Genomic DNA, 115,343 nt, shown 5'->3' with positions numbered 1-115,343 from the left:
TGATCGAATCGACCTGCATCTGCGTTATATTCACCACCTACATCAATAACAAGATCTGCTTTACCGATAACCTCTAAATTGCGTGTGCGTATGAGGTTAAAGTTAGGAAAAATGTGTTTAAGAGCAGCGATACTAAACACGTCATCTGCATGAAAATTACCGTTGTGAGTTGCTATAGTTATATCATTCATTTTTTATATCATTTTAGAAAGGAATAAGAAGATGTTGCTAGTTAACTTCACTATTTTGACTGGCCGATTTGGGACAACGTCAAGGTGTAGAAATTATAAGGCAGATTCTATACGAAGACAGCTCACAAAAATAGTGGGCTTTTAATAACACTAGTTTTCAATAGCGGTGCAAAAATCAATAAAGAACAATAATATCCTTGTTAATAATGTTGATTGAATCTGCGTTTAGCTAAGGGGAATGATAGGGGGTATTTTCTAAATTGGGCTTAAAACGCATCATCTTCGCTGTAAACATTAACATCAAGATCACCGTCCATGCTTTCTGAAACTAAAAAAATTATTGGTTTACAGCAAACTTGGCAATCTTCAATATACTGCTGGTCTACGTCGGCTGAATCAATGAGTACTTTAATTGTTTCGCCACAATAAGGACATCCTATGCGCTTTTTAGTCAATTGATTCAATTGTTACGGTTTCCTATAATTGTCAGTAATATAATCGTTCATTATCGAGAGTTATTTTAAATGATAGGTGGGAAAGGTGTAATGATAAAGCCATATTCAAGCATAACTCAACGCTATGCCTGAATACTGGTAATTAACCAAAATGATTAAAAACGATTTTGTTACCATCTAAATCACGAAAGTAAGCACCATAAAATACGTCAGGTATACGCTGCCCTGGTTCTCCATCACAAGTCGCACCTAAGGCAATGGCTTTATGATACATTTCATCGCACTGCTCTTTTGAGCCCGGCGCAATAGCAAGCATATTGCCGTTACCACAGTTTTGAGGCGCTTCATTATAAGGTACACAAATAGCGAGCATGGGCTCTTTCATACTTTTACCAATAAATATAATGCGTTCCATTTTTATTAACGTTTTAGCGCCTATAGGTGCCAAGAGTTCATTATAAAAGGCTTCTGATTTTTCTAAATCGGTTACACCGATGGTGGCATAGCTAAGCATATCTATTCCTTTTTAATTATGATTAAGGTGATTCATTTTAAGTAGAATGTTAACTACAACAGGTTAACCAAATCATGTCAATAACGCTTGTTTATTCAGATATTATGGGATGGATTTATAACTCGTACAATATGATGAATATTAACTATTTTAATAACGTGGCTAACTATTTATTGGTATTTAGCAATAATTTTCTCAATGCTTTTATTATCAATCATTTGTTGTAATGCTTTATTTAATCTTGGTAAAAGTTCAAGTTTTGTTGGGTGTACACGCATCATAACTTCTACCGAGCTCACCACGTCTCCCACGACAATATCACTTAAAGTTGGAAGATGTCTTTTCATATATTGTATTGAGGATTTACTGATAAAAATTTGGTCAACACGTTCAGCCAACAATTGCTTAATGAGCAAACTTTCTGATTTATTTAATACCTTGTTGATGTCATTATTGGTAAAGGATGCCTCAAACCTAGGATAAGTGAAGCCTCTAACTATGCCTACTTTGTGTCCAAATAAATCTCTTGGTCCTTTTACTTCAAATTCATCACCAGAGCGAAAAACAATCACTTCTTCAACACGTTCATAGGCAATGGAATACAAACCTATTTCTTTTGAATTACTGCGCCAAATAGGGTTGATTCCGGGTTCAATATCAACACGGCCAAGGTCAAATTCAAGCATAGCTCTAGCGGCTGGCATTTTAACCATTATAAAAGTATCGCCGGTAATTTCTCCTATTTGGTGAAACATGTCGGCAAATATGCCTGATATTGTAGCCTTGCCTTGTTGATCTATTGTAGAGATATTGTGTGGAGGATTGGCAGGATCGTAAGAAATTACCTTATAGGTATCAGCGATGAGTGGCCATGATGTGATAAGAAGGATATTAATAAAGCATAACTTTATTTTACAACGTAGAGTCATTTTACTTTCTTTTCAATCGGTGATCTTACAATAAACATAGCAGAATATAGGTGGTTAAGGGAATAAATCTCATGGTGAAATTATAAATATTTAATGGGTTTTAATCCTGCTAAGTTTGTGGTGCTATGGCAGACAGCTTAATCGTTATAAGGTGAACTGATTGAACTGTATCGCCAAAGTGATACTGCGAAATAATAGTAATCTTCGCTAAAGCTTAGCTAATATAGCCATATTTTCAAGTTGTCGTTTTTTAAGTGATTGAAATAATGATAAAATATATAAGGAATAAACTTTGCAAGATAGCATTTTTATTTAATGAATAATGAGACAACCTAACCATGAATATAAACCTTTGGGTATTTTTAAGTATCGCTGTGATTTTTTTAGTGAGTTTTTTAATTATTTTGGTATTAAGTACCAATAAAAAGAAAATAAAAGAATTAGAAGTAGAAGCGTTGAAATTAGAAAAAGCTAATTTAGAAACAGAAGTCGCGGCAGCGGTTAATAAAACACTGGGTGACCAATTAAGTCGAATAGAGGTATTGGAAGCTATCGTTACCGATAAAAACTACAACCTAAACGAAAAAATAACTCGATTATAAATAGTAATCCTATTAATTTTTTCTAATACATTAATAGTATGAAATATTGATGTATTAGCGGTTAAGACAGACTACCAGCAGATAAAAATAGGCGATCAGCTAATCGCCATAGAAGGATGCAAAATTTCTGGCTGTCGGCACACTAAACTAAAGCATTAATGAATAAGTCCAAAGGGCAGTGATTACACTTTATACTCCTTAATACCGATGGTTCAGAATATTCGACGAGTTTGTTGCTAGAATAAGGTGTTTGGTTAATCTTTTAGGCCTATTTTTTTTAATAAGACCATCATTGGGCACCATTTAGTAAATGATGACTGTATTAAGTTGACCGCAATAAAAGCAGTAAACCATAACCAGTTTATTGATAATGTTACGGTTAAAATAAGTGAAATAAGTATCATTGTGCCTGCTATTAGTCTTAATGCATCGTTCTTAGTCATGGTAACTCCGTGATATTGGTATGGTTAAATTAGTATTACATCATATTATATTAGGTTTTATTAAATTAGCAAATACTAATGTATGTTGTTGGCGCAAGTTATGGTGGTTATGCGGCGGCCATGGCGGCGTTAAAAACACCTGACTTATTTTGGTACGCAGTCAGTTTTGCCGGAGTGAGCGACCTTCGAAATATTTTTTTTAAGAGTCGTTACTACACTAATAAGAAATTTGTAGAACACCAAATGGGTAAAGATGTTGACACTTAATCGCCCGTTCACCGTTTTATCAGGCAAAGCGAATTAATATACCTATGTTATTATTCCATGGTGCCAGCGATACCTTGGTTAATGTTCGTCAAAGCCAAAGATTTTACCAGAAGCTATTAGACTTAAATAAGCCAGTTGAATATATTGAATTGGCAGACGGCGACCACTATTTGTCTATTCAGCGTAATCGACACAAAGCTTTTACAGCCATTGCCGAATTTTTTAAACAACATTTAGTCAGCCTAAAGTGATGATGTATTCTTAATATAAAATAGGCAAAAGAGCTTAATTATGAAAATTTTATTTTTGGCTAATAAAGATTTAGCGAGTAATTTTGCACTGAATAAACTGCTACCAGAGGTCTGTAAACACCATGAGGTTCATCTATGGTTATCAGCAAAAGTAGGCAAAAGCAGTGTGATACCAACGCCATTAAAGACGCTAAAGTTTTTCGAGCAAGACTTGTTTAACCAACTGCTAAGTCCGCTAATTCCTAAGACTAAAAGTAATAACGATAGCTATAAAACTTTTGATGGCTTTAGCGTCTTTTTAAATTCAGCGATTCGAGACGTCAAGCAAATTAATTCGCCTGAGATGATTAATGATTTGAAAGAGTTGGCGCCCGAACTTATTGTTTCAATACGCTTTGGTGGCATCCTAAAAGAAAAGGTTATTAATATTCCTACCAAAGGCATTATTAATCTGCATTCTGGCATATTACCTAAGTATAAAGGCGTGATGGCGACGTTTTGGGCAATGAAAAATAACGACGATAAAATAGGTACGACACTGCACACCATTGACGATGGTTCGATAGATACAGGAAAAATAATCAAGACTTCTACCACACTAGTTAATAGAGAGAAATCTTATTTATGGCATGTGCTTGAGCTTTATAAGCAAGGTGCAACCGATATATTAGCGGCTATTGAAACACTTGAAAATGACGAGTTACTTTGTTCTCAGCCACAAGAAAAGAGTGCTAGCTATTTTACCTTTCCAAATAAAAGTGAATGTCTAGACTTTGAACAAAGTGGTTTTAAAATCACCGATGAGCAAGAGTACATTGAATTTATGCAACAATATTACTTGTAAGTATAAATTTTAGTTTGACTAATATGTTGTTGTAAATAAAAAGGGGGGAGCATTAATAATGCTCCCCCCTTTAGTCTTTACCATTAATATAATCGCTAATTTATGACGTTCTAAGGATTATAAACAACATCCAAGCTTACACCACTAGCAGCTGAATAGCCGTAAATACCGATATGCCAAGTGTCTGCTACAGGGCTGGTAAATGAACAGACTTCATTATTGCCACCTTTGTATGGGCGACAATCATAAGTTGATGATGTTGGCTGTGCGCCACGTCGAATATATAAATCAGCATCACCAGTACCACCACTCATCGTGAAGTCTAATGTTGCCATGCCGGCTGGTACGTTAATGGTGTAATAAGTCCATGCTTGACGAGCGACACTAATATCCGTTAAAGATGCACTGCCGCCGGTTGCTCCGCCACCTGTTGTAGGTTCAGTAAAGCTACCTGTTAAGTTAACACCAGAGAAAGCTGAGTAGGCAACAACTTTCACATAATAAGTGCCCGCTTGTGCCGTACTAATAGGACAACTTTCACTATTACCACCAGCATAAGGACGACAGTCATAGCTAGTACTTGTAGGTGCTGAACCAAATTTAACATATAAATCAGCATCACCTGTTCCACCAGCCATATTAAATGTTAGGTCTGTTGCACCCGCTGGAACTTCCATTGTAAAGCTAAGTTCAGTACTTGAAGCTAAACCAGTTTTGGTTGTGCCATTACTTAATACATCATCACCAGTTGGTGGCGGTGGTGGTGTTACGCTACCACCACAAGTTGCAGCTAATGCATCAGACGCTGCTTTTGCTTGTACTAAGCCAAAACCTGTCTTGTCATCGCGGCCAGCAACATCAAGATCAATAGCCGTTGATTTTAATGCACTTCGAACTTCGTCAGCGCTACAATCAATGTTATTACTCCAAACAATCGCTGCAACACCTGTAACATGAGGCGTAGCCATTGAAGTACCGTTGTAATAAGCATAGTTTTGCGAGCCGTTAACCGTTAACGTTGCCGCACTGCCTAACTGCGTCAATAATTGCTGACCCAACGCACGACTAACCGAAACACTGGGCACTGAAACAGCGTTAGTAGAATCAACTAAGAATGGATTTTGTAAACCAGGACGAGTACTGTCACTATAAACAATAACACCAGAGGCACCTGCATCAGCACAAGCTTTAGCTGGGTTTATTTCGGGGTAATTACTGCCTTTTTGGTTGTCATTACGTTCTGCTAAACAAATATTACCAGCAACATTACTACAGCTGTAGTTACTTCCTGAAAGTGTACAACTTGCTAAAACACCGTTTGCACTGCTATCTACATTGCTTACGATGAAGCTACCACCACTTTCAATGTAATGAGTTTGTGGCACAATATCATTAGCATAAGTTGTTGAACCTAAGTTAATAAAACCTAAGCGACCATCGCCAGCAACGGTTGATAAAACAGCTTCACCAGGCGCAGAAATTTCAACTTGTGGTGTGTATTGAGAAAACTCAGCATGTTGATTGTTGCTATCAAGTGCGCCAACAGCCATAACAGCGTCATAAGAAGCAGGGTAAGATAATGTGGTATTGCCATCATTACCTGAAGCGGCAACTAATAATACGCCAGAATCAGCAGCGGCTTGTAATGCGTTTTTCTCAGTAACACTTGAACCTGCACCACCTAAACTCATGTTAATAACTTTTGCGCCATTATTTACACAAGTATCAACTGCATCACTTAACTCGCCAACATAACCCCAACCCGCTTCATTAAATACTTTAACAATATGCAGATTTACATTGGTGTTTGGCATAATACCAACAACACCTTCACTGTTATTAACACCAGCAATAGTACCGGCTACGTGAGTACCGTGAGACCCCCCGTTTTGATACCAATTTCCAGTACCTGAGTTATTGGTACCTGAAGCATTGTTAGCATTTAAATCAGGATTTGCCTGTTCATAACCAGAATCAATAATACACACGGTCATATTTGCGCCGTCGTTATCAGTTAATTGGTCTGATTGTGTTTGTGCGATACCCCAAGGTTGATTTTGCGCCATTAAAAAGCGTTTGTAATCAGGCTCAATGAACTCAATTGATGAGTCCTTTTTCATGCGGTTGATCATGGTTTTCACATCTTTAATGTTCTTTTCTTTACCAAAAGAAATAATGTGATGACCATTTTTCAAAATCTTTTCGTGTTTTAACGATAAGCCTGCTTTTTTCGCTAATCCTGGAGGGATTGCTTTTCCGTTTTTCTTGTTTTTATATTTAACAATTAAACGATCAGTAAAATCCTGCTTTTCGAGCATTTGTTGTGCACGCCAATCAGCAAAACTTAATGTTGTTGATTGGGCAGATTCCATTCCGCTTTTATTTACTTTATTAATTTTAGCTTGGCTCGCATAACTTGCCGCGCTAGTTACGGTTAGAATAGATAAGGCTACTGCACTGAGTGCAAGGCGTTTGTTATTTCTCATCTGATATAAACTCCATCGTTTATTTTTACGTTTAATTTGAACGTTTGCCTAGGCTACCTTCAACGTATTTTATTATGTATTGCTTTAGTGGGTGAAAACCCATTGCAAAAATAATGGCTTGTTTGCGATATTTTAACTAGCAAACCACAGACTGTTTTTCATAGTAAAGCGACAAGGTGGTTTTTGTTTTTGTAGTTATCTACATGAAACAATAGATTTTATTTTTATTTTGTCGTTTTTTTTCGAAAAGCTGTCGCTATTTTGCTAGGGAATATTTTCTGACTTGATATTATCGAATTATGCAAGATGCACGATACTGATTTAACCAAGATAAATAAGTCATCATCAAGATAGTAAGGACTGCTCAATAAAATAAAACATAACGTTGATCATAAAAATAATATAAACAACGTCCCTATATATAAGAGAGAGTAGAACATATGAAAGCTTCTAAATTTACGACATCAATTATTGCTTTAGCCGTTACCGCAGCATTTTCAGCACAAGCTGCCGATGATCGATACATTATTAAAGTAGACGAAAGTAAAAAAGGCCTTGTTAAAGCTCTCGCTAAAAAATTAGGCGGCGAATTAAAAGTTGACGGCAAAGGTTTTATCGCTGCTTCATTCGCTGGTAAAGACTTAAGCCAAGTTAAAGGTTTATTAAATAACCCACATATTCAAATGATCGAAGAAGATCAACGCCGTGTACCACTTTCTGTATATAGTGATACTGCAGGCAACCCTGCTACAACTCAACTTACTCCTTATGCGGTTGTTCAATCTCAAGCTGACCAAGTTAACTTTAACGCTGGCGCAGGTATGAAGGTATGTGTTATCGATTCAGGTTTAGATCGCTCTAACCAAGATTTTATTTGGAACAATATCACTGGTACTAATGATTCAGGCACAGGTAACTGGGATGAAAACGGTGGCCCACACGGTACTCACGTAGCCGGTACCATTGGTGCTGCAGATAACGGTTTTGGTGTTGTTGGTATGGCACCTGGCGTTGATATGCATATTGTTAAAGTATTTAACGAAGCAGGTTGGGGATACTCTTCTGATTTAGCTTATGCAGCAAATATTTGTTCTGGCGCTGGCGCGAACATTATCAGCATGAGTTTGGGTGGTGGTGGTGCAAACAGCACTGAAGAGAACGCATTTAAAGCATTTACAGATGCTGGCGGTTTAGTTGTAGCGGCAGCAGGTAACGATGGTAACAATGTTCGTTCATTCCCAGCGGGTTACTCTTCAGTAATGATGATTGGTGCAAACGACAATAACAACGCTATTGCAGACTTCTCACAATTTCCAAGCTGTACAGCTACTTCAGGTAAAGGCAAAAATGCAACGACTGTCACAGACGAAACTATTTGTGTTGAAGTAACAGCTGGTGGTGTCGATACATTATCTACTTACCCGGCGGGTATGGCAACTAGCGCTTCAATGAGTGCTGATGGCGTTGCTTTTGCTTCCTCTGCAATGGAAAACTCAGGGTCAGTTTCAGGTAATACTTACAACATGGGTACTGCAGAGTCTACTGATTCAGGCGCAAACGGTATGGTTTGTGTTATAGAGCGTGGCGTTATTTCTTTCCATGATAAAGTGAATAACTGTGAACTTTCAGGCGGTATCGGTGCGGTTCTATATAATAACGAACCTGGTATGCTATATGGTACTTTGGGAGACACTAACGCAACTAGCATTCCTGCAGTAGGGGCTTCTCAAGAAGATGGAGCAGCGTTATTAGCAGCAAATACAGTTGATATTAACATTGGAGCTAGCGATTACGGTTTCATGAGCGGTACTTCAATGGCAACACCAGCAGTATCTGGTATTGCTGCGCTAGTTTGGTCTAATCATAACGGTTGTACGGGTACAGAAATTCGTGATGCACTAAAATCAACAGCGGAAGATAACGGCGCTACAGGTCACGATGACTACTTTGGTCACGGTATCGTTAAAGCAAAAGCGGCTAGCGATTACTTAACCGCTAATGGTTGTGGTGGTGGCGTTGTTACTCCTCCTCCAGTAGAAGGTGGCGATATTACTGCTGACGCATCAGGATACAAGGCTAAAGGTAAAAACAAAGTTGACGTAACTTGGTCAGGTGCAGCCACTGCAAGTGTCGATATTATCCGTAATGGTTCTTTAAGAACAACAACGGCAAACGATGGTGCTTACACCGACAGCTTTAGAACTTCTGGTTCGTTTACATATAAAGTCTGTGACCAAGGAACTAGTAATTGTTCTACGGAAACGACAGTTAATTTCTAGATTTATACGTTATTAGTACAAGGAAGTAGTCTTATTAACTAGTTGATATCCAGTTCATTATTTGAGCTGGATATTTTTATTTTAGTAATATGTAATAATTTGTAGTTATATGTATATACTCATAAGTTATTACAGGTTGGGTCCGGTTTAGTTTATGTTCACAATCAATGTGTATTTTGTAACTAATTATTAAAAATTGTTTAAATGTACAATTGTTTAAATTTAAATTACAAACATTAAGTTAAATTACCCTGACGTTTTTAAAAGATGTAACGGGAAAAGGGGATAAAAATTTTGAATATTTCTGTAAAAAACATTATAAAACCACTCTCACTTTTAGGTCTTATCAGCGTAACTGTTTGGCTGATCCATACAACACTTAATAAAAATGTAGATGCACAAAAGCAATCGTACATTATTTCTTCAAATAACTATCAATTATTGCAAACAGAATTAGCAACGCTAAACGTTCAACCAACGCATAAATTAGCTATTATCAATGCTGTTGCCGTTTCTCTTAATATTGAACAGTTGGCTCAGTTACATGCACAGTTAGATATTCAAGTTACGCAAAATCATCATGTAGAAATGTCTGGTGGTAATGCTTGGGGCAAGCGCAAATGGCAGCCAAAGTCTGTCGTTAATGACTTAATTGAGGCCTCTGCTGCTCATTCGGCCTACAATTTTGGCGATGGTGTAACTATTGGTTTTTTAGATACAGGCCTTGATCAATTAGAAGGAACATCTTCAGGTTTATCTACTGATTTATATGGTCGGGATAAGTTCTGGGGAACTTATGATGCGGTTAATAACAATATCAGTAATTATAGTAATGAAGAAAGTGGCCACGGTACGCATGTCGCCAGTATTGCTGGCAATGCAGATTACGACGCTTACGGTAAAGTGTATGGTGTTGCGCCGAATGCTGCATTAGTTGGGATTAAAGCCTTTGATGCCGAAGGCAAGGCGACCTATGCAGACGTTATTCGTGGCATAGATTGGGCGCTACAAGTTAAAGATCAAATCAATTTAAAAGTATTGAACATGTCGTTCAGTGGGCCAGCTCGTTCATACTATTGGGAAGACCCACTTAACCAAGCAGTAATGAAAGCATGGCAAGCTGGTATTGTTGTCGTTGCTTCTGCTGGTAACAGTGGTCCTGGCCCTATGACAATCGGCGTTCCAGGTAATGTACCTTATATAATTACCGTTGGTGCGATGACTGATAACTATACGCCTTCTTATTTAAGTGATGACATAGTCGCTAGTTTTAGTTCGGCCGGCCCGACAGTCGAAGGATTTGTTAAACCAGAAATTGTCGCACCAGGCGGTCATTTATCAGGATTAATGGCTTTTGATACTCAAATCGTTCAGGAACATCCAGAATTTCACGACGGCGGACGATATTTTGAAATGTCAGGTACATCGCAAGCTGCTGGCGTTGTTTCTGGTGTAGTGGCATTGATGTTGACCCAAGATCCAACGTTAACTCCTGACGAAGTTAAGTGTAGACTAATGGACAGTGCTCATACCGCATTCGATAATAACGGTGAACTTGCTTATAGCGTATTTCAACAAGGTTCAGGCGTGGTTAATGTGGCGGATGCATTAGCTAGTAACGCTTCAGCATGTGCGAATCAAGCATTAGATATTGCACAAGACATTGCTGGTAATGAACATTTTTCAGGACCTGCCAACATCGACTCAGACGGTAATTTTTATATCGAGGGATTGGGAGAGGATTATGTTTGGAAACTCAATGAAGGTACAGTAGACGGTAGTGCTGTATTGTGGAAGGTAAATTATGGTTCAGATAATCAATTTTGGAAAAATACAGCATCAACTGATGCAGTACTTTGGAAAGTTGATTTCGAAACAGATGCTGTGCTTTGGAAAGTCAACCTTGAGTCAGATGCAGTGCTTTGGAAAGTAAACTGGGATGGGACTGACCATACCACAATTGATGTAAATCTGTGGGTCGAACAACAATAGCTCTCTAACAGCAGCCACTGTAATCATTCAGTGGCTTGTTCTTTTGTTCTATTATTAACTTAATAGTGCAATGCCTAACTCCCCTAAAGTGAATAACTTTATGAAAAACTACTTAATCTTCTTTTTCATTTTCTTCGTTAGCCCCTCTATTTTTGCCAAAGAAGTCAAATTATTTAAAAATTTTGGTGTCGACAATCCTATGTCCTACCAATTTGTCAGAACTATTGCGCAAGATAATAATGGTTTTATGTGGTTTGGGTCACATGAAGGATTGCATCGGTTTGATGGTTATCAATTTTTAAGTTTTCATCATGATGATGATAGGGCTAATTCATTGAGCTCAGACGCTATAAGTCGAATTTTTATCGATTCAAAACAACAGTTTTGGGTTGGAACCACCGGCGGTGGACTAAATTTATATCGCGAACAGTCTGAAGATTTTTTTCATATTACGACTGAAACCAAAGATATTGCATTAAGCAATGACGTCATTAATACCTTATTTGAAGATTCTGAAGGAAAGCTATGGATAGGCACTGAAAGTGGCATTAATATTTTGTCGAAATCCCAAGGGAAATGGGAAGTAAAGCACATACTCCAAGAGCTTGGTAATCCGAATAGCTTAACTCACAATACAGTACACGAAATCATTGAAACCAAAGATAATAAAGTTTGGGTAGCTACCAATGGCGGTGGTATATCCGTATTTGATTTAGACGGTGACTTTATTCAAACTGTAAAGATAGGTGATAAAGAATCAAGTATTTATATTAGTAAGTTTGTTAATTCCTTGCATCAAGATTCGTTAGGGAATGTTTGGATTGGAACCGCTGAGAATGGCTTAATAAAATATAATACGAAAAATGGGCAATATACTCATTATGTCTATGATGAAAATGACGCTTCGACTATCGCTAGTAATACAATTAAAACGATTTATCAGGATTCCCATAATCAGTTATGGATAGCAACCGATAAAGGTCTGTTGATTTACAACGAATTAGCAAATAATTTCAAACGGTATACCCATGAAGGAAATAATCAGCGTAGCTTAAGCAGTAATTTTATATTATCTGTGTTTGAAGACAAAAATAATATGATTTGGATAGGTACTTTAACAGGGGTCAATAGCTGGGATCCACGTATGGCGACATTCAGTCAACATAGTGCGCAGACTAACGATAATATAATTAATAGCAACGTAACTAGTTTTGCGCAGTTTAAAAACGGGATGGTCCTTTTTAGTACATACAGCGGGGGAATTTACCAATTTTCAGTCAAAGATATTGAAATTTATAGGCTAGATTTAAATCAATACTTTTCTGAACTGAGGATTATGACCTTATTAGCAGACCCTGACAGTGATACTCTTTGGGTTGGCACGCGTGGTTCTGGTTTATTCAAAATTGATTTAAAGTCAAAAAATATTATTAAATATCAACATGAAGTAAACAATCCTCGCTCCATCTCCGCTAATAGTATTACCGATATTATTAAAGATCAGCAGGGTAACATATGGGTATCTACATTTCAGCAAGGGCTGAATAAGTTAAATGCTGATGGTGGTTTTACCCGGTTTACGCAAAATGACAGTGCATCTAAGCAAAGTATTAGTAGTAACCATATTTTGCATCTTTTAGAAGATCATGATGGATATTTATGGATTGCTACCTATGGTGGTGGTTTAAATCGTTTCGATCCTAAATCTGAAACCTTCATTCATATTATGCACGACAAAAATGTATCAAAAAGTCTTTCAAACGATATTACTTTGTTTATGTTATTAGACAAGTATAAAAACCTTTGGGTCGGAACTCAGGGAACAGGCCTCGACATTTTGAGTTACGAAGACATGAAAAATGAGAACTTCTCATTTAAACATTTAGGCTCAAAAGATGGGATGAAAAGCCTTACTGTTTTTGGAATAGTTGAGGATATCCATGAAGATATCTGGTTAAGTACAAGTGAGGGTATTTCTCGATACTCACCAGATAATTCTGAGTTTAAGCACTTTGACCTGACTCATGGCCTAATAGACCTTGAATATAATCACAGTGCTATTTTTTCAGGGGCAAACAATACATTGTATTTTGGTTCAGGCAAAGGAATGAGTACTATTAACCCAGAAAAAATTAATACTAGCTTGTCCGTTCCAGAAGTACGATTAACGAGCATATTAAAGCTGAATGAACCTATGTCTCTCGGCAGTAATTTATCTAACTTAAGTCAATTGGAGTTTGATTACAGTGATCAGCTGATTTCCTTTGAATATGTTGGTTTAAACTATGCCAATCCGGAGTCAACTCTTTATAAGTATCGCTTGTTAGGCTTTGATGAGGAGTGGATAGCTGCAGGTAAATCACGACGAGCCACTTATACAAATTTACCTGCAGGTAGTTATACACTGCAAATTATTGCTGGAAATAACGACAATGTTTGGAGTGAACCGGGTTATTCATTAGCTATTACGGTTAAACCAGCACCTTGGAATACTTGGTGGGCTTATTTATTGTATGCCATGGCAGTAGCTTTAACGTTATTAGTCTATTCACGCTTTTTGAATCGAAAACTATTGGTTGAACAACTACAAAAATCTTACCTTAAAGAGCAGGTCAAAGAGAAAACGCAAAAGTTACAATCGCAAAATAGCGAACTTGAACATGCCAATATTCTACTTGAAAAGTCGGCAACGGTAGATAAAGTAACTGGGGTACGAAGTCGCCGCTATCTTGATATTTATATTGAGCAAACTAGCCAGCTGATGAATCAAATTCATCAGAATATTCTACCCGTACAGCGGAGCACTTTACCCCGTCTTTACGTCTTAATGGTTCAGGTTAATGAGTTGACCAATATCAGTAATAGCCAGTTGATTAACATTACTGATTTATTACTGTTTAGCAGAAATACCGATGACCTAGTTGTTCGTTGGTCCGATGATACCTTTGCTGTTATTGGTTATGAAAAAGACAACAATGCTGGTGAGTTAGCAGCGCGGTTAGCAAGTAAATTTGAAAAACAATTCGACGATAAAATTTCGATGAATATTGCTTATTCTTTTTATCCGTTTAATAGAGAGCAACCTATGGAAATATCGTGGGATCAAGTCAGTGTGATGATTGAACTTGGCTTAACATTAACAAGCGAAGAGCCAGCGATTGCTTGGCTTGGCTTATGTGAACCTAAGATACAACCCTTTAGCTACTTAGCGGTGATTCAAGGCGCTGATCTAGCGACACTTAAGCATAACATCCAAGTTAAGCAAGGTTAGCCTGAGTAGCTTTGTGGTTAGCTTTTAATGAATTGTTGTTGATATTGTTTTGGGGTGCAGTTAAACGACTCTTTAAAGCATCGACCAAAATATGTTTGTGAAGAAAAACCAACATCTAAGGCTATTCTGCCAATTTTAGAACCATTTTGTAGCAATATCTGTGCTTTTGCTAGACGGAACTCTTTAATGAAGTTATTAGGTGTTGTGCCCAGTGTTACTTTCATTTTTCGCTGCAGTTGGCGTTCACTCATCGCCATATTACTGGCTAGATCTTGAATACCTAAATCAGTTTCCAAGTACATCTTAGCAACAATGGTTTCTAGCTTTTCTATAAACTTTTCATCAACGGATAAGATAGCACTTTCGCTTGGAGTTAACTGCGACACTTTTTTTACGCTACTTTCTTTTTGTTGTTCTTTTTGATGGTCACGAAATTTATGTAAATAGTTCTGCTGGAGTAATTTACGATTTTCAATCAAATTTTCAATACGTATTAATAATTCCTGTTGATTGAAAGGTTTACTTAAATACTCATCTGCTTGTAAATTTAGGCCGTGAAGTCGACTATCTAAGTCTGAACGGGCGGTAAGCAAAATAACGGGAATATGAGAAGTAAGTTCATTTTCTTTTAATTGTTTAAGTACTTCGAAGCCATCAATGCCCGTTAGCATTATATCGCATACGATAAGGTCTGGTATATATTCCTCGGCGATGAGCAGTCCTTGTTCGCCGCTCATTGCTAATAAACAATGATGTTGCTGTTCAACCACACGTTTTATGTGATTTTGCATATCGAGATTATCTTCAATAACTAACACGACATTATGTAAATGATTTTTTGCTTTAGTTTTATTATTATTTTGTTCTAACAGCAATGATGATACTTCGCTTTGAGATACACTCATTGGCACTTGAGTTTCTATTTCGACAGCGGTAGCTAAAGGGATTGATAGAGAAAACTTACTGCCTTTATTGTATTCACTGACTAAATTGATACGCCAGTTATGCGCTTTTACCAATTCATTAACTAAAGATAAACCAATACCTACACCAAAAACAGCATGATTTTTTTCATCATCAGCTCTTTGAAAGCGTTCAAAGATTTTACTTTGTGATGCTTGATTAATACCTATGCCGGTATCTGTAATCTCTAAAATAACATTATCTTGATCAACATAAGCACTGACCTTGATGCTACCGCCAGCAGGTGTATATTTAATCGCATTAGCAAGTAAGTTGAAGATGATTTTCTCAAAACCTTGAGCGTCGCATTCTAGCCAAAGATCATCAGATATTTCAGCATCAAAACTTAAATCATTTTGTTTAGCTAAGCGTGAAAATGAATCAATTGGCATAGCCATTAACTGACTTAATCGATAAGTAGACAATGAAAGCTTAGGGTTGTCAGTAAGGCGAGAGAGTTCTAATAGTTGTTCAACCATACGAACTAAACGCAAACCATTACGCTTAGCGGTAGTAAGTTCCAACCCTTCTTCTTTACTGTGAGCTTTGAGTAGATATTGGTCTAAAATGCCATTAATAATTGTCAATGGCGTCCTAAACTCATGGGAAATGTTCGCAATAAACTTATCTTTTAAATCTAACATCTGCTTTTCAGCTAACTTTCGTGAAGTTAAATTAATAAAGGTAATAACAATAAGGGGTTGTTCTTCGCGATCTGCCCACTGCAATTCAACCTGAACTGGGAATTCAGTACCATCGGCACGTCGAGCAGCACACTCTACTGAAATACCGATATCTTTACGTTGTAAGGCGTATACATTACTTTTGAAGCCAAAAAAGTAATGCATAGTGTCTTCTGCAGAAAAAAGTGCGCTGACATTCGTGCCTTTCAATTCATGTTCTAAACTTTGGAACAATTGAACTGCGGCAGGGTTTGACGATAATATTTCGCCGCCCGTTGATGTCGTCAAAATAGCATTATTAGATGCTCGGACAATGGCTTTGTCTTCACTATTAAGAATTGAGCTGAGTAATTTATGGTTGGTCTGTATTAACTCTTTTTGTTCTTGTTGCTGAGTGAAAGCGTTTTCCTTGAATTCGAGCGTGTTTTTTCTTTTATTGTAAGCAATAAGAATGACTAAAATAAAAGCAATAACGCCCCAAATACCAATAACAAAAGACTGCCAGAAAGAATTTGTAATGTAGTGTGCCCCAACTTCTAAACCAACGATATGAATGCTAAAAATAATACTCACCAGCAATAAAATGTAAAATTCGGGAAAGGTATCTTTTGAAATAGGTTTGGTCGGTCTTTGAATGTTTAATGATGCACTTGCGGCAAAAATAAGACCACAGTATGGGATTAACGCTATTAAGCTGTTCGTATAATTGTCTTTATAAAGGGCTTGCTCTTGAAGAAGAAAATAACTATTAGTGTTATCAACTAACAAAGCTAATGAGGCAATGGCTAATGGCCAATAAATAGCGCGCCAAAATTTTTCATGACAAAAAATAACACAGCTGATTAGTCTAATAAAAATGAGGCCAGAAATGGTGATGTGAAATAATAATGACGGTAATAACCTGTGATCTAACGCTTTTGAAAACTCTTCTGGCAGCAGTACGAAATAACAAAAACAGGTGACTGTAAAAAATAGTGCTGGCACTCGACCCGCAATGTATTTATTGAGTGGCGTTTCGCTTAGATGCGGGTTGGTTTCTATGGCCAGTAAGATAAAAAAGTAACTGAACAAAGAGAAAAAATCTTGCAGGATCGGGGGTGTGTTTATGTAGTTACCTGCGAAGATAACACCCGAAATAAGATCAATGATAATAGCGAGAGAGAAAAACTGCCAGAACAATTTTAATGAACGTGATCTGGTCTGTAAATAGCTATGAACAACAAAGAATACTGCGGTAGCCTGTAATAATATAGTAGGAAGTGATAGCAAAAGAGCAGAGGAAATATCAAGAGTGCTGGTGATCGTTGCATAGGGTAATAAGGTTAAAATTATTGTAATAAATAAAAGTGTTTTTTTATTAAAATATAGCAATGATGTGATCCAATATTAAAGTGACGTTTAGTATGTTGCCTAATCATGAGGCTAATTATTTTCTCCTTTAATAAATATAGTATACATTAATTTAACACTATATAAATGAATGAAAAGCTTTCACTGGCTATTTATATCGTTGAGTAAAAAGGCTAATTTTTCAATATTAGCATTCGACAATTGCCGATAATCAAAATAGGGACACACAATTAAATTTTTAGCTTTATCAATAGCAAATTGCTCATCTAGCCAAGTGAAATTAGCGTTTAGTTGATTTGTCGCTAACAAATTTTTGGCGTAGGTTTTTCCACAAATAATATGCAGAGTTTGCTTAGTGGTTGATAACTGAGGCGGAGAAAATAATAAAGCCGTTTGAGAGCCTTGCTGCAGCAAAAATCGCTCTCGATATTTTTGCCAAGTTGGCGCAAGTGTTGAGTAAGCGAATTTTTCTTTATCGAGTGCGTAAAGCAGCTTCGCATAAACATTGAAAACTTTCCGCCAACCATTGCCACAAGCTTGATTAACCATCTCTATTTCGCCCAAGGTTAGCGGCGATAGACAAGATAATTGGTGATATTCAAGCATACTCGGTTTATTGCCAATATAAACGGCGACGCTAAAGTTTGAGCAACCTAAGCCAATATTACTCACGTGATATTACAGTACTGCTGTCTATTCATCAGGTAAGGCATTATCTAAGGTTTTTAAAGAACGTAAAAATAAACCTAGCCCACCGATGGCTAATATAAGTATTACGATTAAATCAAAAGAACTCATGGTCTTAAAGGTAAACCTTATTGAAGATATTACCCCAAAGATTAATCCTGATATCGAGCCAATAGCTAACACCCAACCTAAAATATTTTTACTGTTATAAAAAATAAGCCCAACACCAAATATGAAAGGGATCATTATCATGCCACTAGTTACATTATAGTTGCCACCCATAGCTGAAAAAGCATACAGGCGAACGCCCATGCCAAAAGTAGATGTTACTGTGATCGAATTTAGTAGCATATAAAAACCACTACACATCATAATGATGCCAATAAAAAAGTGACTTAAGCCACCCGAAGTTCCACCTGCTCCTTTCATGGGTATTCCTTATTATCTTTGTTATTTTTCAGCTGAGTAGGGCTCTTCAGCAAGAAGATAAGCTCTTAAATCGGCTTTGTTTGGTTGCTGATATAGCCACTCTCTAAGGGCTTTAACTTTCGCATAATTTTCTTCACCAAATTTATCTTGGTATATTTCTGCAAAGTTTTCTTTCGTGCTATTAATACGAATGTTGCGTTGCCAATGTGCGGTTAGTACCGTATTTAAGGAACCCGCTAAATTTTCTTTTTTGAGTAATTCCCATTCACCTTTATCTAACCAAACACCACCGACATTGACACTGTAGTCAATACGGTGATTTGTCGAGGCAGATAGTCGAAATTTACGCATAATAGTGCCTGTTACTGGGCATAACATGGCTTGTTTCGTTTCAACAACTTCACATTGAATATTGTTATCAAAAGAAAACTGTGGGTTACGCTCTTTCCAAGCGACATAATCTTCAATTAAGATCCAATGCCCACCACAATTCGAACAAGTATGTGCTCTAAAAAGCCCTTCGATAAAACTAGGGGTTAACTCACCCTGCTTACAACTAGTACATTTCATTATTATGTCCCTGTTAAATGTTATCTTTGTAAAATTTACGTAAACCATCATATAATCATTGATTGATATAAGTCACGAGTAAAATGAATAAAATCAGGATACTGTAGGCTTTTATTTTTATGATTTTATGTAAACAATATGCTAATTTGTTTTATTTGAATTTTATAAAAACTGTATTTATTGACATATTATGTCACAGGTGTATGGTACATATAAAGAATAAACACCACAATGATTAGCCGGTGTTCGCTATGTGCTTTAAGGATAAACAATGGAACAGCTACTAGAAGTCGCTTCAAAATTTCCCACCGTAATATATTCGACACTGCTAGGTGTCGTGGTTGTTTATTGGCTTATTGGCATGTTAGGCCTGGTCGATTTAGGATTAGCTGGAGATGCAGATCTTGACGTCGAAGTAGACACCGAACTTGATACTTCTGTTGGCGGGCTGACCGGTTTTATGCTGACTTTTGGTTTAACGGGGGTGCCGTTCACCTTAGTTTTTAGCATTATTATCCTTATTTGCTGGCTAATCAGCTTTTACCTGCAATTATATATTTTAGCTTGGCTACCCGATGGTTGGTTATATTATCTGTTCGGCGTTGTTAGTGGTTTTATTGTCTTTCTAATTTCCCTGCCATTAACTGCAATTGTTATTCGCCCCTTAAAAGGAATGTTTAAAAGTGTTGAAACCTCTATGAGTATTCAGCTGGTCGGTAAAAGTGCGACGATTGCAACGCAAACGGTTAGTGAAACCTTTGGTCAAGTACGAATATATAATAAGGGCGCAGAAATTTTACTAGATGTACGCTGTGACCCAGAACACCGCTTAAAAAAGGGTGACAATGTGCTACTGATAGAATATTTAAAAGAAAAGCATATCTATATTGTCGCGCCGTATGACGAATAAATCATAATCACATTATAAGAGACTTGGTCACGCAGTTGTGACCATTGCATTTACATAAAAGGAAAAAAAACATGGTAATGGAACCACTTTATCTAGCGATTGGCATTGGCGTACTTTTAGTCTTTTCACTATTAATTATGATGGCTAAATTTTATCATAAAGTAGAGCAGGGCCAGGCATTAATCATTAATAAGCTCGGCGCTGAACCAGAAATAAGTACTAATGGCGGTATGGTTATTCCTATTATCCATAAAAAAGAAATTATGGATATTTCTACTAAGCGAATGATGTTAGAACGAAAAGGGCGATCTGGGCTTATTTGCCAAGATAACATTCGTGCTGATATTACTATTACCTTTTATATCCGGGTTAATGAAACCAAAGAAGACATTCTCCGTGTGGCAAAACAAGTTGGTTGTGAGCGCTCTTCTTTCCCTGAAACCCTACAAGAACTTTTTGAAGCGAAGTTTTCTGAAGCCCTTAAAACTGTCGGAAAACAATTAAACTTTACTGATCTTTTTACTCAACGAGATATTTTTCGTGACAAGATTAAAGAAGTTATTGGCCAAGATTTATCAGGTTACGTACTTGAAGATGTCGCGATTGATTTTCTTGAACAAACATCGATTAACGATTTAGATCCTAATAATATTATGGATGCTGAAGGTATTAGGCGCATTACCGAGTTAACCGCTCAACAAAGTGTTGAAACCAATGACTTGAAACGCCAAGAAGAAATACGAATTAAACGACAAGATATTGATGCTAAAGAAAAAGGTTTAGAACTTGATCGCCAATTAGCCGATGCCCAAGCTAAACAGACGCGAGAAATTTCTACTGTAGAAGCTCGAGAAGAAGCGGAAACAGCTAAAATTGTGCAAGAAGAGTTTTGTAAGTCTGAACAGGCAAGAATAGCGACTGAACAGACAGTCGCTGTAGCTGAAGAAAATAAACAGCGTGAAGCTGATATCGCGCAACAAAATCGTTTTAGAGCCGTGGCTATCGAAGAAGAAAAAGTGAAACGTGCTCGTCAAGTCGAAGAAATAGATCGTGAAAAAGAAGTTGAAACACTACGAATCGATAAAGAAAAAGCCCTAGAAATAGAGCGTAAAAATATTGCTGAAGTACAGCGTGAACGCATCATGGTTGAAAAAGGCGTCGCTGAAGAAGAAGAGCTTATTAAAGATTTACGTGTGGTTTCAGAAGCGAACCGCCAAAAAGATGAATTGGTTATCAAAGCCAAAGGTGAGGCTGAGCAAGCATTGGTTAAAGATATTGAATCAGCTAAAGCGCAAGAACAAGCGGCTGAGCATATCGCAAGAAAAATGCAAACCATTGCCGATGCTGAATTGAAAGCGGCGAGTAAACAGGCAGAGTCGAAGAAAATATTGGCTGAGGGTAATCAAGCAGAAGCTGCATCGCAAGGGCTTGCTGAGGCTCAAATTACCTTAGCGCAAGCTGATGCACACGAAAGACAAGGCGAGGCTGAAGCTAAAACACTCGAACTTAAATTGACCGCTGAAGCTAAAGGTATACAAGAAAAAGCCTTAGCAGAAGCGACGGGTTTACGTGAAAAACAAGATGTACTTAACGCTATGTCTGAACAAGCCAGAGAGTTTGAAACCTTTGGTTTACGTTTAAATCAAGAGCGTGAATTAACCTTAGCGAAACTAGAAAATAGTGTTGCGTTAGCTGAGAAGCAAGCGGGTGTATTAGCAACGGCATTAAGTGAAGCCAATATTAATATTATGGGCGGCGATGGCGAGTTCTTACGTCAGTTTATGAACTCTATCACGGTTGGTAAGTCTATCGATGGCTTAGTTAATGAAAGTGAAACAGTAAAAACCTTGTTTAAAGATCACTTAAATGGCGACCGCAATATTATGGACGATTTAGGTGGTGTGCTCGCTGGTGCTGCTCAAACGAGTGAAACCATGAAAAATTTTAATATGTCTAAGTTATTATCAACATTAAATAATGCCGACGACACTCAAAAAGGCGCATTGGCTAGTTTGTTAAACTTAGCGAACAAAAACTCGTCAGACGAAAAATAGTCATCAAGTATTAATTAAGCAATGCACAGTGTTCCATTCAAGGATAACTGTGCATTAGCTCATGGAGTCTCATATGTCAGATAAGGATAGCGTCACTAATCAGGCTGTTGCGGAAGGGGGTTCATATGAACTTATTCAGCGCAGATTGTCAGCCTTAGGCAGTGATCTTAATACACAAATTAAGCAGCTAAATGACAAGCGCATTGTTACGTTTGGCTCCACCGAGATGAAAGTTGATGCTCGTGTGCGGGTTAGAACTGAGCATAATTGTGTTGCTAGAGATATTGCCGCCATCGGAGATACCTTACTTTTTGGCTATAACGTCTTTCTCGGTTTAAAGCGCAATATTACCGTCTCAGATGTTTTTAGTTTGCACCAAATAAAAGGTGATAAAGATGACATTGAGATTATTGATCTTCCGGTACAAGATAGTTTTCTTGACGATGCTGAGTTTGTCCGTGATTTTGATGAGTTATACACCTATTACAAAAAAACATTTCTAGCCCATGTTTATCGACAAGGCAGTAAAGTATTTGCCATCTTTCGAATTGGTGAACGCCTTGACGATATTAGAGTCTTTCGTTGGGGTATCGACGCTGATCACCAAGTTAGCTATATCGATAATCGTGGTGAAAGAGATATAAAGCAGCCAGAAAACTTTGACTTTGAATGGCATAAAGTATCTCGAGAGCAACAAGAGCAAGGTAAACACCCACATTATAATTTATATGACATCTTGTTTGTCGAAGCTATTGGTGGCTCAATTACTTTAAAAGTTGAGAATAATACCACCGCAGGTCAAGGTATATATTCTGAGCCAGTCGAAGATGAACATCAGTCTATAGATGACGCTGAAATCCATTACGCCAGAGTGGGTGAGCTTATTTTATTGAAAATAAAGCCGTATCGTGAAACTGACACTCGCCATTTAATTTTTAATGCTAAAACTCAGCAAGTGATCAGGCAAGATGCTATTGCTCATGCTTGTATTCAGTTACCAGAAGACCACGGTATTATTTTTCCTGGTGGATACTATTTGCAAAATGGTGAACACAAAAGCTTTGAAGATAATGCCGAAGATTTACAATTGCACCGAGTGGTAAAGTCGCCAAATGGTGAAGACTTTCTCTATATATTTTATGAGCCAAATGAAGGGCAGTACGCTTTGTTTGGTTATAATTTAATTACGAGAACATTGCAAAACCCTATTTATGGTCATGGGCAAAGTTTATACAATAACGGCAGAGCCGTGGTTTTTAACGCCGAGTCCGAGCCATCACGTGTTCATGCCATGCAAATATGGCAAACGCCTTTTTGTAGTGAAGAGTTTGCTAGTAACCAACCGGTTGATAATAGCTTCTTTGGCAAAATAGGTAATCCTGAACTGGTCCGCGGTATTTCTGATTTATACAGTGTCGCTAAATTGATCTCGGTGCAAACACCAAGTGCGCAGCATTTTAATGACTTAGTAAAAGAGTCTAAGCAAATTTTTGATAAATATCATTGGCTCAATGATAAAGAGCTCGGTTTGCTGCATGATCTTATCAAGCAAATCGCGATCACTTCTGAATTGGTTATAGATGAATTTGAAAAAGTCACCAGCATTAAAGAAAACTCTGATCGGGCCTTGATTCAAGCAAAAGAAAAGCTAGCCGAGCTAGTAACACAAGTTCAAATCTCGGGTTTTGAGCATGCCTCACAATTCGTTGACTGCTTATCGGCGTTAGCCCAATTTAAAGGTGAATTGATTTCTCATAAAGACTTACGTTATATCGATGTTGACGCAATTAATGCCATGGAATCTCACTTAGATACGTTAACGAAAGAACTTAGCCAAGCAACCGCTGATTTTCTCCAACAAGACGATGCTTTAACGCCTTATCAAAAGACCATAGTTACATTAGAAAAGGCGATAGAAAAAAGTGAGTCGGTTAGCTCATTAAAGCCGATTCGTACGGAGATTGAAGAGCTTGTGCAAGGATTAGAATTACTTAACCGCACAATGTTGTCACTAAAAATTGAAGATAGCCGACAAAGAACACGTATTCTGGAAGATATTTCAGCAGTTTTTAGTCAAATAAACCGCGTTAAAGCTAATGCTGATTTGGCGGCTAAAAGTGTCGGTAGTGAAGAGGCACGAGCAGAATTTGGTGCTCGATTTAAACTGTTAAGCCAAAGTGTTACCAGTGCTTTAAATGCGAGTGATTCCCCGCAAGCATGTGATGAGCAACTTTCTCAAATTCTAATTCAGTTAGAAGACTTAGAAAGTCAGTTTAGTGATTATGATGAATTTTATAATGAAATCATCACTAAAAGAGATGAGATATACGATAATTTTGAACAACATAAGCAGCAGCTAATGGATGCACAGCAGCGTCGTTGTTTGAATTTGATGACGGCAGCCGAGCGCATTATTGAAGGTGTGATCAGACGGAGTCAATCGTTTAGTGAGCAAGACAAATTAAACAGCTATTTTGCTGGCGATCCTATGGTTGCCAAGCTTAGGCAACTAATTTCACAGCTTAGAGAGCTTGATGACAATGTTAGAGCTGATGACATTGACGCTCAATTAAAAAATGCTAAAGAGCAGGGCATAAGAGCACTGAGAGATAAAACGGATATTTACTCTGCTGACGGTAGTTTAGTTAAAATAGGGGACCACCAATTTTCGGTGAATCGTCAAAAATTAGAACTGACCTTATTACCTCGTGATGGTGACATGGTCTTGCATATCAGTGGTAGTGAATACTTTGAAACGCTACCCGCTGAATTATTTGTTGGTACTGAATACCTTTGGCAGCAAGCGCTGGTCTCTGAATCTGACAAGGTCTACCGAGGAGAGTATTTAGCGGCAACACTATTATTTGAGGCTGAATTTGCTGGCCAAGCGCAACTTGAGTGTTTAAAAGCGGCGGTAAAAAACAATGAATTAGGTGAGGTGGTTAGAAAAGCGGCTGAGCCACGTTATCAAGAAGGTTATGATAAGGGCGTGCATGATGCCGATGCGGCATTAATTCTAAAGCAATTACTTGCTTTAAGAGAATCTATTGGCTTGTTAGCTTATCCGGTCTTGGAAAGAAGACTCGCGCTACTTTTTTTCACCACAGAATTAGCTGATAACAGTAGAAAAGATTTATTACAGCGCAGTCATAATCTCTATATCATGGAAGAAACTTTTGGTGATAGTCAATTACGTCATCAGCTTATTAAAGAATTGGCTACGCTATTAGATAGCTATATTGAAAGTCAACCTTGGCTGAAATGCGACACGTTATTGTCAGCAACCTACCTATTAAAAGAGTTAGCTTTAGCCGAACAGAAATTTGTTATTAAAGAAAGTAGCGTTGAGTTAGCTAATCAACTGGAGAGTCAGTTAAAGCATAAGAGCTTAGAAAAACAACTCAGTGGCGCATTATTGGGTTGTTCGACACTAGAGCAAAAATATCAACTTTACTGGGCGTGGTTGCAGGCTTTTTCTTCGCACCAGAGTATGAATATCCATCAAGATATTATTGATGAAGCCGCAATTTTTATGCTGATGCAAGAGCAATGTGAATTCTATACTTCATTGGCTGACACCGAAAGTGTTGTTGACGGTTTATTGGGGCAGCATGGGCAAATATCGGACAGAAAAATTGCGATAAATTATCAAGAATTTATCACTCGACTTCGCCAATTTAAAAATGAACATGAACCGGCATTCAAAGGTTTTCATATTCAAAAACAAAAGGTATTAGCGGCACAACGTAAACGCTTACGATTAGAAGAGTTTAAACCAAGAGCGCTGTCTTCGTTTGTGCGTAATAAATTAATTAATGATGTTTATTTCCCGATTATTGGTATTAATTTAGCTAAACAAATTGGCGCAGCTGGTAATAATAAACGTTCTGATTTAATGGGATTATTACTGCTTATTTCTCCCCCAGGTTATGGTAAAACAACGCTTATTGAATACGTTGCCAGTAAGCTAGGTATGACCTTTGTTAAAATAAACTGTCCGTCGATAGGACACGATCAGTTGTCACTAGATCCCGCTCAGGCAAACAACTCAACAGCTAAAAATGAAGTTGAAAAGATTAACTTAGCCTTCGAAATGGGTAACAATGTTATGTTGTACCTTGATGATATTCAGCATACTAATCCTGAGTTTTTACAAAAGTTTATTTCCTTATGTGATGGCTCAAGAAAAGTGGATGGTGTTTGGAATGGTGACAGTAAAACCTATGATATGCGTGGCAAAAAATTTGCAGTTGTCATGGCTGGTAACCCTTATACCGAATCAGGAGAAGCATTTAGCATTCCTGATATGTTGGCTAACCGAGCCGATATTTATAACTTAGGTGATACCTTAAGTGGTCGAGAAGAAGAGTTCTCTTTAAGCTTTATTGAAAATAGCTTAACCAGTAATCGCTATATCGCACCACTAGCGACCCGAGATATGGACGACCTCTATAACTTGGTTAAAATTGCCGATGGTCAACAAGTTGCCACAACTGAGCTAAAGCATAATTACTCACAAGCAGAGGTTAATGAAATAGTTGCGGTTATTAAACGTATTCGTAAAATTCAAGCGACGGTATTAAAAGCAAATCAACAGTACATTGCCTCTGCCGCCCAAGACGATAAGTACCGCACTGAGCCTTCGTTCAAGTTACAAGGAAGCTATCGCAATATGAATAAGATGGCGGAAAAAGTAGTACCTGTTATGACCGAGGAGGAAGTTGAGCAGCTTATCGCCGATCATTATCGCGGTGAAGCGCAAACACTCACCATAGGCGCTGAAGAAAATTTACTTAAATTAGCCGAGCTGCGCAACAATCAAACCAGTGAAGAAAAAGTGCGTTGGCAACAAATTAAGGCAGATTTTGTTCGTCATCAAAACTTGGGTGATAGTGATAACCCGATTGCGGCTGTTGCGAGCCAAATATCGTTATTGCAAAAAGGGCTCAATCAAATAGGAGAAGCTTTGTTAGAGCCTAAATCTGCAGCGTTAGATAGTTTGAATGAAACGCTTGCCAGTCTTAAACTGCAAGTGAATATTGAAAAACCAGATGATTCAGCGTTAGCCGAAACTTTGGCGTTATTTAGTGAAAATATGGCGTCTTTTTTAACGCCGCTGGTTAACGCGTTACAAAGTAATAAAAATGTCGATTTGGCGATGATTGATACTTTAAAAACATTGCACCTGACTACTGAAAAATCAGTAAAAAGTTCTGAGACCCATATTCAAAAAATTAGTCGAGAACTCGCTTCAGGAAAACAAAGTAGCGATGAGCTTTCTGCGGACGAGACCTAGTTAACATCGGCTATGCTAAACGAGAAAATAGTTGCCAGTAGTAAAGATAAACCAAGAAGATGCCTTGTTACCTTTAGACAAACGACAACATATTGGTTTGTTGTTAGCGATGCATCCTTGGGAGTTACCTGAGTGTAAAGCACTGCGCAGAAATTAATATTTATTGCCAAACCGAGAACACATAACGTTATACTCCCTATAAACACATGACTGAATGCTAATGGTAGATGTTTAAAGTTATTAGCCCTTTTAAAATGATACTCAAACCGCGCTTTAAAAAATATTATCTCGCTTGTTTTCAAAAGTGAATAAAGCGTCAATAATTAACGTTCAACATAAAAAATGATGGAGCGCAGCTATGAATGAAAAAATTGCAGCACTTAAGTCAGACCTAGCGCTACTTAAAGAACAATTTAGTAAAAAAATTACTGATGCAGAAACTCGTTTAAAAAATATGATTGAACAAGAAAGCTTAGATACTTCGGTTGAACGTGGCTATAAAATTCAAGCTTCTTTTGAAGAGCCAGCAGATTCTTTAGCTAATGGTGAATGTGTAATTTTACTGCATGGGCTTGCACGTTCGGCTAACTCCATGAAAGCTATTGAAAAACGATTGTTAGCAGAAGGATATTTTGTGATAAATATCAACTACCCTTCTAGAGATTATTCGATAGAAGAGTTGGCTGAAAAAGTGATTTCTAAAGCGCTATTAATTTGTGAAAATCGCCAAGTTAACTTTGTTACCCATTCAATGGGCGGTATATTAGTTCGCCAATATTTAAGTATGCATAAAATACCTAATTTACATAAAGTCGTGATGCTAGGTCCACCAAACAAAGGCAGTGAAGTTGTTGATAAACTAAAAAATACACCTGGTTTTAGTTTCATCAATGGTGATGCGGGTATGCAATTAGGTACCGGCGAATTCAGTGTCCCTAGTAACCTTGGCAATGCTAATTTTGATTTGGGTGTTATTGCCGGTAATCAAAGTATTAATTGGATATTATCAACACTTATTCCTGATAAAGATGATGGTAAAGTTTCGGTTGCTAGTACCAAACTTGATGGTATGAATGATCACATTGAAATGGAAACGACCCATCCATTTATGATGAAAAACGAAAAAGTTATCGAACAAGTTATCCATTATTTAAAATCAGGGAGTTTTCAAAAATAATTCGGCTAGAAAACTTGCCTTTACTAACGACCTGTATATACTCACAGTAACAACTGTGTAAATTTACAGGCTCCCTATGCTAAATGAAATCAGCGAATTACGCCCTCTAACGAACCGACAACAACAAGTTTTTGATCTGATCAAAGACAAAATAAGCGATACGGGCATGCCACCAACGCGTGCTGAAATAGCCAAGTTTTTTGGCTTTAAATCAGCAAATGCAGCAGAGGAACATTTAAAAGCTTTGGCTAAAAAAGGCTATATAGAAATGTTGCCAGGTACTTCTCGCGGCATTCGTTTGACTGAGAAGTTAATGGAAGAAGCCGGTTTACCTTTAATCGGCAGAGTGGCTGCAGGTGAACCTATTTTAGCTGCAGAGCATGTTGAAGATCATTACAAAGTTGATGGTAATTTGTTCCACCCAGCTGCTGATTACTTATTGAGAGTTAATGGCGAAAGCATGAAAAATATCGGCATACTTGATGGTGACTTGTTAGCGGTTCATCAAACGACCGATGTACAGAATGGCCAAGTAATTGTTGCTCGTGTCGAAGAAAATGTTACGGTTAAACGTTATAAACGAGAAGGTAACATCGTTTACTTACATGCAGAAAATGATGACTTCTCTCCTATAAAAGTCGATTTGTCTGATCAAGAGTTTAATATTGAAGGGTTGGCTGTTGGCGTTATTCGCTCGGCAGACTGGATGTAGTTAAGTTAACCTATCCAATAAACTTGGTGGTAACTAAATCAATTTATCTAACAAATATAGTATTAATTACGTCAAACTGCTCCGCAAACTTTAGTGTATAAAATAGGCTAAAGTTTGCTTTTCTAACCTTTCGTATTCTTTTCATGCAAACCTTTCTCTTTACTAAGAATAATTTTCATTCTAAAGCCCATTCAAACAACTTTATCTTTCTCTGATTAAAAAACAACCAAGATCAATTTTTGCAATACGCGTATTTATACTCAGCTGTTTATTTTTAATACTACGGCTACAGCCCTTTGTTATTAGGCCTTTGCTTGTATTAGAGTTGATACTCTATTGTTTTTATTGGTTTTTATTTTAAAATAGCTCGATTTTTAAATTGACCCAGATCAACTTTTAAGTAATTCTAGTTTGGAATGTGTACAAATATAAATATAAGGCGATGTTGTCGACGCTAACTGGTTGATAACAAAATCGCTAAGAAAATAATAAAAATCCGTACTAAAGGATGTGTTTTGTCCTAGGTATCAAGTTTTAAACTTTTATAGGGTGAAGGAGATGTCGTGTGAAAAGACGTAACCTAGGTTGGCTGTTGTTGGGGAGTGTTCTTTCCAGTTCAGCTTGGGCAGATATGCAATTAAATCTGACCAAGGGTGTAACAGAAGTAAGTAGAGATGTTTACGATCTACATATGCTCGCAATGTATATATGTGTAGCAATTGGTGTGGTCGTTTTTGGTGCTATGTTTTGGTCAATGGTTTTCCATCGAAAATCCAAAGGGGCTAAATCAGCAGATTTTCATGAAAGTACAAAAGTAGAAATCCTCTGGACAGCAATTCCCATTGTCATTCTTATCGCTATGGCTGTACCAGCAACAAAAACACTGATTGAAATGGAAAATAACGACGATTCTGACGTTACCATTCAAGTTACCGCCTCTCAGTGGAAATGGCATTACAAATATTTTGATCAAGATATTGAGTTCTACTCCGTTTTATCGACGCCAAGATCACAGTATGAAACACAAGAAGGTAAACACCTTAATGTTGATGCTGGCGATAAAGTCAAAGGTGAAAATTACCTACTCGAAGTTGATAAACACCTTGTCATTCCAGTTAATAAAAAAGTACGATTTTTAATCACTTCTGACGACGTTATTCATGCTTGGTGGGTACCTGCTTTTGCTGTAAAGCAAGATGCTAACCCAGGATTTATTAATGAAGCATGGACAAAAGTTGACAAGCCTGGGATATACCGAGGTCAGTGTGCTGAGCTTTGTGGCAAAGACCATGGTTTTATGCCAATTGTTGTCGAAGTAAAGTCTGAAGCAGACTATGCAAAATGGCTTGATGAACAACACCAACTCAACGCTCAAGCCGCTGCTGCTGAGAAAGCATCTCTTAACGCTTCCGCATCAATGGATGAATTGATGACCTTGGGTGAAACTACCTATATTGCCCACTGTGCTGCCTGTCATCAAGTTTCTGGTGCTGGTCTACCTCCTGCATTTCCTGCACTTAAAGGAAGTCCAGTTGCTACGGGTAGTATTGCCGCGCATATTGATATTGTACTCAATGGTAAAGCGGGTACAGGTATGCAAGCTTATGGTAAGCAGTTAAGTATGAAGCAAATTGCTGCAGTTGTGACCTACGAGCGTAATGCTTGGGGTAACAATACCGGTGATGCCGTACAAGCCGCTGATGTTAAAGGTGCTGCTAAGGGATCAGGCAATGACACAGAAACACCGGTAGCAGTTGCTGAAATGGTTGCTGAAGAAGCCCCAGTAGAAGATCTAACTAAAGTGTACAGCGAAGATGAACTGATGGTTATGGGTGAGCAAGTTTACATGAAAGCTTGTGCTGCTTGTCATCAAGTTTCTGGTGCGGGTTTACCTCCGGCATTTCCAGCACTAAAAGGTAGTGCAATTGCACTGGGTGATATTGCTGTGCATATAGATATGGTTATTAATGGCAGTAAGAAAAACCCTGCTATGGCTGCTTTTGGTAGCCAGTTAACTAAAACCGAAATAGCGGCAGTTGTTACTTATGAGCGTAATGCTTGGGGCAATAACACCGGTGATTTAGTACAACCTGCAGCTGTTGATGCTGCTAGTGCGAAGTAGGAGGATATAAAATGACTACAGACGTTATAGAACAAGAATCGCACGACGATCATCATGATGACCATAAAATGAAAGGCATCAAACGTTGGTTGTACACGACAAACCATAAAGATATAGGTACGTTATATCTATGGTTTGCTTTTATTATGCTATTAACCGGCGGCGCTTTAGCCATGGTTATTCGAGCCGAGTTATTCCAACCCGGTTTACAAATAGTGGAGCCTGATTTTTTCAATCAGCTAACAACCGTACATGGTTTGATCATGGTATTTGGTGCAATTATGCCGGCCTTTACCGGGTTTGCTAACTGGATGATACCTATGATGATTGGTGCTCCAGATATGGCCTTACCACGTATGAATAACTGGAGCTTCTGGATTCTACCTTTTGCTTTTGGGATTCTTTTGTCTACATTCTTTATGGAGTCAGGTGCGCCTAACTTTGGTTGGACATTCTACGCACCACTTTCTACAACCTATTCAAATGGTAGTACGGCATTTTTTGTTTTTGCTGTTCATATTATGGGTATCTCATCAATAATGGGCGCAATTAATATTGTTGTTACTATTATGAATATGCGTGCGCCTGGTATGACTTACATGAAAATGCCATTGTTTGTTTGGACATTTTTTATTACCGCGTACTTATTGATTGCGGTGATGCCCGTGCTCGCAGGTGTGGTAACTATGTTGTTAACCGACACTTATTTTGGTACGAGTTTCTTTGATGCCGCTGGTGGCGGTGATCCGGTATTGTTCCAGCATCTTTTCTGGTTCTTCGGGCATCCTGAAGTTTACATCATGATTTTACCTGCTTTTGGTATTGTTTCGACAATTATCCCAGCGTTTGCTCGTAAGAAGTTATTTGGCTACAGCTCAATGGTTTATGCAACGGCATCGATTGCTGTGTTGTCATTTATTGTTTGGGCGCATCACATGTTCACGACAGGTATGCCGTTATTTGGTGAACTGTTCTTCATGTATTGCACCATGTTAATTGCCGTACCTACGGGTGTTAAAGTGTTCAACTGGGTCGCAACTATGTGGCGTGGTTCAATGAGCTTTGAAACGCCGATGCTATTTTCTATCGCGTTTGTCATCTTATTTACTATCGGCGGATTCTCTGGTTTGATGTTGGCATTAACACCTGTTGATTTCCAATACCATGATACCTACTTTGTTGTTGCTCATTTTCATTATGTATTAGTTACCGGTTCATTATTCTCGATTTATGCTGGTGCATACTTCTGGTTGCCAAAATGGACAGGTCATATGTATAACGAGTCTTTAGCTAAATGGCATTTTTGGTGTTCATTGATTTCAGTTAATTTACTATTCTTCCCTATGCACTTTTTAGGATTAGCGGGCATGCCTCGTCGTATCCCAGATTATGCGTTGCAGTTTGCTGATTTCAACAAGTGGGTCAGTATTGGTGGTTTTGCCTTTGGTCTTTCGCAACTAATATTCTTAGCGGTAGTCATTAAGTGTATTAGAGGTGGAGAGAAAGCATCGGCTAAACCTTGGGATGGCGCTGAAGGTTTAGAGTGGACTGTTGCAAGTCCTGCTCCGTACCATACATTTTCAACACCACCAAAAATTGATTAAGTTAATAAAATATGAATAAAGGTGACGAATTGCAAAATTCAAATAACAAAGATAGCACTGCTATAACGAAAAACAATCAAGTGATAAAAAAGCTGGTTATGATTGTTTTTGGTATGTTTGGTTTTGGTTTTGCACTTGTCCCTTTATATGATGTGTTTTGTGATATTACTGGTTTGAATGGAAAAACGTCAACCACTGCCGCCGCTGTCTATAATGTTGAGCAGATTGACACAAAAAGGATTGTTACGGTGCAGTTTATTAGTCGAACCGCCCAAGGTATACCTTGGCAGTTTGAACCTATGGTCCGTGAAATAAAAGTTCATCCCGGTGAAATGAAACTTGTTAAATTTTATGCAAAAAATGAATCCACCCGCGATATTATTGGCCAAGCAGTTCCGTCAGTATCGCCCGGTTTAGCGGCAGCGTATTTTCAAAAGATTGAATGTTTTTGTTTTACGCAGCAACCGCTAAAAGCGAATGAAGAGGTAGAAATGGCGTTACAGTTTTATGTTGACCCAGAATTACCTGAAGATATTTCAACGCTAACTTTGTCTTACACTTTGTATGACGTGACCGGAAAAGTGGAATCGTAGCAATTTATACTGAGCACTTAGCGTGTAACAGTATTTGTTTAGGGGAATAATAATGACAACAAAAGAATATGAAAGTTATTACGTACCATCACAAAGTCATTGGCCAATTGTTGGCGCAGTGGCACTGTTTTTAATTGCTGTTGGCGCCGGGAACTATGTTTCTACGTTAAATAGTAGCGAAGGTGGCATTGGCGGTTACATATTGCTTGCCGGCATTTGTTTAGTTATATACATGCTCTATGGTTGGTTCAGTAACGTTATAAACGAATCGATGGCAGGTAAGTATAGCCATCAAATGGATAACTCATTTCGTCAAGGAATGAGCTGGTTTATCTTTTCTGAAGTGATGTTTTTTGCAGCATTCTTTGGTGCCTTATTTTATGCCCGCACGTTATCAGTCCCTTGGTTGGGCGGCGCAGATAATAATGCCATGACTGGTGCTGTTTTATGGCCTGAGTTTGTCGCAAGTTGGCCGTTATTAGTCACACCAGATGGAACCGAAACAACTCAAATGGGCTGGTATGGCCTACCGTTAATTAATACTATTTTGTTATTAACGTCTTCAATTACTGCACATTTAGCACATTCAGCCTTAGAAAAAGATAATCGTAAAATGCTGAAAATATGGTTAGGTTTTACCATATTATTAGGTGTTGTCTTTTTATTCTTGCAAGTTGTCGAGTATATGCACGGCTATTCAGAAGAAATGAAATTGTACTTAACTAGTGGTATCTATGGTTCAACTTTCTACTTACTGACCGGTTTTCATGGTATGCACGTTACCTTAGGTACCGTCATGCTTATTGTGGTATTTTTAAGGGTGTTAAAAGGCCACTTTACCCCAACAAATGCTTTTGCTTTTGAAGCGGCAAGTTGGTATTGGCATTTTGTTGATGTGGTTTGGGTGATACTGTTTGTTTTTGTTTATATCGTATAAAAAATTACTGATATAAACGTTTAAGAAATATTGTAGGTGAAGCTAGCTTCACCTACTTTTTATTTTTAAGCGAGTTGATTAGAATGGTCGTGGGTGTGGCGTAATAACGCCTGTTAAAATAGCGACTAGCATAAGTATAATAATGAAGGCTGAAATCATCACGCGTCGGCCAATAAATTTTGACATTGACGGTTTACTTGGGTCATTTTTGTTTAAGACAAAGAGTGCCTGAAACAGGCTAAATACCATGAAGACTAAGCAGCCAATAATAATTATTTTTATCGCAAATGCCATTTAAAAATTTCCTATGTTGTTATGTTCGCTTTAAGCATATTTAAGGAATTAATTGTTTGAAAAATTTTATATCAAACATTCGCCTACCTTGGTTGATATTTACCCTACTTGTTTTTTCCGGATTAGTAAAACTCGGATTATGGCAAAGTGATCGTGCTTTACAAAAAGAGCAACGCATCGCAACCATTACACAATTGAGCCAAACACAAGCCTTGTCACTTTCTCAAGTGCTCTCAGAAAAAAATGAAATTAATGATCTACCGATCACTATGTTTGGGGAATTTGATAATAATACTATTTTTTTATTAGACAACCAAACGAATAAAGGACAATTAGGTTATCGTGTTTATCAAGTGTTTAATAGTGGTGAGCAGGCGGTCTTAGTTAATTTAGGTTGGGTAGTAGGTTCTATAAATCGTCAAGAAATTCCCGATGTGCAGGCTATTACTGGAAAGTATCAACTATCAGGTCACGTACGTAAAATAGAGCAAGGCATAATGTTAATGGAACAAGTCTTGGTTAAAGCTGAGTGGCCATTGCGTGTTCAGCAGATAGAATTAGATAAATTTTCAACATTAATTTCACGTCAACTCTTGCCCTTTGTCGTCTACTTAGATAAAACAGAGAGTGTGGGTTATGAAAAAAATTGGCAACCAATTGTTATGCCACCTGAAAAACATCGTGCTTATGCCTTTCAATGGTTCAGTTTAGCGATTGCATGGTTATTGTTGATGATATGGGCGTCAATTAAGTTGGGTAAAAATAGTGAACAAGCGTTAAATCACTAATAAAAAAATAATAAGGTCTAAGTGTATGAATGATGTATCACAGAAAAAATCTCGTCGTAGTATGGTCATGGTGCTGGGCGCTTTTATCCTCCCTATCGTGTTAGCAAAACTCGCCTTAACTCAAAATTGGCTTGATTATGGTGTGACGAACAAAGGCACTTTAGTTGAGAATGAACTGACTTTAGAAAAGTTAGGCTTGAGCCAACCCGCTTTACAAAAAACTTGGTCAATTATTTATAGCTTGCCACAGCATTGTGATGATCACTGTGAACAAACGTTACTTAGTGTTAATAACTCTTACATAGCCCTGGGTAGAGAAATGCCCAGAGTAAAGCGCGTCGCACTTTCTCCTAATCCACTCTCACCTCAGCAAACGGAAAGGTTAACTGAAAACAGCTGGGTGATCATTTCTACTCCAAGTCTAGTTGATGACTTTTTATCAGATACCAAAGTCTTAGTTGTTGACCCTTTAGGTAATGTGGTTTTATCTCATAAACCACCGACAAATGATGATGCTCAAGCAATGTTTGGTAAAGAAATTTTAGCCGATATGAAGAAATTACTTAAGTATTCAAGGGTGGGTTAAGATGAAAAATCGTGTTAATCATCGTGTTCGTACCTTAGTCTTAATTAGTATTCTATTAGCACTAATCGTGGTTAGCTTAGGTGCTTATACGCGCTTAACGCATGCGGGTTTAGGTTGTCCAGATTGGCCAGGTTGTTATGGATTAATTGATGTACCTGCAACCGCAGAACAAATTATTAAAGCAGAGCAAGCATTTCCAGAAAGAAAAGTTGAAGCGCATAAAGCATGGAATGAAATGATCCATCGATATTTTGCTGGTGCGTTGGGTTTATTAATTCTAGCGATAGCATTTATGTCTTACCGACAACGCGATCAAGGTACGCCATTAAGGTTGCCGATGTTGATACTCGTGGTGGTCATTTTCCAAGCGGCCTTGGGCATGTGGACCGTAACCATGAAACTAATGCCGATTGTCGTTATGGGTCATTTACTTGGTGGTTTTACAACCTTGAGTTTGTTATTTTTATTATACTTACGCTTGGCTGACTTTAGGGTACCAGGTGGTGATTTCGCCATTAAGAAATATGGCAGATACGGCTTAATTGGTATTGTACTGTTAACCGCACAAATAGGTTTAGGGGGCTGGACATCGTCAAACTATGCTGCCTTGGTTTGTACTGAATTACCTATTTGCCAATCAGGCTGGCAAGAGCAAATGACCTTCGAAGATTCATTTGATTTGATCCCACCAGAAAAAGACAGTTACGAATTTGGTCATTTATCTCATGCTTCACGTGTAACGATTCATGTTGTTCATCGATTAGGAGCCATTGTCACTGGGCTTTATCTTTTTTGGTTAGCATTAATGGTATTTCGAAAATCTCAATCTGCATTTTTTAAGAATGCAGCTATTAGCTTAGCGTTTATTCTTAGTTGCCAAATATTATTGGGTATTAGCAATATCTGGTTCTCATTACCGTTAGCAGTTGCGGTGAGTCATAACGTGGTAGCAGCATGTCTAATGTTGTCTTTGATCACGTTAACCTACAGTTTACGACGGAAATTATAAGGAATACTTATGAGCGAATCAGTATCAACAGAAAGCCCAAACGGGCCAGCAACTACACCTGAAGTTATAGAGACTAAAACCGCTATTTGGCGAGATTATTATGAAATCACTAAGCCTCGTGTAGTGGCACTCTTAGTGTTAACCGCTTTAGTGGGTATGTGTCTTTCTGTACCGGGTACCATTCCATGGCAAGTGCTTATTCCTTCAATGGTGGGTATTGGATTTTTATCATCAGCCGCCGCCGCGATAAATCACATTGTTGATGAACGAATTGACAGTATTATGGGGCGAACTTATAACCGGCCCGTTGCTACGGGACGTTTAACGCCGAGAAATGCGACTTTGTTTGCTATGTTTTTAGCGGTCAGTGGTTTTGCCATTTTATATAGCTTGGTTAATCCCTTAACGGCATGGCTTACTTTTGCAGGTTTGGTGGGGTACAGTTTTGTTTATACTATGTATTTGAAACGTGCTACGCCTCAAAATATCACGATAGGTGGCTTAGCTGGAGCCATACCACCACTGTTAGGTTGGACAGCAATGACCAATGAAATACACCCTAATGCTTTGTTATTAGTGTTATTGATTTTTACTTGGACACCTCCTCATTTTTGGGCTTTAGCGATACATCGTAAAGATGAATATGCCAAAGTAAATATTCCCATGTTGCCGGTAACCCATGGGGTAAACTTTACAAAAACCCAAATTTTACTTTATACCGTGTTACTTTTTGTTGTTGGCTTGTTACCTTATTTAGTGGGAATGAGTAATTGGTTATATTTAATTGGCGCAGTAACATTGAATCTGATGTTTTTTGCTTACGCCTGGAAACTTAAGTTTAATGCCGATGAGAATACGGCAATGGACACCTTTAAGTTTTCAATCGTACATTTAATGGGCTTGTTTATTATCCTATTACTTGACCATTATTTGTTACCTATGATACCAAGCTGATCAATTATCTGATCATTGTTAAGGGTAAGGACAAAGCTACTTCGATATAATATTTAGTAGTAGGATAACGACTTACTAAATTTTATATCGGGTATTTATCTATTTTTCCAGATGAAAAGTAGACCATTTAATCAGTCAAATGGTTATTGGATAAGACAAACGGAAATAATTAAATATGAACAAGTTGTTGTATGTCATTGTCGCCCTTGTTGCTGGTGCAGTAGGTTTTTTTGTCTTTCAAAAAGCGACAGTATTACCACAGCCCGAACATGCTTTATATTATCAGCAGGTTCGGGAAGTTAAGCCGTTTCAATTAACGAATCATCATAACCAAGCCTTTACCAAAGAACAATTAGCCAATAAATGGTCGTGGGTATTTCTAGGGTATACTTCTTGTCCTGATGTTTGCCCGACTACATTACAAGAACTAAACTTTGTTTATGACGATTTAAAAGCGATCAGTAAAGATACACAAATTTTGTTGGTTTCTGTTGATCCTAGTAGAGATACGCCAGAAAAATTAGCTCAGTATATAGCTTACTTTAATGAGGAGTTTATTGCGCTTACGGGTGACCATGGTGTGTTATTTCCGTTTGCTCGTAACCTTGGCATGATGTACGCGATTAACGAGCCTGAAGGCGATGAAGCCGACAATAATGGTTACTTAGTCGATCACAGTGCTTCTTTAGTGTTAATTAATCCACAGGGAGATATCGCGGCTATTTTTAAGCCTAGACAAGCCTTGGGTGTATTACCTACCATTGATGGCGAGAAACTGGTCAGTGATTTTGCAAAAATTGTAAAATTAGCTGAATAAAGGAAACTTGTCATCCTTAACTTTATGGGCTGACAAGTTTATTAAATCGCTATATTTGTTAAAGCGGATACCACTGCATACCTTCTTTTAAGACAAACCAAGGCTTTGAGTACCAATAATAACGTCCAGGCTCACTAATACTTGGCGCGGTACAGTTACAGCGAACACGGCCAATGGGCAAGGGCGCGCTATAATTAATGGTAAAGCTATTTTCTTCTTGCCATTCTATTTTTTGTCGACCTAAACCCGAAATATAACAGTTCAATTGTGCGGGAAGAAAATCTTCAACGACAACATCAAAAGTCACTGATTTTGATTGGTTATACTCGACAATAGTACTTGCATTCTCATTACGTAAAGTCATGTTGAAAGGTAAAGATTTTAATTTATCACGCAGACTAGATATTTGATCATAGGGTTTTGACGCAGGAAAACGTGGCACGCTTGTTAAATCTGTCGCTAAGCCTACGGCTCCTGATTGTTGTGAAAAAGCAATGAAATCGTTTTGTGCTACCCATTGTTGTACTGCCGGAGTGTACTCACCATAAGGGTAGGCAAAATAGCGCCAACTTTGTCCGGTTTTTTCTTTAATAATACTTTCAGCCTCTAATAATAGTTCAGTATGTTTTATTAGCCATTGCTGTTCGGTTAAACCTTCACTAATACGGGCCATAGAGTCATGTTCCATGCCATGGTTAGCTATAATAACGCCTTGACCAGCCATCGTTTTAAGTTGTTGCCAAGTAAGATAGTTACTCGAGCCACGTTCAACAATGGCAGGGTTGATAAAAATCGTAAAAGGATAATTAAATTTGTCGAGAATGGGCTTACCATTGAGTAGAATATCAAGATAAGCATCATCAAATGTTATTGCCACTGTTTTGTCAGTAATAGGTTGCTGTTTCTTGATAGAATTCATTAAATCTGAAAGCGCGATGACATTGAAATTGTTATCAGATAAATACTGCATATGAATTTGAAACTGTTCCGGTGAAATACTAGTACTTGCCGGTGTTTTGTCACTAACATGGTGATATTGTAAAATTACAGCGGCAAAGCTAGAAAAGTGAAAGCAAGATAGCAATAGTGCAGGTAATAAAAATTTCATGAGTGAAGCCCTTGTTTAGTCAGTCATAAAAATAGCGCGTTTTGCTTTCTTTTTATAGTAAATTTTCAGGTAATTTTTATATGGAATACTTTTTTGAACGTTAATACTATCAACCACCATAAACAACTATTCCTCATCGCCTTACCGATGATCTTTTCAAATATCACCATACCTCTTCTAGGCTTAGTTGATACTGCTGTTTTAGGACATTTAGACCAAGCCTATTACCTAGGTGGCAGTACAGTCGGGGCAATGATTATTACCTTTGTTACTTGGTTGTGTGGCTTTTTACGTATGTCGACTACAGGTCTTACCGCTCAGGCATTAGGTGAAGAAAACTCACAAAAAAGTTTATTGGTTCTGCTACGAGGTTTGTTAGTGGCTTGCTTAATTGGTGGTGCACTGATTTTGTTACAGTCTTTTTATCTTGATCTGAGCTTAGGTTTAGCCGGAGGATCTGAACAAATACAATTTTATGCTAAGCAATATTGTGATATCCGTATTTGGGGTTTGCCTGCTGCGTTATCAAATCTTGTTATATTAGGATGGTTGTTGGGCAATCATAAAGCTAAGGCTGTAATGTGGATATTGATCGTCACTAACCTAATTAACTTGTCGCTAGATCTATTGTTTGTCTTAGTGTTTGATTGGCAAGTGCAAGGGGTGGCGTCAGCAACGTTAATCGCTGAATATTCAGGTGTTATTATAGGGTTGGCTTATATTATTTTTGCGCAACAGACAGGTAATCGACAACCCCTAAAAAGTATATTAATAAAAATGGTGGGAAAATTTACAGCTATCAGAGATCAGTTATTTGAGAAGTCAGCGCTGACCAATTACTTTCAACTTAATCGAGATATTCTTATTCGAACACTGTGCTTAGAGATTTGTTTTGTCTTTATTACTTTTCAAGGGGCTAGGTTAGGCGATGATGTTATTGCAACTAATGCCATTTTAATGAACTTTGTTTTGTTAATCTCATTTGGATTAGACGGCATTGCCAATGCAGCAGAAGTGTTAGTGGGGAAAGCACAAGGGCAAAAGAATCTTAAACAGCGTAATTTTGTCGTTAAAATCGCTTTATTTTGGACGGGACTCTTTGCGCTCACTTATAGTGCACTCTTTGCCATAGCAGGTGATTTCTTGATTGGTTTACTAACCGATATTCCAGAGGTTGTTTTCTCGACCGAACAATATGTACATTGGATGATTATTTTACCGGTACTAGGCTGTTGGTGTTATTTATTTGATGGTGTTTTTGTCGGTCTAATGAAAGCCAAAGTGATGCGAAATAGCATGATAATTGCGACCTTTGGTTGCTTTTTTCCAATGTGGTGGCTATTACAAGGCTTTGGTAATCATGGGTTATGGGCTGCATTTAGTGTGTTTTTGCTGGTTCGAGGATTAAGCTTAGCTTGGCATTATTATCGCGTTATAGAAAAACAACCCATTAGTCTTTAATTTTTTTATTTGTCTGACGATCAAAAATATTGAGTAAACGATTAGCAAAGATCCCACTGTAACCCCAAGCAGAGGTTAACAGACCAATAGCTAAAAAAACAATGCCGGCGATTTGCCAATAATAATGGTAATAGTAACCGATAAAAATTAAGCAAGCGCCAATAGCAAAAAGACCAAGTCCGCGAGTAAAAAGCACTAAGCTTCTTTGCGGGTCTTGGCCTAATTTTTCAAGTATTGTTATCATTATAAATTAATGAATAACTCAGCAGTCAGTATAGTTGTCAGGTTAACGAACAAATAACTTAATAGTAAGAATGATCACCACGTTCGTGTTCAGTCATATCACGAACACCTTTTATCTCGCCTGCCATTGTTTCAAGAAGTTGTTTTTCGATGCCATCTTTTACAGTGACATCAATTTGACTACAACCATTACAGCCACCACCAAATTGTAGAATAGCGAAACCGTCGTCAGTAATTTCCATTAATGTACACTCGCCACCATGGCCAGCTAACTGTGGATTAACTTCTGCTTTTAAGAAGTAGTCAACACGTTCGAATAATGGCGCATCGTCATTTACTTTTCTTAATTTAGCATTTGGCGCTTTTAAGGTTAATTGTGAACCCATTTGATCTGTGGTGAAATCTATTTCAGCATCTTCTAAGTACAGCTTACTGTCACCGTCAATATAAGCAGAGAAGTGTTCGAATTTCATTTCAATATCTTCAGGTTCTATCGCGTCAGCTGGGCAGTATGACACGCCACACTCTGCACTAGCAGTACCTGGATTAACAACAAATACACGGATACTTGTGCCTTCTGCTTGTTGTTCTAATAATTTAGCGAAATGCGATTGTGCTGTTTCGGAAATATTGATCATCACGGTTATTACTCTCTTACACTTGTTACCAAAATTTCTCTAAAGTTTCTCACGGACCTTAGAGATTGAAAATATTAATACCTGACTAATTTAGTCAGGTATTAATATTTTACGCTGTTATCTACCCATACGCTAGTGAAATTATAGTTAATTGAAATAACAATATGATAAAAAGAGACAGTTATTCTGGTGTGTTTCGATAGATTTTGGTATTTTATTGTTATTGAATTCAAGGATATATTTTATGTTACCACGATTGTTTTTAGCCGTGCTGGTCGGTTTTTTTATTTTTTCACCATTGAGTTATGCGGCAAAAGTTACCGACTATTTACCAGCCGATCACACTTACAATCAAGCTATTCCAACCCCAGAAAGCTCATTAGGCTTTGGCATTGGCGAGCGACATATTCGTCATGATCAACTCCTCAACTACATCAAAGTATTAGCAAACAGCTCAGAGCGGATCACACTGACGGATATTGGACAGACCCAAGAACTACGCCAGCAAGTGCTATTGACGATTTCTTCTAAAGATAATTTAGCTAATTTGAGTGAGATATTGGCAAAAAGATCAGCCAAGGGCAGCGCCGATGACATCAGTTCACCGTTAGTCATTTGGCTTGGCTACAGTGTACACGGTGATGAAATTAGTGGCGCTAATGCGGCAATGGCCGTGGCATATCATTTGGCGGCAAGTGAAAACACTGATATAAACCAAATGCTAGAAAATACCCTGATTGTTATTGAGCCAAGTATTAACCCTGATGGCATGGATAGATTTGTGCAATGGGCGAATATGCATCGCGGCAGCACACCTAATGCGGATCCTAATCATATCGAGCATCACCAAGGTTGGCTTACCGGTCGTACCAACCATTTTGGTTTTGATCTTAACCGTGACTGGTTATTACTCGCACAAAAAGAAAGTCAACATAGATTAGCGTATTTTCACCAATACCAGCCTCACGTATTAGGCGATTTTCATGAGATGAGTGCCAATGGCAGTTACTTTTTTCAGCCAGGCATTCCAACGCGTACTCACCCATTAACGCCAAGTGCCAATACAGAAATGACACAACTTTTAGCAACCTATCACGCGAAGGCACTTGATAAAAATGATCGCCTTTATTACAGCCAAGAAAATTTCGATGACTTTTATTACGGGAAAGGCTCTACTTACCCAGACATTAACGGTGGAGTCGGTGTTTTATTCGAACAAGCGAGTAGCCGAGGCATGCAACAAAACAGTGATAATGGCTTATTAACCTTTGAGTTTGGTATTCAAAATCACGTATTAACTTCACTTTCTACCATTGAGGGGGCATGGAAAAATAAGACCAAGCTATTGAGTTACCAGAAAAACTTTTATAAAGAGTCAGAAAAATTGGCTGATCAAGAAAGCTTTAGTGGCTACTTATTACATGAAACACATGATTCTTATCGCCTCAACGTCCTACTTGATAAATTAAAACAACATCAGATTAAGGCCTATCCGCTGACTGAAGATTTTCGTTTAGCTGGCATTGTTTATGCTAAAGAACATAGCTTCTATGTGCCATTAGACCAGCGTCAGTATCGAGTTATTCAAGCGTTGTTTTCGCAGCAAACTCAGTTCGAAGACAATACCTTTTATGATGTTTCGGGTTGGACAATGCCACTGGCAATGGATATAGACTTTTATCGGGTTGGTCGTACTTGGGGACTAAAACTGGCAGATAATGCTTGGGATAAGCCAACAAATATAGCCGATAACAGTGGTATTGAGCAACAGGCGTATGCCTACGCATTTGAGTGGCATCATTTTTTAGCCCCCAAATTACTCAATGACTTACTTAATAAAGGTATTAAAGCAAAGGTTGCTACAAAAACGTTTTCATCACGATTTAAACTTGATGGAAAAATGGTTAATAAAGATTTTGCGCGAGGCAGTATTATTATTCCTGCGGGCATACAAACGCAATTAAATTGGCGTGATATTGTCACGCAAAGTAGTCAAAAAATTGATATACCTATTAATAGCTTGTCGACGGGATTAACCGTTAAAGGTATAGATATAGGTAGTGGCTCTTTCCGGTTATTATCGCCAGTAAAGGTTTTAATGCTTGGTGGTAAAGGCGTTTCTCAATACGAGAGTGCAGAGATGTTATTTTATCTTGACGATACCCTGTCAATCCCTGTAACGGTTGTAGAGCAGCAGCGTTTAGCAAAAATTGAGTTAAGTGGCTATAGTCATATTATTATGGTTGATGGCAAATACGATTCTCTTGGACAAGATAATGTCGATAAAATAGCGGCATGGACAAAAAGTGGTGGTGTTATTTTTGGGCAGAAACGAGCAGCTAAATTTTTATCAGAATATGAATTACTGGCGATGAACTTCGTTACTACTAATGAAATTAACCAGTTATTTGATACGGATAATGTACGCTACCAAGACAAAGAAAAACTGGCTGGGCGTAAACGTATTGCTGGCGCGATTTTTGAGTCAACACTCGATACCTCACATCCGTTAGCTTATGGTTATACGGATAACCGTTTACCGTTATTTCGCAACAGTACATTAATTTTGCAACATAGTTCAAAGCCGTTTATCTCAGTGGCGAAATATAATGCACGGCCATTATTGAGCGGTTATGCTGATAAAAACATGGTCAATCGAGTGGCAAATTCTTCAGCTATAGTCGCCCATAATTATGGTAATGGGCGAGTGATTGCCAGTACTGACAATTTAGCTTTTCGTGGCTATTGGTTAGGCAGTTCAAAGCTAATAGCGAACAGCTTATTTTTTGCTAAAGCATTTAACGCTTCGACTACTCATTAATAATTTGTTGAAAGATGAAAAGATTTAAATTGTGTAAAGCTAACACCGTATAAGTTAACTTTTATTGAATTTTGTTATTAGGTAAAGATAAACAAAGGCTTAATACGGTAACTTTTTTAACGCCATTAGCTTTCAATAAACGACAAATTTCATTACACGTTGAGCCTGTTGTTACCACATCATCAAGGAGCAATACGTGTTCAGGTAAACGTGATTGTTGATCGCTTTTATTGACTAAATATTCGCTTGACAGTTTAAAGGCATGGCGTAAATTTTTACGGCGAATAACACCGGTTTGACCCGCTTGGCTTTTATCGTGACTAATACGCTGCAATGCATCTGGACAATAGGGCATTTGTGCAAGGCGGGCAAAATCTTCTGCCAATAAATGCGCTTGATTAAAGCCTCGCGTTTGCCATTTTTTCATGTGTATTGGTACGGACAATAGTAAGGGTTGATGGGGACAATGCGTATAAGGTTTATTTTCATACGGTAAGGCGTTTTTCCATTGTTTAAATAATAAAACACTCAGTAAAGGGACTAATTCAAAACGGCCGTGATACTTTAGTTGCCTGACCCATAAGTCTATGGGCCATTGGTAAGCTGATACTGAGATTAACTGATCAAAAATTCTTTTAGGTAATATAGTATTTATCGCTGGCCAGGTTAATAAATCACCGTGTAATTTTTTTAAATCAAAAAGTGGTAAATCAGCCAAGCAAAAATCACAAATAAGCGCTTGGCTTTGACAGCGACCACCACATAAGTCACAACAACTTAATTGTGTTGTAAACAACTTTAAACGATCAATAAAGTTAAATGATTTTTGTTTTAAATATTGAATAAATTTTACGTGGTTAAATTCCATTTAATACCTTCTTTAAGTAAACTGTCGTTAACTTCGTGTAATAAAAATTAACGGTAATACCCTCTATTATGAGCATGGCAGAAACTTTAAAAATATCGAGTCAAGGGTGCGGACTTCCGCTAGTTTTTATTCATGGCTGGGGATTAAACTCAGGCGTTTGGCAACCGAGTGTCGAGGTATTAAAAGAGCACTTTGAAGTGATCACTGTCGATTTACCTGGTTTTGGTGCCAATTTAGAACACTCAATATCTCCTTATACTTTAGCTGAAGTTGCATCATTAATAGCGCAATCTGTAGCAAAACCTGCGGTATATATAGGTTGGTCGTTAGGTGGTTTGATTGCCAGTGAAATAGCATTAAATTTTCCAAAGCAAGTGAAAGCATTAATCACGGTCGCTAGCTCGCCTTGTTTTGTTGAGCAAGAGAACTGGTTTGGCATTAAGCCAGATGTTTTAGCGATATTTCATCGACAACTAGCAGAAGATACCGCCAAGACGATTAATAACTTTTTAAAAGTTCAGGCGATGGGCAGCCCTCATTTACGTCATGATATTAAATTGCTACGAGAACTCGTTATGCAGTTTCCAATGCCAACCAAATCAACTTTAGATGAGTCGCTGCAATTATTGACAACCGTTGATCAGCGCGAAAGTCTCGCCCAAATATCGATACCCTACTTGCGGTTATACGGAAAGCTTGACGGCTTAGTGCCGCGCAAGGCAATTACAGCTATTACTGCATTATCACCTAACAGTGATGTTGTTATTTTTGAGCAGGCATCACATGCACCTTTTATTTCTCACCCGGAGGCGTTTCTCGAAACACTAACGACTTGGCTAGCCCCTTTAGTTGAAGGTACTTATCGATAAATCGATCCTTTACTTTTTAGTCGTATTGTATGATAATTGAACAAAGATGTTGCAGGGTTAAATAGCAAAAATTGAGTACTTAAGCCGATTACTTAAGCTAAGTATTTAAATTAAATATGTAAATTAAGTATTTACTTATTTGTACATTGTTATTCTGTTAATAGGTATAGAGGAGTTTGTTATGGAAATACAATCAGCATTAACAAGTGGTCTACAAGGCTTTCAAAAAGCGCAAGGCGATGTAACAGAAGCTGCAGCCGATATTGCGGCTAACTTAGCTGTTAGTCCTGAAGATTTTGGTATTGGCCAAGAAAACAATACTGATAATGCACCTAGCCCAGATACAGCTAGTAAGAATGCTAGTTCAGCAGAATTACCAGACCTTACCAAAGCCGTTGTCGATTTAAAAGTTGCAGAATTTCAAGCGAAAGCGTCCGCCGATGTTATTCAAACAGCTGATGAAACTTTAGGCACGCTATTAGACGTTCGAGCATAACCGATGAACATCACGCCGCAAACGCCTACTCTGTCTATTCCTACTGCGGTTAATCCGCAAACGGATAGCTTGCGTCGTGAAAATAATATCCGCGAAGTTATTGCAAAACCAGCGGCCTCAAACCAGTCTGCAGCAGAAAAAGGGGTAGCTTCTGACAGAGAAAGAGGCAGAACCCCTGCACAGAATAATGAAAACTTTGATTTTGAAAGCATCCGCAAGCAAGCGGAATCAGCAACAAAAACGATTAGCGGTGATAGTAATCGCGAGAGTGGTTCATCAGAGCAACAATCTGCAGCTGAGACTTTTCTAGCAAACGAAAATGCTATTGAAGATGATAGTGAAAATGGTCAAAATTCAGCAAGCTCCCCTGATGGCAAACCGGCTCCTAACAGTCGAGAAGCTTTTACCGAACAAAGAATTATTAATGAGCTACAACTAAGAGATAAAGAAGTACGTGCTCATGAATTGGCACATGCTTCTGTCGGTGGCGCATCAACGGGCTCACCTTCATATACTTTTGAAATGGGTCCAGACGGAAAGAAATATGCTGTTGGTGGTGAAGTTTCAGTAGACCTTTCTACGGTTAATGGCGATCCAAGAGCAACCATAACGAAAATGCAAAAGGTCTATGCCGCCGCACTAGCACCTGCCGATCCATCAATTCAAGACACCCGTGTTGCAGCTTCAGCGTCGCGAGCTATTTTACAAGCGCAAACAGAGCTGGCCGCGATTAGTTCAGCAGACACCAGTGAAGCAAAAAATGTAACAGTCCAAGGTAAGTCTCGTGATGTCTTTTCAGCAGAAGAAAATCAAGAAACAGAAGATTTTGATACACTAGTTAATCGCACGTTAGCGTCTCAGGACGAAATTATAGCTAACCGTGATAGTTCTGTTGATGAGCGAGCTTTAAGAATTGAAAGCCTCTATGCTGGCATTACTCAAGCTTATGAAAAAGAACCCAGTTTTCATTTCCAATTAACGGCCTAAAACCTCTTAAGCCTAAACCTCTTAAGTTATTGCGCTATAAAGAAAAAGCCTCATTATTAATAAATAATGAGGCTTTTTATTGTGCTTGTATCATTAAGCTAAAGTGATATTAATGATTGTCAGCTAAATACCGTAATTCTCACGGTATTTATTAATACTCGCTAAACTTGTCGCTAATGCAGGTTGCAAAGCAAGGTTCTCTTCAAGGTAAGTAACCACGTCAGCTAGGGTAACAATGGCAATAACTTCTGTACCAAAGTCACGTTCAACTTCTTGAATAGCAGATAATTCACCTTGGCCTTTTTCTTGGCGGTCAAGAGCGATTAATACACCAGACAATTGAGCGCCATGGGCCTTAATAATTTCCATTGATTCACGAATAGCAGTGCCGGCAGTAATAACGTCGTCCACTAACATTATCTTACCTTGTAAAGGAGAGCCAACTAAGCTGCCACCTTCACCGTGAGTTTTTGCTTCCTTACGGTTAAAACAATAAGGCATGTCCATACCGTGATGATCAGCTAATGCTACTGCAGTGGTGGTTGCAATTGGTATGCCCTTATAAGCTGGACCGAAAAGCAAATCAAACGCGATAGTAGAATCAACGAGTGCTTGTGCGTAAAAACGACCTAAGCGTGCTAAATCACCGCCGGTATTAAATAAACCCGCATTAAAAAAGTATGGACTTGTACGGCCTGACTTCAAAGTGAATTCACCAAAGCGAAGTACTTCTTTCGCTAGAGCAAATTCAATAAATTCACGTTGATAATCTTTCATCTTTATTCCCACTTTAATCAGAGTATTTAGCTAAGGGCTAACTTTTGTAAATCAAATAATTCGTTAATACTGTCTTTTGCTAACGCTAGCATATTGTGCATTTCATCAAAACTAAACGGCGCTTCTTCTGCTGTGCCTTGAATTTCAATCAATTTACCTGTGTCTGTCATAACGACATTCATATCGGTATCGGCAGCAGAATCTTCTGGGTAATCAAGATCCGAAACGGCTTCACCTTTATAAATACCAACAGAAACTGCTGCTATCATATGCTTTAATGGATTAGTTTTAATAATATCTTTAGCGCGCATATAATTTAAAGCATCGACTAATGCGACACAAGCACCGGTAATGGAAGCAGTACGTGTACCGCCATCAGCTTGTATAACATCGCAATCGACGCTAATGGTATTTTCACCTAGGGCTTTCAAATCGACAGCTGCGCGCAATGCACGAGCGATTAAACGAGATATTTCCAACGTACGACCACTTTGTTTGCCGTTAGCTGCTTCTCTGCGCATACGGGTGTGGGTAGAGCGAGGTAACATGCCATACTCTGCTGTGATCCAACCTTTACCTTGTCCTTTTAAAAAACGTGGTACACCGACTTCTACTGAGGCAGTACAAATAACTTTGGTGTCGCCAAATTCAATTAATACTGAACCTTCAGCATGAGTAGTAAATTGACGAGTAATGGTTACAGGACGTATTTGACCTGGAGTTCTGCCGCTTGGACGCATGTTAATATACCTATGGTGAAATAATTGTTGCGCATTATAATCGTTCAGCAACAAATTTGACATAATCACGTGAAAACAATTTGAAATATAGTTAATCTAATTAGGGTCTAGTTAGCAGTACTTTACAATATCCTAATTTATATTGAGCCTACTTATGAAAAGCTTTGTTGTGTTAATGCTTGTTACTTTCGCTTCTTTTTTGTTAATAACACCCGCCTCAGCCATTAACGCTGATGATTTACCTAAATACAGTAAAGTCTATGATGAAAAAAGTGATCCCTTTAAAGATGCGAATGCGGCAATAAAGCTAGCTCAAAAAACTCAGCGTAATGTGCTAATTGAAATTGGTGGCAACTGGTGCAGTTGGTGTAAAAAAATGGATGTTTTTTTGGCTGAAAACCCTGAGGTTTATCGGAAGCTCCATAGTGAGTTTGTCTTGTTAAAAATAAGCGTCAGTGACAGTAATGAAAATGAAGCGTTTATGAAATCGTTACCACCCGTTTTAGGCTATCCTCATATGTACGTATCAACAAGTAGCGGTAAAATGCTTTTATCAAAAGATACTGCCGAATTACTCGTTGGTGAACAATATTCTAAAGAGCAGTGGTTAGCCTTTCTTAATAAATGGCAAAGCAGTGAGACAAAAGGATAAATCAATGTCAGGTACAGCATTAAATAAAATCAACAGCTTCTTTGATAAAAATTATCAAACACCATCTTGGTTATCACATAAGTTTTCTCGTCGTAAATTATTAAAATCAGCGGCGGGAGCAACGGCAATCTCTGCACTTCCTGCGGTAGCGTTCAGTCAACATGAAAAAGATAAAGTGTTTGAGACTTTGCAGGCAGAGCCTTGGTTAACCTTGAATGCCGTGCTTGATCATCTCTTACCAGAATCAAGTAGTGGTCCAAGCGCCAAAGAGTTACAAGTCGTTATTTATTTATATAACGTTGTTTATCAGCAACCCACTGAAAAAAGTGAAATTGACTTTATTTTTAAAGGTGTCGGTTGGTTAAATGGTTATACACAAAACCAATTACAAAAAAACTTTACTGAGTTAAGCAAAGTCGAAAAAGAAACTATGTTACGAGGGATCAGTGGCTCGAGAGCGGGCGAAAACTGGCTCAATAATCTACTGGGTTATATTTTTGAAGCTATGTTATCGCCACCCGCTTATGGCGGTAATCCAAAAGGCACTGGTTGGCAATGGCTAGAGCATCAAGCGGGCTTTCCATTACCTGAAGCGGGTCAACGTTATTTCGAGTTACCCAAACGTTCGGTGACCAGCGACAAAAGTGCCAACAACATTATTCAATCAAAAGACTTATTAGCAAATAAAAAGTGGTCGACAGTTAAAGGAAGTAACAAAGCATGAGTTTTGATATTTGCATAGTTGGTAGTGGTGCAGGGGCCTCGCCTGTCGCTTATACATTAGCGAAAGCTGGCGCTAAAGTATTAATACTGGAAAAAGGTCCGTGGTTAACCGAGAAAGAATTTTTCAAAGATGAATTAGCGATTAGTTTACGTGATTCTTATAATCCCAAACTGGCTGATGAACAGCATGTTATTGAAGAAGAATATCAAACCGCTGACGGAGAAAACTATTGGCAAGGCGAGCCAACAAGTGAGTCGGGCTGGAGCTTCTGGAACGGTAATGTTGTCGGTGGTTCATCTAACTTTATGAGCGGTTATTTTCATCGATTAAAGCCGGTAGATTTTAAGTTAAAGTCAACCTTTGGTGATATTGAAGGCGCTAATATTGTCGATTGGCCGATCAGTTACCACGAGCTTGAACCTTTTTATGCGCAAGTAGAACGAGATGTTGGTGTCTCGGGGAAAGTTGTTTCACACCCTCATCAAGAACCACGCTCAACCGATTTCCCATACCCGCCATTAGTTGATCATCAAGTATCAGACTGGATTGACAAAGCAGCAAAAAATATTGGCTATCACTCAATGCCAGTACCTCGTGCCATCTTATCGACTCCAGCCATGGGACGAAAAAGTTGCGAGTATTCAGGGTATTGTAGTAGCTATGGTTGTTCAACCGGTGCCAAAGGTAGTGGTCGAGCTGCTTTGTTAAACCATGCCGTGGCAACGGGAAATTTAACCATTAAAGCGAATGCTAAGGTTTATCATATAGCGAGTGATGATGAAGGTAAAATATCTGCCATCCATTATTACGACTCACAAGGTCGAGAACAAAAAGCCACAGCAAAAATTTATGTTGTTGCTTGTCAAGCGGTTGAAACATCACGTTTATTGCTGGCTTCCAAAGGGAAAAAATTCCCACAAGGGCTTGCGAACAATAGCGGACAAGTGGGTAAGAATTTAGTGTTTAGTGGTGGAGGTACAGGTAAAGGGGACTTTTTATTTGCTGATTTAACAACGCAAAAGCAAGCTCAATTAAAGCAAGTTGGCCCTTTTATAAATCGTGCTTTACAAGACTGGTATCAAATTGACGATAAAAGCTTCTCTGGTGCTAATCAACAAGGTCAAGCGAAAGGCGGTACCATAGACTTTCTCTTTTATCAAAACCCTATTGCTCGTGCACAAGGGCAACAATTCAATGATGCAAATGAGTTAGTGTGGGGCGAGCAATTACAGAAAAACTTAAAAGAAGAATTTACCACTTATAAAACCTTACGTTTTGAAGTCTTTAATGACTGGTTACCCACCGACGATTGTTTTGTTAGTTTAGACCCAGAAGTCACTGATAAATGGGGGCAAGCAGTCGCCAAGGTAAGAATTGGTGCACACCAACATGATAGGGTGGTTGGAGAGTATCTAGCGGAGAAAGGCAAGAAGTTGCTGGAAAGTATGGGCGCAAAAAATATTACTAGCTCTGTTAGCAGCTACCCGCCAACAAACTTAATGGCAGGAGGTTGCCGGTTCGGTAATGACCCCAAAACATCGGTATTGAATAAATACTGTCAAGCCCATGAAGTCAATAATTTATATGTTACTGATGGCTCATTTATGCCCACAGGCGGTAGTGTTCCCTACACGTTTACCATTTATGCCAATGCATTTCGAGTTGCAGAGCATATTAAACACCGTTGGCAAGAGTCTATCATTTAGCCATTGTCATTGGGGGGGTGTTGTGAGGAGATAAAAGCATTCCCTCACAACAGTTTATTGATTAGGTTTTAACGAGACATCAATTTTCTAAGGCTAATCGACGAGTCTGATCTGAATTCGCTATAGCCACGTATTACTGCACAGTTTAATTATAACTTGGTGTAATAAATTGCTAATCAAAGCGAATGTTATTATTACACTTAATTCGTTTGTCCGATAACGAGGAGTAATACAGTATTGTTAGCACATAAACCATTAGGGGTGATATTTGATCTCGACAACACCTTGGTCTCTTCATCTTTAGATTTTGACAGTATAAGAGCTTCCTTGGGGTGTCCAAAAGGCATAGATTTATTAGATTTTATTGATGCTTTACCAGAACATCATCAAGTTGAAGCTCATGAGGTGATAGTAGAATATGAAATAAATGATGCTATGACAGCAAATAAGTTGGCGGGAACCGACCAAATTTTAACTTTATTAGCTGAGTTGTCTCTACCTTGTGCGATTGTTACCAGAAATTGTCGACAAGCAGCGGCGATAAAAGTAAAAAACAATAATATCAATATTGAGATATTACTGACTCGAGAAGATCACAAAGCTAAACCAGCCCCTGATGCGTTACTACATTTAGCTGAGCTTTGGCAGATAGCCCCTGAAAACTTATTGTATGTTGGTGATTATTTATATGATTTGCAAGCGGCGCGAAATGCTAACACCATGTCTTGTCTTATCAATTATGGTATAACAGCAAGCTATGAAAATTTGGCAGATGTTGTCGTTCTCGACCTTAATGAATTAAGCGAGACAATTAAGCAAGTATCGATTGTAGAACATGCATAATGGAATTATCTGCAGTGTATGTTCTTTACTGCAGACTTTCATGCACATTAAATCGTTAATTACTTATTTTCAAGTAATGCTGTTAGGCATGATACTTGTTCGCTCAATACGGTAACTTGCCTTTCTAGATCTGCTACTCTTTGCTCCAGACAAGGCTGATTTTCAGATGAACTATCGTCTATATCGACAATGTTAGTATCAGCTAATTGATTTTCATGGGTATCAGAAAGTAAATGAACGTAGCGAGAATCACGTTTGCCAGGCTCTCGCGCTAGCTTTTTGACTAATATCTTACTGTTTAAATTTTGCAATTGATGCAAAGTCGTTTCAACTTCACTGACATCGGTAAAGTCAGCTAAACGATTGGTACGAGTTCTTAACTCTCCTGGGGTTTGCGGCCCTCTTAGTAATAACACACAAATAATGGCTTTTTGCTGGCGTGTAAATTTTAAATGACCAAACTCAGTATCACAAAAACGATGAAAATATTTATTTACCCTTACCGAAGCTTTTCTATCTACCATTAATTGATTCATTTCTACCAATTCATCGACTAAGTTTTGCACATCACTTTCAGAAAAATTCGTTACCGGCTCACGGTTACTTTTTTGATTACAGCCTAGGGTAATACCATTTAATGAGAGTGGATATTGCTCAGGTGTTGTGATTTCTTTCTCAAGCATTACACCAATAATGCGGCATTGGTTGGCGGATAGCGTGATCATTTTTAAAGTTTCCTGACAAAAGTCTTTGCTGATGTTATACCAAGCTATGTCTATATTTACTATGTTAAGTTGTTTTATCAGCCATAAAAAAAGCCATAGTTTGCTATGGCTTTTAAAAGAATCAAACCTACTTAATACCTATTCTATATTCGCGATCTGCTCTCGCATTTGCTCGATAAGTACTTTTAGTTCGACAGCTGCATTGGTGATATCAACATTAATCGATTTAGATCCTAAGGTATTCGCTTCACGATTAAATTCTTGCATCATAAAATCTAGGCGACGACCTTGTGCACCACCTTTTGTTAGGATGCTTCTTGTCTCTTTTACATGGCTAAATAGGCGATCAATTTCTTCGTCAACATCCATTTTTTGCGCAAGTAACACTAGCTCTTGTTCAACTCGGCTTGAATCAAGCTCAATTTTGGCGTCGGTGAATTTATCGGTGATCCGCTTACGCTGCCATGCAATGATTTCAGGCATAAATGCTTTTACTTTGTCTGACTGCTCAACAATACCTTCAAGGCGTTGTTCAATTAATACTTTTAAGTTTTCTCCCTCACTTGCCCGAGCATCAATAAAGTCTTTTAGCGCTTGTTCAAATCCTTCCAAAATTTCTTTTTGAATGTTGGTCATATCGGCTTCTTCAGCTTCCATGACACCAGGCCAGCGCATAATTTCTAAAGGATTTAATTGACTATTAAGTGTTTGTTCGTTTATCCAACCTGCGTGCTGTAACAGTTGTTCAGCTAAGCCTTTATTAAGTGATAAATTGTTTTTTGCTGATGGGTTAGCATTGAAACGCAAGCTGCACTCTACTTTGCCACGATTTAATTGTTTACGAAATCGCTCGCGCAATGCCGGTTCAATGCTACGAAATTGTTCTGGTAAACGGAAGTAAGTTTCCAAAAATCGTTGATTTACAGATCGAATTTCCCAAACTGCATTACCCCAATCACCTTTCACTTCAAAGCGAGAAAAAGCCGTCATACTATGGATCATATTGTTATCCGTTTACTGAATCTAAAAATTAAGGTAATTATGCCAAACGCGTAATCAGGTAGCTACTATATTTTATACGCTTAAAGAATGAATTTTTATTTATACGAGGGTTAATCTAATTTCCATTTTTCTTTAATTTTTGCAAGTTGACCTGTGGTTACTAGTTGTTGAAATGCCGTTTGGTATTTTTTTATCAATGTTGGTGACGTATCAAGACTAAAGGCAATACTGAGTTTGTTATTTAAAGCGGCTACTTCGTTTAACCTTTGTAACTCATTAAAATCATAGCCCAGATTTTTAGCTCTGGTTTCTATGGTGATTTGTGTGGCAAGTATTAGGTCAACTCTATCAATAAATAGCATATTCATGGTTTGTCGCTCGTTAGCAAGTTGGTAAATATTGGAGAAGTCTTGAGCGATTAAATATTGTGCTGAATTAGAATTTCTAGAAACAGCGATCTTACGGTTTTTTAATGCGGAGACTTTATAGTTAGTTTTAGGGTAATGTTTTTTTAATCCCCAAAAATATAAGCGCTCTTCTTTAAGGGCACCGATCCAATGAAATTTTTTATTTCTAAGCTTTGTATGTGCAATAGAGTAAATTAAAACATTAGGGTTATGAAGTGCAACGTCGTATGCCCTTGCCCAAGGCATTACCTGAATCTTAGGATGGTCTTCAGTTATTTTAAATAAAGCTTCAACGACATCGGTAGAAAAACCACCTAAGCTACCATCCGGGTTTTTAATTTGATAAGGCTCTAGAAGCTCGGTAACAACTTCAATGACTTCAGCTTTGCCATTAAACGGTACCAATAAAAGGAAAAAAGTTATTATTAAAATGGTGAGATAATTGTTAAATAATTTGATCATATATATTTTAAGTATCCGTAATATACTCGGTAGCAATACTATTTATAAACCTTAACCAAGATTTTTATTTTTATTAATATAGCTCATTTTATTTGAATGGGTGGTTATATTATTAAATTTAGGCATAAAAAAAAGCAGCCTAAGCTGCTTTTTAAAATAAACGCTAGATATAGGTTAACTTAGCACAAAGTCTAAAATACCTATTGCTGCTTTGCGGCCCTGATCAACAGCTGTAACAACAAGGTCTGAACCTAGCACCATATCACCACCGGCAAAAATATTTTGTTTAGTGGTTTGTAAAGCAAATTCGCTATTATCAGCGGCTAACACCAGACCACGTTTATCTATTTCAACACCGGCATCTTTCATCCATTGTGGTGGACTAGGTAAGAAACCAAAAGCAATAACGACGGCGTCAGCTTCCATAATAAACTCACTACCCGCTATCGGTTCAGGGCTTCTTCTGCCTTTCGCATCCGCAGCGCCTAGTTGAGTTTTTACAAATTTAACACCACAGGCATTACCTTCTTTATCAACAGCAATATCAAGAGGTTGTATGTTAAATTGAAAGTTAACACCTTCTTCTTTAGCATTTTGAACCTCACGTGGTGAACCCGGCATATTGGCTTCGTCACGACGATAAGCACAGGTTACTTCGGTAGCACTTTGACGAATTGAGGTACGTACACAATCCATTGCCGTATCACCACCACCGAGGACAATGACTTTCTTATTTTCAAAACTAATAAAAGGTTTAGCATTTTCAGTAATTTTCATTAAGTTTTGTGTATTACCGATTAAGAAATCGAGTGCGGTATAAACACCAGCAGCGCCTTCGTGTTCAAAGCCACCTGTCATATCTGTGTAGGTACCGAGCGCTAAAAATACCGCGTCGTACTCTTCACTTAATGAATCAATGGTAATATCAACACCGACATTGACATTTAATCTAAATTCAATGCCCATGCCTTCAAAGATTTCACGACGCGTTTGAATAACATCTTTTTCTAGTTTGAATGATGGAATACCAAAAGTGAGCAAGCCACCTATTTGAGCATGTTTGTCGTAAACAACAGCGTCGATACCATTACGTGTTAGTACGTCAGCACAAGATAAACCTGCAGGGCCAGCACCAATAACAGCAACACGTTTGTTCACTTTTACTACGTCTGATAAGTCAGGTTTCCACCCTTGTGCAAAGGCAGTGTCGGTAATATATTTTTCGATATTACCAATAGTAACCGCACCAAAATCTTCGTTTAATGTACAGGCAGACTCACAGAGTCTGTCTTGTGGGCAAACACGGCCACACATTTCTGGTAAGCTATTTGTTTGATGACATAAGTCAGCAGCTTCAAAGATCTTACCTTCGGTAACCAACTCTAACCATTGTGGAATATAATTGTGAACAGGGCATTGCCACTCACAATAAGGATTACCACAATCTAAACAACGATCTGCTTGGCCAGCACTTTGGTCAGTACTCAATGGCTGATAGATTTCAACAAAATTTATTTTACGTTGTTCAATCGCTTTTTTAGGCGGATCGATGCGTTTAACATCGATAAACTGATAAACATTTTTACTCATACTGTTTTCCCTTAATTCGCATTCTCGACACGACTACTGTGCTTGAACGCGAAGTTCAGCAGATGAACGACTACGATGACCTAATAAGGTTTTAACATCGGTTGCCGTAGGTTTAACTAATTTAAATCGTGGTGCGTAAGCATCAAAGTCAGCTAATATTTCTTGAGCGCGTGCACTACCTGTTTCATCAAAATGTTGGTTAATAATACCGCGTAAATGTTCTTGATGAATAGTCAGATCACTTATTGGTAATAATTCGATAGATTCGCTATTTAAGCGGACATCTAAATCACCTGATTCATCAAACACATAAGCAAAACCACCTGTCATACCAGCACCAAAGTTTACACCAACTTGCCCAAGAATGGTCACTATGCCACCCGTCATGTATTCACAAGCATGATCACCAGTGCCTTCAATTACAGCATGAGCGCCCGAGTTACGCACCGCAAAGCGCTCACCCGCACGGCCACAGCCATAAAGTCTGCCACCGGTTGCGCCATATAAACAAGTATTACCCATAATCATGGTTTTATGACTTAAATACTCAACACCTTTAGGTGGCTTGATGGTTAGCTTACCGCCAGTCATTCCTTTACCAACGTAATCATTGGCATCACCGGTCAGGGTCATTTCTAAGCCACCGGCATTCCAAACACCAAAACTTTGGCCAGCTGTGCCATTAAGATAAATTTTAATAGGAGATGACGCCATCCCTTGGTCACCATGATGACGAGCAATTTCACCCGATAATGATGCACCGACAGAACGATCAGTGTTTTGTATAGAAAAGCGGAACTCACCGCCTGCGCTATGCGAAACAGCATCAGTACAAGCCGCCAATATTTCTTTATTTAATACGCCTTTGTCAAAGGGCTCATTTCCTTCTGTTTGATAAAGAGCCGTATCAGCACCTGCTACAACAGGCGCAATAATAGGTGATAAATCTAATTTTTGCTGCTTAGCTGTTAAACCTGTCAATTGAACGAGTAGGTCGGTTCGACCAATTATCGCTGTTAAGCTTTCGACTCCTAAACGGGCTAAAATTTCACGTACCTCTTGGGCAATAAACTTAAAGTAGTTCATTACTTGCTCAGGTAAACCTTTAAAGAATTTTTCACGTAAAACATCGTCTTGTGTTGCAACACCTGTAGCACAATTATTTAAATGACAGATACGTAAGAATTTACAGCCCAGAGTGACCATAGGCGCAGTACCAAAACCAAAACTTTCTGCGCCTAAAATTGCCGCTTTAACAATATCGATACCAGTTTTTAATCCGCCGTCAACTTGTAAACGTACTTTATGACGCAAACCGTTAGTCACTAATGACTGGTGTGCTTCGGCTAAACCTAACTCCCATGGACAACCGGCATACTTAACCGAACTCAATGGACTAGCTGCAGTACCGCCGTCGTAACCTGAAATGGTAATAAAATCGGCGTAAGCTTTAGCAACACCAGAAGCAATAGTGCCAACACCAGGTCCTGAAACCAGTTTTACTGAAATAACCGCTTTAGGGTTAACTTGTTTTAAATCGAAAATAAGCTGAGCTAAATCTTCAATTGAATAAATATCATGATGTGGTGGTGGAGAAATCAAGGTCACACCGGGTACTGAAAAGCGCAACTTAGCAATTAACGGTGAAACCTTATCACCGGGTAATTGACCACCTTCGCCGGGTTTTGCACCTTGAGCGACTTTTATTTGTAGTACATCGGCATTAACTAAGTAATGCGGTGTCACCCCAAATCGGCCAGAAGCAATTTGTTTGATACGTGAATTTTTTACGGTACCAAAGCGGCGTTCGTCTTCACCCCCTTCACCTGAATTTGAATAACCGCCTAAACGATTCATGGCAATTGCCAATGCTTCATGAGCTTCAGGGCTTAATGCACCAATAGACATAGCGGCACTATCAAAGCGTTTAAACATTTCAGTATCAGGTTCTACTTTGCTAATATCTATGGCTTGGGTATCTTCTTTAAAGCCCAATAAATCACGTAACGTTGCCACTGGGCGATTATTTACTTGATCGGCAAACAGGCGGTAATCTGCATAATCGCCAGATTGAACTGCTTTTTGTAAGTAAGTTACGACATCAGGGTTATAAGCGTGGTATTCACCGCCATGTACATACTTAAGTAAGCCGCCGTGATTGACTTTTTGATGAGCTAAAAAGGCTTTACGAGCAAGATTAATATTGTCTTGTTCTATGTCTGAAAAATCAGCGCCTTGAATACGACTTGGTAAATCAGGGAAGCATATTTGCATGATATTTTGATGCAAACCAATCACTTCAAACAAACCTGCACAACGGTAGCTGGCGATTGTTGAAATACCCATCTTAGATAATATTTTCAACAAGCCTTTATTAATGCCATCACGATAGTTCATTACAGCTTGACGCGCCGTTAACTCAATTTGTCCTTGTTCAACTAATTGCTCAATTGTCTCAAAAGCAAGGTAAGGATAAACTGCAGTAGCGCCTAAACCTAGTAACACAGCAAAGTGATGTGAATCTCTTGCCGATGCCGTTTCAACAATTATATTTGAGTCACAACGTAATTGTGTTTCAACTAAGCGTTGTTGTACTGCGCCAACTGCCATCGCTGCAGGTATAGGTAAAAACCCTTTATCAATTTGACGGTCTGAAAGTATTAAAATAACGGTGTTTTTATCACGAACTAATGTTTCGGCTTCATCACATAAACGAATAATAGCCGCTTCTAAACCTTCTTCTGTGCGGTAATTTAAGTTCAGTGTGTCGCTGCGGTAATGCTCAGGGGCAAGTTCACGTAGCTGCTTTAATCCGGTATACATTAAGATAGGTGTTGCAAACAAAATTCTGTCGGCATGGCCTGTTGTTTCGTTAAAAACATTATGTTCACGACCAATGCAGGTACCCAGCGACATAACATAGCGTTCACGTAATGGATCTATAGGGGGATTTGTTACCTGAGCAAATTGCTGGCGGAAATAATCATAAATTGTACGAGGTTGGCTTGAAAGTACTGCCATAGGCGTGTCATCGCCCATAGAACCCGTTGCTTCCATGCCATTTTCAGCCAATGTTTTCACAATTTGATGAATTTCTTCGTAACTGTAATTAAACATTTTATGGTATTGCGATAGGCCTTTATCATCAAAAATACGCTTACCAATAAGTTCGGCATCGAGTTGATGAAAGGGCACTAAACGGCGGATGTTTTTATCCAACCATTCACGGTAAGGGTGGCGAACTTTTAGTTCTTCATCAATATCGGTAGAAGTGAATATTTTGCCGGTGTAAGTATCAATGGCAAGCATTTCACCTGGGCCAACACGACCTTTCTCGACCACTTCATCTTCACCGTAATCCCAAATACCTACTTCAGAGGCAAGGGTGATAAAACCATCACGAGTAATAACATAACGAGCAGGACGCAAGCCGTTTCTGTCTAAATTACAGGCAACATGGCGACCATTGGTAACTACAACGCCGGCTGGGCCGTCCCATGGTTCCATATGCATAGAATTAAATTCGTAAAACGCTTTTAAGTCTTCATCCATTAACGGACTATTTTGCCAAGCAGGTGGCATTAACAAACGCATACCTCGGTATAAATCCATACCGCCAGCAAGGAATAATTCAAGCATGTTATCTAGTGATGATGAGTCAGAACCACTTTCATTAACAAAGGGCGCAGCATCTTGAAGATCGGGTAATAAAGGTGATTTAAAGATGTGGGTACGGGCACGACTCCACTGTCGGTTACCTTTAATTGTATTAATTTCACCGTTATGAGCCAAATAACGAAAAGGCTGTGCTAAATGCCATTGTGGAGAAGTATTGGTTGAAAAACGTTGATGAAAAACACAAATGGCCGTTTGCATGCGAATATCAGCAAGGTCTAAATAAAAGTTAGGTAAGTCTACCGGCATCATTAAGCCTTTATAGATAGTTACCAAGCACGACAAACTTGCCACATAAAAAACGCTATCTTCAATGCGTTTTTCTGCACGACGACGTGCCATAAATAAGCGGCGTTCTAAATCTCTATTTCTCCAGCCCGGAGGAGCATCAACAAAAACTTGCTCTATTTGCGGCATGTTATTGACAGCGGTCTCACCTAGCATAGAAGTATCAGTAGGCACTATGCGCCAGCCAATAAGTGTTAGGGTTTCACGCGCTAACTCTTCTTCAAGAATCTTTTTACTTAAAGCGGCTTGAATAGGGTCAGGATTGAGGAAAATCATACCTACAGCGTATTTTTTGCCAAGCTTCCAGTTGTTTTCTTCGGCAATAGCTCGAAAGAAGGTATCAGGTTTTTGCATCAACAAGCCACAACCGTCACCTGTTTTACCATCAGCAGCAATACCGCCACGATGTTGCATGCGATCAAGGGCATGAATTGCCGTTTTTACTAGTTTATGACTTGCTTCACCTTGTTGGTGAGCAATTAAGCCGAATCCGCAGTTGTCTTTTTGAACGCTGTGATCGTAAAGCATGATGTTATTTTCTCCTCAGGAAATAACCACTTGAGCACAGAGAACATGTTAAAGGAATAAAGTTATACAAATAATGCATAAATACTCTGTTTTCACTCAGGTGGAACCCTTCACATTAAACACTTATCGATAAAAGGTCAATCAAAATAGAGTATTTGCTCGTAGTTTTTGTACATTAGTGTAACTATATGTTTTTATTGGTTATTGCTTGTGTAGGTTGGTTTTGTTGATTTAATCGCCTATTTTTTAAGCTGTTATCAATAGCTTTTAGCGAGTTGAGAATGATTTTTGTTTACTTTGTTGTAATTTAATTACATTTTTATTTTTATGACGAGATATGACGAGATATGCTAATTTTAGCTGTTATTCATCTTTTATTCATTGATGTATGGATAAGATGGTGGAGAATACGGTGAAAATTCATCAATAAAAAAGCCAGTAATTACTGGCTTTAATACTAACTTATTTTTTTGTACTTGAATATCAATAGCTTAGGGTTGGTAGCCACCCTCAATGCCTTTAGTCGTAATACTTACCGCATCGTGGGCATGTAAAGATTCAAGGTGGTTGATACGTAGCCAAAAGTCGTCATATCCAGCAGTATTATTCATTGCGTGTTGTAAACGACGAGCGGCGTCTTCACAAAACATTAAGTTTTGACCATTCAGTAGCGCAAATTCTTGTTCATCTTCTCTTTTTACTGCGGCTTGAACGGGTGTCTTTAAACAGCCTTCAATAATATCGACTAATGCAGTAATAGGGAATTCACTAATGTTGGCATTTAACTTTACTTTTAATTCAGCAACTGAGCGTTGACTATGTGGTGTAGCAACAATACCTTCAGTTGTACCCAGCCACTCATGAATTGAGTCTAAATCGGCTTCTTGGCCATTAAACTTCTCTTTAAAAGCTTTTTGGATTAACTGTCGAGCAAGGGCGGCAGAACAAGGACAAGTTGATGAATATCTAACATCAACTGCTAGCTCTATATCGAGTTTACCTTTATTTAAACGACCGGTTAATGTTACTGGGTATGCTTTCCAGCCTTGCTTACCACTAATTAATGATTTTCTTCTTAAGTGATAGTCGAAGCGGAACTGCACTTTAGCATTATCGCTAAGATCGTGGTGACTACTGATAAAACCACTGAGTAAAGTGACCAAGCTTTGAAAGTCTAAAGTATTACTGGTTGAAAGTTCATCAAGCAGTAAATACAAGCGAGACATATGAATGCCTTTTGCTTGTGGTTCTTTTAAGTTTACAAACGCGTCAATAAAAGTAGAAACCATTCGCTCATTCTCACCTTGCGAAGCAACCATCATCGGCATTTCTATATTACTCATTCCAACCCAATCTAGGGTACCTTCGGTTTGAGCTGTGGTGTGGTTGGCGATATCAGGCATTAATGTGGACATTTCTACTCCAGTATTTCTAACACGCTATGTAAAGGGCTTTTTGAAACTTCAGTACATAACAAACTTATTAAGGGCGCGTATTCTAACGTATATTTCCTTGTAGATATAGCGACAGTTCTTTTTTAAGTTACTGAGCAAGATAACTTATTGAAACGCTCTGTATTCATATGGTTTTATGCTTTTCAAATGACTTTGAAGTAATCTAGATGAAAGGCATTTGTTTAATGACATCGGCGTTGATATTGTTACAATGAAGAAAATTACGCCACGATAATTATAATTTAAGGTAGGTTTTGTGAATTATACCGAACAGTTAGATGTTAATTTATTAGATGGATACTTGGATAGCTTAGGACAAGATATTGTGCAACAGATGTTGGACTTATATATTGAGCAATCAAAGACCTATATTGAAGACATTATCGATTCGATTGCACAAGAGTCACAAGTATTATGGCAAGAACGTTGCCATAAAATGAAAGGTGCAACTGGCAGTGTTGGTTTGTTAACCGCTCATGCTAAGTTGGTGGCAATTGAAAAATTACCCGAGCAATGGCCAGAAAAATCAGCCTTTATCTCTGAGTTGAATGAGATAAATAAAAATGCCGTTACTGCTTTTAAAGTATGGTTAGACTCAAAATAATCATGATTTAAGACAATTAAAAAAGGGGAAGCAATTATTGCTTCCCCTTTTTTAATTATTTATTGTTAAAGCGCGCTTAATCTACAGAGCCAATAAAACGATATCCTTCACCGTGAATGGTATTAATTAATTCAGCAGCGTCAGGTACCGATTCAAAATGTTTGCGTAAACGCCTAATCGTTACATCAACGGTACGGTCATTTGAGCGAAGGTCACGCCCGGTCATTTCTTTAATCAATTGCTGGCGAGTAACAATTTGGCCCGTGTTTTCAATTAATAAACGTAGAGCGCGATATTCGCCGCGAGGTATAGATAAAACTTGCCCGTCAGGTGCGGTCATTTTTCTTGAATTACCATCGAGTGACCATTTATTGAAAGTGATCACTGCTTTTTCAATTTCATTCTTTGTCTGACCAATTCGGTTAAGAATGTTTCGAGCTCGAATTGTTAATTCACGTGGGTTAAATGGTTTTGTTAAATAGTCATCAGCACCAATTTCTAAACCAAGTATCTTATCTATATCACTATCACGACCGGTAAGAAATATTAACCCTAGCTCGTTGTTGCTGGTTAATTCTCTTGCCAATAATAAGCCATTTTTACCCGGAAGGTTAATATCCATGATGACTAAATTAATGGTGTTTTTTTGTAATTGAGTATCCATGCTCTCACCGTCTGTAGCCTCTGATACTTGATAGCCTTCTGCTTCAAACAAGTTACGTAGGTTAAAGCGTGTAACATCTTCGTCTTCTACGATAAGTATGTGAGGTTTTTGCATGTTTTTTTTTCCATTCTTTATGTATTTAGCAATAATGTTTACGGTATGTTAGTTATAGCTGAAAATTATATTAACGCTATGTTACTAATGCTTATTTTGTTAATTATTTATACAATTATTAGTATGGTATAGAACCACTAACTAAAAAACAATCAAGTTTGTTAGTTTCTTCTTATTCAACAAATATTTATCAGCACAGCTTTAATCTTCTTTAATGACTTGTGTTGGGATAATAATTTTGAAATTAACCCCTTTTTCAATTTCACTAATAAAGGATATTTTTCCACCTAGTGCTTGTGTGACTAAATTATACACCAGATGTAAGCCCAAGCCACTGCCACCAGAACCTCTTTTTGTGGTGGTGAAAGGCTCAAAAATTTTATTCATAATAGAAGGCTCAATACCCCTACCGTCGTCCTGATAGTCAATAGTAAGCATATCGCTAGAAATACTAGTCTGTATGGTAATTACACCATGGTCTCTGTCATCAAAGCCATGATTAATAGAATTTTGTATTAAATTAATAATTATTTGATTGATAGGACCGGGTTTGCTTTTTATGACGAGTTCGCTTGGACAGTCCACATTAATAATAAAAGGTAACTTTTTAATTTGTGGGGCTAACGTTAATAATATGTCGTCAAACAAATTTTTGATATTGAATGTTCGTGCTTCTTCACTTGATTGGTCAACAGCAACTTTTTTGAAACTGGCAATTAATTCTGCAGCGCGCTTCAAGTTACGGTAAATAATTGCGGTATTTTCTTCACCTTCAACAAGAAACTTTTTCAATTGACTTGATTTTAAGGTTTTATCATCAAAAGCTTTTTTTATTTCTAATAAGCGATCCGATAATAATGTTGAAGCTGTAACGCCTAAACCTATCGGTGTATTTACTTCATGAGCGACACCGGCAACCATATCGCCTAACGAAGCCATTTTCTCACTTTCAACAAGTTGCCCTTGAAACTGATGCAATTTTTCTAATGTTGAAAGTAATTCATTATTGGAATCCTTCAAGGCTTGGGTACGTTTATTGACTTTATTTTCAAGATCTTTGTTTTGCTGATAAGTGAGTTGCTTGGCATCTGAGAGTTTAGCAAGTTGTGTTTCAGCTCTATTGAGTACAATGTTTATGTTGCGCGCTAGAATATCGAGCTCTTTAAAAGGCATTTGTTCAATGCGTAAATTGAACTGTTTATGTTTCGAAATATCTTGTACTTTATTTGCCATATCTGACATAGGAATGGTAATAAAGCGGTTGAGTATTATTGTTATTAAAAGCGTCACTAAAATAAGCATGAAAATAATGACGCTATAACGCAAGAACATGTTGTTTGTTATACGTTTAATATAGTCAGTACCAACTTGTATATAAACGTAGCCAACTTTTTTATCTTGCTGGGTAATGGGTACCATAAGCTCTATAATATAAGTACTTATCTTTACCGAAGATAACTCCATTATTCTATCTGTTTTTTCAAGTATAGGTGAGCTCATACTTTTATTATAGTTCGCAAAAAACACTATGCCTTCAGGCTCAGGGGATACTTTATAAATATGAACGTGATTAATATAAGGGACAGATTTAAGCATGGATAAATAATGATCAGTTAACAGCGTTTTATCATTAACAAGATTGGTGCTGCTGGCATTAGCGATAAGCTCGGCCCAATATTTTGTATTAGTCGCTGCGTCTTCTTTTGTATCTTCAATAAATGAATTAGCGATGATAAAAGAAGAAAGAGTAACAAACAATACAATGAAACCGATGATCATAATCATCAGTTTTTTCTTTAATGAGTGAATGCGTTTCATTTTTTCCATATATTTATAGTAACTTAAATTTTATATTGAGCAATTAAATTGAACAATGATAAAGAGAAAAGCCCTTTTGCTTAGCTAAAACTTGTGTTCTTCCAATCGCCTCTTCCATGATGGGTTGATAACGGAGAAAACTATTTGCCACCACAGTGACTTGTCCTTTCGGTTTTAAATGGGGTTTTATTTTTGAAAGGAATGTCTCTGTGGCTTGATAATTGGTTTTAAGGCCCTGATGAAAGGGTGGATTTGAAATAACGTAATCGTACTTACCTTTTACATCTGACAAGCTATCTGATGGAAAAACGTGGCCAGTTAAATTATTTAATTTCAATGTTGCTTGCGCTGAATATAATGCTAAGGCACTGACATCAAGTAAGTGTAACTTAATCTCAGGAAAAACTTTACCCAAGTAACTGGCTATGACTCCGGCACCACAGCCAAAATCGAGTAGCTCGCCGGTAATTTTCTTTGGTAAATTTTCCAACAATACCTGAGTGCCAATGTCGAGGCCGTTTTGACTGAATACACCAGGCAAGGCAACCACATCTACACTTGTGTCTTTAATCATAAAAGAATATGGCTTTAGCCAGTCGTCTAAGATAAAAGACTCTTGCGTCGCAAGTATATTGCTTGCGAATAATAAGCAATGGCGAGCAGCATCAATTTTTGCACAATCGCCAAGCTGTTGTTCGGTCAACTTTGCTAATGACTTAATACCGCTTTTATTCTCACCGACAACCAAAACTAAACATTCATTTGCTATCGACTCTTTTATCATCGCGAGCATAAAAGTTAACTCGGCCTTACTTTTAGGAAACTGAATAATCACTAAGTCGTGGGCAGTCTTACTTTGATAATATACATTAAATACCGCAGTCATTTGAGTGAGGTCTAATCGTTTGGCTTGTAAATGTGATTGATAATTCGTGTTATAACATGTCATCACTGCTTGAGGGTGAAGTGCATGGTATTCTTCAAAAAAATCGTCAATAGGTAAGTTGATAAATAATGGCGCTTTTGCTTTTAGTAAATCGGGATTACGCAGCAATAATTGATTGATGTTATCTAACAAAGTTATTCTCAAATAATTGGGTTATGGCATTCATAAATATATAACTTATACCCTAAATTAATTAACGGTATTTTATACGCTTAACGAAAAGATATGTTTATAATAGCCGCTATTCTACGTGAATATTATTATCATGTCAGAAAGGCGAATAATAAATTTGCAAATCACCATATAAAATTCAGGGAGTGGGTTATTTTTACTAAATTTTTTACTTGGTTTAAAGTGAAACTAATACGCAGTGATAAGCGTGCATGGTTATTAAAATTTCGCTATTTTACCGTCCCTAACTGGTTTAGAAAAACACCTGTCGCTGAAGTTTACTTAGCACTTAATGACCCTTATAGCTTTATGCTGATTCAAGTGTTACCAGAGCTAGAGCAACGTTTCAATATTCAATTTAAATTGTTCTTAGTCTATGAAAGTGTTCCAGGGGTAACTATCGATCCCAAATTAATGCGCACTTGGGCAATAAAAGATGCCAACTTTATTGCTGATCAATATCAATTGAAAAAAATAACGCAACGACCGACTCAAGAATCACTCTTTACTGGTCAGCAAATGTGGCAGTTGCGACCTAAAACACTCGATAATGCTTGGCAACTCTTTCAACAGACTTGGTCGAATGATTTTGATTACTACTATCATGCTTCTACACCGGTAATAAATTATCAAATTAAAAATTTAATACGTTTAGTTAAACAAGGGCATTACTTACCTTCGTCTATTTTTATTGCGGGGCAATGGTTTGTTGGTATTGATAGGCTTGAACATCTAGAAAAACGTTTGGCTGACTTTGGTTTAGCAAAAGATGACAGTGTTGCTGTTTATCAAAAAAATAAATTAGTCTTTGCTGAGCAACAAGTGAAAGATAATGCAGCTGACATCGCTGACATCGCTGACACGAAAATATTAGAAGCCTTTATTTCATTACGAAGCCCTTATTCTTACATTGGTTTATTACAAGCAGAAAAGTTAAGTCAGCATTATCAGATCCCTTTAAAGATAAAGCCGTTATTACCTTTGATTATGCGGGGGTTAACCACGACAGAAAATAAAGAACGTTATGCTGTTTTTGATGCCAGTCGTGAAGCTAAAAAACTTAATATTCCTTTTACCGGTATTGCAGATCCTTTAGGGCAAGGTATTTTTAATGCTTTTCAAATTTTTTCGTATGCAGAACAACAAAATAAAGAACTCGATTTTATTAAGTCTGCGTTTAAGGCCATTTATGTTGACGGTTTAGACTTATCAAATAAATCGGTAATCGAATCTTTATGTCAGCAGCATAAAATCAATTATCTACAAGCGTTAGAATATAATAATGAACATGACTGGCAACAATGGTCTGATACCAACCAAAGTACTTTAGATGGCATGGGGTTATGGGGAGCGCCTTGTTTTCGATTTCAAAATGTTATTTGTTGGGGGCAAGACCGCTTGGCACAAATTGAACAAGCGATCATTGTTTCATAAGATATAATATATCCGTATTATCTTCATTTAGAGCACTATTGACTCAACATTAGAATAAATGTTCTAATGTTGTTGTCCTGAATTCAATAAAGTTTTGTTTTTTCAAACAAGCGAAACTTATGATAAAGGGCCAGAAGAGGAGCATTAACCAGGTAGTTATCATAAAGAGATCAAGCTCTAATGATTGGTAACGAGGGGGATTAATGCCGAGGTAAGTAATTTTTTGATAATTTACTTATCGGTTGTTTGGGTTGAATCCTAACAATTGTCACCAACTTGGTGGGGAGCTTCTGGCCTTTGTAAAGCCTAATGCTCTTCACATAAGTGATTGTTATCTTGGTTATTACAAACGCCTAAAAGTTCTCCGAACGAACAGAGTTCGAGAGAAATGAATCAAATAAAACTATCAAAAAAAATTAGCTTAACAGCTAACCCAACGCTTCATCATACTATTTTATGGACCGCATTAATTACGCCATTACTTGATGATGGTCAAATCGATTTTCCAAGCCTCAAACAATTAGCTATTAGTCAGTCTGACGCCGGTAATGGTATTGTCTTGCTAGGTAGTACAGGAGAGGGCCTGGCCTTAACATCGCAAGAGCAAGTTAAGATTGTTGAATTCGTTTGCCAATTATCACTAAGCGCACCTTTAATGGTTGCTGTTGGCGGTTATCAGTTAACCGAGCAAATTAATTGGATAACAGCTTGTAATAAATTACCTATTTCAGCCTACTTACTTGGTAGTCCCATTTACGCAAAGCCGGGTGTGATAGGTCAAACGCAATGGTTTAGTGCTTTACTTGATGCCGCCAACTTCCCCTGTATGTTATATAACGTCCCCTCTCGTAGCGGTGTTTCTATTGCTATTGAAACTTTACAGGCGGTGCAAAATCATCAGCATTGTTGGGCGTTAAAAGAAGCCAGTGGCGATTTAAATCAGGTACTCGCCTATCGCCAGTATTGTCCAGATATAGCCCTATATAGTGGTGAAGACGCCATGATGCCTTACTTAGCACAAGCAGGTGTAAAAGGGTTAGTTTCGGTTTGTAGTAATGTCTGGCCGGCAGCGACTCATCAATACGTCGAGCTATCACTAGCTGGTGAGACTCAAGGTTTATTTCCACTTTGGCAAAATGCGGTCGATGAGCTTTTTCAGGTGGCAAGTCCCATACCCGTAAAAGTATTAATGCACCAAAATAAAATGATCAACACTCCCTTTTTACGTGCGCCGTTAACCCATTTAGAACTTAACGACTGCAACTCGCTGTTAGCATCAGATAAATTAATTAATCAATGGCTTGAAACTCAAGCTAAGTGATCCCTTTAAGTATTAACATGAGAATTTAAAATGAATTGGCAAGAAACATTAACACAATTAGAAGCGGGTACTGTTCGTGCGGCAAATCAAGATGAAGCAGGAAATTGGCAGGCCAATGTAGCCGTAAAAGAAGCTATATTATCAGCATTTAAAGCGGGCGAAAACATTGCTTTTGATGGAATTTATAAGGGGTTTGTCGATAAACATAATTTACCTGCGCGTGAGTTTACCGCTGACGATAAAGTGCGATTAGTACCGGGTGGTTCTTCAGTTCGCCGTGGTGCGCATGTTGCTCCTGGTGTCATTATTATGCCACCCGCTTACATTAATGTTGGGGCTTTTGTTGATACAGGTACTATGATTGATAGCCATGCATTAATTGGCTCGTGCGCCCAAATAGGTAAAAATGTTCATGTTTCTGCCGCTGTTCAAATTGGTGGTGTTTTAGAACCGGTTGGTGCAAGCCCTGTTATTATCGAAGATGGTGCCTTTCTAAGTGCTGGTGTGGTCATTGTCGAAGGTATTGTTGTTAAAAAAGGGGCTGTTTTAGCGCCAGGTGTCTCACTTTCAGCGTCAGTGCCTGTTTACGATTGTGTGAATGAAGTGATGCTTGAAAAAGGTGCTGATATTCCTGAACGTGCTGTAGTGGTGCCAGGAACACGTCCGGTTTCAGGGGCGTGGGCGAAAACGCACGGTTTAAATATGGCTTGTGCATTAATCGTTAAATATCGCGATGAAAAAAGTAATGCCTCGTTAGAGCTCGAGTCTATTTTACGTTAAGCCCTCTAAGGTAAAGCAGGAATATCATGTCTGAGTTAGTAAATACTACCTATTGTTTTGATTCTCCTTCGGCGCTTGAATTAAGCGCTGAGTTAACAAAGCAACAACCTGAAAGTAGCCAGCAAGAAGGTTACTTTGTTTATCATCTTGATGCGCTTAAAGCCCATTTAGCCGAACTACAACGCCAAGACGTCATTAAGTTATGGTTTGCGGTAAAAGCGAACCCGTTATCTAACATCATTAAAACCTTAGACGATGCGGGTTTTAATTTTGATGTGGCGAGCAGTGGCGAATTAAATCAAGTCTTAAAGCAAGGTATTACACCCGAACGTATCTTAAATACCGGTCCGGCAAAATCAAAAGCACAAATAACGTCGTTCATTAAACAAGGGGTTAATATTTTTGTTGCTGAAAGTTTGAATCAACTAACTTGGTTAAATGAAGCAGCTATTGAGCATGATGTTAAGCCAAGAGTGCTGTTGCGGGTTCAGTTGCAATGGCCAGAGGGTGAAAAAAACCCTTTAGGGGGAAATTGCCTAACACCATTTGGTTTGTCGATAGAGCAGTGGCAAAGCATTAAAGTCGTTAACTTTCCTGGTATTGAGTTGTGTGGTTTACATATTTTTCAATGGGGCAATATGCTCAGTAATGAAAAAATGTTCTCGCTGTGGTCACAAATGGTTGCACCATTAAAAGGTTTAGCTGATGACATAGGTATGCCATTAAAAATCTTAGATTTAGGTGGCGGTTTAGGTATTGATTATTTACAGCAAGGCAAAACACTTTCTTGGCAGAAAATTATTGCTGATCTGGCGATCATAAAGCAGCAGGCAGGTGCCGAAGAGTTATGGTTAGAATTGGGCCGTTTTGCGGTTGCTGAGTGTGGTTATTATGTGGTCCCCGTTGTTGATAGAAAAATGAATTATGGTCAAGAGCAGTTAGTCTTAGCCGCAGGTATTAATCATTTGTTAAGACCGGCGATAACAGAACAGCCTTTTCCGGTAAATTTACTACGAGAGTCTGCACGCGAAAAACAGTTGTTTGATATTCATGGTCCGCTATGTACCAGTATGGACAAATTGGGTAAGTTGCCTTTGCCTGATGACGTATCTGTTGGCGATCAACTGGTATTTGGCTATTGCGGTGCCTACGGTTTTACTGAAAGTATGCCGTTCTTTCTTTGTCACCATATCGCTGCTGAATACGTGTTTAGTCAAGGGACGTTGGTTGAAGTCAGAGCAGCACAACCAGCGGATTGGTATTTAAGATAGCGATAAATACTTCAGCTTAATGTTTAAGATAAAGTGAACAAAATGAATGAAATAAAAAAAGAAGTTATGCATGTTGGTGAAATGGCGAGCGGCGCAGCACTTACCGTTCCTGTTTATCGTATAAAAGGACGTACTGATGCACCCAGTGTTTATATTCAAGCGAATATGCATGGCGCTGAAGTGCAAGGTAATGCGGTTATTTTTCAACTATTAGAATTATTGAAAAACACAAAAATAAATGGCGATATTACCTTAGTACCTTATGCCAACCCTGTGGGTTGTAATCATAAAAATGGTGAATATACCCTTGGCAGATTTGATCCTATCACCGGAGTGAATTGGAATCGGATGTATCACTTTGATGAAAGCATCATCAAGCCGTTTGTTCGTGAATGTATTGGCAAAAAAAATCAAGTTATTGAAGCCAATTTTAAAAAGCTAATGATTGAAAGTATTGAAGAAAAACTTAACCATAATATTTATGGGCTAACGACCGGACAACGCATTGCTTATCAATTACAGCGCTTGGCTCATCAAGCTGACTACGTTTTAGACTTACATACTGGGCCTATTTCAAGTAAACATTTATACTGCCCTGAATATGCGCAAGAAAGCGCTCAGTACTTTGATATTCCACATACATTATTAATTCCTAATGACTTTGATGGTGCCTTAGATGAAGCAACATTCTGCCCTTGGTGGTCATTACAAGACGCTTTTGCTGAATTAGGTATCGAGTTTTCGATTAGTTCAGCGTCTATTAACAAAGAAAGCTTTACCGTTGAATTAGGCTCGCAAGAACAGATTGATCTTGATGTAGCCTTAGAAGATGCTAAAAGTATTATGAATTATTTACAGCATAAAAACGTCATCAACACCACTGAATACCGACCTAAAACGATGACACGTTATGGATGTTATTTAAAAAACTACAAAGCCTTTTATTCGCCAATGGGAGGGATGGTCGATTACTTGGCTGAATTTGGTCAACCATTAGCTGCAGGTGAACCGCTGGCGAGAATTTTACGCATGGATAATTATGGTGACGGCGATCCATTGCACTATATTTCACTGGATAAAAAAGTCATTCCTATTTTACATTTTGCCTCGGCGAGTGTGAATCAAGGTACAGAATTATATAAAGTGTTTAGTGAGTATTTTGAGTTTTAATACTGTGTGAATTAGCCTTGATTTATAAATAAGGTATTGACAATACTACTGTTGCCAATACCTTTGAACTACTTGTTTGTTTGATCTTTTTGGCGAGATTGTTCGATACTCGCGCTAAGTTCTTTGGCTAAAGATTGGACTTCGGGTATAAAATCTTGCATTAACTGTTGTGAAAGTATGATTGAGTCTTGAATAATTAAAGGCATTTTTTTCGTCATACTTCTGCCAATATCTGAACGATAAAATGTTATTAACCCTTGTATTTCTGCTTCGGTAAAATTGCGGCTGTAAATGTCTATCATTGGCTCTTTAAAGCTATGCCAATTCATTTTCTCATCAAGAAGGGCATTTACTTTATCCATATATTTATCAAAATGAACTTTCTCTTTGTTCGAAATATTCATTTTTTTCGACATACCTTCAAACATTAGCGTAACTTGACTTTGCATACTCTCTATCATTTTTGAAACTTCAGTTAATTCCATTAATTTTTCAATCGATGCCCTTGATGATAAGTCGTTAGCTTTACTAGTAAAACTAAGCATAAGTACCAATAGCAGCATGGTGATTCTTCTCATTATTATTCCTTTAATTTTTAATAGAGTGAGTATTGATCATAATACTTGTTGATTATATTGCAACATTTTCATTACATTTGTAGCAACAAAATGATGAGTCGTAGAGTGACTGAAAATCATCACTAGATTACCATCGACTTCTGATTATGGTTAAAATTGGAAGGTAATAAATTTGATTTAACGCATTTATGAAGCATAGGAATCAAATTAGTCATTAAATCGTCACTTAGTAAGCCATAAGCATATTTATTAAAGACAATTTTGTGGTATAAATAATGCTCTTAATAAATTCTAAACGATTAATAAAGGACTAATGGTGAATTTTAAACGGATGTTTTTCTACTATATTATACTCGTTGTTTTTTTGCCTCTTACTATACAAGCGGCTGAAAAAAAATGGGTTTATACCGTTGTAGAAGGCGATAGCTTATGGAGTATCAGCCAAGAATATCTTGAATAAACAGCTTTTTATCAAAAACTTCAAAAACTTAATGGGATCACATATCCTAAAAAATTACAGCCCAATACCTTAATAGAAGTACCTATGTCGTGGATAAAAAGCTATCCAACCTATGCGACAATAACGGCTATTTCGGGCAAAAGTACCTTCTTTAAACAAGGTGAAACGCAAGTCACTAAACTCGGCTCAATATTGAGCTTTGGTGATATATTAACTGTTGATGCTAATTCTAGTGTCAGCCTCACGCTTGTTGATGGCTCTGTGCTTACTCTTCTTGAAAAAAGTAAATTGTCTTTTGAGTCTTTAATAAGTTATGGCAAAACAGGAATGGCGGATACGCAACTAAAACTTCACCAAGGTAAAGTTGAAACACAGGCAAAAAAATCAAAGGGACCAGGGTCTCGTTTAGATATATCTACAGCTTCAGCCATAAGCTCAGTGCGAGGCACGGTTTATAGAGTTGCACATTCCTCGCAAGATCATAATTCACTTATTGAGGTATTAGAGGGCGAGGTCGAAGTTAACGCACAAATGCAAAGTGAATATATAGCGAAAGGGTTTGCCAGTAAAGTAGCGAAAGGACAGGTTCCTAGTAAACCGATAATGCTATTGAATGCCCCACGTTTTATCAGCACAAAAAACCGCTTTGAAGGTGAGGAGGTAAATTTTGACTGGGAAAATGTTAAGGATGCAATAGCATACAAAGTGCAAATTTCATCTAATAATACTTTTACAGATATTGTTTGGCAGCAACATCAACCTCAAACAGTTGCCACGCTCGCAAAAATCGTAGATGGCGATTACTTTATTAGAGTTAGTGCGCTTAGTCTTTCAAATATAGAAGGGTTCGCTCGAAGTACTTCATTTTCTGTTAATAATAAGCCATTACCTCCAGCCATTAGTGAAGTAGATAGCTTTTTTGATGCTGGTACTCGTGAACTTACTTGGGCTTATGCGAAAGAATTATCAGGCTCGCTTTTACAAATCGCCTCGGATAGTAATTTTGACAATGTTATTATTTTAACAAATTTGTCTGAAAGCTCATTTATTATTCCTAATACACTTCCTTTTGGGAAATACTATTGGCGGGTGGCTGGCGTTGATCATAAAGGTCGAGGACCTTTTTCGAAGGGCAATGATTTTTTATGGCAGGCATTATTATCTCCTGTGCAATGGAATTATCAGCATAAAACTGATCAGTTAGTCGTTGATTGGTCAGCACTTAAGGTCGATGAGTCAGTACAGATACAGGCTGCTGATGAGTCTGATTTTATGACTAATACCCAGGTTTTTGAATCGGTAGTAAAAACGCTTTCAATACCTATACCTAACGACAGAGATATCTATATACGTTCGCGTGTTATCAATAAAAAATTAAATGTTCATGGAGAGTGGAGCGACGTGAAGACTATCAGTAATAATGATGATAACGCGCTTATATCGTTTGCTTTTTTAGCGCTTTTTATTCTTTTGTAATGGGTCATGATTAGCATTATGTTTAGGCTACTATTTAAAGACAAAAATTTAATGGCAATGCTGCTCATTAGCTTCCTTTTCATATTTTTTTATACGCCAGAAAATGTGTTAAACACCTTGTTTTATGATGTTGTGCTTAAGCAAAAGGAAGTTAAAGAAAATCATGCTGTTATTATTGCTATCGATGATAAAAGTATTCAAACAATAGGCCGTTGGCCTTGGCCACGTAAAGTTCACGCTCAACTAGTCGATAAATTAGCGTCTGCAAAACCTGTCGCTATTGGTTTTGATATCTTATTTGTCGATCCGGACCTAGCCGAGCCAACATCAGATGTCACATTTGCTAAAGCTATCGCCAATACGGCTAATATTGTTTTGCCTTTATCCCCTAATTTTGAAGAAAATGCTAGCGCTCATGAGCTTTTGCCATCGACGATTTTTTTAACAAACAAGGTAGTATTAGGTCACAATGATTTTGAATTAGACACTGATGGTGTTATGCGCAAAGTCTATTTATATGCCGGTTGGCAGCAGGCTAAATGGCCTAGTTTTGCATTATCTCTTGCTCAAATTATGCAGCCTAATAAATTTATTGCTCCCGATAAAGTTTCAAAAGGAAACTTTTGGACAAGACAAAAACCAATAAATATCGCTTTTAATAGCATAGATATCCCCACTTTATCTTATAGCGATGTGCTCAGTGGTGATGTTGACAACACTATATTTAACCATAAAGTTATATTGATTGGAGTTACCGCATCAGGACTTGGAGAGCGCTTTACTACACCGACATCTATGTCCCACCAGCGACTTTCTGGTGTTGAAATCAATGGACATATTGTTAATGCTCTACTCTCAGATGCAACGATTACTTTAATACCAAACATTGGCCAGTATGCTTTTGCAGCGATAATTGTTTTACTCGCGATTCTCTGTTTATCTTTATTGAACTCTGCTTTTGTCTTAATAAGTCTAGCCGGACTAATTATTGCTACCTTTGTTATCGCAACAGGGAGCTTGCTCGTCTATAACCTATGGCTAGATCCGCTGTTGCCCATTGGCTTACTTTTGTTAATTATTTTGTATTTATTGTTTTTTAAAGTGAAATTCTATAAAAATAATTTGCTACAACTCAATCAAAAAATATATACGGATAATGCAACACAACTACCTAACGCTGAAAAAGTAAATTTAATTATAAATGAGCTGATTTTATCAGCACAGCTTGAAAAGAAGCCTTTCCCGGTCATTATTATCAATATAGGTAAATTTAACGCAGTAAATGATCTGGTTGGCTTTAGTGAAGGCAATAACTTATTAAAACTAATCACCAAACGAATACAGTACTTTATTGATGAGCAGCAGGTGATAGCTCGACACACAGGAACAGAATTTATTGTTACTGGGTTAGGTCGTCATAAAGAAGACGATATTAAGCTTATGTGTAATAACATTAATGTTAATTTATCTAAAATATTATCTATTCAAAATGAATCGTTTACTTTGCCGATCAGTATTGGTGTTAGTACTTACCCACACGATGGCTTATCCGCAGAAACCCTGATTAATTGTGCAACTTCAGCAATGCAAAGGGCTAAAGAAAGATCTGGCAGAGGCGTTTGCTTTTATCATAAACACATTAATCAAGAAACTTTAGAGCGACATCACTTCGAAAATGACTTAGCACACGCGTTAGAGAAAAACGAAATTGAAGTTTATTATCAACCACAAGTTAATGCTCAAACAAGTGAGGTAGTTGGTGTAGAGGCGCTTGCGCGTTGGCTTCACCCCGTAAAAGGTTATATACCGCCAACTGAATTTATACCCATTGCCGAATCAACGGGGCTGATTAATGAAATAGGAGAGTGGATATTAAGAACGGCCTGTCAGCAAATTAAAATATGTCAATTAACCTATGGTATACCAATAAAGTTGGGCGTTAATGTCTCTGCGATTCAATTTAATGAGGAGTTATTAATAAAAAACATTGAAAAAATTCTTAATGATACTGGCTTTAATGCGCAGTATTTAGAATTAGAATTAACGGAGAGCTGTCTCATCGACAATATGGGGAATACCGAAAATATATTGTCTCAATTAAAAAAATTGAATATTAACTTGTCGATTGATGATTTTGGTACCGGTTATTCGTCTTTAAGTTACTTAAAAAGTTTTCCTATTGATCGCATTAAAATCGATCGCTCATTCATTAAAGATATTAATGACAGTGATGATGCAAATAAAATTGTTTTAGCGATTATATCTATGGCTCAGAGTTTAAATATGTCGACTATTGCAGAAGGTATAGAATTAATAGAACAGCAAAAATTCTTGCAAAAACATCATTGTGATGAGCTACAAGGCTATTTATTTAGTAAGCCTTTATCTTATAAAGATCTTGAATCATTACTTAAAAAAGGTAGGTTTTTGTAACTTTATTTGCTGTGGTTTTACTATTTATTATCATATTATTTGTTGTATAACACCGCTAATGCTTATATTTTTTAGCAAGACTTACCTATATTAAGGCCTCTTAACATTCATTAAGAGGCCTTGTTTTTTTATCAGATAATTTTTTTATTTTAACCGCTACAGCTTCAAGTGTGTATTGAAGTAATTAGTCATCATGGTTTTAATGTGTAACGTTGTGCCACTGCCTTCGTACAAGCCATGGCTTCGATTCGGGTAAGACATGAAGTCAAACTGACGGTTGTGCTTAACTAATTCATTAATTAGGCGTTCAGAGCCTTGGTAATGAACATTATCGTCGCCTGTGCCATGAATAAGCAGTAACTTACCTTGCAAGTTTTTAGCATGGGTAATAGGTGAACCTTGCTTGTAACCTTCGGCAAAGTCAGCTAATAAACCCGAATAGCGTTCTTGGTAAATAGAATCGTATAAACGTTGATCAGGCACAGGTGCTAAAGAAATACCTACATGATATTGCTCAGGGTAACGGAACATCATATTTAAGGTCATCGAACCACCGCCAGAATGCCCCCAAATAGCAACATGGTCAGTATCAATATAGTCCCAACGATTTGCCATTGCTGTTAATGCATCAGATTGGTCACGTGAAGAAAGTACACCGACTGCGCCGTAAATTGATTTGCGCCACTCTCTGCCTTTTGGTGTGCGTGTACCGCGATTATCAATAGAGGCTATTATGTAACCCTGTTCAGTTAACATTTGATCCCACATAGCTGCACTGCCACGCCAGCTATCAGTAACCGTTTGTCCCCAAGACTCTCCATAAACATAAAAAATGATAGGATATTTTTTCTTAGGATCAAAATCTGCAGGGCGAATAATATAACCGTCTAAAACGACACCATCTTGTGCTTTTACTTGAAAAAACTCATGATCTGTTTTTGGCAACTCAGCTAATTTATCGATTAATACCTTGTTGTCCATCATCATGTGTTTGGTTTGATGACCTTCAATTTTCACTAAACGTTTCTGCGTTGGTTGGCTAAATGTCGAGTGTGAATGAATCGCCCATTGCCCGTCTGCCGACATTTGGTAACTGTTAGTACCAGCAAATTCTTCAGGAGTGACCCGTTGATTACTTAAACTTCCATCAAGCTTGCTGCGATATAAGTAACGCTGTGCAACATTTTCAGGTGAAGCTATGTAGTACAACCAACCGTTTTCTTCGTCGATGGTTTGAATGCTTATTACATCAAAGTCACCTTCCGTTAAGTTTAAAGCGGTTTTTCCGTCACGTGTTATGTTGAAAATATGGCGCCAACCACTGCGTTCACTAGTCCATAAAAAGCTGTTGCCTTGGTTTAACCAGCGAGCATCGTCAAAGAAATCAAGAAAGGTCTCTTCTTGCTCTGTCATCACAGTTGTGACATCACCGGTATTAGCGTTAGCTAAATAAAGAATATTAGTGTCTTGTTTGCGGTTGACATGCTGTACCAATATTTGTTGACTGTTACCTGACCAATTCATGCGTGGAATATACATGTTGCGTGAGTTGTTGGGTAGATTGGCCCAGATAGTTTTTGTTGTCGCTAAATTTACTACGCCAACTTTTGGTAATGCATTTGTTTCACCCACTTTAGGGTAAGGGAATTTTGTGATGGTCGGGTAAAGTTCGTCAGTATTATTAATCATAATGAAGTCTTTACTACCACTGGTGTCTAACTGCCAGTAGGCAATTTTTTCACCGTCAGGGCTCCAGCGAAAACCATCCTTAATGGTAAACTCTTCTTCGTAAACCCAGTCAAACAAACCATTGATTTTTCCATCGCCAGCGTCAAATGTTAATTGAGACACCTTATTATTTGCTAAATTTTCTACATAAATATTGTCTGCAACCACGTAAGCGACTTTACTTGCATTAGGCGAAAATTTTGCAAACATTAATGAGCTTGCTAAGGGGTTTTTGCCACCAAGTTGCATTAATTTATTGGTTTTTATATCTAATAACCAATAATCACCTCGACTGTTTGAACGCCATACTTTTTTACTATTAGTATAAATAAGCAATTTTTGACGGTCGTCTGACCAAGTGTAATTATCTATATCTAATGGCTTTTCAGTGCCTTTAGGTGTCAGTTGTTGTGCCGAAATCAATACCGAACGCTGTAAGGTTTCAGGGTTATAAACAACGATGTCACGACCTATGCTGACTTCTTTGCCTTTTTCATCTGTTTTTGTTTTTGCTGATTTTTCAACGATGGTGTAACCACTACCGTCGGCTAACCAACGTAGGCGAGAAATATAATCTGAGCTAAATTCACCCTCTTTGTAAATACGTTCAACGGTTAACGGCGTTGATTTTTTAAGGTTAATGTTAGTATTTGTGGTATTTTCTGTGGAGATGTTTTGACAAGCAGCTAATGATATTGCAATAGCAGTGGTCAATGCGGTTGAGCATAGCCAACGAGTTATTTTTATTTTAGGCATAATATTTCCTTAATTTGCGTACAATCACTTTAAATTGTATACAATTAATTGGCAATGCTGTTGGTCGACTATTTTGTCACTTTTACCGTATTTAAATGATCGCTTAGCGGTTGAAAAAAGTAAATTTGACCTCACCTATTGCACATCAAAAAACAAAAGGTTGAACCATGGATAACGCACTAGAAATTTCTGGCTTAAAAAAAGTTTATAAAGGTGGTTTTACTGCACTTAAAGGTATCGATCTTACGGTTAAACAAGGTGATTTTTTTGCTTTACTTGGTCCTAATGGCGCAGGTAAGTCGACAACCATAGGTATCATCACCTCTTTGGTTAATAAAACCGCAGGTAGTGTTAAGGTTTTTGGCCATGATATCGATAAAGAACTTGAACAAGCCAAGAGCTATTTAGGTCTAGTCCCACAAGAGTTTAACTTTAATCAATTCGAAACCTTGTTAACTATTTTAGTTAATCAAGCCGGTTACTATGGTGTTGAACGTTCTTTAGCATTTAAACGCGCTGAAAAGTACCTGAAAAAACTCGATTTATGGGACAAGCGTAACGATGCAGGTCGTATGCTTTCAGGAGGAATGAAACGTCGCCTGATGATTGCAAGAGCGCTAATGCATGAACCTCAGGTACTTATTCTTGATGAACCTACTGCTGGTGTTGATATTGAACTTCGTCGCTCAATGTGGATTTTCTTACGTGAATTAAACAAGCAGGGTATTACGATCATTTTAACGACCCATTATTTGGAAGAAGCTGAAATGCTTTGTCGAAATATTGCCATTATTGACTCAGGTGTGATCGTTGAAGATACTGATATGAAATCTTTGCTGTCAAAATTAGACCAAGAAACAATCGTCTTTGATATCGACTCCGTAACTAATGCGCCAGAGCTTGATGCCTTCACTTGTCGGTTGATTGACGACCACACCTTAGAAGTAGATGTGAAAAAGTCGCAACTTATTAATGATATTTTTAGCCAGCTTAACGGACAAAATATTAATGTTCGTAGTATGCGCAATAAAAGTAATCGCCTAGAAGAGTTATTCGTCAGTCTCGTGGGTAGTGGGCAAAAAGTTAAACAGGAGAATAAATAGTATGTCATCAAAAAGTAATTTTATTGCTCTGAAAAGCATCTTATATAAAGAAATAAATCGTTTTATGCGTATATGGGTACAAACATTGGTCCCTCCGGCTATTACCATTAGCTTATACTTTGTTATTTTTGGTGAACTTATTGGTTCGCGCATTGGACAAATGGGCGGGTTTGATTATATGTCGTTCATTGTGCCTGGCTTAATCATGATGAGTGTCATTACCAATTCATACTCCAATGTCGCCTCGTCATTTTTTAGTGCTAAATGGCAACGCAATGTTGAAGAAATGCTGGTTGCACCGGTACCAAATTGGGTGATTGTTGCCGGTTATGTCGGTGGCGGTATGGCACGTGGTATGTTGGTGGGTACGATAGTGACTTTAGTCTCTTTATTGTTTGTTGATATTCAAATTCATAATATTTGGGTGATTATTGCCACGGTTAGTTTAACGTCAGCCACGTTTGCCTTAGGCGGTTTGATTAACGCTATTTTCGCTGGTAGTTTCGATGATATATCCATTATACCAACGTTTATTTTAACGCCATTAACGTATCTTGGTGGTGTCTTTTATTCGATCAGTTTACTCCCTGACTTTTGGCAAGGTGTTTCACAATTAAATCCTATCGTTTATATGGTCAATGCTTTTAGGTACGGATTTTTAGGCATCAGTGATGTGAGTCTAACATTAGCATTCTCTGTATTAGGGGCATTTATTATTACCTTATATGCGATTGCCATGACACTTATCACCAAAGGAATAGGGCTACGTAGCTAATGACTATCAATATCGATAAAGAGGATGTCAGCGTGACGGGTGATTCAAGAGTTATCATCACTAATCAACCTGGCATTCATGAAAAACTTGAAGAAATTGTTGAAAAACATTTACAGCACCGCTCACAAAAGCCTTTTCAAGCACATACCGAGCAAGCGTTTGCCGAAATGGATGCTTTAGTGAAAGCCCATCAAGGGGATATTATTTTAGACTCGTGCTGTGGTGTTGGGCAAAGTACACGTATTCTAGCCAAACAAAATCCGCAGGCTTTAGTGATTGGTGTAGATAAGTCAGCGCATCGCATTAATCGTAATGTTGATGAACTTCTCCATGACGATGGCTCTAAAATTGAGAATTTCCATTTAGTTAGAGCAAATTTGAATGATTTTTATCGTTTAGTTGACCAAGCGAATTGGCCAGTAAATAAACATTATATTTTGTATCCCAATCCTTGGCCTAAATCTAAACATATTCAAAGGCGTTGGCATGGTAGTGCGGTATTCCCACAAATTATTAATATTGGTGAACAAATTATTCTGCGCAGTAACTGGCGATTATACTTAGAAGAGTTTCAATTTGCTGCCGATGTAGCGGGTATTTTAGGTGATATTAGTGCGATTACTAATGAAGAGCCTTTAACGCCATTTGAAGCAAAATATAAAGCGAGTGGTCAACCTTGCTGGCAGTTATTGCTCAATCGTGAATATCTACCTTTTATTTAATTTTATTAACTATGCTGCTTAGCAAAATTGACAATAAGTTAGTGAAACTCGCTAATTTATTTAATGAGCAGTAAATAATGATTTGAAATTAAATTTGATTTTCATTAAAAATCAACTCTTTAACGTATATGGCTTAGATCTTGATTACTTTTTGATTAATGAGTAATAATACTCAATCAAAAAGGATATTGAAGATGAATAATTTAATTAAAAAGAATGTATTAATGATGGCGTTGAGTACTTTAGCACTTGTAGAATTAGCGCTAGTTTACGCAGCAACCATTATGTAGTGACTTTATTGCTGGACTTTTCTCTGGTAGATAAAAATAAAGTACAAGACATTTCAGTCATTTTTTATTAAAGTGCCGTTTTATGTTTACTTACCAACATGGTTACAGCGGCAAGGTATGACGACGAATAAGCGCACAGCAAAAGCGACTCAAGAGTCTTTACACAGTATTTTTACAATTCCGGAAGCACCTGATTCGACGTTGGGGCTGATCGAAAAAGAAATATCAGAAAATCTTGCTGGTTTTTTAGGTAATCATATTGCTGCTAAAGAACGTGCCTTAAGCGAAATTGAAAAAGATTTCGCTAGCTCGGCTATTCCCGAAGAACCTAGTTTTGTCTCTGATCATACTCGTCATATTTTAGATAAAGTTGTTGCACAATCAGTGCATACATCAAGCCCAAGTTTTATTGGTCATATGACTTCAGCTTTACCTTACTTTATTTTACCGCTTTCTAAATTGATGGTGGGTTTAAATCAGAATTTAGTCAAAATTGAAACATCAAAAGCATTTACCCCACTTGAACGTCAAGTGTTAGGTATGATGCATCGTTTGGTTTATAAAGATAATGACCATTTTTATGAGCAATGGATGCACAGTGCTAACCATTCATTAGGTGCCTTCTGTTCTGGTGGCACTGTCGCCAATTTAACGGCCTTTTGGGTCGCGCGTAATAATTTGTTGAAAGCTAATGGTGATTTCAAAGGTATTGCACGAGAAGGCTTATTTAACGCATTAAAACATTATAAATATGATGGCTTAGTGATTTTAGTGTCTGACCGTGGCCATTATTCATTAAAGAAGTCTGCTGATATCCTAGGGATTGGTCAGGACAGCGTGATATCAATTCCTACCGATGGCCATAACCGCATTGATTGCCAGAAATTGCGTGAAAAATGCCTTGAGTTGAAACAAAGAAACATCCGCGTATTAAGTATTGTTGGCGTTGCTGGTACGACAGAAACAGGTAACATTGATCCATTAGATAAAATGGCTGATATTGCTGAAGAGTTTCAAACACACTTTCATGTCGATGCTGCATGGGGTGGTGCGACGTTATTATCAAATAAATATCGTCCACTGCTTAAGGGTATCGAACGCGCTGATTCAGTAACTATCGATGCTCACAAGCAAATGTATGTGCCTATGGGGGCAGGCCTGGTGGTGTTTAAAAATCCGGCTTCTGTGGCTTCTATTGAACACCATGCAGAATATATTTTACGTAAAGGTTCAAAAGATTTAGGCTCACATACCTTGGAGGGTTCAAGACCCGGTATGGCGATGTTGGTTTATGCAAGCTTACATATTATCAGTCGACCTGGTTATGAAATGTTGATTAACCAAGGAATTGACAGAGCACGGTATTTTGCAGAACGCATTAATCAGCATGCTGACTTTGAGTTAATAACTGAACCAGAGTTATGTTTATTAACCTATCGCTACAATCCAAAAACGGTGCAAAACTTATTAGCAAATAGTTCAGCAGAACAACAAGATAAGATTAATTATTTACTCGATGACCTGACTAAATTTATTCAAAAACGTCAACGTGAAAATGGTAAATCATTTGTTTCACGCACGCGTATTGAAGTGCAGCGTTATCAAGGTCGTAAAACTGTGGTTTTTCGTGTTGTATTGGCGAATCCATTAACCTCCAATGAAATTCTTAATGATGTGCTAGTCGAGCAACTTGAATTGGCTCAAGAAAGTGAAACCTTTCTACCTGATTTGTTGTCTTTAACTTAGCTTATATTTTGTAATTCTGCTTGAAATGTTTTACTTATACTTTCGTTGTGTAAGTTATTTCTTTCGTTTTATTATTTATCTTCCTAAAAAAAATTATCTAACTCACTGTTAAGTAAAGTTATATATATTTTTAATGAATTTTTGTTCTATAAAGTTTCATTTAGATCTATAAATGTTATTTTCTTTATGAAAGTTGTTGTGTAATAATTCATACACGATTACATTTTGTGGTGGTAATAATTATGGAATACGACATGAGAAAAACTCCAGTAGAAGTATCTGAACACAATCACGCTGACATTTCATCGGTTCAACAAGCCTTAATTGAAGCGCAAAAAGAAATTTTAGAATTGCAATCGCAAATTCAATGGTTAGAACGCTCATACGAATAAATTTTTGTCGCGTTTTAGCACAGTAAATACTAAAAAGCCGAACGTTATGAAAATAACATTCGGCTTTTTTGATCTTTATTGATTAATACGAGCAGTAAATAATTATTACAGGAAAACTTGTAAATTATCGATTAACCTTGCTTTACCACAATGGGCAGCGGCGAGGATCACTAATTCTTTATCATCTTTATTGGCGGGTTGCAGTGTTCTTGCATGACAAATATCAATATAGTCAGTCTTCATACCGGCATTATTAATCAAATGTGTGGCTTGTTTGATCAGACCACTAAAGTCGTGATCAGACTTTATTTGCTGTGCTAGCCATTGAATGTTTTTTGCAAGTGCTGGTGCGATTGCAAGTTGTTCCGGCGTTAAATAACCGTTTCTCGAACTCATTGCTAAGCCACTTTTTTCGCGAACCGTATCGACAGCAATTATATCAATAGCCATTGAAAGGTCTTCAACCATAGTTTTTATCACTTGGACTTGCTGATAGTCTTTTAAACCAAAACACGCGATGTCTGGTTGTACTAAATTAAACAGTTTACACACAACCGTTGCAACACCACGAAAGTGCCCTGGACGGCTTTCTCCACAGTAACCAACAGATACATTGGGCACATCAACATAAGTCTGCTTATCTAGCCCTTTAGGATAAATCATTTGAGCTGATGGAATAAAGAGTAAATCAGTATTAGCAGAGACTAATTGCTGTTGATCGTTGTCGAGCGTGCGCGGGTAATTGTCAATATCTTCATTGGCGCCAAATTGCATAGGATTAACAAAGATACTGGCAACCACTTTGTCGGCGTGGCGATGAGCCTCTGTTACTAAAGCTATATGCCCAGCGTGTAAATTGCCCATGGTAGGGACAAACGCTATTTTTAAACCTTGTTTACGCCATTCACTGACTTGTTGGCGTAATTCGATAATCTCATTTACTATTTTCATATAGGGTATTTTACAATCTATTTAACAAAAATATGTTCGTCACCAGGGAAATTTCCATTGGAGACTTCGCTAATGTATAACTCAATGGCTTTTTTAATGTCACCAGTATCGATCAAAAAATTACGTGAAAACTTCGGCATATAGCTACAGGAAATACCCAAAGCATCGTGCATCACCAAGATTTGACCATCGGTATCTTTACCTGCACCAATACCAATAGTTGGGATTGAAACAGCAGTAGAAATCGCTTTACCTAAATCACAAGGTATACATTCTAAAACTAACAATTGCGCGCCAGCCGCTTCAAGTAACTTAGCGTCGGCGATCATTTTATCTGCTTGTGATTTTTCACGGCCTTGTACTTTAAACCCACCAAATACATTAACAGATTGTGGTGTTAAGCCCAAGTGAGCACAGACTGGGATACCGCGCTCTACTAGGCCTTTAATTGTATCAACTAGCCATTCACCACCTTCCATCTTTACCATGCTTGCACCGGCTTGCATAAGTTTTGCCGCGTTAGTGAAAGCTTGCTCTTTAGTGGCATATGTCATAAAAGGCATATCACTAATGATGAGGGTGTCAGTAACACCACGCTTTACCGATTGTGTATGATAAGCCATATGGTCTATATCAACAGGTAATGTGTCATCTTGGCCTTGTAAAACCATACCCAATGAGTCGCCAATTAAAATAGCGTGAATACCCGCTTGATCGAATAGTTTTGCAAAACTTGCATCATATGCGGTGATGGTAGAAATTTTTTCACCTTGCTGTTTCATTTTTAGCAAAGTTGATGTGGTTATCTTAGCCATATTTAGTCCAAAATTTTTAAGGTTTGAGTAAATACTCAGAGAGCGTATTTGAGTGGGCGTACTTTCGCATAATTGTTAAATTAGCGCAACTTGCTATGAATTTTTAACCCGTTTGTCGCAATTACTTGGCTTAATGCTAATACAGGCTTGCCATTGGGGAGTGTTAGCTTAGGTGATAACTCTGCAAGCGGTAGCAAGACAAACTCACGAAGCTCTAAGCCATAATGAGGCACGGTTAAGCGTTCGTGGTTAATGGTTTCATTATCGAATAAAAGCATATCTAAATCGAGAATACGTGCTCCCCAGCGATTATCTTTTCGAACACGACCGGCATTATTTTCGATGGCTTGTAATTCGTTGAGTAAATCTAAAGGATTTAGGTCAGTTCTTAACAAGGCAACAGCATTCATATAATCAGGTTGGTCTTGTGGTCCCATTGGGCGGCTAAAATACAGCGAAGAAACACCGTCGAGTGTGGTGTTTTTTATTTGTGTTAAGGACGCAACTGCAAGTTCTATCTGTTTTTGAGGATCAGACAAGTTACTGCCTAATCCTACATAGACTAACGCCATTAATCAGTACTGCTCGATTTGTCTTCGCGAACAACCCGACGTTTTCTAGGACTTCTTCGGCTGCTAGTTCGTGATTGGGCAATACTTTTTATCATCAATTCTTGCGTGTTGTGGTCATTCACTTGAAAGTCAGTCCACCACTTTGCTAACTCTTCTAATGCTGGGTTTTCTGGTGTTGCTTCTATTTGGGCTCTCAGTAAAAGAAAATCATATCCCGCACGGAATTTCTGATGTTCTAACGCCTTATAAGCACGTTTACCATCTCTACGACTTAGCTTATCTTGCAGGATCCATATGTCTTTCATTACTGCCTGAAAACGTTTCGGGATACCTATACTGCGCTGTTGTTCAGACATTATTTCGCTTAAAGCAGCAAAAAATACATCTTGGGGTGACAGCTGTGGTTGTGCACTACGTAAACGTTCAACATGACTTTGCAGTGGATACCAAAGCATAGCGGCAAATAAGAATGCTGGGGTGACGCGTTGTTCATTATTAATGCGGCTATCGGTATTTTCCAGTGCTTGAACGATAAAACGTTCAATATGCGGATGATTGCCTTTACTTAGCATTTGGTCAGTTGCCGGGAAAAAATAGCGAAATAAATCATACTTTCTTAACTGCTGAAAAGTAAGTTGCGCTTTGCCGGCAATAAATAACTTTAAAAATTCTTCGAACATTCTTGCCGGAGGTATGTTTGCCATTAAAGGAGCTAATTCAGCAATTGGCGCTTCTGTTTCTGGACTAATGGTCATATCTAGCTTAGTGGCAAATCTAATTGCACGTAGCATACGAACCGGATCTTCACGATATCGTGTTTCAGGATCACCAATCAAACGGATTAATTTAGCGTTAATGTCGCCAATACCGTTAGCAAAATCATGTACTTTAAAATCTTTTGCACTGTAGTAAAGTGCGTTAATGGTAAAGTCACGACGTTCTGCATCTTCTTCGATAGAGCCATAAATATTATCACGCAGTAACATGCCGTCTTCACTTTGTTTTGAAGTCTTTTGGCAACTTTGCTCTTTCTCTGGCGCATTTTCATGGTGGCCACGGAATGTTGCTACTTCAATAATTTCACGGCCAAAAACAATATGAGCTAACCGGAAACGGCGACCTATTAATCGACAATTGCGAAATAAATCTTTAATTTGTTCAGGAGTCGCATTGGTCGCTATATCAAAGTCTTTTGGCTCTAAACCCAATAATAAATCACGTACACCACCACCGACTAAATAGGCGTCATAGCCACCACTATTTAAGCGGTAAAGCACTTTTAAAGCGTTGTTGCTCATTTTCTTACGAGAAACATTATGCTGGTCGCGTGTTAAAACAGTAGAGCCTGAGGTCGGCTGAATTTTAGTTGAGCTTTTAGCCATTTTTTTTGAGGCTTTACCTAATACTCTTTTACACAAGTTGATAACACTTTTGATAATACTGGCCTTGATTGGATAATGTGGGAAGTTGAAACATCTTGTAATGCTACGTTTCACTTTTTTATTGGCTACAATAATATATCACGGGGCAATAAAAGAGAATATAAAACGTTTGAAAATTCAACAAACACCCGTTTTACTTGAATATTACTGACAAAATGCTATTTCTTGCTGCTTAGGGATCGCATCTGTAGACCAGTTTTCTATCGCCCACTCTATTATTTGCGTGGCAGAATAAGCATAAAGGTCTTTAGGTGGATGTTGCCCTAGAAAATTAAGGGCTGCGATTAAGGAGGGGGTTGGATTGTTATTATCAATGGCAGGGGCTTTGTTTTGTTTACTGAGTTTAAAACCAGTAGCATCAACGGCTAATGGAATATGGCCAAACTGTGGCGCTTGATAACCTAATTGTTGATAAAAACTTAACTGCCTTACTGTCGGGTCAAGTAAATCACAGCCTCGAATAACATGGCTAATATTTTGATAAATATCATCGACCACAACAGCAAGTTGATAAGCAAATAGCCCATCTTTTCTGGCTAAAATAAAGTCTTCTTTGGCAAGCTGTTGCGGACAAAAATAATCACCTTGTATTAAATCATGATAGTGATAAATACCGTGGAGATTACATAACCGCGTAGCACTATTTGTTTGCGGATGATTTTTATTTCTGCACTGACCTTGATAAACCCCACCCTGGGCCTTGATTTCAGCGCGTGTACATTGGCAGTGGTAAGTGAGTTTTTGCTCTGCTAATTGTTTTAAAACGTCACGATATAAATCGCTTTGCTGACTTTGATATAAAACAGGTTCGTCCCAGTGGAGTCCATAAGCATCCAGTGTTGTTAAAACTGCAGCACTGGCGCCAAGCATTTCACGGGGTGGGTCTATATCTTCAATACGAACTAACCATAAACCTTGCTGATTTTTTGCATGTAAATAGCTGGCGAGTGCGGCGATTAAAGAACCAAAATGAAGGAAACCCGAAGGGGATGGAGCAAAACGGCCACGATATTGAGTCGTAGATTTACTCAAATATTGTGGCCGCGTAATATTAATTTTGTCGTGATTCATATAATGAATACGTTAACGTAATATCATTTAATCAAGCAACTAACCTGCTAATTGGCGTTCTTTAATCTCAGCAAGTGTTTTACATTCAATACATAAATCAGCAGTTGGGCGCGCTTCTAAACGACGAATGCCAATTTCAATACCACATGAATCACAGAAGCCAAATTCATCTTCTTCAATCAATTGTAATGTTTTTTCAATTTTTTTAATGAGTTTACGTTCACGATCTCGTGTGCGTAGCTCTAAACTGAACTCTTCTTCTTGAGCTGCTCGGTCAACCGGATCAGGGAAGTTAGCTGCTTCGTCTTGCATATGCATAACTGTGCGGTCAACTTCTTCGCGAAGCTGCACTCGCCAAGCATCAAGAATTTTCTTGAAATGCTCTAATTGAGCAGCGTTCATGTACTCTTCGTTGGCTTTCTCTGCGTACGGCGATACGCCCGCTAATGCTAAAATACCTAGTACTTTTTTGGCTGGCATGCTTATTCTCCTAAATGCTACATCGACCTACATGGCGAAGTTGTTGCTCTTTCATTAAAAGCTACACCCGTGGTTGCAATTGCCAATAATAAATAGACCTGAAATACCCAGTCTATATTGCGTTGCACGAATCATAATTCAAGGCTTTCGTTACAATTAACTTAAAAAATAATTATTCTTCTTTTAAATCAAACGGTTGTGGGTTCGTTCGGAAAAGTGGAAATATTTTTGTATACTATTTTTTAACAATTTATTTTTGAGCAAGCTTTTTTAACAATTTTTGTTAGGGTGAGTCAATGTATTTAACTCTTTTTTTTGGTTAATCCGTTACATTTTCCGCTAATTTTACCGGCAAGGCGTCGACCAAAGTCATTTGAATGTTGCTGATATCTTGCTTAAAGCTTACTTTGTAAGCAATAACCTCAACACCCTGCTCCTTAGCCTGTGATAGAAGTTCTGCGTATTTAGCGTCAATATGCTGTGCGGCCATAACGCTGTCAATCCCACTATGAAGTACAGCAAATAACAAAATAGCTCGATGACCTTGTTGTTTCATTTGCATGAGTTCACGTAAATGCTTCTGGCCACGAAGCGTGACTGCATCAGGAAAGTAGCCTTGCTTACTTATAGAGCCATCACCTAGCAGGGTAACACTTTTAACTTCTATATAAGTTAACACATCGTTTTCGTCAGTAAGTAAGAAGTCAATTTTACTATTTTCATCACCGTATTTTACTTCTCGTTTTAACGTTTTATAGTTGTGCAGTTCACTAATTGTTCTATTAGTCAGTGCTTCTTCAACTAATTGGTTGGCACGTAGGGTATTTACACATATAAAATGATCATTCTGTGTTTGAGTGATTTCCCAACTGTAAGGATACTTACGTTTTTTATTATCGGAAGTACTATACCAGACAGTATCTTTTTCTGTAGCACAACCGGTCATAGCACCTGTATTGGCGACATGAAGTGTTGTTTCAGTGCCATCTTCTAATATGATATCTGCAAGGAAACGTTTATAACGTTTGATTAAAATCGCTTTTTTAAGATTTATGTTCATTGGAAAAATAAATGATAAGTTTTATTAATGTTACGTTATGTACTGACAAACCGCTAACTTTTGTTAGTGGTACTTAATTGGCCAACAATACTCGCTAAAATTATTGCAAAGTTAGCCGTTTTGATAAAATATTTCTTAGATGTTTTGGTGCTGTCGTTAAAAAGTACAACAAGAAAATCGCAGTATTATACCGTTAAATAATCAATTTTCCCTGCTGAACGCCCTCGTTTAAAGCTGAGGTTTGGCTAGGTTTACATTAATTAAATAACTACTTTTCAAAAAATATCGGCTTTGCTTGATGATGAGTATAAACTAAGTCGTATTAATTTATGATCTTCAGGATAGTTTATGACCCAAGTAACAAATATTCATTTATCAAAGCAAAGTAGTAGTAATAATTGGCAAAGTGACAACCTTGTTCAGTATGTTGATAACGAACTTCATATCTGTTTGAAAGATTCAAGTGGTAGCCCCTTAAGACAGATTCAAAAAGCAGCACGTAGCATTGAGAAACTTGGCGTTAAGCATGCACGTTTATCTGGTGATAACTGGCAAGCTAATACTCAATGGAGTTTTGCACTCGGTTTTACTTGTGTCGGAAAATTAACTAACGTTGAATTTACCGGTAGCAGCGAATGTATCAACAGTTTGAACGACAAATTAGCTGTTTTTGCCTGGAGCCGTGATTTAATTAATCAAACACCTTCTGAGCTATATCCGCTTAAATTGGCTGAGTTAGCAGCAGATTATATTAATGCTCAAGCACCTGCTTATGTCACCAGCAATATTATCTCTGGCGATGAATTGCAACAGCAAGGCTGGGTGGGCATTTATAATGTTGGTAAAGGCAGTATTAATCCGCCGTGTTTATTAGAAGTTGATTTTAACCCAACAGGCGATCCTGATGCGGCTGTATCTGCTTGTTTAGTCGGTAAAGGTATCACTTTTGACAGTGGCGGTTACAGCTTAAAGTCAAACGCAGGAATGTTTGACATGAAATGTGATATGGGCGGTGCTGCAGTGGTTGCGGGAGCTATGGCATTAGCCATTAGACAAGGTTTAAATAAACGCGTTAAGTTATTTTTATGTTGTGCTGAAAATATGGTCAGTAACGATGCTTATAAGTTGGGCGATATTTTAACTTATAAAAACGGTGTAACGATGGAAGTCGCTAACACCGACGCTGAAGGTCGAATAGTACTGGCTGACGGTTTATTAGCAGCAAGCGAAACTAAGGCGCCTCTTATTATTGACGCAGCAACACTAACAGGTGCGGCGGTAATGGCTACTGGTGGTGAATACAATGCTTTATTTACTTTAGACAACCAAGCTGCAGAGCAAGCGAAAAAAGCCGCAGAGCAAGTGAATGAGCCAATATGGCAATTTCCTTTAGCCGTTTGGCATCAAGATAAATGTCCATCTGAATTTGCAGATACGGCAAACAGTCGACCTGTACCGGGTGGCGGTGCTGGCGGTGCAAGTAATGCTGCGGGATTTTTATCTAGATTTGTCGACAATGAAGGAGCAGGTTGGTTACATTTCGATTTAGCGACGGCTTATAATGGCAGCAGCACTAGCCTGTTTAGTGCCGGAGGGACTGGCTTAGGTATTGCCACGATCGCTGAGTTAATTAAGTAATTTTTAATGTGACGTGTTAATCGATATAAAGCACAATAATGAACATTATTGTGCTTTTTTTTAGGCATTTATATATTTACATTCTTAGCGGTTATTTACCTGTTTTAGGCTGGCGAACGAAATATAACAATATGGCTTGAAACGTTTGTGATAGAGTGACCATCAGCTTGTTACCCGACCCTATTTCATAAAATTAAAATGTCTGTTTCTCCATTACCCATAGAAAACATCAAAGCGGAATTTCTTGATGCATTAACTCAGCATCAAACTCTTGTACTATCTGCTCCGCCAGGCGCGGGTAAATCAACAGGCCTACCGTTATGGCTATTAGCACTTGGCCAATTTAAAGGTAAAAAAATATACTTACTTCAACCTCGTCGTTTAGCGGCTAAAACAGTTGCTTGTTTTTTAGCGAAGCAGATAGGTCAGCCGGTCGGGAAAACAGTCGGTTATCGGTTGAAAAATGAAAGTAGGGTATCTGAAAATACTCAATTGGAGGTCATCACTGAAGGTATATTCACCCAAATTATTCAGCATGACCCTGAGCTTGAAAATTGTGCTTTAGTGATCTTTGATGAGTTTCATGAAAGGTCACTTCATGCAGATTTAGCTTTTGCATTAGCACGAGATACACAACAAGGGTTACGAGACGATTTAAAAATATTATTAATGTCAGCAACGTTAGCGACTGCTGAATTACTCAAGCAATTACCCGACGCCGTTTCTCTTGCTAGTGAAGGTCGAAGTTTCCCTATTGATGTTAGTTATTCGCCAGTAAAAAATAGCCGATTATGGCGTGAACACGCGGTTAATATTTGTAAGAATGCAATAAACTCGCACCAAGGTTCAATATTGGTTTTTTTACCCGGTATCGCTGACATTCGTTTTCTTGCTGAAAAGTTAGGTGAGTTATTACCCAAGCATTTTTTATTATGTCCATTATATGGCAACTTAACGCTTGCGGAGCAACAACAGGCAATTTCGCCTACCGAGCAAGGGCTTCATAAAATTGTTCTAGCAACTAATATTGCAGAAACGAGTTTAACTATTGAAGGAATTGATTTAGTTATAGACTGTGGTTTAGAAAAAGTCGCCATCTACGACAGGCAAACGCTGACAAATCAGTTACAGCAGCGTAATATTTCTAAGGCCTCTGCAATACAGCGTATGGGACGTGCGGGTCGAATGATGGCAGGTAAATGTATTCGACTTTACAGCGACGAAGATTTTCAGCGCAGGAACGAACAAAGTGCCAGTGAAATTCAACAAGCTGACTTACTTCCTATGGTTATAGAGGTTGCACGCTGGGGTGTGAAGCAATTTAATGAACTACCTCTGATAGAACTTCCGGCAAAACTACTCGAAACTCAAGCATGGCAAGAATTACAAAAGCTGCAGATACTTGACGATAAAAGAAACTTAACTCCGCTTGGCAAAAATGTTGCTGGTTTTGCTTGTCATCCACGTTTTGCTAAAATGATTGTGAGAGCCTCAGCATTAGAAAAAAAACATCAATACTTAGGATTAACAAACCTCGCCGCATTGTTAGCGTCATTGCTTGAAGACCGAGATATATTTCGTGGTGAACGTGCATTTACTGATTGTGACTTACGTCACCGTTTGAGTGAGTTAATTCAGCAATCAAACAGCAAAAAATATCAGTCATTTTTCCTACAAACAAAAAAACACTTACAAAGAATTAATGAAGTTTCAGTATCGAATTTATCAAGCTTACCAGTGGAATTAACCGGATTATTACTTGCTCTAGCTTATCCCGAGCGTATTGCTAAACAACGGACACAATACGGCCATTTTTTAGCTGAAAATGGTAAAGGTCTTATGATCAATGAGCAAGATGCGCTGGCGAGTGAAGATTATATTGTGGCTGCTAATTTAGCTGAATACCAACAAAAATTACAAGTAAGACTTGCTGCACCGGTTGATATTAAACAGCTTATTAATTTGGGAATTATCGCTGAAAAACAAATAAAACAACTTAATTACGATTCGAAAACCCAACGTATAAGTGCTAAGCAGCAAACAGTATTTGGTGCTATTGTCTTGTCAGAAAAGCCCAGTAATGAACAAATAAGTGATGAAGCACTAGCTACTTTATGGCAACAACAAATTGAGCGAAATGGTCTGTCCTATCTTCATTGGCGCGAAGCTGATCAAAAATTACTCAGTCGTTGGCGTTGGGTTAATCAAACTCAGCCGCATTTAAATTTTCCTAATGTTGAGGAAAGTGATTTATTACAACACTTAGCGTTATGGTTAGTTCCTTTTATTGGTGCGATAAAAAATAAAAACCAGCTAGATAAAGTAAATTTAGCATCGGCATTACTATCGTTACTTGATTATAACCAGCAAAAAACCTTCGCTCGTATTGCCCCTGAGTATTTTGTTGGCCCAACAGGAAGACGTTGCCCAATTCGATATAGTGTCGAGCAAGCGCCAATTGTTTCAATGCCTATGCAAGAGCTTTATGGCGTGAGTGTTACCCCTAAGGTTGGCGATGATCAACATAACAGCGATGTTTCCTTGATTATTGAGCTGCTATCGCCGGCAAAGAGACCTATTCAAGTGACACAAGATCTCATTGCTTTTTGGCAAGGAAGTTACAAGGAAGTACAAAAAGAGATGAAAGCAAAATACCCTAAGCACTTTTGGCCGAATGATCCCGCTAATGCAAAGCCGACTAACCGCGTTAAAAAATATATGTAATGAAGCATTAGCTTTATTAACGGATGAAAATACTATTTAAAATGACTAATAATGTGAAAAAAGAAAGCAAAGAAACTAAAGGAAAAACGGCCACTAAGGCGTCTCGGGTAAGTTGGTGCTGGCATACTGCTTTGAAATTGCTCATTACCTTTATATTTTTATTTAGCTTTTATGCGGTTTACCTCGACAGTAAAGTGAAAGATAAATTTGAGGGGCAACGGTGGAACATTCCCGTGCAAGTTTATGGCAAAGTTGACAGTTTCAAAGTTGGCGATAATGCTTCACTTGCTCAACTAAAGCAAAATTTACTTTTGTCTGGTTATCAGAGAAAGCAACAGGCGCTCAACCCGGGTGAATTTGCTTTATCAAAGACGACGCTGATTGTTTATCGTCGCGCTTTTGATTTTGGCAACGGTAATACGCACGTAGAGCGCTTCACTATTAATATTGCCGGTAACAAAATACTTTCTTTGTTTAATGAGCAAGGAGCTATTGAAAGTTTTTCATTTGAACCTTACTCACTGGGGCGATTAGTTCCTGAAAACAAAGAAGATAGGGTGATAGTCTCACTACAAAGAGTACCAGAGCAACTTATTGATACCTTACTATTAGTTGAAGACCGTGATTTCTATTTTCATGCGGGTGTTTCCCCATTAGGGATTTTTCGAGCTTTAGTGGCTAATATTCAAGCAGGGAGAACGGTTCAGGGAGGGAGTACCTTAACACAGCAACTGGTTAAAAATATGTTTTTAACCCGTGATAAAACACTCTGGCGTAAAGTTAACGAAGCGGTTATGTCGATTATTTTGGAGCTTAGATATAGTAAAGATCAGCTACTTGAAGCCTATATAAATGAAGTCTATTTAGGACAACACTATGCTAATGGTATTTATGGTTTTGGCTTAGCGGCTAAATTTTATTTTGGTCAGCCGATCCAATCTTTAACGATTGAACAAATGGCCATGCTTGTTGGGCAGGTCAAGGGGCCTAGTTATTATGATCCTTGGCGTCACCCTAAAAATGCTAAAAAGCGACGAGATCTTGTTTTACGGTTGATGTATCAAAATGAACTGATCTCACAAAAAAACTATCAAGCGGCAGTCGTATCACCTTTATCTATTCGTAAAACTCGCCGTTTAGCCAATAAAAAGTTTCCTGCTTATTTACAATTGGTCAAAAAAGAACTTTCTGAAAAGCTTTCAGCGTTCGAACAACAAGCGGGTGTTCGAGTTTTTACAGGCTTTTCAATAACAGCACAAATGAATGCAGAACAAACGATAGCTAAGCATATCCCTGAATTAACAATACTAAACAAAGGCGAGTCCTTACAACTTGCCATGGTGGTTACCGATATCAAGTCAGGTGAAGTAAAAGCCTTAGTTGGCGATAAAAAAGCGGGTTATGCCGGCTTTAACCGAGCATTAGATGCTAAACGTCCCATCGGTTCATTAGTAAAACCCGCAATATACTTGGCCGCTCTAGAGCGTTATCAACAATATAACTTTGCAACCTTATTGAACGACGAACCTATTGTACTTATCAGCGATGGGGGCAAAGAATGGCGTCCAAATAATTATAATGGAAAATTTGAAGGCAAGGTAAGCCTACATGATGCTTTAGTTAGGTCGTTAAACGTGCCAACAGTGAATTTAGGTATGCAACTCGGCTTAGAAAATATTGCCAATATCTTTCACTTGCTAGGTTATCCCGAAGATATCGTCACTCGCCCTAGTATGTTATTGGGCTCTTTAAGTTTATCACCATATGAAATTAATCAGCTTTATTTATCTATAGCCAATCAAGGATTTAAGAGTAATAGTCATGCGATTGACCGTATTATCTCGGCACAGGGCGAAACTTTATGGCAATTTGAAGCGCCAGACGAGCAGTTGTTCTCAACTCAAGCTATGTATTTACTTGACCATGCTTTATCACAAGTAACCGAAGTGGGAACGGCTAAGTCGCTTACTTGGCGTTTAGATGGGGCAGCAGTAGCAGGAAAAACAGGTACCACCAATGATCAAAGAGACAGTTGGTTTATTGGTTATGATAACCAAAACTTAGTGACGACTTGGCTAGGTCGTGACGACAACAAACCGACCAACCTAACAGGCAGTAGCGGCGCTCTAGTGCTATTTGCACAGTTTATGAATAAAAACGGTGTGGTTAACAAAAGTCGTTTAATGCCTGAAAATATTGCATTAACTAATTTTGAATCTTCCAGTGGTATCGCCGTCAGTATCGAGTGTGCTGAAATGATTAGTTATCCGGCAATAACGACAGGTCTTTTAATAGAGCCGCATTGTTTAGGAAAAAAGCTGACAGAAAAGAAGAAAAAGTTATCTTGGTTCGAACAACTTTTTACTGATTAGCATGACAGATTTACTAATGTATCTTGTTTTTTTATTATGCCTTTTCTTGCATGTTTATTATACAGATACTATTGTATAAAAAATTAGCTGGCTCATAGGATTGCTTGTTAATCATAAGGGATTGATATCACGTATAAAATTAATACGCTGGATCTGATATGAAGCATCGTTTAAGTTTTGGCTTTTATAATATATTTGCAAATAATATTATTGAAGTAACCGCTGATGAAGGCGTCGAAATGACACTTGAAATGGTTGAGGAATGCCATGAATTTGTGCATGAGAACGTAGAAGGGGATTTTGCCCTGTTAATCAACCGCATTAATAACTACACCTATACTTATGAGGCGAAACTTTCAGTCGCATCTTATGAAGGTTTAAAAGCGCTTGCCTTTGTTTGCTATTCTGAAAAAAGTGTCTTAGTGACTAAGAAACTGCAGGCAAGTCGTTCATTTGATCAATGGAAATATCCGGTATTTTCAGGTTTAGAATTAGGTTGGCAACAAGCTTATCATTGGCTTGAAAATGAATTACTGGCCGTTAAAGTAAATTAGCGTCACCGTTAATAAAAAGGGATAGCCATCGGCTATCCCTTTTTATTTTAAGGATGGTCTTGTTAAAAAATGAGCATCCTTGTGCGTCAACGGGCGTGGTTTAGTCGCTAAACCACGCTAATTTTTACATTATAGTTGAGCAAAGCACTTATCAGCAGCGGCTAACGTTAATTCAATCTCTTTATCGGTATGAGCCATAGATAAAAAGCCAGCTTCATAAGCTGAAGGTGCCAAGTAGATGCCGTTTTCTAGCATTAAGTGGAAGAAACGTCTGAACTTATCTGTATCGCAAGCGGTTGCTTGTTCAAAAGTAGTGACAGGCTCTGGTGAATCTGTAAAGAAAAAACCAAACATTGCACCAGCATAGTTAATGCTTAATGACACGCCATTGCGCTCGGCTGCTGCTTTTAAACCCATAGCAAGCTTTTCAGTTGATGCACTCAATTGCTCGTGTTTATCACCGATGCTTAATTCATTTAATGCCGCTAAACCGGCAGCCATAGCGATAGGGTTACCCGATAAGGTACCTGCGTGGTAAACAGGGCCAATAGGTGCAATATAATCCATAATCTCTTTTTTACCGCCAAACGCACCGACAGGCATACCACCACCAATAACTTTACCTAACGTCGTTAAATCAGGAACAATATTGTAATGTGCTTGAGCCCCACCTAATGCAATACGAAAGCCGGTCATTACTTCATCAAAAATCAATACACTTTTATGTTCATCACAAACGTCACGTAGACCTTCAAGGAAACCTTCTACCGGAAGAACACAGTTCATGTTTCCAGCAACAGGTTCGACAATAATACAGGCGATTTCATCTTTATATTTAGCAAAGATTTGTCTAACTTCGTCAATATTATTAAAACTAACGGTTAATGTGTGCTTGGCAACATCAGCAGGAATACCAGGTGAATTTGGCACCCCCATGGTTAGTGCACCTGAGCCTGCTTTTACTAATAGCGAATCAGCATGACCATGGTAGCAACCTTCAAACTTTAAGATTTTATCACGTCCAGTGTAGCCACGAGCTAACCGAATTGCGCTCATGGTAGCTTCTGTACCTGAGCTGGTCATTCGAATGCGTTCCATTGACGGTACTAGTTCACGTACCTTCTCTGCCATAGTGATTTCTAGCTCGGTAGGTGCGCCAAAACTTAAGCCATTTTGAGCAGTTTCAATAACTGCTGCTAAAATAGCCGGGTGGTTATGGCCTAAAATCATTGGTCCCCAAGAACCGACATAATCAATATAAGCTTTATCATCGGCGTCATAAATATATGCACCTTCAGCGCGTTTAATAAAACAAGGCGTACCGCCAACACCATTAAATGCACGAACAGGCGAGTTTACGCCACCGGGAATAATTTGTTTTGCGCTGTTAAAAAGTTGTTCTGAATGGTTCATAAATTGCCTACTTTGTTAATTATAATACGACTAACATTAAATAAACTGTTGTCGCTTATATACTTAAGAATTATTTATTTGTTGGTGTACCAAGTCACTGGTTTTTCAAATTGGCTGAGCTTATTTTCAACACCCAGTGTTAAGGCAAATAATGCCATACGTACCAGTACACCATTTTGGGCTTGTCTAAAAATAGCTAGGTTGTCTAAATCATTTAAATCACTATCAAGCTCGTTTGCTTCAGGGCGAGAATCGCGTGGTAAGGGATGCATTATCACAGTATGTTGCTGGCAAAACTGCTGATAAACTTCTCTATTTAAGCTGAAATGACCACGGTACAAATTAGCTTCGTCTTTACTGGCAAAGCGCTCTTGCTGAATGCGCGTTTGATAGATGATATCGCACGATAAATTATGGTCAATTTTATCGGTAACCACAACTTGATGTCCGGCGTTGGTTAAAGATGAGATTATACTGTCGGGCATGTTAAGTGCGTCAGGAGATATCATCGTTACTTTCATGTTTTTATATAAGCTGAGTAATTTTGATAATGAATGTACGGTTCTCCCGTGTTTGAGATCACCCATTAAGACAATATTTAAACCGTCTAAAGTTTTGTTATGTGGCGCCATTTCAGATTGCATGGTAAACAAATCAAGTAAGGCTTGTGTTGGGTGTTCATTAGCTCCATCTCCGCCGTTAATAACCGGTACACTACTGCCTTTTGAAAACTCTTCAACTGAATACATCGTGGGATGTCGCATCGCAATAATATCAGAGTAGCCGCTAATAACACGTGCCGTGTCAAAGAGAGATTCACCTTTACTCAACGATGAATTTTCTTGTCCAACGGTCTCACGAACAGCACCACCGAGAAGGTTAAAAGCCGCACCAAAACTGACCCGAGTACGGGTACTGGGCTCGAAGAAAAGATTGTTGAGAATTGCGCCATCCAACACATGACAACGCTTCTTACGCATAGCATAAGGCGCCATTAGTGATGAAACTTCTAAAATACGAGAGATAGCATCGCGATTAAGCTGCGAGACAGAAAGGATATGACTTCCTTCAAACTTCATCATAAAAAGTTACCTAAAATTATAAGACTGCGACTATTTTTGATGCAGGAATATAGCACAATTCAGAAATGTTGAGAATAGATTATCGCTGTTATTCAATTTCTGTGTGTCTAAATCAAAGCGTTCAAATTAATTAATGAAAGCTTCTTATGGGCTATAAACCAGAATATGAGCAAAGATAAGCCATTAGAAAGGTTTTAAATACACCAAATATAATATGGCGAGCAATATAAGGACGGGAAATTCATTAAAAATTCGATAAAATTTTCCTGAACGTACATTTTTATCTTCTTTAAAATCTTTAACTAACTTAAAACAATAACCATGGTAAGCGAGCAGTAAAATCACTAAAGTTATTTTTAAGTGCAACCATTTTGAAGCAATAAACCAAGCGTACCCGTAATAATAAATCAAGGCTATGCCTAAAGACACGGTTAACACAGCGAAAGGTGTTACAAAATATAACAAACGTTTTTCCATACCCTTTAAATGCTCGGCGACTTCAATACTAGAGGTTTCAGCATGATTAACAAACAGGCGTGGTAAATAAAAAACACCAGCAAACCAAGCGACCATAAAAAAAACATGGCAAGCTTTTAACCATAAAAGAGTTGTCATACTGTTGTTTTTCCTTCTAATAAATAACTTCTGATCTGTTCAAAAGTAATAATACCTAAGATCTCATTAGGATCATTATCATAAATATAAACACCACCATCTCGCTGTTCAATCAGGGCTAAATAGGCTTCAGCTAAAGTTGATTGGCTTTGCAAAGGTAGTAGCTGTAATTGTACTATTTCAACGCGCTTAGTGCCTGGCTCGTGTTTTATTTTTAACCATGAAAATGTTGAGTAAGGACTAAGACTTTCTGTTTCAGGTGCTACTTCAATAATAACATGATTTAACAATTCAACATTCTTCAATGCCCTGAAAACTTCCAAAGAACATTCTTGTTGATAAACGCTAATATTTTCCTGTAAAACGCCTAATACACCGATACGCTGCAATGATTTCTCGATGGGAGATTTTCGATATTTGAGACCCTGCTGCTCAAGTTGCATAACAAATACCGATCGGTTGTTGAAAAACTGCCCTGAAAAGACACAGGCAGTGGTGATAACTATCATTGCTGGCACAACAACCTCTAACTGATTTGACAACTCGACTACCGTTAATAATGCGGCAAGGGGAGCGTTTAGTGTTGCTGCTAAGAACCCCGCCATACCCATTAAGGCATAATCACCAGCAAAATTTTCTCCGGGTAGATAACCAGTAGCTAATACTGAAACACAGGTGCCTACAATAGCACCAATACCAATAATAGGACCGATAATACCACCAGGAATACCTAGGCCTAAAGCGGTAATGGTCATCAAGATTTTAGCGAATAAAACCCCAAGTAATAATTGTAAAGGAATATTATTTTCTAAGGCAAACGTTATTACACTTAAGTCTGTGCCCATAGCAAAGGGTACAAAGAAGCCAAGTATGCCAGTAATTAATGCCGCTAACATAATGCGTGGCACAATATGAATCGAGCTCGAATATTTTATAATAAGGACTAAGTATCGGTTAAAGCCATAGGCTAATAACCCAAGTATTAACCCTAATATAATCAAAACAGGGTAATGATGAAAACTGAGGGATATTTTACTAAAATATCCAAATTCATGGGCAGGCCCCAAAAGGCTTCGGGTGATCATTGACCCCGTAATAGAAGCGATCATTACAGGAATAAAAATATGCACTTTGTATTCGCGTAAAATAACTTCCATAACAAATATAACAGCGGCAATGGGGGTATTAAAACAAGCGGAAATACCTGCGGCAATGCCACATGCACAAAGTGTGCGTATGGTATTAAAAGGTAGATTTAACTTGTTACCTAAATAACTGCTACAAGCGGCTCCTAAATGTATAGCAGGTCCTTCTTTTCCAACTGAGAAGCCTGAGGCTAATGCAATCACACTTCCGAAAAATTGATTTAACGTATTGCGAAATGGAATAATGCCATTAGCTACTTTTAGGCGATGTAATACAAAAGGAATGCCGGTGCGCAAATACTGGTAGCCGGTTAGCCAAGCAAAAAATAAAATGACTAATCCGCCTACGATAGGCAAATGGAAACGACTTAAAGCATCTAAGCTGGTATAATTATCTTTTTGGACTAAATAAAAGCTTTGAACTGTCTCAATGCTGTAGGAGAATAGCACAACTAAAAGTGCTGATGCAGTGCCACCTAAAGCGGCTAACAAACAAAGTTGCCAGGAAGTTCTCGGTAAGGCTAAACGTTTTCTAAGTAAAGAGAGCGATATCATAATAATGAAAGGGTGCACCTTTTATTGTTTGAGCCTAAAAATATTTATTAACTCGTTGGATATCATAATACTTTTCAAATGAATTGGTTAGCAAAAATAAATCTAAATACGGTTGTTGTGCGTTTAGGCGCATTTCGTTCCGCCCTTTTACTTCTTCTCGTGATTGTTATCTGTCTTTACAGTGGCTATCGTGTTGGGAATTTTTATCATGGTTATCAAGTTAAAACGTTAGCACAACAGCAAACGCGATTGAGTAAACTCTATGAAAAAAATGTTCAGCAAAATAGTCAGATTAATACCCTTGAAGTAGAGCTAGAAGTTGAACGTATGGCTAATCAGCACTCCCAAGAGCTTTTAAAAAGCATGGAGTCTGAGCATTATGAAGTAAAAAAAGAATTAGCTTTTTATGAAAAAGTGATGGCACCAGAAAAAACCGCTGATGGATTGGCGATTGATCGAATGATGATCCACCCAACAGCCAGTCCACATCATTTTCGTTTTCAAATTGTTTTAATGCAACAGCAAGTACGTAAACGTTTTGCTAAAGGCTATGTCGATTTTACTTTATTGGGAAGTTTAGATAATAAGCCAAGCGAATTAAAGTTAAGTAATATATCGGTATCTACAAAGAAAGATTTATCCTTTAGTTTTCAATATTTTCAAATTGTTGAAGGTGAGTTCACTCTTCCTGAAAACTTTTTACCCGAAAAATTAGCGTTAGCTGCTATTTTGCCAAAAAATAGATGGCAAAAATATCAGCGAATAGATCAGAGCTATATCTGGAATGATTTATTAAAAAACACTCAATAATGACAAGTGTTTTTTAATTATTCACGCTATTCCTCAGTAAGCTTTTCCATAAGTGCTATAGCAGCAGCTCTGTTAGGAAGTGTACTTTCATTTTCTAACGCAGCCTTTAGATATTTCTTTGCTTCACCCTTGCGATCTAATTGATATAAAGTAACAGCTAAGTGATACTTTATTTCAGCATTGTTGAAATCTTTAACAATAACTTGTCTAAATATAGGTAGTGCCAAATCTGCTTGTTTATTTAGGGTATAAGACCAAGCAAGTGTATCCATTATTGCGACATTATCAGGTAATATCTTATCTGCTTTTTTTGCATACGTTAATGCCTGAGGGAACTGCTCCAGTTTAATGAATACTTGTGCGGCATTATTCAACAAAATTGGCAGTTCAGAAAACACCTCAATTAAATCTTGGTATTTTTTAGCAGCACTCTGCAGTTGATTTGTTGCGACTAGTGTATCCGCGATTGCTATTTGAGAGGTAATGTCTCTTGGGTTTTCTTTAACCCAAAGGGTCAATAAATCAAGCGCCTTTGAAAATTGTTCTTGTTGTTTGTATACACGATATAAACCATAAACCGCGGGTCGGTTTTGACTTTTTTTCAAGGAAGCTAGAAATATTTTTTCTGCTTCGGCTAGTTTTCCTAATTGTAAGTATAAGTTACCCTCAAGGTTGTTTAAAAAGATAATATTAGTACTTTTTTTGGCTATACGCTTTAAAATATCGAGCGCTAACGTTTCGTTTTTTTGTTGCAGATAAATATCAAACAACTTTAAATGGGAGTCAAGATTTTCAGCATTCCATGAAATTGATCGTTTTAAGCTGAGTGTAGCGCCTTCAAAATCTGAGCGTGACAATTGTGCATCAGCAAAAATATTATAAACATTTGATTTATCATTACTATTTTTAACCGCCAATTCGAAAGTACTAAACGCTTTTTGGTATTCTTTATCTGCCATGTATAAATTAGCGAGTGCTAGATAAATACTTCCTGCTTTGTTGTTTTTGTTTAAAAACTCACTGGTTAAGGTTATCGCTTCTTTCAATTGGCCAAGCATGACTTGTATTTCAATAATATTTATTAATGCATTGGGGTTAGTATTATCAACACTGTAGGCTTTTTTGTAGGCTGATAACGCTTCATTATTATTGTTGGTTAGGCGATGTATATTACCTAGCTCAATCAGTAAAAATGAATTGGGTTCTGTTAGTTCAACGATTTTCTTATTTATTTTTGCTATCGCTTTTTCTGGCTGTTGTTCCATAACATCGATTCTTGATAAATGGACAAGTGTCCTAAGGTTGTTAGGGTTTAACTTTAGTGATTGTTCTAGTGATTCTTTTGCTAGTAGGTGCTGTTCTAGTTGACCTAATAAAATACCTTTTTTTAAGTGCAAAACGCTATCATCACTTTGTAAAATTAACGCAAGGTCTAATTGCTCTAGTGCCTGTTCAAACTGATTGTTTTGTTGGAAGGCCTCTGCGAGCAGCACAATAAAACTTATATTAGCATCTATTGATTTTGCTAATTGAAGGTGAGTAATAGCTTGTGGAAACTTTCCTGTTAAAATTTCTAATTTTGCTAACTCAAATAGAGGTTGGGGATTTTCTTTATCACTGTCAATAACATCTTTGAGGTAATCTTCAGCAAGTTGTAGTTCTCCTAATACGGTATAGGTCTGACCAAGAAGCGACCATGTTTCAACGTCGTCAGGGGCTACTAGCTTAGATTTTACTAATAATGTTTTTGCACGAAAGGGATTATTTAATGCGAGTTCAATTTGAGCGGCTAACTTTAACGCTCTTATATCGTCACTAATAATAGCGATATATTTTTGCAAAAAATCTTGAGCCTTTAAATTTTCTTGTTGCTGAAAACTAATCACACCCGCTAAATAAAGATACACGGGATTCTGTTTCATTATATCTTCGGGTAATCCCATTAATACGGTATTGATATGAGCGGTTGTTTTATTAACTTCTTCAGTATTACCTAAGGCACTGTTTGCAATTATCTTTAAATAATTTGCTTTCGGCTCATTGGGGATTTCTGTGATGATTATACCAAGGTCGTTTAAAGCAAGTTGAAAATCACCCAGTTCAATATATAAACTGGCTCGCGTAAGTAACGCAGGAAAATCTTTATTGTTTAGCTCAATAACTTGTGAAATTATTTTTAACGATTCAATCCGATTGCCAGCTTGCTGTTCTATATTAGCAAGCATTGTCAAAGCGATACTGTTTGTTGGCGATGAAGAGAGTGCTTTATCAATATAGGCTCTTGCTTGGAGCATATTTCCATTAAGCAGCTCTACTTGTGCTATGCCTAATTGGGCTTTGATACTACTAGGCATATACTCTAAAGCTTCTTGGAATAAAACTTTTGCTTGCGCTAAGTTATTCATCGCTATAAAAGCACGTCCTTGCAATACGGCAACTTTACTCAGTTGTTGTTTTTGAGTTATAGAAGCCATTGGCGCATTAATTACTTTTTTATATTTTTGCTGTAAAAGATAAGCTTCAAGCATTAACGGCAGTATTTTACTTTCATCGGCATTCTTTTCTTGGGCGTTTTCTAGTTGATTTTCTGCCGAAGCTCCATCACCCATAGCAATATATACTTCGGCGAGTAACACCATAGAAGGTAAATGTTCAGGATCATTTTTTAAGGCATTCTTTAAATGAATAATTGCCGCGTTGAGTTCAGAAAGGTAAAAGCTTGCTAGGGCATCTTCATAAGGTTTATCTGCGTTTTGATCGGGCAAAGCCAGAGCATGCGAACTCAGCAATAAAATTGTGCCGGAGAGTAAGGCTAAAGTCGTTTTTACCAAAGAGGCCATTTAATTATTTCTCTTATGAAAATCAATTGCTAAGGATACTAGGAGTCATTATGAATATCTAGCAGATCTTTAATTGTTTAAGTTGCACATTTAATAGTTGTCGATATTTTTTACACTTTTAGGTAAAATAACCGATATATCAAATAATATAATCCTATGCACTTAAAAATAAAGGGCTTTTTAATCTTGGCTTGAATATTGAATTGTGTGGGGTCAATAAGTAAATAAAATTTATACATAGTCTTGTGTTTTTATTACACATGTTATTTATGCCAGTATTTAGAAGTAGGTTTAAAATATGAAATGTTTAAAATGGATTGCAGCTGTTACATTCTCAGTGTTAAGTATTAATGCGCTTGCCACCAACGTGAGCGGTGAAGAAATTATCGATAATTACATCGGTGCAGGCCACAGCAGCGATGTTAATGGTTACACATCTCGTTACGATATCGATAAAATGCTTGTTTCTCGTGATGGTACAACGCTAAGTGTTGATATCTTTACGTCATTTTATAATGATGTAGGCTACAATGACATTAAACTTGGTGATTTGTTTATGGCTGCTGATGAAGACCTTAATGGTACAGCAACATCTCCTTGGAACCCAAATGGGAACCAACCAAACAATGGTGACAGGTATACTGATTCTGCTACAGATTCAAACACTGGCACTGACTGGAACTATGTTTACGATCTTAGTGGCGCACGTAAATCTACGTCAGGAACTGGCCAATTAAAGTCAGGCTTTAGCAGTAATCAGGTAGTTAGTTCATCTGATCTTCATGGTACTAGTTCTCGTGATAACCAAGCGGTAATGCTTGCTGATAGGAACAGCGATATAGTTCATGATTCATCTTCATGGTCAGTTGATAATCAAGCAAGTTACCAGAAAACATTCACTTACTGGAGTCATCATTATAACTATCAGAAAAGTTATAATGTTGACTATGGTAAAGTTAGTTTTTCTTTTGATGTGAGCGGCACAGCACTTGCCACCGCTAATCAAATAGCCTTTCGTTGGGCAATGACCTGTGCTAATGATATTATTGAAGGTGTAGCTTCTTTTGCTCCTCCTAGTGATACTATTGCAGTGCCAGAACCACAAACATTTGTATTAATGTTACTTGCTATGTTTGGTCTTATTTACCGTAGAAAAATAACTCACTAATTGACCATTAGCTACTAACCCGTTAGTGGTTTAATTAATGCGCTATATTTAATTATATAGCGCATTTTTTGTATATATTTCAGATGAAATTCTTCTTCTTGCTGATAAATTTTACTATCTCAGACAATACTTGACTAAATTAGTCAAGTTTAAGATAATACACGCGAGACACTCCCGTAACATCTTTGTAAGTAGAGCAATATGTCAACTCCCGAATTACCAATAAAATTTTCCGATGCCGCCGCAAATAAAGTATTATCTTTGATCACAGAAGAAGAAAATCCGGAATTGAAATTACGTGTTTATGTAACAGGTGGTGGTTGCTCAGGGTTTTCATATGGATTTACTTTTGATGAAAAAGTAAATGACGGTGACATGACTATTGTGAAAAAAGGCGTCACTATGGTTATTGATCCTATGAGTTTACAATATTTAGTTGACGGCGAAGTTGACTATATTGAAGGTTTAGAAGGTAGTAGATTTTTAGTACATAACCCAAACGCTTCATCAACCTGTGGTTGTGGATCTTCTTTCTCAATCTAATTCTCTTTAGTTACATTGCGATTAACAAAAAGCCAGCGAAATATCACTGGCTTTTTTGTGCTTTTTTGTGCTTTTTTTTCAGCTACGGCCATTCTTTTATTTAAAAAGTTTTTTAAATTAGGCATGCTATTACACCTGATACTGCCGCCAAGCAAGGTTGACATCGCTTTTAGCGCACTATTAAATTTACTGCTATTACAATCTACCTCTTTAATTTTTGCTTTCGCTGGGGCTAACTGATCATACGTTGTGATGGATTGGCCAACGGTACTCTTCTCGGTTAGGTATTTAGTTAAGCTGTCGTTTGCAGCGTTTTCACGGGCTTGGTTATCTAAACGTTGCTTAAGCTTCTCCAGTGACGTTTGACTCATTTTTTTACTTGATTTTTTACTCTCCAACACGTTTTTATCAATTGGCTGTTTAGATAACTTTGCAGGCTGTATCTTCCTATTATTGGTTTTTTCTAACCATTCATTACTTCTTTTTTTTTCATCTGTTGGCATGGTTTCTTTAATGGCTAGCGGTTCCTTGCTGGAAGTAAGAATCGCTTTTTTCCTTAACCGTAAAGGAAAATATAGGCGAGCTTGAATAATAGGGTTAACCGAATTGTTATTTTTTACTGCGCTAAGTGGAACTGTTGATAACCCTTGTGTAAAAATGATCAGTACCGCTATATGCAAGATAATCGAGAAGGTCAGTCCTTTGCTTAATTTATTCAAATGTAATCCTCCTTGTTTACTTTATATTTAGCGCTGTAGTATTGAGCTATAAATCTTTTAAAAGTTCAGTATTCGCTTAATTAGGGCTCAATGGTTTTAATAAAGATAGTTTGCCACTTTTTTAAGGCGAACCTATTTGCATGTCGGCGCAAGATTCTTGATACTGAATTAATTCTACAATCAATAATATCTATAAAAGGGAATATAATGCTTAAAGTGCCTTTTCAATCTGTAATAAAAACGCTTGTTTTCAGTAGTACTTTGTTAGCTTTATCAAGTTCAGCGGCAACACTGACTGAATCAGAAACTAAGAAACTGACACAATTAAAAAATACCGCTCTGCAATCTAATTTGTCCTATCAAGTCTTAGAATCTTTAACCACGGAAGTGGGGCATCGATTAATGGGTTCAGAAGGTGATAGAAAAGCTGTCATTTGGGCGCAAGCTAAAATGAACGCTTTAGGCTTTGATAAAGTGTGGACAGAAGAAGTCACGGGTACTTTTTGGCAACGTGGTGAAGCACAAGCGAAAATAATCTCGCCTTATCCTCATAAGGTCGTCGCCATTGCTCTTGGTGGCAGTATTGCTACTAGTGAAGAAGGGTTGATTGGAGATGTTGCACATTTTGAAACCTTAGCTGACTTAATCGCGGCACCAGATAACAGTTTAGATGGAAAAATTGCATTTGTTTCTTATCAAATGGAAGAGCATATCGACGGTAACGGCTATGGTCCAGCCGTAGGTACGCGTGTGGGTGGGGCAGTTGTAGCCGCTAAAAAAGGGGCATCAGCATTAATTATGCGTTCTGTAGGTACAGACAATAACCGTATAGCTCATACCGGCATTATGCGTTATGAGGCTGGCGTGAAAAAAATTCCTGCAGCTGCGCTTTCAAATCCTGACGCAGACTTACTTGTTAATCAATTAAAGCGTAATAAACCGGTTAGCTTTTATCTAAAATTAACCAGCCATACTGATGCTAAAATAACAGCTGTTTCTGCCAATGTCATTGGTGAAATAACCGGTAGCGAATTTCCTGATGAAATTGTCTCAATTGGAGCCCACCTTGACAGCTGGGATGTCGGTACGGGTGCATTAGATGATGGTATGGGTGTTGCTATGATGCTTGCCTCTGCTCACCATATTGCTCAATTACCTATACGTCCAAAGCGCACTATACGCGTCATTCTTTTTGCAGCTGAAGAAGTGGGTTTATTAGGTGCAAAAAAATATATGGAGGTCCATGAAAAAAATATGGATAATCATATCATTGGCGCTGAATGGGACTTTGGTGTTGGTCAAATTTATAAAATGACTTCGGGTGTTGGTAAAGAGTCATTAACGGCAATTAACGACCTTGCTAAGCATCTTGCGCCATTAGGCGTTGAATTATCAAACGATAATAATGCACAAGCACAATCAGATATGAGTGTGATGAGCGCTGCGGGTATGCCAAGCATGAATTTTGCACCTGATGGTACCAAGTACTTTGATTATCACCACACAGAGAACGATACCTTGGACAAGGTGAACCCTGAAGACTTAAAGCAAGCAACAGCGGTTTACACCCTATTTGCTTATTTTTCAGCCCAGTCAGGAATTAACTTTAGAAAATAATATGAGGAGTCGTGAAAAGTTAAGGCTGATTTTTCGCGACTCATTATTCATCACTTCGTAAATATAATCCCTTATTCTTTTTATTTAGCTCACCGACACCTGCTCTTCTATTCGTACAAGTATAAGAAACATTTATTGTTTTCTTGATTTTATTAGAACTATAAACTTAACTTTTAATAAATATACTTACTCATAGTCAACAGAAGAAGTTCTCTAAAGTGCTCCACGAGAGTAAATGAATAGTACCTTCACTGTGCCTTATTTTCAGTTTTATTAAAAAAGGTGAATTAATCTTTGGTGTTTACTCGCGTTAATGCTGGTAAAGTAATAGGTGGCTACAGCCATTTATCATGAGATTACTAAAAACGTATCCAGCTAATCACCTTATGATTTATAATAAGTTGAACTTAGCCTAGCGATTGAATAACAACAGACTTTCTTGTGGAGTGTATGCTTGATAAGCACTTCTAGCAGATTTAGAGCATTGTGTAGAACGGAGTCTAGTCATTGAGTTTCATGTAAGCTCAACTTAAGAAAATGGTAATGTAAAAGTAGTTAAAAATTTTTGAAGGCCCGAAGGGCTTATTATTTGAGTATTTTAACAATGTACGGTGCATCGTACGCCATTTACGATTAGGATAAATATGAAGTTTTTTAAAGAATTACCTATATTTCATAAAATATTAGCAATACTAGCGATTGCAATTTTGAGCTTTGTTATTAATTTACTTATTAACATTACTGCCATCTCTAAAAACCAAATATTATTACAAAAAATTCAAAATACTACGATTCATTTGGTTAACTTAACCAGTGAAAATGTCAGTACTTGGCAACGTGTAGATGAGCTCTACAACCAGAGTGTCTCTTTTGGTGATGAAGAGTTAGTTGATCAAGCTAGTCAGTTAGTTACGGTGTTAACCGGTAATTTAACGCGTATTGATTCACTTGAACCCTCATTTTCCGATACTTCTACTCTGGTCTCATTAAGCAACGAGTATAATGACATCGCGCGAAATATTTCAGTAGGATTTATCAAGGAAGAAATCGATTTTCAATTGGCCTCAACAAAGACTAGTATTGATAATAAAGCAGATATTTACCAAAAGGTTACTGACCGCTTAGCCCAGGAAAAAGAAAAGGCGGCTAAAGTATTTAATACCTTGGTTGAAGAAACAGTGGCTAACTCTAGTGACTCAAGAGATTTAAGTATTTTAGTGGGTATTTTACTTTTGGTTATGATGTCACTATTGAGTATCGTCATCGCACGTTCAATTAGTCATTCAGTATTAAATATTGATGCTTCTTTAAAAGAACTGGCAGAAGGTGATGGTGATTTAACCAACCAGATTGAAGTCATGAGTCAGGATGAGTTAGGCAGTGTTGTTAAGAACTTTAATGCTTTTACTCAGTTACTAAGAGGTATTGTTTCAGATGTCATTGATGTTGTGCCACCCCTTACCAAAAGTGCTGAACAATTGGCTGAAAAGGTACGTGATGTTGATGCTAATGTACAAAGCCAAGCAGAAGTGGCTGAAATAACAAAACAATCTATGGTTGAAATGCAATTTAGTGTTACTGATATTGCTAAGTCTGCGGCAGAAGCCGCAAATGCTGCAGGTTCTGGAGAAGCAGAAGTTAATCGAGGCATGGAGAATGTTCAGCGTTCTTTACTTATCTCAGGTGAATTAGTCCATGAAATTGGTAATGCAGCGGATGTGGTTGATAGGCTCGCTAAAGACTCACAGAACATGAATAAAATTCTTGATGTTATTAATGGTATCGCCGAACAGACAAATTTATTAGCGTTAAATGCTGCCATTGAAGCGGCTCGAGCGGGCGAGCAAGGCCGAGGCTTTGCTGTAGTTGCCGATGAAGTTAGAAGTTTAGCTTCGAGAACAGCGTTATCTACTACTGAGATTCGTGGTTTACTAGATAAGCTCATTTCAGCGGCTGACCAGTCGGTAAGTACCATGGGATTAGCGCGAGAAAAAGCAAATACCAATGAGGAAATATCACTTGCAGTTGATAAATCTTTAACAAATATAAAAGAACAAATCGGTCATATTAGTTCAATGAACAGCCAAATTGCTACGGCAACAGAAGAGCAATCTTGCGTTGCTGAGACCGTTGTTAATAATATAGAGCAGATGTATAACAGTTTTGGAGCGACTCAAACGGCGATCGAAGAGATTGGTAATGTGGCTCATTTAGTTGATAAAAATGCCATTCAATTACAGAAGGCAACATCGAAGTTTAAGGTTTAAGACCTTTACCCTTCC

General features: G+C 37.9%; 96 protein-coding genes and 1 riboswitch (2 of these 97 cut by a window edge). Of the genes, 54 read left to right on the top strand and 42 right to left on the bottom strand.

Features of this window, described 5'->3' with window-relative positions; all coding sequences use genetic code 11:
- From H4J70_RS10690 to H4J70_RS10675, 4 genes are all read right to left on the bottom strand, one after another.
- Positions 1-191: the 5' end (the start) of an MYG1 family protein gene (locus H4J70_RS10690; RefSeq protein ID WP_182251101.1), read on the bottom strand. 694 nt of this gene lie to the left of the window's left edge; the window shows 191 of its 885 coding nt (coding positions 1-191); the start codon lies at positions 189-191; the stop codon falls past the left edge of the window.
- A gap of 266 nt (positions 192-457) precedes the next feature.
- On the bottom strand, positions 458-655 hold the full coding sequence (locus H4J70_RS10685) for a CPXCG motif-containing cysteine-rich protein (protein WP_070375466.1): 198 nt from the start codon (positions 653-655) through the stop codon (positions 458-460).
- A gap of 133 nt (positions 656-788) precedes the next feature.
- Positions 789-1,160 (bottom strand): VOC family protein, encoded by a 372-nt coding sequence (locus H4J70_RS10680; RefSeq protein WP_070375467.1) that lies wholly within the window; start codon positions 1,158-1,160, stop codon positions 789-791.
- A 170-nt stretch (positions 1,161-1,330) separates the two neighbouring features.
- A complete protein-coding gene (locus H4J70_RS10675; RefSeq protein ID WP_182214478.1) occupies positions 1,331-2,089 on the bottom strand; it encodes an ABC transporter substrate-binding protein in 759 nt (252 codons plus the stop codon).
- 338 nt (positions 2,090-2,427) lie between these two features.
- Here H4J70_RS10675 and H4J70_RS10670 point away from each other — a divergent pair, with 338 nt between their 5' ends.
- Positions 2,428-2,691 (top strand): hypothetical protein, encoded by a 264-nt coding sequence (locus H4J70_RS10670; protein ID WP_070375469.1) that lies wholly within the window; start codon positions 2,428-2,430, stop codon positions 2,689-2,691.
- 254 nt (positions 2,692-2,945) lie between these two features.
- On the opposite strand, the gene H4J70_RS10665 is transcribed toward H4J70_RS10670, so the two are convergent.
- Positions 2,946-3,134 (bottom strand): DUF2892 domain-containing protein, encoded by a 189-nt coding sequence (locus H4J70_RS10665; protein ID WP_070375470.1) that lies wholly within the window; start codon positions 3,132-3,134, stop codon positions 2,946-2,948.
- 78 nt (positions 3,135-3,212) lie between these two features.
- On the opposite strand from H4J70_RS10665, the gene H4J70_RS20710 reads away from it, so the two are divergent.
- Genes H4J70_RS20710 through H4J70_RS10655 form a run of 3 tightly spaced genes read left to right on the top strand, consistent with a single transcriptional unit; the run spans position 3,213 to position 4,496 of the window.
- Positions 3,213-3,401, top strand: coding sequence for a S9 family peptidase (locus H4J70_RS20710; protein WP_259368041.1), 189 nt, complete (start codon positions 3,213-3,215; stop codon positions 3,399-3,401).
- A 44-nt stretch (positions 3,402-3,445) separates the two neighbouring features.
- Positions 3,446-3,652 (top strand): S9 family peptidase, encoded by a 207-nt coding sequence (locus tag H4J70_RS20705; RefSeq protein WP_259368040.1) that lies wholly within the window; start codon positions 3,446-3,448, stop codon positions 3,650-3,652.
- Between the two features lie 40 nt (positions 3,653-3,692).
- Entirely contained in the window at positions 3,693-4,496 is an 804-nt protein-coding gene (locus H4J70_RS10655) for a formyl transferase (RefSeq protein ID WP_182251100.1), read from the top strand.
- 110 nt (positions 4,497-4,606) lie between these two features.
- On the opposite strand, the gene H4J70_RS10650 is transcribed toward H4J70_RS10655, so the two are convergent.
- Positions 4,607-6,982: a S8 family serine peptidase gene (locus H4J70_RS10650; protein ID WP_182251099.1), complete on the bottom strand. Its 2,376-nt coding sequence runs from the start codon at positions 6,980-6,982 to the stop codon at positions 4,607-4,609.
- Between the two features lie 440 nt (positions 6,983-7,422).
- On the opposite strand from H4J70_RS10650, the gene H4J70_RS10645 reads away from it, so the two are divergent.
- The 3 genes from H4J70_RS10645 (at position 7,423) to H4J70_RS10635 (ending at position 14,524) form a co-directional block, all read left to right on the top strand.
- A complete protein-coding gene (locus tag H4J70_RS10645) occupies positions 7,423-9,261 on the top strand; it encodes a S8 family serine peptidase (RefSeq protein ID WP_182230517.1) in 1,839 nt (612 codons plus the stop codon).
- A gap of 294 nt (positions 9,262-9,555) precedes the next feature.
- Entirely contained in the window at positions 9,556-11,253 is a 1,698-nt protein-coding gene (locus tag H4J70_RS10640) for a S8 family peptidase (protein ID WP_220470380.1), read from the top strand.
- A gap of 100 nt (positions 11,254-11,353) precedes the next feature.
- The gene (locus H4J70_RS10635; protein ID WP_182251098.1) at positions 11,354-14,524 is read left to right on the top strand and encodes a two-component regulator propeller domain-containing protein; all 3,171 of its coding nucleotides are present in this window, start codon (positions 11,354-11,356) and stop codon (positions 14,522-14,524) included.
- A 17-nt stretch (positions 14,525-14,541) separates the two neighbouring features.
- Here the strand turns inward: H4J70_RS10635 and H4J70_RS10630 are convergent, their stop codons facing one another.
- From H4J70_RS10630 to H4J70_RS10615, 4 genes are all read right to left on the bottom strand, one after another.
- Positions 14,542-17,541 carry an ATP-binding protein gene (locus H4J70_RS10630; protein ID WP_259366370.1) on the bottom strand — a complete coding sequence of 1,000 codons (3,000 nt, stop codon included), beginning with the start codon at positions 17,539-17,541 and terminating at the stop codon, positions 14,542-14,544.
- Between the two features lie 120 nt (positions 17,542-17,661).
- Positions 17,662-18,192 carry a DUF6942 family protein gene (locus tag H4J70_RS10625; RefSeq protein ID WP_182251097.1) on the bottom strand — a complete coding sequence of 177 codons (531 nt, stop codon included), beginning with the start codon at positions 18,190-18,192 and terminating at the stop codon, positions 17,662-17,664.
- Between the two features lie 21 nt (positions 18,193-18,213).
- Positions 18,214-18,636, bottom strand: a complete 423-nt coding sequence (locus tag H4J70_RS10620) for a hypothetical protein (RefSeq protein WP_070375479.1) — start codon at positions 18,634-18,636, stop codon at positions 18,214-18,216.
- 21 nt (positions 18,637-18,657) lie between these two features.
- On the bottom strand, positions 18,658-19,206 hold the full coding sequence (locus H4J70_RS10615; RefSeq protein ID WP_182182251.1) for a zf-TFIIB domain-containing protein: 549 nt from the start codon (positions 19,204-19,206) through the stop codon (positions 18,658-18,660).
- A gap of 271 nt (positions 19,207-19,477) precedes the next feature.
- On the opposite strand from H4J70_RS10615, the gene H4J70_RS10610 reads away from it, so the two are divergent.
- From H4J70_RS10610 to H4J70_RS10565, 10 genes are all read left to right on the top strand, one after another.
- Positions 19,478-20,116: an OB-fold-containig protein gene (locus H4J70_RS10610; protein WP_182242172.1), complete on the top strand. Its 639-nt coding sequence runs from the start codon at positions 19,478-19,480 to the stop codon at positions 20,114-20,116.
- Between the two features lie 71 nt (positions 20,117-20,187).
- Positions 20,188-22,170 (top strand): flotillin family protein, encoded by a 1,983-nt coding sequence (locus H4J70_RS10605; RefSeq protein WP_197517579.1) that lies wholly within the window; start codon positions 20,188-20,190, stop codon positions 22,168-22,170.
- A 73-nt stretch (positions 22,171-22,243) separates the two neighbouring features.
- Complete coding sequence (locus H4J70_RS10600; protein WP_182251096.1) at positions 22,244-27,466, top strand: DNA repair ATPase; 5,223 nt, start codon at positions 22,244-22,246, stop codon at positions 27,464-27,466.
- Between the two features lie 31 nt (positions 27,467-27,497).
- Entirely contained in the window at positions 27,498-27,623 is a 126-nt protein-coding gene (locus H4J70_RS10595; RefSeq protein ID WP_259366801.1) for a hypothetical protein, read from the top strand.
- Positions 27,624-27,824: 201 nt separating this feature from the next.
- The gene (locus H4J70_RS10590; RefSeq protein WP_310733553.1) at positions 27,825-28,643 is read left to right on the top strand and encodes an alpha/beta fold hydrolase; all 819 of its coding nucleotides are present in this window, start codon (positions 27,825-27,827) and stop codon (positions 28,641-28,643) included.
- 76 nt (positions 28,644-28,719) lie between these two features.
- Entirely contained in the window at positions 28,720-29,355 is a 636-nt protein-coding gene (gene lexA / locus H4J70_RS10585; protein ID WP_182175283.1) for a transcriptional repressor LexA, read from the top strand.
- Positions 29,356-29,920: 565 nt separating this feature from the next.
- Positions 29,921-31,477, top strand: coding sequence for a cytochrome c oxidase subunit II (gene coxB, locus H4J70_RS10580; protein ID WP_404842493.1), 1,557 nt, complete (start codon positions 29,921-29,923; stop codon positions 31,475-31,477).
- A gap of 11 nt (positions 31,478-31,488) precedes the next feature.
- Positions 31,489-33,081 carry a cytochrome c oxidase subunit I gene (gene ctaD, locus H4J70_RS10575; RefSeq protein ID WP_182214468.1) on the top strand — a complete coding sequence of 531 codons (1,593 nt, stop codon included), beginning with the start codon at positions 31,489-31,491 and terminating at the stop codon, positions 33,079-33,081.
- An 11-nt stretch (positions 33,082-33,092) separates the two neighbouring features.
- Positions 33,093-33,674: a cytochrome c oxidase assembly protein gene (locus tag H4J70_RS10570; protein ID WP_182214466.1), complete on the top strand. Its 582-nt coding sequence runs from the start codon at positions 33,093-33,095 to the stop codon at positions 33,672-33,674.
- A 52-nt stretch (positions 33,675-33,726) separates the two neighbouring features.
- A complete protein-coding gene (locus tag H4J70_RS10565; RefSeq protein WP_182214464.1) occupies positions 33,727-34,611 on the top strand; it encodes a cytochrome c oxidase subunit 3 in 885 nt (294 codons plus the stop codon).
- 78 nt (positions 34,612-34,689) lie between these two features.
- On the opposite strand, the gene H4J70_RS10560 is transcribed toward H4J70_RS10565, so the two are convergent.
- A complete protein-coding gene (locus H4J70_RS10560; RefSeq protein WP_070375487.1) occupies positions 34,690-34,905 on the bottom strand; it encodes a DUF2909 domain-containing protein in 216 nt (71 codons plus the stop codon).
- 56 nt (positions 34,906-34,961) lie between these two features.
- Between H4J70_RS10560 and H4J70_RS10555 the strand changes: the two genes are divergently transcribed.
- The 5 genes from H4J70_RS10555 to H4J70_RS10535 all read left to right on the top strand — a co-directional run bounded on the left by H4J70_RS10555 (position 34,962) and on the right by H4J70_RS10535 (position 39,059).
- Positions 34,962-35,693, top strand: a complete 732-nt coding sequence (locus tag H4J70_RS10555) for an SURF1 family protein (protein WP_182251095.1) — start codon at positions 34,962-34,964, stop codon at positions 35,691-35,693.
- 25 nt (positions 35,694-35,718) lie between these two features.
- On the top strand, positions 35,719-36,279 hold the full coding sequence (locus tag H4J70_RS10550; protein WP_182214460.1) for a hypothetical protein: 561 nt from the start codon (positions 35,719-35,721) through the stop codon (positions 36,277-36,279).
- Between the two features lies 1 nt (position 36,280).
- Complete coding sequence (locus tag H4J70_RS10545) at positions 36,281-37,288, top strand: heme A synthase (RefSeq protein WP_182221318.1); 1,008 nt, start codon at positions 36,281-36,283, stop codon at positions 37,286-37,288.
- 9 nt (positions 37,289-37,297) lie between these two features.
- Positions 37,298-38,242 (top strand): heme o synthase, encoded by a 945-nt coding sequence (gene cyoE, locus H4J70_RS10540; RefSeq protein WP_182214456.1) that lies wholly within the window; start codon positions 37,298-37,300, stop codon positions 38,240-38,242.
- A 175-nt stretch (positions 38,243-38,417) separates the two neighbouring features.
- Positions 38,418-39,059 carry an SCO family protein gene (locus H4J70_RS10535; protein ID WP_182214454.1) on the top strand — a complete coding sequence of 214 codons (642 nt, stop codon included), beginning with the start codon at positions 38,418-38,420 and terminating at the stop codon, positions 39,057-39,059.
- Positions 39,060-39,117: 58 nt separating this feature from the next.
- Here H4J70_RS10535 and H4J70_RS10530 read toward each other — a convergent pair whose 3' ends face one another.
- Positions 39,118-40,167 carry a polysaccharide deacetylase family protein gene (locus H4J70_RS10530; protein WP_182251094.1) on the bottom strand — a complete coding sequence of 350 codons (1,050 nt, stop codon included), beginning with the start codon at positions 40,165-40,167 and terminating at the stop codon, positions 39,118-39,120.
- A 93-nt stretch (positions 40,168-40,260) separates the two neighbouring features.
- Here H4J70_RS10530 and H4J70_RS10525 point away from each other — a divergent pair, with 93 nt between their 5' ends.
- A complete protein-coding gene (locus tag H4J70_RS10525) occupies positions 40,261-41,628 on the top strand; it encodes an MATE family efflux transporter (RefSeq protein ID WP_310740334.1) in 1,368 nt (455 codons plus the stop codon).
- On the opposite strand, the gene H4J70_RS10520 is transcribed toward H4J70_RS10525, so the two are convergent.
- Positions 41,618-41,872, bottom strand: a complete 255-nt coding sequence (locus H4J70_RS10520) for a hypothetical protein (RefSeq protein ID WP_182242177.1) — start codon at positions 41,870-41,872, stop codon at positions 41,618-41,620. The genes H4J70_RS10525 and H4J70_RS10520 overlap by 11 nt on opposite strands.
- 58 nt (positions 41,873-41,930) lie before the next feature.
- Complete coding sequence (gene nfuA, locus H4J70_RS10515; protein ID WP_070375496.1) at positions 41,931-42,509, bottom strand: Fe-S biogenesis protein NfuA; 579 nt, start codon at positions 42,507-42,509, stop codon at positions 41,931-41,933.
- 244 nt (positions 42,510-42,753) lie between these two features.
- Here nfuA and H4J70_RS10510 point away from each other — a divergent pair, with 244 nt between their 5' ends.
- Positions 42,754-45,330: a M14 family zinc carboxypeptidase gene (locus tag H4J70_RS10510; RefSeq protein WP_182251093.1), complete on the top strand. Its 2,577-nt coding sequence runs from the start codon at positions 42,754-42,756 to the stop codon at positions 45,328-45,330.
- Between the two features lie 61 nt (positions 45,331-45,391).
- Here the strand turns inward: H4J70_RS10510 and H4J70_RS10505 are convergent, their stop codons facing one another.
- The gene (locus tag H4J70_RS10505) at positions 45,392-46,198 is read right to left on the bottom strand and encodes a ComF family protein (protein ID WP_182214447.1); all 807 of its coding nucleotides are present in this window, start codon (positions 46,196-46,198) and stop codon (positions 45,392-45,394) included.
- Between the two features lie 68 nt (positions 46,199-46,266).
- On the opposite strand from H4J70_RS10505, the gene bioH reads away from it, so the two are divergent.
- The 3 genes from bioH (at position 46,267) to H4J70_RS10490 (ending at position 48,550) form a co-directional block, all read left to right on the top strand.
- Positions 46,267-47,067 (top strand): pimeloyl-ACP methyl ester esterase BioH, encoded by an 801-nt coding sequence (gene bioH / locus H4J70_RS10500; protein ID WP_220465887.1) that lies wholly within the window; start codon positions 46,267-46,269, stop codon positions 47,065-47,067.
- A 181-nt stretch (positions 47,068-47,248) separates the two neighbouring features.
- Complete coding sequence (locus tag H4J70_RS10495; protein ID WP_182214446.1) at positions 47,249-47,563, top strand: hypothetical protein; 315 nt, start codon at positions 47,249-47,251, stop codon at positions 47,561-47,563.
- Between the two features lie 3 nt (positions 47,564-47,566).
- Complete coding sequence (locus H4J70_RS10490; protein ID WP_182251092.1) at positions 47,567-48,550, top strand: putative metalloprotease CJM1_0395 family protein; 984 nt, start codon at positions 47,567-47,569, stop codon at positions 48,548-48,550.
- A gap of 123 nt (positions 48,551-48,673) precedes the next feature.
- On the opposite strand, the gene pyrE is transcribed toward H4J70_RS10490, so the two are convergent.
- Positions 48,674-49,327, bottom strand: a complete 654-nt coding sequence (gene pyrE, locus H4J70_RS10485) for an orotate phosphoribosyltransferase (protein ID WP_182214442.1) — start codon at positions 49,325-49,327, stop codon at positions 48,674-48,676.
- Positions 49,328-49,353: 26 nt separating this feature from the next.
- Positions 49,354-50,067 (bottom strand): ribonuclease PH, encoded by a 714-nt coding sequence (rph, locus tag H4J70_RS10480; protein ID WP_070375502.1) that lies wholly within the window; start codon positions 50,065-50,067, stop codon positions 49,354-49,356.
- Positions 50,068-50,221: 154 nt separating this feature from the next.
- Between rph and H4J70_RS10475 the strand changes: the two genes are divergently transcribed.
- The 4 genes from H4J70_RS10475 to H4J70_RS10460 all read left to right on the top strand — a co-directional run bounded on the left by H4J70_RS10475 (position 50,222) and on the right by H4J70_RS10460 (position 53,992).
- The gene (locus H4J70_RS10475; RefSeq protein ID WP_182251091.1) at positions 50,222-50,719 is read left to right on the top strand and encodes a thioredoxin family protein; all 498 of its coding nucleotides are present in this window, start codon (positions 50,222-50,224) and stop codon (positions 50,717-50,719) included.
- A 4-nt stretch (positions 50,720-50,723) separates the two neighbouring features.
- Complete coding sequence (locus H4J70_RS10470; protein WP_182214440.1) at positions 50,724-51,443, top strand: gluconate 2-dehydrogenase subunit 3 family protein; 720 nt, start codon at positions 50,724-50,726, stop codon at positions 51,441-51,443.
- A complete protein-coding gene (locus tag H4J70_RS10465; RefSeq protein ID WP_182251090.1) occupies positions 51,440-53,149 on the top strand; it encodes a GMC family oxidoreductase in 1,710 nt (569 codons plus the stop codon). Before H4J70_RS10470 ends, H4J70_RS10465 begins: the two co-directional genes overlap by 4 nt.
- A 237-nt stretch (positions 53,150-53,386) precedes the next feature.
- The gene (locus H4J70_RS10460) at positions 53,387-53,992 is read left to right on the top strand and encodes an HAD family hydrolase (protein WP_182221310.1); all 606 of its coding nucleotides are present in this window, start codon (positions 53,387-53,389) and stop codon (positions 53,990-53,992) included.
- Positions 53,993-54,051: 59 nt separating this feature from the next.
- Here the strand turns inward: H4J70_RS10460 and H4J70_RS10455 are convergent, their stop codons facing one another.
- The 6 genes from H4J70_RS10455 to folE2 all read right to left on the bottom strand — a co-directional run bounded on the left by H4J70_RS10455 (position 54,052) and on the right by folE2 (position 64,084).
- Entirely contained in the window at positions 54,052-54,717 is a 666-nt protein-coding gene (locus tag H4J70_RS10455; RefSeq protein WP_182251089.1) for a YceH family protein, read from the bottom strand.
- A gap of 138 nt (positions 54,718-54,855) precedes the next feature.
- A complete protein-coding gene (locus H4J70_RS10450) occupies positions 54,856-55,719 on the bottom strand; it encodes a YicC/YloC family endoribonuclease (protein ID WP_182214435.1) in 864 nt (287 codons plus the stop codon).
- Positions 55,720-55,829: 110 nt separating this feature from the next.
- On the bottom strand, positions 55,830-56,588 hold the full coding sequence (locus H4J70_RS10445) for an ABC transporter substrate-binding protein (protein ID WP_182214433.1): 759 nt from the start codon (positions 56,586-56,588) through the stop codon (positions 55,830-55,832).
- Positions 56,589-56,762: 174 nt separating this feature from the next.
- Entirely contained in the window at positions 56,763-58,178 is a 1,416-nt protein-coding gene (locus tag H4J70_RS10440; RefSeq protein WP_182214432.1) for an FAD-dependent oxidoreductase, read from the bottom strand.
- A 33-nt stretch (positions 58,179-58,211) separates the two neighbouring features.
- Positions 58,212-62,672: a glutamate synthase large subunit gene (gltB, locus tag H4J70_RS10435; RefSeq protein ID WP_182214605.1), complete on the bottom strand. Its 4,461-nt coding sequence runs from the start codon at positions 62,670-62,672 to the stop codon at positions 58,212-58,214.
- 488 nt (positions 62,673-63,160) lie between these two features.
- Entirely contained in the window at positions 63,161-64,084 is a 924-nt protein-coding gene (gene folE2, locus H4J70_RS10430; protein ID WP_070375512.1) for a GTP cyclohydrolase FolE2, read from the bottom strand.
- A gap of 295 nt (positions 64,085-64,379) precedes the next feature.
- On the opposite strand from folE2, the gene H4J70_RS10425 reads away from it, so the two are divergent.
- Entirely contained in the window at positions 64,380-64,727 is a 348-nt protein-coding gene (locus tag H4J70_RS10425) for a phosphorelay protein (protein ID WP_182244137.1), read from the top strand.
- A gap of 76 nt (positions 64,728-64,803) precedes the next feature.
- Here H4J70_RS10425 and arcA read toward each other — a convergent pair whose 3' ends face one another.
- The 3 genes from arcA to H4J70_RS10410 form a co-directional block, all read right to left on the bottom strand.
- Entirely contained in the window at positions 64,804-65,505 is a 702-nt protein-coding gene (gene arcA, locus H4J70_RS10420; protein ID WP_070375514.1) for a two-component system response regulator ArcA, read from the bottom strand.
- A gap of 201 nt (positions 65,506-65,706) precedes the next feature.
- The gene (locus H4J70_RS10415; protein WP_182214430.1) at positions 65,707-67,323 is read right to left on the bottom strand and encodes a sensor histidine kinase; all 1,617 of its coding nucleotides are present in this window, start codon (positions 67,321-67,323) and stop codon (positions 65,707-65,709) included.
- Between the two features lie 43 nt (positions 67,324-67,366).
- The gene (locus H4J70_RS10410) at positions 67,367-68,401 is read right to left on the bottom strand and encodes a methyltransferase (protein ID WP_259368039.1); all 1,035 of its coding nucleotides are present in this window, start codon (positions 68,399-68,401) and stop codon (positions 67,367-67,369) included.
- A gap of 222 nt (positions 68,402-68,623) precedes the next feature.
- Between H4J70_RS10410 and H4J70_RS10405 the strand changes: the two genes are divergently transcribed.
- The 5 genes from H4J70_RS10405 (at position 68,624) to H4J70_RS10385 (ending at position 74,416) form a co-directional block, all read left to right on the top strand.
- Positions 68,624-69,874, top strand: coding sequence for a DsbA family protein (locus H4J70_RS10405; protein ID WP_182175349.1), 1,251 nt, complete (start codon positions 68,624-68,626; stop codon positions 69,872-69,874).
- A 126-nt stretch (positions 69,875-70,000) separates the two neighbouring features.
- Positions 70,001-70,172, top strand: a riboswitch (Lysine riboswitch).
- Positions 70,173-70,262: 90 nt separating this feature from the next.
- Positions 70,263-71,195, top strand: a complete 933-nt coding sequence (gene dapA, locus H4J70_RS10400; protein WP_182215620.1) for a 4-hydroxy-tetrahydrodipicolinate synthase — start codon at positions 70,263-70,265, stop codon at positions 71,193-71,195.
- A 30-nt stretch (positions 71,196-71,225) separates the two neighbouring features.
- The gene (locus H4J70_RS10395; protein WP_182215618.1) at positions 71,226-71,975 is read left to right on the top strand and encodes a 2,3,4,5-tetrahydropyridine-2,6-dicarboxylate N-succinyltransferase; all 750 of its coding nucleotides are present in this window, start codon (positions 71,226-71,228) and stop codon (positions 71,973-71,975) included.
- 26 nt (positions 71,976-72,001) lie between these two features.
- On the top strand, positions 72,002-73,246 hold the full coding sequence (locus H4J70_RS10390) for a PLP-dependent decarboxylase (protein ID WP_182221301.1): 1,245 nt from the start codon (positions 72,002-72,004) through the stop codon (positions 73,244-73,246).
- Positions 73,247-73,279: 33 nt separating this feature from the next.
- Positions 73,280-74,416, top strand: a complete 1,137-nt coding sequence (locus H4J70_RS10385) for a succinylglutamate desuccinylase/aspartoacylase family protein (protein WP_404842398.1) — start codon at positions 73,280-73,282, stop codon at positions 74,414-74,416.
- A gap of 68 nt (positions 74,417-74,484) precedes the next feature.
- On the opposite strand, the gene H4J70_RS10380 is transcribed toward H4J70_RS10385, so the two are convergent.
- Positions 74,485-74,994 (bottom strand): DUF2059 domain-containing protein, encoded by a 510-nt coding sequence (locus H4J70_RS10380; RefSeq protein WP_182251087.1) that lies wholly within the window; start codon positions 74,992-74,994, stop codon positions 74,485-74,487.
- 313 nt (positions 74,995-75,307) lie between these two features.
- Here H4J70_RS10380 and H4J70_RS10375 point away from each other — a divergent pair, with 313 nt between their 5' ends.
- From H4J70_RS10375 to H4J70_RS10365, 3 genes are all read left to right on the top strand, one after another.
- Positions 75,308-75,454: a LysM peptidoglycan-binding domain-containing protein gene (locus H4J70_RS10375; RefSeq protein ID WP_182251086.1), complete on the top strand. Its 147-nt coding sequence runs from the start codon at positions 75,308-75,310 to the stop codon at positions 75,452-75,454.
- A gap of 84 nt (positions 75,455-75,538) precedes the next feature.
- Positions 75,539-76,930, top strand: a complete 1,392-nt coding sequence (locus H4J70_RS10370; protein WP_182251085.1) for a FecR domain-containing protein — start codon at positions 75,539-75,541, stop codon at positions 76,928-76,930.
- Between the two features lie 51 nt (positions 76,931-76,981).
- Positions 76,982-79,363, top strand: coding sequence for an EAL domain-containing protein (locus H4J70_RS10365; RefSeq protein WP_182251084.1), 2,382 nt, complete (start codon positions 76,982-76,984; stop codon positions 79,361-79,363).
- 156 nt (positions 79,364-79,519) lie between these two features.
- Here the strand turns inward: H4J70_RS10365 and H4J70_RS10360 are convergent, their stop codons facing one another.
- Positions 79,520-81,847 carry a S9 family peptidase gene (locus H4J70_RS10360; protein ID WP_182251083.1) on the bottom strand — a complete coding sequence of 776 codons (2,328 nt, stop codon included), beginning with the start codon at positions 81,845-81,847 and terminating at the stop codon, positions 79,520-79,522.
- Positions 81,848-82,014: 167 nt separating this feature from the next.
- Here H4J70_RS10360 and H4J70_RS10355 point away from each other — a divergent pair, with 167 nt between their 5' ends.
- The 5 genes from H4J70_RS10355 to H4J70_RS10335 all read left to right on the top strand — a co-directional run bounded on the left by H4J70_RS10355 (position 82,015) and on the right by H4J70_RS10335 (position 86,875).
- Positions 82,015-82,950 carry an ABC transporter ATP-binding protein gene (locus tag H4J70_RS10355; RefSeq protein ID WP_182215606.1) on the top strand — a complete coding sequence of 312 codons (936 nt, stop codon included), beginning with the start codon at positions 82,015-82,017 and terminating at the stop codon, positions 82,948-82,950.
- A 1-nt stretch (position 82,951) separates the two neighbouring features.
- On the top strand, positions 82,952-83,725 hold the full coding sequence (locus H4J70_RS10350) for an ABC transporter permease (protein WP_070375522.1): 774 nt from the start codon (positions 82,952-82,954) through the stop codon (positions 83,723-83,725).
- Positions 83,725-84,447 (top strand): tRNA (guanosine(46)-N(7))-methyltransferase TrmB, encoded by a 723-nt coding sequence (locus tag H4J70_RS10345; RefSeq protein ID WP_182221296.1) that lies wholly within the window; start codon positions 83,725-83,727, stop codon positions 84,445-84,447. Before H4J70_RS10350 ends, H4J70_RS10345 begins: the two co-directional genes overlap by 1 nt.
- A 407-nt stretch (positions 84,448-84,854) precedes the next feature.
- Positions 84,855-86,483, top strand: coding sequence for a pyridoxal-dependent aspartate 1-decarboxylase PanP (gene panP / locus H4J70_RS10340; protein ID WP_182221295.1), 1,629 nt, complete (start codon positions 84,855-84,857; stop codon positions 86,481-86,483).
- A 254-nt stretch (positions 86,484-86,737) separates the two neighbouring features.
- Complete coding sequence (locus H4J70_RS10335; protein ID WP_157470960.1) at positions 86,738-86,875, top strand: hypothetical protein; 138 nt, start codon at positions 86,738-86,740, stop codon at positions 86,873-86,875.
- 105 nt (positions 86,876-86,980) lie between these two features.
- Here H4J70_RS10335 and panC read toward each other — a convergent pair whose 3' ends face one another.
- The 7 genes from panC to sfsA form a co-directional block, all read right to left on the bottom strand.
- On the bottom strand, positions 86,981-87,826 hold the full coding sequence (panC, locus tag H4J70_RS10330; RefSeq protein WP_182251082.1) for a pantoate--beta-alanine ligase: 846 nt from the start codon (positions 87,824-87,826) through the stop codon (positions 86,981-86,983).
- 17 nt (positions 87,827-87,843) lie between these two features.
- The gene (gene panB / locus H4J70_RS10325) at positions 87,844-88,641 is read right to left on the bottom strand and encodes a 3-methyl-2-oxobutanoate hydroxymethyltransferase (protein WP_182175375.1); all 798 of its coding nucleotides are present in this window, start codon (positions 88,639-88,641) and stop codon (positions 87,844-87,846) included.
- 80 nt (positions 88,642-88,721) lie between these two features.
- Complete coding sequence (gene folK / locus H4J70_RS10320; protein WP_182251081.1) at positions 88,722-89,213, bottom strand: 2-amino-4-hydroxy-6-hydroxymethyldihydropteridine diphosphokinase; 492 nt, start codon at positions 89,211-89,213, stop codon at positions 88,722-88,724.
- Positions 89,213-90,595 carry a polynucleotide adenylyltransferase PcnB gene (pcnB, locus tag H4J70_RS10315; RefSeq protein ID WP_182215628.1) on the bottom strand — a complete coding sequence of 461 codons (1,383 nt, stop codon included), beginning with the start codon at positions 90,593-90,595 and terminating at the stop codon, positions 89,213-89,215. The genes folK and pcnB overlap by 1 nt, the downstream gene beginning before the upstream one ends.
- 204 nt (positions 90,596-90,799) lie before the next feature.
- Positions 90,800-91,726 carry a tRNA glutamyl-Q(34) synthetase GluQRS gene (gene gluQRS, locus H4J70_RS10310; protein ID WP_182251080.1) on the bottom strand — a complete coding sequence of 309 codons (927 nt, stop codon included), beginning with the start codon at positions 91,724-91,726 and terminating at the stop codon, positions 90,800-90,802.
- Positions 91,727-91,765: 39 nt separating this feature from the next.
- Positions 91,766-92,206: an RNA polymerase-binding protein DksA gene (dksA, locus tag H4J70_RS10305; protein WP_182175389.1), complete on the bottom strand. Its 441-nt coding sequence runs from the start codon at positions 92,204-92,206 to the stop codon at positions 91,766-91,768.
- Positions 92,207-92,525: 319 nt separating this feature from the next.
- Positions 92,526-93,266 carry a DNA/RNA nuclease SfsA gene (sfsA, locus tag H4J70_RS10300; protein WP_182251079.1) on the bottom strand — a complete coding sequence of 247 codons (741 nt, stop codon included), beginning with the start codon at positions 93,264-93,266 and terminating at the stop codon, positions 92,526-92,528.
- A 348-nt stretch (positions 93,267-93,614) separates the two neighbouring features.
- Here sfsA and pepB point away from each other — a divergent pair, with 348 nt between their 5' ends.
- The 4 genes from pepB (at position 93,615) to H4J70_RS10280 (ending at position 100,554) form a co-directional block, all read left to right on the top strand.
- Complete coding sequence (pepB, locus tag H4J70_RS10295) at positions 93,615-94,904, top strand: aminopeptidase PepB (RefSeq protein ID WP_182175393.1); 1,290 nt, start codon at positions 93,615-93,617, stop codon at positions 94,902-94,904.
- 198 nt (positions 94,905-95,102) lie between these two features.
- The gene (hrpB, locus tag H4J70_RS10290; protein ID WP_182251078.1) at positions 95,103-97,628 is read left to right on the top strand and encodes an ATP-dependent helicase HrpB; all 2,526 of its coding nucleotides are present in this window, start codon (positions 95,103-95,105) and stop codon (positions 97,626-97,628) included.
- 41 nt (positions 97,629-97,669) lie between these two features.
- A complete protein-coding gene (gene mrcB / locus H4J70_RS10285) occupies positions 97,670-100,000 on the top strand; it encodes a penicillin-binding protein 1B (protein WP_182251077.1) in 2,331 nt (776 codons plus the stop codon).
- Positions 100,001-100,158: 158 nt separating this feature from the next.
- Positions 100,159-100,554 carry a hypothetical protein gene (locus H4J70_RS10280; protein ID WP_182215586.1) on the top strand — a complete coding sequence of 132 codons (396 nt, stop codon included), beginning with the start codon at positions 100,159-100,161 and terminating at the stop codon, positions 100,552-100,554.
- Positions 100,555-100,683: 129 nt separating this feature from the next.
- On the opposite strand, the gene hemL is transcribed toward H4J70_RS10280, so the two are convergent.
- The 4 genes from hemL to H4J70_RS10260 all read right to left on the bottom strand — a co-directional run bounded on the left by hemL (position 100,684) and on the right by H4J70_RS10260 (position 105,364).
- Entirely contained in the window at positions 100,684-101,967 is a 1,284-nt protein-coding gene (hemL, locus tag H4J70_RS10275) for a glutamate-1-semialdehyde 2,1-aminomutase (RefSeq protein ID WP_182215584.1), read from the bottom strand.
- A gap of 74 nt (positions 101,968-102,041) precedes the next feature.
- Positions 102,042-103,049, bottom strand: a complete 1,008-nt coding sequence (locus H4J70_RS10270; protein WP_197517584.1) for an aspartate carbamoyltransferase — start codon at positions 103,047-103,049, stop codon at positions 102,042-102,044.
- Positions 103,050-103,232: 183 nt separating this feature from the next.
- Positions 103,233-103,664: a CopD family protein gene (locus H4J70_RS10265; protein ID WP_182215583.1), complete on the bottom strand. Its 432-nt coding sequence runs from the start codon at positions 103,662-103,664 to the stop codon at positions 103,233-103,235.
- On the bottom strand, positions 103,661-105,364 hold the full coding sequence (locus H4J70_RS10260; protein WP_182215581.1) for a chloride channel protein: 1,704 nt from the start codon (positions 105,362-105,364) through the stop codon (positions 103,661-103,663). Before H4J70_RS10260 ends, H4J70_RS10265 begins: the two co-directional genes overlap by 4 nt.
- 78 nt (positions 105,365-105,442) lie before the next feature.
- Here H4J70_RS10260 and H4J70_RS10255 point away from each other — a divergent pair, with 78 nt between their 5' ends.
- Positions 105,443-106,174 (top strand): DUF6776 family protein, encoded by a 732-nt coding sequence (locus H4J70_RS10255; protein ID WP_182221285.1) that lies wholly within the window; start codon positions 105,443-105,445, stop codon positions 106,172-106,174.
- Positions 106,175-106,200: 26 nt separating this feature from the next.
- On the opposite strand, the gene prsT is transcribed toward H4J70_RS10255, so the two are convergent.
- Entirely contained in the window at positions 106,201-109,014 is a 2,814-nt protein-coding gene (gene prsT / locus H4J70_RS10250) for an XrtA/PEP-CTERM system TPR-repeat protein PrsT (protein ID WP_182251076.1), read from the bottom strand.
- A gap of 298 nt (positions 109,015-109,312) precedes the next feature.
- On the opposite strand from prsT, the gene H4J70_RS10245 reads away from it, so the two are divergent.
- Positions 109,313-110,182 carry a PEP-CTERM sorting domain-containing protein gene (locus H4J70_RS10245; RefSeq protein WP_182251075.1) on the top strand — a complete coding sequence of 290 codons (870 nt, stop codon included), beginning with the start codon at positions 109,313-109,315 and terminating at the stop codon, positions 110,180-110,182.
- 201 nt (positions 110,183-110,383) lie between these two features.
- Positions 110,384-110,725, top strand: a complete 342-nt coding sequence (erpA, locus tag H4J70_RS10240; RefSeq protein ID WP_070375537.1) for an iron-sulfur cluster insertion protein ErpA — start codon at positions 110,384-110,386, stop codon at positions 110,723-110,725.
- Here erpA and H4J70_RS10235 read toward each other — a convergent pair.
- Positions 110,722-111,444, bottom strand: a complete 723-nt coding sequence (locus H4J70_RS10235; protein ID WP_182251074.1) for a hypothetical protein — start codon at positions 111,442-111,444, stop codon at positions 110,722-110,724. The genes erpA and H4J70_RS10235 overlap by 4 nt on opposite strands.
- 207 nt (positions 111,445-111,651) lie before the next feature.
- Here H4J70_RS10235 and H4J70_RS10230 point away from each other — a divergent pair, with 207 nt between their 5' ends.
- Positions 111,652-113,061 (top strand): M20/M25/M40 family metallo-hydrolase, encoded by a 1,410-nt coding sequence (locus H4J70_RS10230; RefSeq protein WP_220470379.1) that lies wholly within the window; start codon positions 111,652-111,654, stop codon positions 113,059-113,061.
- A gap of 644 nt (positions 113,062-113,705) precedes the next feature.
- Positions 113,706-115,328 carry a methyl-accepting chemotaxis protein gene (locus H4J70_RS10225; protein WP_070375539.1) on the top strand — a complete coding sequence of 541 codons (1,623 nt, stop codon included), beginning with the start codon at positions 113,706-113,708 and terminating at the stop codon, positions 115,326-115,328.
- 5 nt (positions 115,329-115,333) lie between these two features.
- On the opposite strand, the gene H4J70_RS10220 is transcribed toward H4J70_RS10225, so the two are convergent.
- Positions 115,334-115,343: the end of an HD-GYP domain-containing protein gene (locus H4J70_RS10220; protein ID WP_182221281.1), read on the bottom strand. The gene runs 1,181 nt beyond the window's last position; only the last 10 of its 1,191 coding nucleotides appear in the window; its start codon lies off the right edge, out of view — the gene reads right to left on this strand; the stop codon is at positions 115,334-115,336.

It is taken from the genome of Colwellia sp. BRX8-9 (genome assembly GCF_014077245.1).
Taxonomy (GTDB): domain Bacteria; phylum Pseudomonadota; class Gammaproteobacteria; order Enterobacterales; family Alteromonadaceae; genus Colwellia_A.
Note: the sequence above shows the minus strand (reverse complement) of the source record. Positions and strands in the feature narration are given on the sequence as shown.

Excerpts from the sequence above, each read along its gene's own strand:
- H4J70_RS10680 (WP_070375467.1), bottom strand. The coding sequence starts at position 1,160 with ATGCTTAGCTATGCCACCATCGGTGTAACCGATTTAGAAAAATCAGAA.
- H4J70_RS10675 (WP_182214478.1), bottom strand. The coding sequence starts at position 2,089 with ATGACTCTACGTTGTAAAATAAAGTTATGCTTTATTAATATCCTTCTT.
- H4J70_RS10670 (WP_070375469.1), top strand. The coding sequence starts at position 2,428 with ATGAATATAAACCTTTGGGTATTTTTAAGTATCGCTGTGATTTTTTTA.
- H4J70_RS10665 (WP_070375470.1), bottom strand. The coding sequence starts at position 3,134 with ATGACTAAGAACGATGCATTAAGACTAATAGCAGGCACAATGATACTT.
- H4J70_RS20710 (WP_259368041.1), top strand. The coding sequence starts at position 3,213 with ATGTATGTTGTTGGCGCAAGTTATGGTGGTTATGCGGCGGCCATGGCG.
- H4J70_RS20705 (WP_259368040.1), top strand. The coding sequence starts at position 3,446 with ATGTTATTATTCCATGGTGCCAGCGATACCTTGGTTAATGTTCGTCAA.
- H4J70_RS10655 (WP_182251100.1), top strand. The coding sequence starts at position 3,693 with ATGAAAATTTTATTTTTGGCTAATAAAGATTTAGCGAGTAATTTTGCA.
- H4J70_RS10650 (WP_182251099.1), bottom strand. The coding sequence starts at position 6,982 with ATGAGAAATAACAAACGCCTTGCACTCAGTGCAGTAGCCTTATCTATT.
- H4J70_RS10645 (WP_182230517.1), top strand. The coding sequence starts at position 7,423 with ATGAAAGCTTCTAAATTTACGACATCAATTATTGCTTTAGCCGTTACC.
- H4J70_RS10635 (WP_182251098.1), top strand. The coding sequence starts at position 11,354 with ATGAAAAACTACTTAATCTTCTTTTTCATTTTCTTCGTTAGCCCCTCT.
- H4J70_RS10620 (WP_070375479.1), bottom strand. The coding sequence starts at position 18,636 with ATGAAAGGAGCAGGTGGAACTTCGGGTGGCTTAAGTCACTTTTTTATT.
- H4J70_RS10615 (WP_182182251.1), bottom strand. The coding sequence starts at position 19,206 with ATGAAATGTACTAGTTGTAAGCAGGGTGAGTTAACCCCTAGTTTTATC.
- H4J70_RS10610 (WP_182242172.1), top strand. The coding sequence starts at position 19,478 with ATGGAACAGCTACTAGAAGTCGCTTCAAAATTTCCCACCGTAATATAT.
- H4J70_RS10605 (WP_197517579.1), top strand. The coding sequence starts at position 20,188 with ATGGTAATGGAACCACTTTATCTAGCGATTGGCATTGGCGTACTTTTA.
- H4J70_RS10600 (WP_182251096.1), top strand. The coding sequence starts at position 22,244 with ATGTCAGATAAGGATAGCGTCACTAATCAGGCTGTTGCGGAAGGGGGT.
- H4J70_RS10590 (WP_310733553.1), top strand. The coding sequence starts at position 27,825 with ATGAATGAAAAAATTGCAGCACTTAAGTCAGACCTAGCGCTACTTAAA.
- lexA (WP_182175283.1), top strand. The coding sequence starts at position 28,720 with ATGCTAAATGAAATCAGCGAATTACGCCCTCTAACGAACCGACAACAA.
- ctaD (WP_182214468.1), top strand. The coding sequence starts at position 31,489 with ATGACTACAGACGTTATAGAACAAGAATCGCACGACGATCATCATGAT.
- H4J70_RS10570 (WP_182214466.1), top strand. The coding sequence starts at position 33,093 with ATGAATAAAGGTGACGAATTGCAAAATTCAAATAACAAAGATAGCACT.
- H4J70_RS10565 (WP_182214464.1), top strand. The coding sequence starts at position 33,727 with ATGACAACAAAAGAATATGAAAGTTATTACGTACCATCACAAAGTCAT.
- H4J70_RS10560 (WP_070375487.1), bottom strand. The coding sequence starts at position 34,905 with ATGGCATTTGCGATAAAAATAATTATTATTGGCTGCTTAGTCTTCATG.
- H4J70_RS10550 (WP_182214460.1), top strand. The coding sequence starts at position 35,719 with ATGAATGATGTATCACAGAAAAAATCTCGTCGTAGTATGGTCATGGTG.
- H4J70_RS10545 (WP_182221318.1), top strand. The coding sequence starts at position 36,281 with ATGAAAAATCGTGTTAATCATCGTGTTCGTACCTTAGTCTTAATTAGT.
- cyoE (WP_182214456.1), top strand. The coding sequence starts at position 37,298 with ATGAGCGAATCAGTATCAACAGAAAGCCCAAACGGGCCAGCAACTACA.
- H4J70_RS10535 (WP_182214454.1), top strand. The coding sequence starts at position 38,418 with ATGAACAAGTTGTTGTATGTCATTGTCGCCCTTGTTGCTGGTGCAGTA.
- H4J70_RS10530 (WP_182251094.1), bottom strand. The coding sequence starts at position 40,167 with ATGAAATTTTTATTACCTGCACTATTGCTATCTTGCTTTCACTTTTCT.
- H4J70_RS10520 (WP_182242177.1), bottom strand. The coding sequence starts at position 41,872 with ATGATAACAATACTTGAAAAATTAGGCCAAGACCCGCAAAGAAGCTTA.
- nfuA (WP_070375496.1), bottom strand. The coding sequence starts at position 42,509 with ATGATCAATATTTCCGAAACAGCACAATCGCATTTCGCTAAATTATTA.
- H4J70_RS10510 (WP_182251093.1), top strand. The coding sequence starts at position 42,754 with ATGTTACCACGATTGTTTTTAGCCGTGCTGGTCGGTTTTTTTATTTTT.
- H4J70_RS10505 (WP_182214447.1), bottom strand. The coding sequence starts at position 46,198 with ATGGAATTTAACCACGTAAAATTTATTCAATATTTAAAACAAAAATCA.
- bioH (WP_220465887.1), top strand. The coding sequence starts at position 46,267 with ATGAGCATGGCAGAAACTTTAAAAATATCGAGTCAAGGGTGCGGACTT.
- H4J70_RS10495 (WP_182214446.1), top strand. The coding sequence starts at position 47,249 with ATGGAAATACAATCAGCATTAACAAGTGGTCTACAAGGCTTTCAAAAA.
- H4J70_RS10490 (WP_182251092.1), top strand. The coding sequence starts at position 47,567 with ATGAACATCACGCCGCAAACGCCTACTCTGTCTATTCCTACTGCGGTT.
- pyrE (WP_182214442.1), bottom strand. The coding sequence starts at position 49,327 with ATGAAAGATTATCAACGTGAATTTATTGAATTTGCTCTAGCGAAAGAA.
- rph (WP_070375502.1), bottom strand. The coding sequence starts at position 50,067 with ATGCGTCCAAGCGGCAGAACTCCAGGTCAAATACGTCCTGTAACCATT.
- H4J70_RS10475 (WP_182251091.1), top strand. The coding sequence starts at position 50,222 with ATGAAAAGCTTTGTTGTGTTAATGCTTGTTACTTTCGCTTCTTTTTTG.
- H4J70_RS10470 (WP_182214440.1), top strand. The coding sequence starts at position 50,724 with ATGTCAGGTACAGCATTAAATAAAATCAACAGCTTCTTTGATAAAAAT.
- H4J70_RS10465 (WP_182251090.1), top strand. The coding sequence starts at position 51,440 with ATGAGTTTTGATATTTGCATAGTTGGTAGTGGTGCAGGGGCCTCGCCT.
- H4J70_RS10455 (WP_182251089.1), bottom strand. The coding sequence starts at position 54,717 with ATGATCACGCTATCCGCCAACCAATGCCGCATTATTGGTGTAATGCTT.
- H4J70_RS10450 (WP_182214435.1), bottom strand. The coding sequence starts at position 55,719 with ATGATCCATAGTATGACGGCTTTTTCTCGCTTTGAAGTGAAAGGTGAT.
- H4J70_RS10445 (WP_182214433.1), bottom strand. The coding sequence starts at position 56,588 with ATGATCAAATTATTTAACAATTATCTCACCATTTTAATAATAACTTTT.
- H4J70_RS10440 (WP_182214432.1), bottom strand. The coding sequence starts at position 58,178 with ATGAGTAAAAATGTTTATCAGTTTATCGATGTTAAACGCATCGATCCG.
- folE2 (WP_070375512.1), bottom strand. The coding sequence starts at position 64,084 with ATGTCCACATTAATGCCTGATATCGCCAACCACACCACAGCTCAAACC.
- arcA (WP_070375514.1), bottom strand. The coding sequence starts at position 65,505 with ATGCAAAAACCTCACATACTTATCGTAGAAGACGAAGATGTTACACGC.
- H4J70_RS10415 (WP_182214430.1), bottom strand. The coding sequence starts at position 67,323 with ATGAAACGCATTCACTCATTAAAGAAAAAACTGATGATTATGATCATC.
- dapA (WP_182215620.1), top strand. The coding sequence starts at position 70,263 with ATGAATCAAATAAAACTATCAAAAAAAATTAGCTTAACAGCTAACCCA.
- H4J70_RS10395 (WP_182215618.1), top strand. The coding sequence starts at position 71,226 with ATGAATTGGCAAGAAACATTAACACAATTAGAAGCGGGTACTGTTCGT.
- H4J70_RS10390 (WP_182221301.1), top strand. The coding sequence starts at position 72,002 with ATGTCTGAGTTAGTAAATACTACCTATTGTTTTGATTCTCCTTCGGCG.
- H4J70_RS10380 (WP_182251087.1), bottom strand. The coding sequence starts at position 74,994 with ATGAGAAGAATCACCATGCTGCTATTGGTACTTATGCTTAGTTTTACT.
- H4J70_RS10375 (WP_182251086.1), top strand. The coding sequence starts at position 75,308 with ATGGTGAATTTTAAACGGATGTTTTTCTACTATATTATACTCGTTGTT.
- H4J70_RS10370 (WP_182251085.1), top strand. The coding sequence starts at position 75,539 with ATGTCGTGGATAAAAAGCTATCCAACCTATGCGACAATAACGGCTATT.
- H4J70_RS10365 (WP_182251084.1), top strand. The coding sequence starts at position 76,982 with ATGGCAATGCTGCTCATTAGCTTCCTTTTCATATTTTTTTATACGCCA.
- H4J70_RS10360 (WP_182251083.1), bottom strand. The coding sequence starts at position 81,847 with ATGCCTAAAATAAAAATAACTCGTTGGCTATGCTCAACCGCATTGACC.
- H4J70_RS10355 (WP_182215606.1), top strand. The coding sequence starts at position 82,015 with ATGGATAACGCACTAGAAATTTCTGGCTTAAAAAAAGTTTATAAAGGT.
- H4J70_RS10350 (WP_070375522.1), top strand. The coding sequence starts at position 82,952 with ATGTCATCAAAAAGTAATTTTATTGCTCTGAAAAGCATCTTATATAAA.
- H4J70_RS10345 (WP_182221296.1), top strand. The coding sequence starts at position 83,725 with ATGACTATCAATATCGATAAAGAGGATGTCAGCGTGACGGGTGATTCA.
- panP (WP_182221295.1), top strand. The coding sequence starts at position 84,855 with ATGACGACGAATAAGCGCACAGCAAAAGCGACTCAAGAGTCTTTACAC.
- H4J70_RS10335 (WP_157470960.1), top strand. The coding sequence starts at position 86,738 with ATGAGAAAAACTCCAGTAGAAGTATCTGAACACAATCACGCTGACATT.
- panC (WP_182251082.1), bottom strand. The coding sequence starts at position 87,826 with ATGAAAATAGTAAATGAGATTATCGAATTACGCCAACAAGTCAGTGAA.
- panB (WP_182175375.1), bottom strand. The coding sequence starts at position 88,641 with ATGGCTAAGATAACCACATCAACTTTGCTAAAAATGAAACAGCAAGGT.
- folK (WP_182251081.1), bottom strand. The coding sequence starts at position 89,213 with ATGGCGTTAGTCTATGTAGGATTAGGCAGTAACTTGTCTGATCCTCAA.
- pcnB (WP_182215628.1), bottom strand. The coding sequence starts at position 90,595 with ATGGCTAAAAGCTCAACTAAAATTCAGCCGACCTCAGGCTCTACTGTT.
- gluQRS (WP_182251080.1), bottom strand. The coding sequence starts at position 91,726 with ATGAATCACGACAAAATTAATATTACGCGGCCACAATATTTGAGTAAA.
- dksA (WP_182175389.1), bottom strand. The coding sequence starts at position 92,206 with ATGCCAGCCAAAAAAGTACTAGGTATTTTAGCATTAGCGGGCGTATCG.
- sfsA (WP_182251079.1), bottom strand. The coding sequence starts at position 93,266 with ATGAACATAAATCTTAAAAAAGCGATTTTAATCAAACGTTATAAACGT.
- pepB (WP_182175393.1), top strand. The coding sequence starts at position 93,615 with ATGACCCAAGTAACAAATATTCATTTATCAAAGCAAAGTAGTAGTAAT.
- hrpB (WP_182251078.1), top strand. The coding sequence starts at position 95,103 with ATGTCTGTTTCTCCATTACCCATAGAAAACATCAAAGCGGAATTTCTT.
- mrcB (WP_182251077.1), top strand. The coding sequence starts at position 97,670 with ATGACTAATAATGTGAAAAAAGAAAGCAAAGAAACTAAAGGAAAAACG.
- H4J70_RS10280 (WP_182215586.1), top strand. The coding sequence starts at position 100,159 with ATGAAGCATCGTTTAAGTTTTGGCTTTTATAATATATTTGCAAATAAT.
- hemL (WP_182215584.1), bottom strand. The coding sequence starts at position 101,967 with ATGAACCATTCAGAACAACTTTTTAACAGCGCAAAACAAATTATTCCC.
- H4J70_RS10270 (WP_197517584.1), bottom strand. The coding sequence starts at position 103,049 with ATGATGAAGTTTGAAGGAAGTCATATCCTTTCTGTCTCGCAGCTTAAT.
- H4J70_RS10265 (WP_182215583.1), bottom strand. The coding sequence starts at position 103,664 with ATGACAACTCTTTTATGGTTAAAAGCTTGCCATGTTTTTTTTATGGTC.
- H4J70_RS10260 (WP_182215581.1), bottom strand. The coding sequence starts at position 105,364 with ATGATATCGCTCTCTTTACTTAGAAAACGTTTAGCCTTACCGAGAACT.
- H4J70_RS10255 (WP_182221285.1), top strand. The coding sequence starts at position 105,443 with ATGAATTGGTTAGCAAAAATAAATCTAAATACGGTTGTTGTGCGTTTA.
- prsT (WP_182251076.1), bottom strand. The coding sequence starts at position 109,014 with ATGGCCTCTTTGGTAAAAACGACTTTAGCCTTACTCTCCGGCACAATT.
- H4J70_RS10245 (WP_182251075.1), top strand. The coding sequence starts at position 109,313 with ATGAAATGTTTAAAATGGATTGCAGCTGTTACATTCTCAGTGTTAAGT.
- erpA (WP_070375537.1), top strand. The coding sequence starts at position 110,384 with ATGTCAACTCCCGAATTACCAATAAAATTTTCCGATGCCGCCGCAAAT.
- H4J70_RS10230 (WP_220470379.1), top strand. The coding sequence starts at position 111,652 with ATGCTTAAAGTGCCTTTTCAATCTGTAATAAAAACGCTTGTTTTCAGT.
- H4J70_RS10225 (WP_070375539.1), top strand. The coding sequence starts at position 113,706 with ATGAAGTTTTTTAAAGAATTACCTATATTTCATAAAATATTAGCAATA.